Here is a 113,542-nt window from a genome sequence, read left to right as displayed (position 1 = left end):
GGATCTTCACCGCCTCGGGCGCGGTGGAGCGTGCGGATGCCGTGGGCGTCTCGACGACGCGCTCAGAGCCGGCCAAGGCCGTCCCTCACTTTCTGCAACAGGTCCAGGTCCTCGGTGGCGTGGGAGACGGGGTGCGGCGGCCTCGCGGTGATCCGGCCGGCCTCCAGCAGGTCCGAGAGCAGGATGACGACCACGCTCACCGGCAGGTCGAGACGGGCCGCGATCTCCGCCACGGCGACCGGCCGGGCGCACAGCCGCAGGATCCGCAGGTGCTCGGGCTGCGGGCGCGCCGCCCGGGCGGGCTGCGGGTCGAGAGCGGTCACCGTCGTGATGAGGGTGAAGTCGGCGCGGCTGGGCCTGGTCCGGCCGCCGGTCAGGGTGAACGGCCGCACCAGCCGGCCCCCCGCGTCGCCTCCGGTCACGTCACTCGCCGGGTCCCGCGGTGGCCCGCGGTGCCGCGCTCAGGTGCTCGCCGATCTTCTTCACCAGCATGTTCATCTGGTACGCCACCACGCCGACGTCGGCGTTCGGCCCGGTGAGCACGACCAGGTGCGCGCCGGGGCCCGCGGAGGTGAGTATCAGGTAGCTGTTGGCCATCTCGATGAGCGCCTGACGCACCGGGCCGCCCCGGAAGTCCATGCTGACGCCCTTGCTGAGGCTCATCAGGCCCGACGCGGTCGCCGCCAGCCGCTCGGCGTCGTCCCGCAGGAAACCGGTGGACTTGCTGACGACCAGCCCGTCCTCGGAGAGCACCACCGCCTGGTTCACGTCGGCGACCCGCTCCACGAGTCCGGTGAGCAACTGGTCCAGCTCGGTGTGCGTGGCGGGGGAGGGTCGGGTCATCGCGTGTCCTTCGTCGGCGGTCGGCGGTCGGCGGTCGGGGTCGTGGGGGCGGCGGAGGAGAACACGTGCCCGTCGGTGTCGGTGTCGGTGTCGTCCGCGTCGGCGGTGTCCTCATCGGTCTGGGCCCGCAGCGTGCCGCGCTGGAACCCGGCGAGGGACGAGGCGGCGCGCTCGGCCGTGAAGTCGGCGTAGTCGTCCCCGGACGCGCCCGCCGAGCCGTTCCGGCGGCCGTCCGGGTCCTCGTCGCGCAGTTCGGCGGCGAGGCTGGTCTGCGGCACCCGGCGGGGCAGCGGTGCCAGGCCGCCGCGCTCGTCCCAGGAGCCGCCGAGTGAGTCGCCGGCGGAGCCCGCCGCGGCCGCGGACCGGCTCGCGGGCGCCGGCCGGGACGACCGTACGGGCCGCACGGACCCCTCGTCGCCGGCCGGGCCCCCCTCCGGCCCCGAGGCCGCGGCCGAGGGGGCGGACACGGTGGGCTGCTCGGCGGCGGCGGCGGCCGGGCCGGCCGAGTCGCGCGCGGTGGCCGCGAAGGCCCCGGCGACCCGGCGGTCCCGCACGCCGGCCACCGCGGCGCCGGTGCCGTCCGCCCGGCCGGCCGGCTCGCGCACCACGATCTCGTGCGGGATCAGCACGATCGCCGTGGTCCCGCCGTACGGGGAGGGGCGCAGCGTGACGGTGATGCCGTGCCGGTGGGCGAGCCGGGCGACGACGAACATGCCGAGCCGCAGGTCGTCGGCGAGCGCCACCACGTCGAACTGCGGAGCCACCGCCAACTGGGCGTTGAACGACGCGTAGTCCTCCTCCGACAGGCCGAGCCCGCGGTCCTCGATCTCGACCGCCAGGCCCTTGGCCACCAGCGCCGCCCGCACCCCGACCGGGTTGGGCGCGGGGGAGTAGGAGGTCGCGTTGTCGATCAGCTCGGCCAGCAGGTGGATCACGTCGGCCACCGCGGGCGGGGCGAGGGCCACCTCCTCGTCGGCGTGCAGCTCCACCCGCTGGTACTCGGCGACCTCGCCGACGGCGCTGCGCAGGATGTCCACCAGCGACACGGGTTCGCGCCAGGTGCGCCGGGGCTGCTCACCGCTGATGATGACGAGGTTCTCCTCGTAGCGCCGCAACTGGCTGGCCGTGGAGTCCAGTTCGTACAGGCCCTTGAGGATCTCGGGGTCCGTGTGCTCGCGCTCCAGGGCGTCCAGCTTGCCGAGCTGCATGTTGACGAGGTTCTGGCTCTGCCGCGCGATGCCCAGGATGACCTTCTGGAAGCCGCGCCGGGTGTCGGCGAGTTCGACGGCGGTGTGCACGGCGGTGCGCTGGGCGGTGTTGAACGCCTGGGCGACCTGGCCGAGTTCGTCCTGCCCGTAGTCCAGCGGCGGGGTCGCCGACTCCACGTCGACCGTCTCGCCCCGCTCCAGCCGGGCCACCACGTCGGGCAGCCGTTCCTCGGCCAGGCTCAGGGTGGCCAGCCGCAGCCCGCGCAGCCGCCGGGAGAGCGAGCGGGTGATGCGCCAGGACATGACGATGCAGAGCACCAGCGCGATCAGCCCGCCCGCGCTGAGCACGCCGGCCTTGATCAGCAGGCCCCGGGCCTCCTCGGCGCTGCGGTCGAGGAGACCCTCCGTCTGCTGCCGCACGAGCTGGCCGTACTGGGTGGAGATCGACTCGAAGGCGGCGTTCCAGCGCTGCCGTGCGTCCGGCAGGTCGATCCGCTCGCCCCCGCCCGCCGAACGGGCCTCGAGCACCTGGTCCTCGACGTCCTGCAAGGACTTCCACTCGGAGCTGGCGAGGATGCGCTCGGTCTGCGTCTTCGCGCTCCCGGTCAACGAGGGAACGACCTGGTCCTGCACCAGCCAGCGGCGGGTGTGCACCAGTTGGGCGAAGTTCGTCCACTGCTCCTGGTTCATCCGGTCGGACGGCCAGGCCAGGGTGAGCCGGGCGTCCTCCTGGGAGGTCAGCTCGGCGGCGTGCTCCAGGGCGACCAGCGGACCCGCCCGGGACGTGAGGTCCCCGTCGTCGACCTGGGAGAGTTCCTGGAAGGCGTGGATCTGCTCGTCGACGATCGAGGTGTACTGGTCGAGCGCCTGCTCGGCGGTGATGTCGCTGGGGTCGTCCACCTGGTCGCGGTAGTACTCCAGGCTGCCCACCGAACCGAGCACCGAGTACAGCCGGTCCGAGATCCGGTCGGGAGCGCTCTGGATCGCGTCCGACTGGCCCACCAGCTGGGCGACCGCCTCGTCCGTCTTCCTGCGCTGCGCGTCCAGTTCCGCCCGGTCGCCGTCCGGCTCGGCCAGCCAGGCGGCCGACAGGCTGCGCTCCTTCTGCAGGGCGAGGGCGGCCTCGGTGCCCATGGCGCCGGTGTCGCGGCTCAGCTCCGTCTGCGCGCGCAGCCGCAGCCCCTCCGAGAACATCTGGATCGTCGTGACGCCCCACACGGCCGCGAGGGTGACGCCGGGCACCAGGGCCAGGAGGATGAGGGACAGGCGTATGGAGCCGAGGCGGCGCCGGGCGCCCTTCCGCCGGGTCTTCGGCGTCTCCCGGGTCTTCCGTGTCTTGCGTGCAGACATCGTCGTCCTAGGCGATCAGTGGGGGAGAGAGACGGAGGCGGGCGGACGCCGTCGGCCGCGGGACCCGGTCACCGGGTGCCGCCCGCGGCGAACTTCGCTACCGAGTCGGCGTTGGTCCGGGTCACGAACGCGGGGCCGGTCAGCACGGGCGCCACCCCGCCGCCGCTGACGTTGCCGTTGGTGCGGTACAGCCACAGCGCGTCCACCGCGAGGTAGCCCTGGAGGTACGGCTGCTGGTCCACCGCGAACTGGACGTCCCCGCGCTTGACCGCGGCGACCAGGTCGTTGTCGAGGTCGAAGGTGGCGACGTGCGCGGAGCTGCCCGCCTCGTCGACCGACTCGACGGCGGTGAGGGCGAACGCCGCGCCGTTCATGACGACTTCGTCGATGTCGGGGTCCTGCCGCAGCCGCGCCGTGACGGCGGCGCCGACCGCCTTCATGTCGGTGCCCTCGACGTAGAGCATCTCGGTCTCGCCGCGGAAGGTCTTCTTCACACCGGCGCAGCGGGCCTCCAGGGCGACGTTGCCGCGCTCGTGGATGACGCACATGGCGTGCTTGGCCTTGAGGTCGTTCAGCTTGTCGCCGACGGCCCGGCCCGCGACGCTCTCGTCCTGCCCGAAGTACTCCAGGAGCCCGGTGGCACGCCAGGCGTCGATACCGGAGTTGAGGCCGACCACGGGAATCCCGGCGGCCTTGGCCTCGGCGACCGCCGCCTTCATCGCCTGCGGCTTGGCCAGGGTCACGGCGATGCCGTCGGCCTTGTCGCGGACGGCGTCCCGCACCAGGTCGGCCTGGTCGGCGGTGTCGGCGTCCCCGGCGTAGGTCAGGTCGACGCCGTCCTTGGCGGCCGCCGCCTCGGCGCCCTTGCGCACCCGGTCCCAGAAGGCGTCGCCCTCACCGCCGTGGGTGACCATGACGAGCTTCATCCGGCCGCCGCCGGACCCGCCCGCGGCGTCCGCCGCCGAGCCGTCCTCGTCCCCGCCGAGGGCGGAGCAGCCGGCCACCAGCAGGCAGACGGCCGCGGCGAGGGCCGCGGTGCGCAGGGGTGCGGGGGAGTGGATGGGCGGGGGAACTGTACTCATGGGGGCGGGGGCACCTCGCTGTGCGGCCGAGCAGGAGGAACGGAGCGAGCGGGCCCGGAGCCGCGGGTCAGTGCGCCAACCGGGTGAAACTCGCCTGGCCGGAGCAAACCGTGTGTGACCGCTGGTAGTCAAGTGACCAGCGAACTGCTGCGAGTTGTCGGTGCCGCATCGTGATGAACGGGACGGCGAAAGCGGGCCGAAGCGGAATGCCGGGCGGTATGCCCGACGGTGTGCGCGACGGGGCACGTGCCGTGCGGGGTCCACCGGGGTTGATCTGATGGACAGTTAGTCCGTGAGTTATCGTGTACGAGGGGTTAAGACAGGCGGCACGGTCTGTTGAGTTCCAGCCCGGGAGAGTCCAGCCGATGGCGAGGCAGCTACGCGCCGAGCAGACCCGCGCGACGATCGTCGGTGCGGCGGCCGACCTGTTCGACCGGCACGGCTACGAGTCGACCAGCCTGAGCGAGATCGTCGCCCACGCCGGGGTCACCAAAGGCGCCCTGTACTTCCACTTCGCGGCGAAGGAAGACCTCGCGCACGCCATCATGGAGATACAGTCCCGCACCTCCCGCCGACTGGCGAGCGACCTGGACGGGCGGGGCTACTCCTCGCTGGAGGCGCTGATGCGCCTCACGTTCGGCATGGCCCGGCTCTGCGAGGAGGGGCCGGTGCTGCGGGCCGGGCTGCGGCTCGCCACCGCCGGAGTACCGGTACGGCCGCCGTTGCCGCACCCCTTCACCGAGTGGCGGGAGATCGCCACGTCCCGGCTGCTGAACGCCGTACGGCAGTCCGACGTGCACCCGGACATCGACGTCGACTCCGTCGCCCACACCCTCGTCTGCTCCATCGTCGGCACCCGCGTCGTCAGCGGCACCCTCGAACCGGCCGGGCGCCAGCCCCGTCGTCTCGCCGAGATGTGGTACATCCTGATCCGCGGCATGGTCCCGGTGACCCGGCGCGCCCGCTACCTCACCCTCGCGGCCCGCCTGGAACGGGAGACGGCCACGGCCTGACCGGTACGGTGACGAGCATGCCCGACACCCCGTTCGTGCCCGCCCCCGTCATCGTCGCCGACGAGCCCGGTTCCTTCCCGCACGGCGTGCTGGCCGAGCGGCACCCCGCCATCGTGCGGCAGGTGCGGGACGCCTTCCCCCTCGATCCCGAACGGCGCCACGCGCTCGACGCGCTGCTCGCCGGCTGCGCCGACGGCGTGGTCGAGCCGCTGCCCGCCGACGCCGACCCCACCGGCCGGGACCGGGACCGCTGGGCGCGGTGGGGCATGGACGCCTACGCCGGCCGCTCCTGGTACGACGTGCCCTGGCTGTGGGCCGAGAGCCACTTCTACCGCCGGCTCCTCGACGCCGTCGGCTACTTCGGCCCCGGCGCCTGGCAGGGCGTCGACCCCTTCCGGCCCGCCAAGCGCGCCGAACTCGACGCGCCGGAGACGGACGAGGAACTCGCCGCGCTGGACGGCCTCGACCGCCTGCCCGCCGACGAACGGACCCGGGCCCTGCTGCACGGCTCGCTGTGGGGCAACCGCGCCGACCTCGGCTTCCGCCTCTCCGGCCGGGGCGCCGACACCCGGGGCGAGACGGAGGCCCTCGTCGCCGACGACAGCGACACCCTCTGGTCCCTGCTCCCGGCCCCGGGGACGGGCGCCCCGGACCGGGGACCGGCCACGCTGTGCCTCGTCGCCGACAACGCCGGCCGCGAACTCGTCCCCGACCTGCTCCTCGTCTCGCACCTCCTGGCCGAGGGCCGCGTCGACCGGGTCGTCCTGCACGTCAAGCCGTACCCGTACTACGTCTCCGACGCCACGCCCACCGACGTGCTCGACGCCCTGCGGAGGCTCGTCACGGCGGGCGGCGCCGCGGCGGCCCACGGCGAGCGGCTCTGGGCCGCCCTGGGCGACGGCCGCGTCACCGTCCGCGCCCACCCCTTCTCCTGCGCCCCGCTGCCGTACGCGGACATGCCCGACGACCTGCGCGGGGACTTCGCCGCGGCCACCGTCACCGTCCTCAAGGGCGACCTCAACTACCGACGCCTGGTGGGCGACCGGTGGTGGCCGCCGACCACCTCCTTCGCGGACGCCACCGCGTACTTCCCCGGCCCCGTCGCCGCGCTGCGCACCCTCAAGTCCGACGTCGTCACGGGCCTCGACGCGAAGACCGAGGCCGCGCTGGAGAGGAGCGGCGAGCGGCGCTGGCGGACGAGCGGAACGCACGCGCTGATCCAGGTCAGACGCTGAGGGGGTGCCGAGGGAGTGGTGAGGGAGCGCTGAGGGAGGACCGCGGGAGAAGTTCCCGTATTTCGGGCTGATTCACGCGATGGTGTGATCATGTGCGGCCCGACGGATGCGTCCGGAGGGGCATGGGTAGTGCCCGGCCATGACGCAACAGCCCTTCCAACTCCCGCACTTCTACCTGCCGCATCCCGCGCGGCTCAACCCGCATCTCGACGAGGCCCGCGCCCACTCGACGACTTGGGCGCGCGAGATGGGCATGCTGGAGGGCTCCGGGGTCTGGGAGCAGTCCGACCTCGACGCCCACGACTACGGCCTGCTCTGCGCCTACACCCACCCCGACTGCGACGGGCCGGCGCTCTCCCTCATCACCGACTGGTACGTGTGGGTCTTCTTCTTCGACGACCACTTCCTGGAGAAGTTCAAACGCAGCCAGGACCGCCTCGCCGGCAAGGCCCACCTGGACCGGCTCCCCCTGTTCATGCCGCTCGACGACGCCACCGAGATGCCCGAGCCGGAGAACCCGGTGGAGGCCGGCCTCGCCGACCTGTGGACCCGCACGGTGCCCGCGATGTCGGCCGGCTGGCGCCGCCGCTTCGCCGTCGCCACCGAGCACCTGCTCAACGAGTCCATGTGGGAGCTGTCCAACATCAACGAGGGGCGCGTGGCCAACCCCGTCGAGTACATCGAGATGCGCCGCAAGGTCGGCGGCGCCCCCTGGTCCGCCGGGCTCGTGGAGTACGCGACCGCCGAGGTGCCCGCCGCCGTCGCCGGGACCAGGCCGCTCAGGGTACTCATGGAGACGTTCTCCGACGCCGTGCACCTGCGCAACGACCTCTTCTCCTACCAGCGGGAGGTCGAGGACGAGGGCGAGCTGAGCAACGGGGTGCTGGTCCTGGAGACCTTCTTCGGCTGCACCACCCAGGAGGCCGCCGAGCTGGTCAACGACGTCCTCACCTCACGGCTGCACCAGTTCGAGCACACCGCGTTCACCGAGGTGCCCGCCGTCGCCCTGGAGAACGGCCTGACCCCGCCGGAGGCCGCCGCCGTCGCGGCGTACACGAAGGGCCTCCAGGACTGGCAGTCCGGCGGCCACGAATGGCACATGCGCTCCAGCCGCTACATGAACAAGGGCGAGCGTCCCCTGGCCGGCTGGCAGGCGCTGACCGGGCCCGGCACCTCCGCCGCGGACGTCGGCGCGCTGCTCGCCGCGGCGGTCGCCCAGCGGGCCCGCCCCTACACCAACGTGCCCTTCCAGAAGGTCGGCCCGTCCGTCATCCCCGACATCCGCATGCCCTACCCGCTGGAGCTGAGCCCCGCCCTGGAGGGCGCCCGACGCCATCTGTCCGAGTGGTGCGCGCGGATGGGCATCCTCAGCGAGGGGGTCTGGGACGAGGACAAGCTCGCGAGCTGCGACCTCCCCCTGTGCGCCGCCGGCCTCGACCCGGACGCCACCCAGAACCAGTTGGACCTCGCCTCCGGCTGGCTGGCCTTCGGCACCTACGGCGACGACTACTACCCGCTCGTGTACGGCCACCGCCGGGACCTCGCCGCCGCCCGGCTGACCACCGCCCGACTGTCGGCCTGCATGCCGCTCGACGGCGAGCCCGTCCCGCCGCCCGTCAACGCCATGGAACGGTCCCTGATCGACCTGTGGGTGCGCACGACGGCCGGGATGACACCGGAGGAGCGGCGCCCGCTGAGGACGGCCGTCGACACGATGACCGAGGCCTGGGTGTGGGAGCTGTCCAACCAGATCCAGAACCGCGTCCCCGACCCGGTGGACTACCTGGAGATGCGGCGCGCCACCTTCGGCTCCGACCTCACCCTGGGCCTGTGCCGCGCCGGACACGGCCCGGCGGTGCCGCCCGAGGTCTACCGCAGCGGTCCGGTCCGCTCCCTGGAGAACGCGGCGATCGACTACGCGTGCCTGCTCAACGACGTCTTCTCGTACCAGAAGGAGATCGAATACGAGGGCGAGATCCACAACGCCGTCCTCGTCGTGCAGAACTTCTTCGGCGTCGACTACCCGGCCGCCCTGGGCGTCGTGCAGGATCTGATGAACCAGCGCATGCGCCAGTTCGAGCACGTCGTCGCGCACGAACTCCCCGTCGTCTACGACGACTTCCAGCTGTCGGAGGAGGCGCGGACCATCATGCACGGCTATGTCACCGACCTGCAGAACTGGATGGCCGGAATCCTCAACTGGCACCGGAGCGTCCCGCGCTACAAGGCCGAGTACCTGGCCGGCCGCACCCACGGCTTCCTCCCGGGCCGGATCCCGGCCGCGCCCGTGCCCGCGCCGGTCGCCGTGCCCAGGAGCAGTCCCGCCCTGACGCCCTGACCGACGTTCAGTCTCACTCTTTCGTGGCTCGTCACGCGCCGGTGCGCCGGGTAGACCACCTGCCGGAGGCGATCCATGGAACAGACAGCGTTGCGTCCCAAGCCGATGCCCGGCCGGGACCCGGGGCCCGGCACCGAGCCCGACACCGCCCGGCGTCCGCACCCCGGGCGTCGGCGCCGCCGGCGGCTCACCACCCTGCTGCTCGGTGTGCTCGCCGCGGCGGTCCTGCTCCTGGCGGGCGTGGGACTCGGCACGGTGGGCGCCACGGTGATCGGCATGAGCAAGCTGGCCGAGATGCAGCAGCAGGCCGGGGCGGCGGGAGCGGGAGGGGGCGCCGGGGCCGCGACGGGCACCCGGACCGCCCCGGCGCACCCGTCGGCCGATTCCCCGGCCGGTCCGTCCCTCTCCCCGGTGCCGGCCGGCGCGACCCTCGGTGTGGAGGCCGTGGACGACGGGAAGCCCGGGGCCCGGGTCGTGGGCGTCCACGTGCCGGGGCCCGGGTACGCGGCGGGCCTGGTGCGGGGCGACGTCCTGCTGGCGTTCGGCAGGACCCGCGTCGACTCGGCCGCCGACCTCGCCCACGCCGTGGCCCGCGCCCGCCCCGGCAAGGAGGTCAAGCTCACCGTGCGCCACAGGAGCGGCGGCTACCAGCAGCTGACGGCCGTACCGGGCGTCGTCACATGACGCCCTCGGCACATGACACCGCCGGCACACGACCGTGCCGTCACGCGACCGTACGAAAGTGGCTCGTGAGCCGTCCGGCGTCGTCCAGCACGTGGAAGGCGAGTCCGACCGGCGCATCCCGGTCCGCGGTCTCCTCGCCCTCCCAGGGCAGCCGCAGCGTCCACGTCACCCCGGGGCCGACCACCAGCGGCCGCCCGGCGAACACGGTGGCGGCGGGTGTGTGGGCGTGACCGGTGATCAGCCCGGCGATCCGGGGCCTTCGCTCCAGCAGCGCGGCGAGGCGCTCGGGGTGGCGCAGCCGGTAGGAGTCGGGCAAGGGGTGGTGCAGGGCCGTGGGCGGGTGGTGGAGGGCGAGCAGGACCGGCCGGTCGCCGTCGAGTCCGTCGAGCGACGCCTCGATCCAGCCGTACGTCTCCTCGTCCAGCTCGCCCTCGTCGCTGCCCGGGACGCTGGAGTCGCACATCAGGACCGCGCCGCCGTCGAAGACGTGCAGGGCGTTGACCGGTCCGTCGGCGGCCGGCCGGCCGAGCAGGGCCTTGCGGTAGGGCGCGCGGCTGTCGTGGTTGCCCGGGCAGGTGAGCACGGGGAACGGCGCGGAGCCGTCGCGCAGTCCGAGGACGCGGGCGGCCTCCTCGTACTCCGCCTCCGTGCCGTGGTCCGCGATGTCCCCGGTGACCAGGAGCGCGTCCACCCGCCCCGGCAGCCGCCACAGCCGGTCGCGCACCCGCTCGGCGCGCTCCGTCGCCCGCGGGCTTCCGTCCAGGTGCAGATCGCTGATGTGCGCGAGTACGAGCACGGTGTCGGCCTCCTCCGGACGTCCGGACCGCGGACGCCCCCGTAACTAATGCTTGGAAGGCATCCAATCATTAGTTGCCGGGATTGCTCCATGCCAATCGGCTCGCGTCGCCCCCGTCCGGGGGGCAGGATGCTGCCCGTGGTCCCTTCACCCTCGCGCCCAGGGAGGCCCGGATGACCGGCAGCAGGTCCGCTGCTTCCTTCACCGCCGACGACTACCGGACCCGGATGGAGCGCGCCGTGCGAGCGGCGGCCGACGCCGGGCTGGCCGGGCTGCTGGTGGCCCCGGGCCCCGACCTGGTGTGGCTCACCGGCTACGCGCCCACGGCGGACACCGAACGGCTCACCCTGCTGGTCCTCGCCCCGGGACGTGATCCCGTGCTCGTCGTCCCGGCCCTGGAGGCCCCCGACGCCGCTAAGGCGGCCGGAGCGCCCGCCCTGACGCTGCGGGACTGGACCGACGGCAAGGACCCCTACGCGGCCACCGCCGCCCTCCTCGACGGATCCGGACGCCTCGGCATCAGCGACAACGCCTGGGCCATGCACCTGCTGGCGCTCCAGCGCACCCTGCCCGGCACCTCGTACGCCTCCCTCACCGAGGCGCTGCCCATGCTCCGCGCCGTCAAGGACGCGGCGGAGCTGGAACTGCTGGCGGCGGCGGGAGCGGCCGCGGACGCCGCCTTCGAGGAGATCCGGCAGGTCCGCTTCGGCGGACGCCGGGAGTCCGAGGTCGCCGCCGACCTGGCCGCGTCGCTGCGCCGCTCCGGGCACTCCCAGGTCGACTTCACCATCGTCGCCTCGGGCCCCAACGGCGCCAACCCGCACCACGAGGTCGGCGACCGTGTCATCGAGGTCGGCGACATGGTCGTCCTCGACTTCGGCGGCCTCAAGGACGGCTACGGCTCGGACACCTCCCGCACCGTCCACGTGGGCGAACCCACCGACGAGGAGCGCCGGGTGCACGACCTGGTCCGCGCGGCGCAGGAGGCCGGCTTCCGGGCGGTGCGGCCCGGCGCCGCCTGCCAGGACGTCGACCGGGCCGCCCGCGCGGTCATCGCCGACGCCGGGTACGGCGAGTACTTCATCCACCGCACCGGGCACGGCATCGGCGTCACCACGCACGAACCGCCGTACATGATCGAGGGCGAGGAGCAGCCCCTGGTGCCGGGCATGTGCTTCTCCGTCGAGCCCGGCGTCTATCTGCCCGGCCGGTTCGGGGTACGCATCGAGGACATCGTCACCGTCACCGCGGACGGCGGCCGACGGCTCAACGACACCACCCGGGAGATGGTCGTCGTCGAGTGACCGGTGACGGACGGACCCCGAACGCCCCGGCAGACCCGGAGGACGACGGCGCGACATGACCCAGGCACCGACACCCACCGCGGACACCGTCCGCCGACTGGTCCGCTCCCTGTTGGGCGGCAGCACGGAACCCGACGTCCGGCCGGTGGCCGAGAGCGCCGAACCCGACACGTGGTGGGTCGGCGCCCGGCACGTCCTGCGGCTCGCCCCGGACCGGGAGACCGCGGTGCGCAGACGCCGCGAGCTGCGCCTGCGCGAACTGGTGCGGCCGTACGTCCCGGTCGCGCTGCCGACGAGCGTGGCGCACGGCGAGTGGGCACCCGGCCTCACCTACACGCTGGACGCCAAGGTGGCCGGCGGGTCGGGTGAGGACCACGACGTGTCCGCCCTCGGCGAGGCGGACCTCGCGGCGGTGCTCACCGGCCTGCGCGAGGTGCCGGTCCGGCAGGCCGAGACGCTCGGTGTGCCGCGGGCGGCCCCGCGCGCCCTGGAGACCCTGCGGCAGTCCGCCGAGCGCGCGGCCCGCGTCCTCGCCGCGGCCGACGAGTTCGACGCCGCGCGGCCCGAGCGGCTCACCCGGGAGGCGACGGCCCAGCTCGGCGTCCAGCCCGGCGCCGCGGTCCTCGTCCACCACGGGCTGACCGGCGGGCACCTGGTGGTCAGCGCCGACGGGCGGGTGCGCGGCGTCCTCGGCTGGAGCGACGCGGTCCTCGGCGACCCGGCCGAGGACATCGCCGGGCTCGCCCTCTCCGTGGGCTCACCCGCCGCCGTCCGCGCCGCCACCCTCGCCGGATACGGCGCCCGGCCCTGCCTGCGCGGCCTGTGGCTGGCCCGCTGCGACGCGGTCGTGGACCTCGCGGAGGCACTCGCCGACCGGTCCGGCGCGCCGCCGCCCCTGCCCCTGCTCAGGACCCGGCTGCGACGCGCCTGGGAACCGATCCTCCTGGAACGTGTGACGGAACTGCGCGACGACGACCCGGACGAGCCCGCCTGAGCGGGCGCCGGGCGGCCGCGTGGAGGGTGCGCGCGGGCTCCGCCCGGGAGCCCTCCTCAGTCCTGCGCCAGCACCACGCTCGACTCGGCCGGTACCCGCAGTATTCCGTTCGCGCCCGGACCCTCGACCGGTTCCCAGGCGGCGAGCACGCGCGCGGGGCGGTTGCCCAGGGGGATCGCCGCCGGTTCCGTGCCCAGGTTGACGGCCACCCGGATGTCACCGCGCCGGAAGGCCAGCCAGCGCCCCGTGCCGTCGTACGCCACCCTGGTGTCGGCGAGGTCCGGGTCGGTCAGGTCCGGCTGCTCGGCGCGCAGGGCGATCAGCCGCCGGTACCAGTCCAGTACGCGCGCGTGCGGCTCGCGTTCCGGCTCCGACCAGTCGAGGCAGGAGCGCTCGCGCGTCGCCGGGTCCTGCGGGTCGGGCACGTCCTCCTCCCGCCAGCCGTGCGCGGCGAACTCCCGCCGCCTGCCGAGCCGTACGGCCTGAGCGAGCTGCGGGTCGGTGTGGTCGGTGAAGAACTGCCACGGCGTGCCGGCCGCCCACTCCTCGCCCATGAACAGCATCGGCGTGAACGGCGCGGTCAGCGTCAGGGTCGCCGCGCAGGCGGCGAGCCCGGGGGAGACCAGGGACGCCAGGCGGTCTCCCTGGGCGCGGTTGCCGACCTGGTCGTGGGTCTGGCTGTAGCCGGTCAGCCGGTGCGCGGCGACCCGGCCGCGGTCCAGCGCACGGCCGTGCGAGCGGCCCCGGAAGCTGGAGTAGGTGCCGTCGTGGAAGTACCCCCGGGTCAGCGTCTTGGCGAGCGCCGCCAGCGGATCGCGCGCGAAGTCGGCGTAGTAGCCCTGCGACTCCCCGGTCAGCGCGGCGTGCAGCGCGTGGTGGAAGTCGTCGTTCCACTGCGCGTGCACGCCGAGACCGCCCTCCGCGCGCGGGGTGATGATCCGGGGGTCGTTCAGGTCGGACTCGGCGATCAGGAAGAGCGGCCGGTCCAGATCGGCCGCGAGGTCGTCCACGGCGGCCGACAACTGCTCCAGGAAGTGGCACGCGCGCGTGTCGGCCAGGGCGTGCACCGCGTCCAGGCGCAGCCCGTCGAGCCGGTAGTCCCGCAGCCACGCCAGCGCGCTGTCCACCAGATAGGCCCGCACCTCGTCCGAGCCGGGCGCGTCCAGGTTCACGGCGATGCCCCAGGGCGTGTGGTGGGTGTCGGTGAAGTACGGACCGAAGGCGGGCAGGTAGTTGCCGGACGGGCCCAGGTGGTTGTGCACCACGTCCAGGACCACGCCGAGGCCGAGCGCGTGCGCCCGGTCGACGAACCGTCGCAGCGCCTCGGGCCCGCCGTAGGGCTCGTGCACCGCCCACAGCGAGACCCCCTCGTACCCCCAGCCGTGCCGCCCGGGAAAGGGGCACAGCGGCATCAACTCGACGTGGGTGACGCCCAGTCGCACCAGGTGTTCGAGGCGTGCGGCGGCGGCGTCGAGGGTGCCCTCGGGCGTGTACGTCCCCACGTGCAGCTCGTACAGGACCCCGCCGGGCAGCGGACGCCCCGCCCACGGGGCACGCCACGCGTACCGGCCGTGGTCGACGACCGCGCTCAGCCCGTCGGGACCGTCCGGCTGGCGGCGTGAGCGCGGGTCCGGCAGCACCGGCCCGTCGTCCACCGCGAAGCCGTAGCGCGAACCGTCCCGCGCCTGAGCCTCACCGCACCACCACCCCTGCCGCTCCGGATCGCGCTCCAGCGCGCGCGTGGCGCCGTCGCACTGCAACGTCACTCGGCCGGCCTGCGGTGCCCACACCTCGAACTGCACGGACGGTTCCCCTTCGTCTGCTCACCGTGATGCGACCCGTCCATGGTCCTCCACCTCGGATCATTCCGCTGGGGATTGGCCCGCTCGCGCCGGGTGTCGCGCCGCGCGCGAGGTTCCGCGGGCCGGTGAGCGCGCCGGCGGGCGCCGCCCGCCCAGGCATCGCGGCGCTGCCGTGTCCCCGCTGTACGCCCTGGCCGACGAACCGTCTGCTGGACACCCCGGCGCCGCTGACCCACAATCAGCTGCGTGACGTCGTCCTTCGAGTTCCCCGTGTACCCCGCGCGGTTGTCCGACGCGGAGCGCGACAAGGCGCTGAACGTCCTCCGGGACGGCGTCGCCATGGGGCGCCTGTCGCACGACACGTTCATCCGCAGGATGGAGCTGGCGCTCGTCGCCCGCCGTCTGGAGGAGCTGGCCGCGCTCACCGCCGACCTGCCCACCGAGAGCCGGCTGTCGCGTCTGGTTTTCGGCACCGTCGAGGCGGTGTCCGGATTTGGCGTACGGCTCGGCCGGGCGTGGCGGGCCGAGCGGCTGCCCAAGCTGCTGCTGCCCCACCCCGGCGCCGGTCATCCGCTGCGCATAGGCCGCGACCCCGCCAGCGGGCTGCGGCTGAGCCACGAGACGGTGTCCCGGGTGCACGCGGAACTCAGCCTCCAGGGCGGCATGTGGGTGCTGCGTGACCTGGGCTCCACCAACGGCACCACGGTCAACGGGCGGCGGGTGATCGGCGCGGCCGTCGTCCGCGAGGGCGACCAGATCGGCTTCGGCGGGATGGCCTTCCGGCTGGCGGCGAACTGACGCGAGCGGCCTCCTTCCGGGGCACGGGGCCCGGGTGGTCCGACGCGGACCGGATGGATTCATGGCCCGCGCCTCACGCGGAGTCGCGGTCGTTTCCGTGGCGCAAACCCTTTGCTTTTCGTGGTGTTGACGTACCCCACAAGTCGTGACTGACTGTGTGTACACCGCGCACACCAGGTGAACCGACGGCCCGCTTCGTGGAGGTGTGCCCTGCCGCCCCTCCTGCGCTACCCGACCGTGGACGAGCTGGAGGCCCGGGCCGCCGCACTCGTAGCCCGGCATCCCCGGCACGCCAGGCTGCGCCGCGTCGGCACCTCCCGCGCGGGCAGCCCGCTGCTGCTGCTCTCCGTCGGCCACGGCGACCGCCAGGTCCTCGTCGTCGCCGGACCGCACGCGAACGAGCCCGTGGGCGGCGCCACCGCCCTGCGGCTGGCCGAGCGGGCCCTCGCCGACCCCCGGCTCACCGAGGGCGCCGACGCCACCTGGAACCTGCTGCTGTGCGTCGACCCCGACGGCCTGCGCCGCAACGAGGGCTGGCTCACCGGCCCCTACACCCTGGGCCGCTACGCCCGGAACTTCTTCCGGCCCGGCTTCCTGGAGCAGCCCGAGTGGCTGCCCGACGGCCCGGACCGCGCCACGCTGCCCGAGACCCGCACCCTGCTCGCGCTCCAAGAGGAACTGCGGCCCTTCCTGCAGTGCTCCCTGCACGGCGTGGACGTCGGCGGCGGCTTCGTCGAGCTGACCCACGACCTGCCGGGCCTCGCCCAGCGCATCGCCCACACCGCGGCCCGGCTCGGCATACCCCGCGAACTCGGCGCCTACGACACCCTGTACTGGCCCGACCTCGGACCCGCCGTCTACCGCATCCCGCCGCCCCGCCGCGGCGACCTCACCGCCGCCATCACCGAGGCGGCCGTCGACTCGACGTGGTGCCACCCGCGGCGCCACGGCACCGTCACCGCGGTCGTCGAGGCGCCCATGTGGGCCGTGGCGGCCGTGGCGGACGCCTCACCCCCGGCCGACCGCGACGGGGTGCTGCGCACCGTGAGCCGCGCCCTGCGCCACGACACCCGGCGCCTGCACCGGGTCCTCGCCCGGCTCAGGCCCCATCTCGCCGACGTGCCGGAGGCGGCGCACCTGCTCGCACCGATCGACGACTACCTCCTGGTCTGCCCCCGGCTCGCCGACGCGTGGGACCCGGACACCGACGACGGGACGGGCCGCTCCCTGCCGCCGATGAACACCTCCCACCTGGTCGCGCTGCGACTGGCCGGACGGCGCCTGTCGCTGCGGACCGCGGGACTGCTGCACCAGCTGGTCACCCGCACCGGGGGCGATCCGGCGGGCGTCCTGGCCGAGGTGGACCGGCTCGTCGACGAGGGCTGCGCCGACTACCGCGACGGCTGCGCGGCGCACTGGATACCGGTGGGGCGGCAGGTGGAGTACCAGACCCGGGTGGTACTCGCCGCGTTCGAACTGGCCGGGCGGCGGGTCGGCGCCGGCTCCCGCTCGGGTGAGCCCGGCCTGGGTTCCGAGGCCGCGGTGCCGATGCACCACGACTGACGCGCCCACCCCCGGTGTCCCCCCCCCGCTCTACGCGGACTCCGCCGTCTCCACCCGCTCCAGCAGCGCCACCGGCGTGTCCGCGAAAAGATCCTCCACGCGCGCGTGCCCGGTGAATTCCCGTCCGGGCGCCAGCGTGTCGGCCCACCTGCCGGGCGGCAGCGGCAGCGTCGTGCCGCGCCAGCCCCCCGCCTCCGCCAGCCGCAGCGACAGCCGGGTCACGGCCGTCAGGGCCCGGCCGGAGCGGACGAACGCCACGCAGTGGGCCGCCGCCGGGCCCTCGGCGGCGAGCGGCTCGTACGTTCCCGCGTCGCCGAAGGTGCCGGGCCGCCGCGCCCGCAGCGCCAGCGCCGCCCGGGTCACCGCCGCCTTCTCCCCGGCGCCCCCGGCCCAGCCCTCGTCCCCGGCGGCGGGGAAGTCCACCGCGCGGCGGTTGTCCGGGTCCACCAGCGCCAGGTGCTCGTGCTCGGTGCCCTGGTAGAGGTCCGGTACGCCCGGCATCGTCAGATGGACCAGGGCCGTGCCGAGGACGTTGGCCCGGACGTGCGGCGCGAGCGCGTCGCGGAGGGCGGCCACCCGCCCGGCCGGCGCGCCGCACGGCCCCGCCGCCACGAACCGCGCCACCGCCTCCTCGTACGCGGGCTCCTGCTCCGTCCAGCTGGTGTGCGTCCCCGCCTCGCGCACGTGCTTCAGCAGCGCCTCCCGCACGCGCTCCCCGTCCGCCGGGCCCAGACCGAACACCGTCTGCCAGGCCGCCCACGCCAGCTGCCCGTCCGGCGGGCCCTCGCCCGTACCGGTGAGGTCCGCGACCTCTGCCAGCACGTCCGCCCACCGCGCGGGGCACTCGGTGAGCACCGCCAGCGCGGCGCGCACGTCGGCGCTGCGCTTGGTGTCGTGGGTCGAGACGACCGTGCCCGTGGCGGGCCAGTCGCGCTGCACGCGCGCGCAGTAGGCGTGGAACTCCTTGGGCGACACGGCCGGACGGCCGGGGTCGCCGCCCACCTCGGTCGCCGACAGCAGCGGCACGTAGCGGTAGAAGGCCGTGTCCTCGACGGACTTGGCACGCAGCGCCGACGCGGTCTGCGCGAACCGCGTCCGGAACTCCACCTGCTCGGGCCCGTCCCCGTACCGCCCCAGCACCAGGTTCCGTACGACGTCCACCGCGCCGGCCTCCTCGGGCACCGCGAAGGCGAGCCGCGCCTCGGCCGCGGCCTCCTCGGTGACGACCGTCGCCGCGTCCACCGAGGCGTACGGCCGGTACACCTCCAGCCGCACCAGCAGCTCCCGCAACGCCGTCCGCAGCGCCCAGGGCGCCCGGTCGCGCAGCGCCGGGTCGGGCGCGGCCGCGCACAGGCGGTGCGCCACCCGGGCCAGCCGGTCCAGCTCGGTGGCCAGCTCGTGCGTGAGCACCCGGTACGCGGCGCGCCGCACCGTCGCCGCCCAGTCCCCGCCCAGGTCCGCCCGCGGGGTGGCGAACCGGCGGTACCGGCCGAGCAGTTGCCCGTACCCGTCGGGGTCCGTGAACAGCCCGTCGACGTGCCGCAGGGCGTCGTAGCCGGTCGTGCCGGCGACGGGCCAGGCGGCGGGCAGCCGCTCACCGTCCGCGAGGATCTTCTCCACCACCGTCCACCGGCCGCCGCTCGCCCGGTGCAGCCGTTCCAGGTACGCGTCGGGGTCGGCGAGGCCGTCGGGATGGTCGACGCGCAGTCCGTCGACCACGCCCTCGTGCAGCAGCCGCAGGATCGTGCCGTGGGTGGCGTCGAACACCTCCGGGTCCTCCACCCGCACGCCGATCAGCTCCGAGATGCTGAAGAAGCGCCGGTAGTTCAGCTCGGTGCGGGCCAGCCGCCACCACACCGGGCGGTACCACTGCGCGTCCAGGAGCCGCGGCAGCGGCAGGTCCGCGGTGCCGTCCCGCAGCGGGAAGGCGTGCTCGTGGTAGCGCAGCACGTCGCCGTCGACCCGGAGGTCGGCCAGCACCTCGCCGACCGGCGCGCCCAGCACCGGCAGCAGCAGCCGGCCGTCCTGCGCCTGCCAGTCGATGTCGAACCAGCGCGCGTAGGGCGACCGGGGTCCCTCGCGCAGTACCTCCCACAGGGCGCGGTTGTGGCGCGGCGACATCGCCATGTGGTTGGGCACGATGTCCACCACCAGGCCCAGACCGTGCTCCCGCGCGGTGCGCGACAGCGCCCGCAGCCCGTCCTCGCCGCCCAGTTCGGCGCGCACGCGCGCGTGGTCGACGACGTCGTAGCCGTGCGGCGAGCCCGGGACCGCCTCCAGGACGGGGGACAGGTGCAGGTGCGACACGCCGAGCGAGGCCAGGTACGGCACGGCCGCCGCCGCGGCCTTGAAGGGGAAGGACGGCTGCAGCTGGAGCCGGTAGGTGGCCGAGGGGATGGAGGAGGGGGTGACGGGGGAGGGGGAGGAGGGAGGGACGGCGGAGGCGGGAGAGGCCGGGGACCGCACCGGGTCGGGTCGCTCAGGTGTCATGGAAACCTACGTACCCGCCCCGCCGCCTTTCCTGTCACCGTCCCCCTGCACGGGTGCAGGGGAGCCGCCTAAACCGGCCGCTGCAACACCGTCAGGCTCCGGTCCACCAGGGTCAGCCGGTCCCCGGCCTGCACCTTCGGGCCGGTGTCCTCGGGCACTCCCGCCGCCAGGGCGGTGTCGACGACCACCTCCCACTGCCGGCCGTGGTCGACCGGCACCACGAAGTCCAGCGGCTTCGGCGACGCGTTGAACATCAGCAGGAAGGAGTCGTCGGCGATGCGTTCCCCGCGCGGGTCGGGCTCGGAGATCGCGTTGCCGTTCAGGAACACCGTGAGCGCGGACGCCCGCGCCGAGTTCCAGTCCCGCTGGGTCATCTCCGCGCCCTCAGGGGTGAACCAGGCGATGTCCGACAGCTCGTCGTGGGTGCCCTGCACCGGGCGCCCGTGGAAGAAGCGGCGCCTGCGCAGGACCGGGTGGTCCTTGCGCAGCCACACCATCGCGCGGGTGAACCGCAGCAGGTCGTGGTCGTCCTCGGGCCACGCCACCCACGCCAGCTCGTTGTCCTGGCAGTAGGCGTTGTTGTTGCCCCGCTGGGTGCGGGCGAACTCGTCCCCGTGGCTGATCATCGGGACGCCCTGGGAGAGCAGCAGGGTGGCGATGAAGTTGCGCATCTGCCGCGCCCGCAGCTCCAGCACCGCCGGGTCGTCGGTGTCGCCCTCGACACCGCAGTTCCAGGAGCGGTTGTGGCTCTCGCCGTCCCGGTTGTCCTCGCCGTTGGCCTCGTTGTGCTTGTCGTTGTAGGACACCATGTCGTGCAGGGTGAAGCCGTCGTGGCAGGTCACGAAGTTGATCGAGGCCAGCGGGCGCCGCCCGTCGTCCTGGTAGAGGTCGGAGGACCCCGTCAGCCGGGACGCGAACTCCGCCAGCGTGCGCGGCTCGCCGCGCCACAGGTCCCGCACCGTGTCCCGGTACTTGCCGTTCCACTCGGTCCACAGCGGCGGGAAGTTGCCCACCTGGTAACCGCCCTCGCCGACGTCCCACGGCTCGGCGATCAGCTTCACCTGCGAGACCACCGGGTCCTGCTGCACCAGGTCGAAGAACGACGACAGCCGGTCCACCTCGTGGAACTGCCGGGCCAGGGTGGCCGCGAGGTCGAAGCGGAACCCGTCGACGTGCATCTCGGTGACCCAGTAGCGCAGCGAGTCCATGATCATCTGGAGGACGTGCGGGGACCGCATGAGCAGCGAGTTCCCGGTCCCCGTGGTGTCCATGTAGTAGCGGGGGTCGTCGGCCAGCCGGTAGTACGAGGGGTTGTCCAGCCCCTTGAAGGACAGCGTCGGGCCCAGGTGATTGCCCTCGGCCGTGTGGTTGTAGACCACGTCCAGGATCACCTCGATCCCCGCCTCGTGCAGCGCCTTGACCGCCGACTTGAACTCCAGCACCTGCTGGCCGCGGTCGCCCCAGGAGGCGTACGCGTTGTGCGGGGCGAAGAAGCCGACCGTGTTGTATCCCCAGTAGTTGTTGAGGCCCATGTCCACCAGCCGGTGGTCGTTGACGAACTGGTGGACCGGCATCAGCTCCAGCGCGGTCACCCCGAGATCCGTGAGGTGCTCGATCAGCGCCGGGTGCGCGAGGGCCGCGTAGGTGCCGCGCAACTCCTCCGGGAGGCCCGGGTGCCGCATGGTCAGGCCCTTGACGTGGGCCTCGTAGATCACCGTGTGGTGGTACTCCGTGCGGGGGCGCCGGTCGTCGCCCCAGTCGAAGTACGGGTTGACCACGACCGACGTCATCGTGTGCGGGGCCGAGTCGAGGTCGTTGCGCCGTTCGGGTTCGCCGAAGTGGTAGCCGTACACCTCCTCGCCCCACTGGACCGCCCCGCTGATCGCACGCGCGTACGGATCGAGGAGCAGCTTGGCGCTGTTGCAGCGCAGCCCGCGCTCCGGGGCGTACGGGCCGTGCACGCGGTACCCGTACCGCTGCCCCGGCATCACCCCCGGTACGAAGGCGTGCCGCACGAAGGCATCGCTCTCCCGCAGTTCGACCGCGGTCTCCGAGCCGTCGTCGTGCAGCAGACACAGCTCTACTCGCTCGGCGGCCTCCGTGAAGACCGCGAAGTTGGTGCCGGCGCCGTCGTACGTGGCACCCAGTGGATACGCCTCTCCAGGCCAGACCTGCATGAACACGACTCTTTCAGGTGTGGGGCGCCGGTGCGGACGCCTTGGCTCCGAGTCCCCGGAAGTCTCCCCGAAAGTGAGGCGACCACCCTAGGGCCTCTCCGGCGGATCCTGCCGCGGACGCGGGGGTCATGAACCGTTCCTTTCCTGCGGCCTGATCCGCCGGACAGGCCCTGGCACGTACGTCCTCCTACCCACCCTTGGGACGTTCCCCCCGCATGATTCCCAGGAACGGGCGCGAAGCCACCGTTCCCGTACCCGCCCGCGTCACCGGTATGAATCCCCTCACTCCCCGGTGTGAGCATGGGAGGAACACGCCTGCGGATCAAGGAGGTTGGCAAAACCGGCCCGTCCATCGGGCTGCACCGCGGACCGCTCCCGGAGTACCCTTCCTTGATCGTTGGGACGGGGTGTCCCCGGCAGTGTCCGGGGGAGCGGAAGGCGGTACTCGGGTGGGCTCGGGAGGGCTGGAGCTGCCTCCTGGTGACGACGGTCACCAGGGGAACTCCACGGACGTCCCGCCCGGTGCGGTGTCCCTGGCGCGGCCCATGAACGCGGGCGCGATCGGTCCGGAGCTGGACTGGGACGCCGGAGCCTGGCGCGAGGTGCGCACGCGTGCGCAGCGGGCGGGCCGGGCCTACATCTGGCTGAATCTCGTCGAGCAGCGGCTGCGCGCCGTCGTCGCCGCCGTCCTGCGGCCGGTCTACGAACCGGTCCACGGCGACGACTGGGTGGTCGCCGCCGCCGGGCCCGCGGGCCAGGAGTGGGTGCAGCGCGCCGTCGCGGTACGGGAGGTCAGCCGCCGCAAGGGCTATCTGCTCGACCCGGCCGACGACAACGTCCTCAGCTTCCTCACGCTGCCCCAGCTGCGCGAGCTGATGGTGCAGCACTGGCCCTGCTTCGAGCCCTACGTGGACGAGCGCCGCGACGTGGAACTCGCCCTGGACGAGCTGGAGGTCACCCGCAACGTCGTCTCCCGCAACCGGGCCCTGTCCGAGGCGGTCCTGAACCAGGCCGAACGGGCCTCCGCACGGCTGCTCGAAGTGCTCGGCGCGGGCAGCGACGTGCCGTCCGCGCGCCGGCTCCCGGTGGACGCCGTGGAGGACCTGGTCGGGGACCGCTACGCCGACGTGGTCGCCGTGCACTCGGACCGGGTGCGGCTGCTGCGCCAGTTCCCCGCCGAGGACCTGTTCGGCAGCGCCCGCCGCGTGGACGCCCTGGGCATCGGCCTCAACCTGCTGGTGCAGAACTTCTCCGGGCGCCGCCTGCTGCGGATGGCCGAGGCGGGCGGCCGGGTGCGGCTGCTCTTCCTGAACCCGGCCTCCAGCGCCATCAAGCGCCGCGAGCGCGAACTGGGCATCAAGCGGGGCGAGCTGAGCCGCGCCGTGGAGATGAACATCCTGCACATGCGCCGCGTGCGGGCCCGGCTGCGGGACCCGGGCGCCTTCGAGATCCAGGTCTTCGACGAGACGCCCCGCTTCACGGCCTACCTCGTCGACGGGGACGGCGCCGACGGCATCGCGGTCGTCCAGTCCTACCTGCGCCGCACTCGGGGCATGGAGGCACCGGTCCTCGTCCTGCGCAACGGGCGCAACGGAGGAAAGGTCGTGAAGTCGGACCGGCTCGAAGAAGGCGGACTTTTCCCCACCTACCGTGAGGAGTTCGAGCTGATGTGGGCGGATTCGCGCCCGGTGTCGTGAACACCGCCCCCCGGGACCGGAGCGGGGGTAAGCGGAATGCGATCCTCTGATTGTCAGTGGCCCGTGGGAAGGTGGAGACCACTGGGGGAAAGCACCACCAAGAAGGGGGACCGCCCATGGGCTGGCACCGGGAGCTGCTGATCGGCTTCGACCTGGAGACGACGGGCACCGATCCGCACGAGGCGCGCATCGTCACGGGAGCCGTGATCGAGGTCAGGGGCTCCGAGCCGCTCGGCCGGCGGGAGTGGCTGGCCGACCCCGGAGTGGAGATCCCGGCGGACGCGGTCGCGGTGCACGGCATCAGCAACGAACGCGCGGCCAACGAGGGCCGTCCCGCCGACCGGGTCGCGGACGCCATCGCCGACGTCCTCGCGGACCACTGGAAGGCCGGCGTCCCGGTCGTCGCCTACAACGCGGCCTTCGACCTCACCCTGCTCTCCGCCGAGCTGCGGCGCCACGGACTGCCGTCTCTGCGCGAGCGCCTGGGCGGCCTGGACCCGGCCCCGGTCATCGATCCGTACACCATCGACCGCTCCATCGACCGCTACCGCCGGGGCAAGCGCAATCTGGAGGCGGTCTGCCGGGAGTACGGCGTCCCGCTCGACGCCGCCCACGACGCCGCGGCCGACGCCCTCGCCGCCGCCCGGCTGGCCTGTGCGATAGCCGGCCGCCACCCCAAGGTCGCGGCCCTCGGCCCGGCGGACCTGCACCGCCGCCAGATCGAGTGGTACGCCGAGTGGGCGGCGGACTTCCAGAGCTTCCTGCGCCGCAAGGGCGATGCCACGGCCGTCGTCGACGGGACCTGGCCGCTGCGCGAGTCGGTCGAGGAGCGGGTCTGACCCGGGCCGGCCGAACGGCCGGCGGGCCGGACGGCGCGCCTCAGAAGGGGTACCAGCGCACCTCGGGGTCCCCGTCCCGCAGCGACGCCACCCTGCGTTCGAACTCGGCCAGTGCCTTGGGGTTGCTCGGCGCGTGCTGGGCCACCCAGGCGCAGCTGGCGGTCTCCCGGGCCCCGCGCAGCACCGCGCAGCCGTCCCACTCGCGCACGTCCCAGCCGTAGGTCGCGGTGAAGGCGTCGTACGCCCCGGCGGGCAGTCCGTAGCGGTCCCGGCTCAGCGCCATCACCACGAGGTCGTGCTCGCGCAGGTCGGCGGAGAAGGTCTCCAGGTCGATCAGGACCGGTCCGTCGGGACCGACGTGCACATTGCGGGGCAGCGCGTCCCCGTGGATGGGGCCCGGCGTCAGCTGCGGGGTGAGCGCGGCGGCGGCCGCGGCGAAGCCGTCCCGGCGCGCCCGCAGAAACGCGGCGTCCTCGGGGTCGATCACGTCGCCCGCGAGGCGCAGCCAGCGTTCCACACCGCCCAGCAGCTCGCGGGGCGGCAGCTTGAAGGAGGAGGGGAGGGGCAGTTCGTGGACGAGCCGGAGCAGCGCCGCCACGTCCCGGGGCTCGGTGGGCCGCACCGGTTCGGGCAGCCGACGCCACACGGTCACCGGGTGCCCGTCGACGGACAGCGCCGTCGGCTCGGCCGCCCGCACCGCCGGCACGCCCGCCTCCTCCAGCCAGAGCGCGACGGCCAGTTCCCGGCGCGCCCGCCCGAGGAGTTCGGCGTCGCGCCCGACCTTGACCGCCAGGCCCCCGGCGGCGAACACCGCGTTCTCGCCGAGCGCCAGCAGCCGCGCCGCCGACGCCGGGCCGGGCAGCACATCCGCCGCGGCCAGCACCTCCCGCGCCCGTGCCTCGTCCATCGTCCCGCGCCTCCGTGTCGTACAGGTTCCCGCCGTCCGTCGGCCAGTGTCCCATTCGCACAGGTGGGAGCATGTCCGGGGCCCTTGACGGGACGCGGTCACTTCACGACCATGACCAGGCCCGTCCGAGCCGCGCAAAGGGGTTGATTACGTGACATCGGTGACCGAGCCGAGAAGGCCGGCGCGCCGTGCGCCCGTCCGGGACGCCCCACGGGGCGCGCCGGACCACGGCGCCTGGTTCCTGGTACTGCCCGCGCTGATCCCCATCCTGGTCCTCAGCGTGGGGCCGCTGCTCTACGGCATCCTGCTGGCGTTCACCGACGCCCAGTCGGGCCGCACGGAGCCCACCCGGTGGATCGGCACCCTGAACTTCCAGGACCTGCTGCACGACACGCTGTTCTGGGAGTCGTTCCGGATCGGCCTGGTGTGGGCCGCCGGGGTGACCGTGCCGCAGTTCCTGCTCGCCCTCGGTCTCGCCCTGCTGCTCAACCAGAACCTCCGGCTGCGCTGGCTGGCCCGGGCGCTGGCGATCATCCCCTGGGCGATGCCCGAGGTCGTCGTCGGCGTCATGTGGCGGCTGGTCTACAACACGGACGCGGGCATCCTCAACGAGACCCTGCGCGACCTCGGTCTCGGCGGCGGCCACGACTGGCTCAGCGGCCTCGGCACCGCCCTGCCCGCCGTCATCGTCGTCGGCGTCTGGGCCGGCATGCCGCAGACCACGGTCGCCCTGCTCGCCGGACTGCAGAACACCCCGCGCGAGCTGCACGAGGCGGCCGCGGTGGACGGCGCGGGAGCCTGGCGCCGCTTCCGCACGGTCACCTGGCCCGCCCTCAGACCCGTCGCGCTCGCCATCACCGCGCTCAACCTGATCTGGAACTTCAACTCCTTCGCCCTGGTCTACGTGCTGACCAACGGCGGCCCCGGCGGCCGCACCCGGCTGCCCATGCTCTTCGCCTACGAAGAGGCCTTCCGCTACGGCCAGTTCGGCTACGCGGCGGCGATGGGCTGCGTCATGGTCGCCGTGATCTCGATCCTGCTGGCCGTCTTCCTCGCCGGCCGGCTCCGCGGCGCATCCAAGGGAGGTGACGAGGCGTGAGGACCTCGACCGCGGCCCGCACGGGCCAGTACGCGGCACTGCTCGGCTATCTGGTCTTCCTGGCCTTCCCGTTCCTCTGGCTGATCTCCATCGCGTTCAAGCCGCCGCGCGAGCTGGCCAGTCTGCACCCCACCTGGATCCCGAAGGACCCCACCCTCGACAACTTCCGGCAGGCCTTCGACGAGCAGCCGCTGCTGCACGCCGGGCTCAACTCCCTGCTCGCCGCGCTCGGCGCCGCCGTGATCGCGGTGCTGATCGCGACGCCGATGGCGTACGTCATGGCCCGCCGTCGCGGCCGGCTCACCAGGGCGGCCACCGGGTGGGTCGTGGTCAGCCAGGCCTTCCCCTTCGTCCTGCTGATCATCCCGCTGTTCCTGGTCCTGAAGAACCTCGGCCTGATCAACTCCGTTCCCGGCCTGGTGATGGTGTATGTCGTGTGGTCGCTGCCGTTCGCGCTGTGGATGCTCGCCGGCTACGTCCGCGCCGTGCCGCGCGAGTTGGAGGAGGCGGCCGCGGTCGACGGCGCGGGGAGGCTGCGGACCCTGGTCTCGGTGACCGCGCCGCTGCTCGCGCCGGGGATCGTGGCGACGGCCCTGTTCGCGTTCATCACCGCGTGGAACGAGTTCTTCTTCGCGCTGGTCCTGCTGAAGACACCGGAGAAACAGACCCTGCCCGTGATCCTCACCCACTTCATCGGCGCCGAGGGCGTCGCCGACCTCGGGCCGCTCGCCGCGGCCGCCTTCCTCGCGACCCTGCCCTCGCTGGTGGTCTTCGCGCTCATCCAGCGGCGGATCACGGGCGGCATGCTCGCCGGGGCGGTGAAGAGCTGATGCGGGCGCCTACGAGGACCGTGACCCTGTTCGTCTCCGTGCTCCTGCTGCTCGCGGGCTGCTCGGACGGCGGCGACGGGGCGGACGACGGCCGGATCACCCTGCGCTTCCAGTCCCTGGCCTGGCAGGACGAGTCGGTGCGGGCCAACAGGGAACTGGTGCGGGAGTGGAACGCAGCCCACCCGGACGTGCGCGTCGAGTACGTCCAGGGCAGCTGGGACAGCGTCCACGACCAGTTGCTCACCTCCTTCGAGGGCGGCGAGGCGCCCGACATCATCCATGACGCCTCCGACGACCTCGCCGACTTCGCCTACGGCGGCTACCTCGCCGATCTCACCGAACTGCTGCCCACCCGGCTGAAGTCGGACATACCGCGGCACAGCTGGGAGACGGTCACCTTCGGCGACGGCGTCTACGGCGTGCCCTTCCTCCAGGAGCCGCGGGTGCTGATCGCCAACGCGACCCTGCTCAGGAAGTCCGGCGTCCGGATCCCCACGCCCGAACACCCCTGGACCTGGGCGGAGTTCCGGCAGGTGACGAAGGAGCTGAGCGGCGACGGCACGTACGGGGTGGCCTGGCCGCTCAAGGAACCCGTCTCCGCCACGCTCAACCTCTCCCTGTCCACCGGCGGCAAGCTGTTCCACCGGGGCGCCGACGGCAAGGTGACCGTCCGCTTCGAGGACGGCGACCAGGTGGTGCCCCGCACCGTCCACGACCAGGTCGACACCGACCGCAGCGCCTCGCCCACCACCCTGGGCAGTGGCGGCTCCGACACCCTGCCCGGCTTCTTCGCGGGCAAGTACGCGATGGTGCCGCTGGGCTTCTCCTACCGCCAGCAGATCGAGCAGCAGGCACCCGAGGGCTTCGACTGGCAGGTGCTGCCCGCCCCCGCCGGTGCCGACGGGCTCGCCCAGGGGGTCAGTCCGCAGACCCTGTCCATCGCCGAGGACAGCCCGCACAAGGAGGAAGCCGCCGCGTTCGTCGACTTCCTCCTTCAGCCGGACAACATGGTGCGCCTCGCGCTCGGCGACTGGATGCTGCCCACCGGCGAGCAGGCCCTGAAGGACCCCGCCCTGCGCACGGCCGAGCACGGCTGGGCCACCGGCACCGCGCTCGCCGCCCGGCTGCGCTCGGCGCCCGCGCAGTCCGTGCGGGGCTACGCCGAGTGGAAGGACAAGGTGGCGACCCCGGCGTTCCAGGAGTACTACAGCGGGGCGATCGGCATGGACGAACTGCGCCACAGACTGGAGGAGGACGGCAACCTCGTACTCGCCCGCTACCAGCGCTGACGGCCGCCCGCGCGAAAACCCGTTGCCCGGCGGGCAGGCGGCCGCCTAACGTCCCCTCCGTGGCAGCTTTCAACGCGATCTTCAACTCCGGTCTCGGCCGGGGCTGCACGTACTCCATCCGGATGCGTCGTGGCCCCGGTGCCCTGACCGGCCCGGGGTCCCCCCGCCGCTGACGCACTCGACGCGTCCGGCACGCCCGACGCGCGCGCGGCGGGGCTGAGCCTCCGCATTCCCTTTTGCCTTCGTCTTCCGGTCAGGGCCTTCGGCTGCCCTTTTCCCCTCCTGTCACGGAAGACAAGGACCGCAGGCCATGGCCCGCCCCACCCAGCGTGCCCGCACGCTCTCGCAGAACTTCCTCGCCGACCGCGCCACCGCCGAACGTGTGGCGCGCCTCGCCGCCCCCGACCGGGGGCGCCCGCCCCTCCTGCTCGAAGTGGGCGCCGGCAACGGCGCCCTCACCGAGCCGCTCGCCCGTCGCAGCCGCGAGCTGCACGCCTACGAGATCGACCCCCGGCTCGTCCCCGGGCTCCGCGCCCGTTTCGCGCGCAGCCCCCACGTCCACGTCGTGGCCGGTGACTTCCTCACCGCCCGGCCCCCGCGCACACCGTTCGCCGTCGCCGGGAACGTGCCCTTCTCGCGCACCGCCGACATCGTCGACTGGTGCCTGTCCGCGCCCGGCCTCACCGACGCCACCCTCATCACCCAGCTCGAGTACGCCCGCAAACGCACCGGCGACTACGGCCGCTGGACCCTGCTCACGGTCCTGACCTGGCCGCGCCACGAGTGGCGGCTGGTGGGCCGGGTGGGCCGCCGCCTCTTCCGGCCGGCGCCGCGCGTCGACGCCGGCATCCTCCGGATCGAACGCCGCCCCACTCCGCTGCTCACCGGCGCCGCCGCCCGCCGCGACTGGGCGGACCTGGTCGAGCTGGGCTTCTCGGGCGTCGGCGGCTCGCTGCACGCGTCCCTGCGCCGCGCCCACCCCCGGCGCCGGGTGGACGCGGCGTTCCGGGCCGCGCGGCTCGGTCCCGGTGTGCTCGTCGGCGAGGTCGCGCCCGACCGGTGGCTGCGGCTGCACAAGGAGCTGACGGCATGAGACGAAAGCATTTGCACGAGACGTCTCGTCTCGCATACGGTGCGGGCATGACCAGTCGCCCCGCGCACATCGCCATGTTCTCCATCGCCCTGCACGGCCACGTGAACCCCAGCCTGGAAGTGATCCGCGAGCTCGTCGCGCGAGGGCACCGGGTGACGTACGCGATCCCGCCGCTTTTCGCGGACAAGGTCGCCGAGGCGGGCGCCGAACCCAAGCTCTGGAACAGCACGCTGCCCGGCCCCGACGCCGACCCGGAGGCCTGGGGGAGCACCCTGCTGGACAACGTGGAGCCCTTCCTCGCCGACGCGATCCAGTCGCTCCCGCAGCTCGCCGAGGCGTACGAGGGGGACGAGCCGGACCTGGTCCTGCACGACATCGCCTCCTACGCCGCCCGCGTCCTGGGCCGCCGCTGGGACGTGCCCGTGATCTCCCTGTCGCCCTGCATGGTCGCCTGGGAGGGGTACGAGCAGGAGGTCGGCGAGCCGATGTGGGAGGAGCCGCTGAAGACCGAGCGCGGACAGGCGTACTACGCCCGCTTCCACGCCTGGCTGGAGGAGAACGGGATCACCGACCACCCCGACCCGTTCATCGGCCGCCCCGACCGTTCCCTGGTACTGATCCCCAAGGCGCTCCAGCCCCACGCCGACCGGGTGGACGAGACGACGTACACCTTCGTCGGCGCCTGCCAGGGGGACCGCACCGCCGAGGGCGACTGGACCCGTCCCGAGGGCGCCGAGAAGGTCGTCCTCGTCTCCCTCGGGTCCGCCTTCACCAAGCAGCCCGCGTTCTACCGGGAGTGCGTCCGGGCCTTCGGTGAGCTGCCCGGCTGGCACACTGTGCTCCAGGTGGGCCGGCACGTCGACCCGGCCGAGCTGGGCGACGTACCGGACACCGTGGAAGTACGCACGTGGGTGCCGCAGTTGGCGATCCTCCAGCAGGCCGACCTGTTCGTCACCCACGCGGGCGCGGGCGGCAGCCAGGAGGGCCTGGCGACCGCCACGCCGATGATCGCCGTACCGCAGGCCGCGGACCAGTTCGGCAACGCCGACATGCTCCAGGGCCTCGGGGTCGCCCGCACGCTGCCGACCGAGGAGGCCACCGCAAAGGCGCTGCGCACCGCCGCCCTCGCCCTTGTCGACGACCCGGAGGTGGCGGCGCGCCTGAAGGAGATCCAGGCGGGGATGGCCCAGGAGGGCGGCACCCGGCGGGCCGCCGACCTCATCGAGGCCGCACTGGCCACCGCGCGGGACTGATGTCCCACCGCACACCGCAGGGCCTGCCGGTTCCCCCGGAACCGGCAGGCCCTGCGGCCGTGGTGGCGCGCCGGTCAGACCCCGACCGGCTCACCCCGCTCCCCGCGCTCGCCCTCGCCGTCCCGCACCGGCGCCGCGATCGCCTCGGGCGACTCGTCGTGGGTCAGGTCCGGCAGCCGGTGCAGCCACTTCGGCAGGTACCAGTTGCGCTCCCCGAGCAGGGACATCACGGCCGGCAGCAGCACGCCCCGGATGATCGTCGCGTCGATCAGCACCGCCGCCGCCAGGCCCACGCCCATCTGCTTCATCGACTGCATGGACAGCGTGCCGAAGATGGCGAACACCGCGACCATGATGACGGCGGCGCTGGTGACGACCCCCGCCGTGGTGACCACGCCGTGCTGGATCGCGTCCCGGGTGGAGCGACCGCGCAGCCGCGCCTCGCGGATCCGGGAGACGACGAACACGTGGTAGTCCATCGACAGGCCGAACAGGATCACGAAGAGGAACAGCGGCAGCCACGTGATGATGGCGCCCACGCCCTCGGCGCCGACCAGCGAGGCGCCCCAGCCGTGCTGGAAGACGGCGACCAGGATGCCGTACGCCGCCCCCACCGACAGCAGGTTGAGCACGATCGAGGTGACGGCGACGGTCAGCGAGCGGAAGGACAGCAGCATCAGCAGGAAGGCGAAGACCACGACGAAGGCGAAGACCGGCAGGACCGATCCGACGAGCTGGTCGTTGAAGTCCTTGCTGCCGGCCACCTGCCCGGTGATCGGGGCCTCCACTCCGTCGACCTTGCCCAGCGTCGCGGGCCGCACGTCGTCCCGCAGCCTGTCCAGGCTCTCGCCCGCCTTGTCCTGGTCGGAGCCGCCGACCAGCGGGACGTACACCAGCGCGACGTTCTGCCCGTCGTGCACGGTGATGTCCACCGGCCCGCGCGAGGCACCCGAACTGATCGCCCGCTCCCGGAAGTCGGCGAGCGCGGCGCGCACCTCGGGCGCGTTGATGTCGTCGGCCTTCACGACCACCTCGGCCGGGTCGGAACCGCCGGGGAAGGCCTCGTTGACCCGGTTGTAGGTCTGCACGATGGGCAGCGAGTCGCCGAACTCCTGGTCCAGCGTGAGGTTCTGCGTCTTCATACCGAGGGCGGGCGCGGCCACGGCCAGCAGCGCGCCGACGGCGACCCCGGCGGCCAGCAGCGGCTTGGCCAGGACGCGCTTCAGCACGGCCGTCCAGAACCGGCTGCCCTCACCCGTGCCACCGCCCGGCCGGCGCCGGCGCAGGAACGGGAGGCGGCCCTTCTCCACCCGCTCGCCCAGCAGGGACAGCAGCGCCGGCAGCACCGTCACCGAGCCGACCATGGCGACCGCGACCACCATCAGCGAGGCCAGCCCCATCGCCTCGAACTCGGCGATGCCGGTGAACAGCATGCCCGCCATCGCCACGCACACCGTGACACCGGAGACCACGATCGCCCGGCCACTGGTGGCGGCGGCGATCCTGAGCGCCGTCTGCGCGTCCCGGCCGGCGGCGCGCTCCTCACGCTCCCGGCGCAGGTAGAACAGGCAGTAGTCGACGCCGACGGCCAGACCGACCAGCAGCATCACGGAGTTCGCGGTCTCGCTCATCGGCTGGAAGTGGCTGACCAGGCTCATCAGACCCATCGTCGCGATGATCGCGGTGATCGCCAGGGCCACCGGGACCAGCGCCGCCACCAGCGCGCCGAACGCGACCAGCAGGATGCCGAGGGCCACCGGCACCGCCGAGTACTCGGCCTTCTGGAAGTCGTCGCCGAACGCGTCGTCGAACGTCTTCATCATGCTGGCGCCGCCGATCTCCTCGATCCGCAGCGACTCGTGCTCCTTCTGGACGCCCTCGACCGCCTCCAGCACCGGCTCGACCCGCTCGCCCGCGGTGTCCGCGTCGCCGCGCATGTCGAACTGCACCAGCGCGCTGCGGCCGTCCTTCGAGATCGTCTTCGCGTCGTACGGCGAGGTGACGCCCGTGACCTTCCCGGTTCCCTCCACCGCCGTGACGACCGCGCCGACCGCGTCCCGGAACTCGGCGTCCGTGGCCTTCAGACCGCCGGACTTCGCCTGGATCAGGACCGTCTCACCGGCCGGCTCGTCGATCCCCGCGTCCTCGACGATCCTGGCGGCGGTGTGCGTCTCGCCGCCCATCTGGTCGCTGTCCTTGACGTCGACCCGGCCGGCCGCCGAACCTAGCCCCATCGCCAGGACGACGAACAGCACCCAGATCCCGACGGCGGCCCAACGGTGCCGGGCACTCCAGCCGCCCGCCCGGGCGGCTATGCCCCGCACCCGTGTCTCTCGGTTCCGCATGACCGGCCTGCCCCCTCGTGAGCGGTGCCGGCCCCCTGCCGCCACCTTGCGTTTCGAAGGTATGGCCCGCGTAAGGCCGTCGCGTCGTACTCCCCGGTGACGTGCGGCGGCCCCGCCCTCATCCCTCCGTATCGCCGCACTCACCGCTGAGGAGGACACCGGTCCCTTACATCTACCGGGGACACCGGGCGGCGGGGCCCTACTGAAAAGTTGTTGATTGAGTCACAGGTGCGTGTAGCGGTTGAACCCCGCGCACCGCATCGGCGAGAGTGGCGCGCACGTCCGCCCCCGGAGCGGACCCGGCCGTCGTGCCCACCCCCACGGGGCGCGACGGCCGTTCTATGGTGTGCCGATGACGACGATGTACGCGGCGCTGCTGCGCGGGATCAACGTGGGCGGCAGCCGGAAGGTCCCGATGGCCGACCTGCGCGCGCTGCTGACCTCCCTCGGCCACGACGCCGTACGCACCCATCTGCAGAGCGGGCAGGCCGTCTTCGCCTCCGCCCACGGCGACGAGGACTCCCTGGCCGCGGAGTTGACGGAGGCGATCGGGAAGCGGTTCGGCTTCCCGGTGGACGTGATCGTGCGCGACCACGCCTACCTCAGGGGGATCGTCGAGGCGTGCCCCTTCCCGGCCGCCGAGCTGGAGGGCAGGCAGTTGCACGTCACCTACTTCTCCGCGCCGGTCCACGAGGACCGTTTCGCGGCGATCGACGCACCGGCCTTCCGCCCCGAGGAGTTCCGCCTCGGCGACCGCGCCCTGTACCTCTACGCACCGGACGGCCTGGGCCGCTCCAAGCTCGCCGAGGCCCTCGCCAAGCCCCGGGTCAACAAGGGTGTGATCGCCACCAGTCGCAACTGGAACACGGTCACCAAGCTCGTGGAGCTGACGGGTTCCTGACGGGCCCCGCCCTCAGATCCCTCAGACCCGGACCCCGCGGGCCCCCTCAGGCCCCGACCGCCAGCGCCACCGGCACCCGCGCCGCGTCGTACCGCTCCAGCAGGACCCGCGCCACCTCCGGCGCGGGGCCCAGCACGTCCGCCAGTACGTCCGCCCCGGCCGCGCCCCGCGCGATACGGTCCGGCAGGAACCCGGGCGCCAGGACGTACGGGGCGACGGCGACCCGCGCACAGCCCAGCTCGCGCAGCTGCCGTACCGCGTCCTCGGTGCGCGGAAGGGATGCGGAGGCGAACGCAGGCCGCACGGCGCACCAACCGGTGTGCCGCCACTCCCGCGCGATTTCAGCGATCACTGCGATCGCCTCCGGGTCGGAGGACCCCGCCGAGGCCAGCACGACCCCGGTCGAGGACTTGTCGGCGGGCGTCAGACCCGCCTCGTACAGGCGCCGCTCCAGCGCCGACAGCAGCAGCGGCGAGGGGCCGAGCACCTCGGCCTGCCGGATCCTCAGCCGCGGCGGCGCCGCCGCCAGGACCGCCGGGATGTCCGCCTTGGCGTGGAAGGCGCGGGTCAGCAGCAGCGGGAGGACCACCACGTCCCGCACGCCCTCCGTCTCCAGGGACTCCAGGACCCCCTGCACCGAGGGGACGTTGAAGTCCAGGAAGCCGGTCTCCACCCGCACGTCCGGGCGCACCGCCCTGACCCGGCGGACCAGGGCGTGCACGGTCGCGGCGTGCCGCGGGTCGCGGCTGCCGTGGGCGACGACCAGGAGTACGGGGCGCACCGGCGCGGACATGGCGTACCTCAGCCCTTCACCAGCAGACCGCGGCTGCGCAGCACCCAGCGCTCCAGCGGGCTGAAGATCAGCAGGTCGATGGCGATGCCGACGATCAGGATGAGCAGGATGGCCTCGAAGACCATCGCCATGTCGCTGGCGTTGCGGCCGTTCTCCAGCAACTGCCCGAGGCCCACCCCGAGGTCGGGGAAGGAGGCGATGATCTCGGCGGCCATCAGTGAGCGCCAGGAGAACGCCCAGCCCTGCTTGAGCCCCGCGACGTAACCGGGCAGCGCGGCCGGCAGCACGATGTGCCAGGTGCCCTTCAGCCCCGTCGCGCCCAGCGTGCGGCCCGCGCGCAGGAAGATCGGGGAGACCTGGTCGACGCCGGACACCAGGCCGTTGGCGATGGAGGGCACCGCGCCCAGCAGGATGACGGCGTACATCATCGAGTTGTTCAGGCCCAGCCAGATCACGGCCGGCGGCACCCAGGCCACCGACGGCAGCGACTGGAGGCCGGACAGGATCGGGCCGATCGCCGCGCGCACGAACTTCACCCGTGCCACCAGCAGCCCCAGCGGGGTGCCGATGATCAGCGCGAAGCAGAAGCCGAGCAGGCCGCGCGAGACGCTGGTCCAGATGTAGCCGAGCAGTTCGCCCTGGAGCCAGGCCTGGTGGACCACGTCCCACACGTCGGACGGGGCGGGCAGCTTGGTCGGGTCGTCGACGATCTCGAAGGAGACCAGTGCCTGCCACACCGCGAGGACCAGCAGGACCGCGACGGTGGGCGGCAGGATCTTCTCGACGAACGTCTGCCGCAGCGGTGTACGGCCCTGCTGCACCGACTCCAGTGCGTCCAGGCCCGCCTCCAGACCGGCGAGATCGCCGCCGTCCCGCGCGCCTCGGTCCCCGGCGGGACGCGTCGTGTCAGTGCTGGCCATGTCGGCGGATCTCCCCACGCAGTTCTTCGGTGATCTCGACGGACAGCTCCGCCACGGCGGTGTCCTCGATACGGCGCGGCTGCGGGATGCCGACCGTCCACTCGCGCGCCACGCGCCCGGGGCGGGAGGACAGCAGCACCACGCGCTCGGCCAGCCGTACGGCCTCGCGGACGTTGTGCGTCACGAACAGGACGGACAGCTTCGTCTCGCGCCAGATGCGGGTCAGCTCGTCGTGCAGCACGTCCCGCGTGATGGCGTCCAGCGCCGCGAACGGCTCGTCCATCAGCAGCAGCTTGCTCTCCTGGGCGAGCGCCCGGGCCATCGCGACCCGCTGGCGCATACCGCCCGACAGCTCGTGCACCCGCTTGCCGTACGCGCCCTTCAGACGGACGAGTTCGAGCAGTTCCTCCGCCTTGTCGCGGCGCTCGGTCTTGGGCACGCCCCGCAGCCTGAGGGCGAGTTCGATGTTCTTGCCCGCGGTCAGCCACGGGAACAGGGCGTGCTCCTGGAACATCAGGGCCGGCCGTCCGTCCGTGCTGATGCCGCCCGCGCTGGGCTTGTCCAGGCCCGCCACCAGGTTCAGCAGCGTGGACTTGCCGCAGCCGGAGGCGCCCAGGAGGGTGACGAACTCACCGGGCGCGACATCGAGGGTGATGTCGTCCAGGACGAGCTGCTGCCCGGCGGGGCCCGCGAAGGACTTCGAGACGTGCTCGATCCGGGCGGCGTACGCGGCCGGCTCGGTGCCGTCGGCGGCCTTGGCGAGGGTCGTGGTCGTGGCCATGGTCGTCACCTCCTGGGTGGTCGGATCCGGGCTTTACTCGACGCCGAGACCGGCGTCGTCGACCGCGGGCCTGCCCTTGGCCTTGAGGACCTTGTTGAGCAGTGTGAGGTCGTAGATGCCGGTCAGGTCGGGCTCGTCCAGCAGACCGGCCTTGACGGCGTGCTCCGCCTGGGCGTCGAGGGTGGAGGCCAGCGGGTCGTCGGTGAGCTTGATCGACTCCCAGGCCGGGTCCAGCACGTCGGCGGGCAGCGCCTTGCCGGAGTCCTTCTTCAACTGGGCGTTCGCCGCGGTCTTCGCCTCGTCCGGGTGGGCGGTGATCCACTCGTTGGTGTCGACCGACGCCTTGAGCACCGCCTCCACGGCCTTCGGGTGCTCCTTGAGGAACTTCTGCGACACGATGATGTTCGTGATCACGAACTTCTTGCCGGGCCACAGCGTCGACTCGTCCAGAAGCACCTTGCCGCCCTCGGCGACCAGCTTGGAGGCGGTGGGCTCGGGCACCCAGGCGCCGTCCAGGGAACCGGACTTGTAGGCGTCCGGGGTGACCTTGTTGTCGCTGCGGACGACCGTCACGTCGCCCTTGCCGCTCTGGGCGTCGACCTTCCAGCCCTGCTCGGCGATCCAGTTGAGGAACGCCACGTCCTGCGTGTTGCCCAGCTGCGGAGTGGCGATGCGCTTGCCCTTGACGTCCTTCAGGGACTTGATCTTGCCCGGGTTCACCACGAGCTTCACGCCGCCCGAGGCCGAACCGCCGATGATGCGCAGGTTCTTGCCGTCGGACTTGGCGTAGCCGTTGACCGCCGGGGACGGGCCGATCCAGCCGATGTCGACGGAGCCGGAGTTCAGCGCCTCGATCTCGGACGGCCCGGCGTTGAAGACCGCGTACTTGGCCTCGGTGCCGCCCAGCGCCTTCTGGAAGAAGCCCTTCTGGTTGGCGACCAGCGGCGTGGCGTGCGTGATGTTGCCGAAGTACCCGATCCGGACGGAGTCGAGACCGTCGATCTTCTCGGCGCCGTCGGCCACCTTCGCGGTGTCGTCGTCCTTCGCCTCGGAGCCGTACCCGCAGGCGGCCAGGGTGAGCAGGGGAAGGGCGGCTATGACCGCCAGGGTGCGGCGCAGGGCGGTGGTGGCAGGCACGGGAGGTGTTCCTCTCGTTGGCCCGGCTCTCACGCCTGTCGGTTGGTCCGATTTCTCAGGTCGTGGCCGGGAGGTCGGCAGGTCTTCGGCTGTGGGGGGTGAAGGCGCGCGAGCGGTGCGCGTACGTCACCGCGCACATCGCGCGACCCCGCCCTGCCCGCTGCCGAGGGTGCCGCTGCCGACGCGGCCGCCCTCCTTGGCGAACGTGGAGTAGAAGTCGGGGGAACCCATGGTCAGAAGTCCCACCCGTCGTCGTCGGCCGGGTCCTTGACGGGCTCCGGCGCGGCGAAGGACTCACCGGCCATGCCGGCCGTGAGCGTGGTGCCGTCGCTGGGGTCGATCAGGATGAACGAGCCGGTGCGCCGCGAGTCGGCGTACGAGTCGGCGGGCAGCGGCTCGGCGGTGCGGATCTTCACGCGCCCGATGTCGTTGGCGACGAGCTGCCCGGGGTGCGGGTGCAGGGACAGGTCGTCCAGGGTGAGCCGGGCCGGAATGTCCTTGACGATCGCCTTGACCGTGCGGGTGCCGTGCTTGAGCAGCACCCGGTGGCCCACGGTGAGCGGGGCGTCGGCGACGTGGCAGACGGTGGCCTCGACGTCCTGGCTGGTGGCCGGGGCGTCCTCGCGGGGCACGATCAGGTCGCCGCGGGAGACGTCGATGTCGTCCTCGAGCAGCAGCGTCACCGACTGGGGCGTCCAGGCGGCCTCGACCGGCTCGCCGAGCAGATCGATGCCGGACACCTTCGAGGTGCGGCCGGAGGGCAGCACGGTGACCTCGTCGCCGACGCGGAAGGTCCCGGCGGCGATCTGGCCCGCGTAGCCGCGGTAGTCGGGATGCTCGGCGGTCCGCGGCCGGATCACGTACTGCACGGGCAGCCGGGCGTGGCAGTGCGCCAGGTCGTGGCTGACCGGCACGGTCTCCAGGTGCTCCAGCACCGTCGGGCCGCCGTACCAGTCCATGACCGCGGAGGCCTCCACCACGTTGTCGCCCGCCAGGGCCGAGATGGGGATCGCGGTGACCTCCGGGACGCCCAGCTCGGTGGCGTACGCCGTGAACTCCTCGGCGATCTTCGCGAACACGGACTCCCGGTAGTCGACCAGGTCCATCTTGTTGACGGCGAGGACGACGTGCGGGACGCGCAGCAGGGCGGCGATAGCGGCGTGCCGGCGGGTCTGCTCGACGACGCCGTTGCGGGCGTCGACGAGGATCACCGTCAGCTCGGCCGTGGAGGCGCCGGTGACCATGTTCCGCGTGTACTGCACGTGCCCGGGGGTGTCGGCCAGGATGAACCGGCGGCGCGGGGTGGCGAAGTAGCGGTAGGCCACGTCGATGGTGATGCCCTGCTCGCGCTCGGCCCTGAGGCCGTCGGTGAGCAGCGCGAGGTCCGGGGCGTCCTGGCCGCGGCTCGCGGAGGCGCGCTCGACGGCCTCCAGCTGGTCGGTGAGGACCGACTTGGAGTCGTGCAGGAGCCGGCCGACCAGCGTGGACTTGCCGTCGTCGACCGAGCCGGCGGTGGCGAACCGCAGCAGGGTGGTCTCCGACAGCTGCCAGACCGCCAGCGCCTCGGCGGACTCGGCCGGCTGGGCGGGCTCGATGGGTTCGGTGGTGCTGGTCATGGTTAGAAGTACCCCTCGCGCTTGCGGTCTTCCATCGCGGCCTCGGACATCTTGTCGTCGGCACGCGTCGCGCCGCGCTCGGTGAGGCGGGAGACGGCGATCTCGGCGATCACCTTCTCGATGCTGTCGGCGTCCGAGTCGACGGCTCCGGTGCAGGACATGTCGCCGACGGTGCGGTAGCGGACCTTGCGCTTCTCGACCGTCTCGCCGTCCTTCGGGCCGCCCCACTCGCCCGCGGTCAGCCACATGCCGCCGCGGCCGAAGACCTCGCGCTCGTGGGCGTAGTAGATGGCCGGCAGCTCGATGTCCTCGCGGGCGATGTACTGCCACACGTCCAGCTCGGTCCAGTTGGACAGCGGGAAGACGCGGACGTGCTCGCCGGGGGCGTGCCGGCCGTTGTACAGGTTCCACAGCTCGGGGCGCTGGCGGCGCGGGTCCCACTGGGAGAACTCGTCGCGCAGCGAGAACACCCGCTCCTTGGCGCGGGCCTTCTCCTCGTCCCGGCGCCCGCCGCCGAAGACGGCGTCGAACTTCTCCGCCTGGATCTTCTCGGTCAGCGGCAGCGTCTGCAGCGGGTTGCGGGTGCCGTCCGGGCGCTCCTTGAGCACGCCCCGGTCGATGTAGTCCTGCACGGAGGCCACGTGCAGGCGCAGCCCGTGCTCGGCGACCGTGCGGTCGCGGTACTCCAGGACCTCGGGGAAGTTGTGCCCGGTGTCCACGTGCAGCAGGGAGAACGGCACCGCCGCCGGGGCGAACGCCTTCAGCGCCAGGTGCAGCATCAGGATCGAGTCCTTGCCGCCGGAGAAGAGGATCACCGGCCGCTCGAACTCGCCCGCCACCTCGCGGAAGATGTGCACCGCCTCGGACTCGAGGGCGTCCAGGTGGGAGAGGGCGTACGGGCTGCCCGCACCCTCCTCCACCGCGGCCGCGGACGTCACGGACGTCGTCATGCCAGTCCCCTTTCGGTGAGCAGGGCGTGGACCGCCGCGGCGGACTCCTGAACGGTCTGGTCCTGCGACTCGATGCGCAGGTCGGGCTTGACGGGCTCCTCGTACGGGTCGTCCACCCCGGTGAGCCCCGTCAGCTCACCCGCGGCCTGCTTGGCGTACAGGCCCTTCACGTCGCGCACCGAGCACACCTCGACGGGCGTGGCCACGTGCACCTCGACGTACGCCGTGCCGTTCGCCTCGTGACGCTCGCGCACCGCGTCCCGGCTGTCCGCGTACGGCGCGATCACCGGGACCAGCGCCGTGACGCCGTTGCGGGCGAGCAGTTCGGCGACGAAGCCGATGCGCTGCACGTTGGTGTGCCGGTCCGCCCGGTCGAAGCCGAGGCCCGCCGAGAGGAACTCGCGGATCTCGTCGCCGTCGAGCAGCTCGACGCGCCGGCCCTCCTCACGCAGGCGGTCGGCCAGCGCGCGGGCGATGGTGGTCTTGCCGGCGCTGGGCAGCCCCGTGAGCCAGACGGTGGCTCCGGTCGTCACGTGGTTCTCCCTGGATGTAGATGGTCCGGTCGTCGTCGGTCCGGTGGTGGTCGTCATGTCAGCCGTGCAGTCCGCACTCGGTCTTGGAGCGGCCCGCCCAGCGTCCGGCGCGGGCGTCCTCGCCCTCCAGCACACGACGGGTGCAGGGCGCGCAGCCCACGGAGGCATAGCCGTCCGTCAGCAGCGGGTTGGTGAGGACGCCGTGCTCGGTGACGTACGTTTGCACGTCTTCCTGTGACCACTTGGCGATGGGCGAGATCTTCACCTTGCCCCGCTTCTCGTCCCAGCCGACGACCGGTGTGTTCGCCCGGGTCTCCGACTCGTCGCGGCGCAGCCCGGTCGCCCAGGCCTGGTAGCCCTTGAGGCCCTCCTCCAGCGGCTTCACCTTGCGCAGCGCGCAGCACAGGTCGGGATCGCGGTCGTGCAGCCGCGGTCCGTACTCGGCGTCCTGCTCGGCGACGGTCTGGCGCGGGGTGAGCGTGATGACGTTCACGTCCATCACGGCCTCGACCGCGTCGCGGGTGCCGATGGTCTCCGGGAAGTGGTAGCCGGTGTCGAGGAACACCACGTCCACGCCGGGCAGGGCGCGGGAGGCGAGGTGGGCGACGACCGCGTCCTCCATGGAGGAGGTCACGCAGAACCGGCCACCGAAGGTCTCGGCCGCCCACTGGAGGATCTCCAGCGCGGTGGCGTCCTCCAGTTCACGGCCCGCCCGCTCGGCGAGCGCCTTGAGTTCCTCGGTCGTACGTTCTTCCTGAACCGCCGTCATATCGCTTCCCCTCCCGTGGAGTTGGGCTGAAGACCCCGGGCGAGCAGCCCGAGGAACTTCAACTGGAATGCGCGGTTGCACGCCCCGCATTCCCAGGCGCCGTGGCCCTGCTCACCCGGACGCAGGTCCTCGTCGCCGCAGTAGGGGCAGTAGAAGGGCGCGGCGCGCTCGCTCACGACAGGGCCTCCTCGGAGGCCCGGGCCGCCCAGGCGGCGAAGCGCTCGCCGTCCTCGCGCTCGGCCTGGAAGCGCTTGAGGACGCGCTCCACGTAGTCCGGCAGCTCCTGGGCGGTGACCTTCAGGCCGCGCACCTTGCGCCCGAAGCCGGCCTCCAGGCCGAGGGCGCCGCCCAGGTGCACCTGGTAGCCCTCGACCTGCTCGCCGTGCTCGTCGAGCATGAGCTGGCCCTTGAGACCGATGTCCGCGGTCTGGATGCGGGCGCAGGCGTTCGGGCAGCCGTTGAGGTTGATGGTGAGGGGCTCGTCGAAGTCCGGGAGACGGCGCTCCAGCTCGTCGATGAGCGAGGCGCCGCGCGCCTTGGTCTCGACGATGGCGAGCTTGCAGAACTCGATGCCGGTGCAGGCCATGGTGCCCCGCCGGAAGGTGGAGGGCCTGGCGGTGAGGTCCAGCGCCTCCAGGGACTCGACCAGCGAGTCGACCTGCGCCTCCTCGACGTCGAGGACGATCATCTTCTGCTCGACCGTGGTGCGCACCCGGCCCGAGCCGTGCGCCTCGGCCAGGTCGGCGACCTTGGTCAGGATCGTGCCGTCGACGCGGCCGACGCGCGGGGCGAAGCCGACGTAGTAGCGGCCGTCCTTCTGCCGGTGCACGCCGATGTGGTCGCGCCAGCGGCTGGTGGGCTCGGCGGGCGCCGGGCCGTCGGTCAGCTTCCGCTTCAGGTACTCGTCCTCGAGGACCTGGCGGAACTTCTCCGCGCCCCAGTCGGCGACCAGGAACTTCAGGCGGGCGCGGTTGCGCAGCCGCCGGTAGCCGTAGTCGCGGAAGATGGAGATGACGCCCTCGTAGACGTCGGGCACGTCGTCGATCGGCACCCAGGCGTTCAGCCGTACGCCCAGCTTGGGGTTGGTCGACAGGCCGCCGCCGACCCACAGGTCGAAGCCCGGTCCGTGCTCGGGGTGCTCGACGCCGACGAAGGCCACGTCGTTGATCTCGTGCACCACGTCGAGGACCGGCGACCCGGAGATCGCGGTCTTGAACTTGCGGGGGAGGTTCGAGTACGCCGGGTTGTTCAGGACCCGGCGCTTCATCTCCTCCAGCGCCGGCGTGCCGTCGATGATCTCGTCCTCGGCGATGCCCGCCACCGGGGAGCCGATCATCACGCGGGGCGTGTCGCCGCAGGCGGTCACCGTGGACAGGCCGACGGCCTCCAGGCGGTTCCAGATCTCCGGCACGTCCTCGATGCGGATCCAGTGGTACTGGACGTTCTGCCGGTCGGTGATGTCGGCCGTACCGCGCGCGAACTCCTGCGAGATCTCACCGACGACGCGCAGTTGGGCGGTGGTCAGCGCGCCGCCGTCGATGCGGACGCGGAGCATGAAGTAGCGGTCGTCCAGCTCCTCCGGCTCCAGGATCGCCGTCTTGCCGCCGTCGATGCCCTGGCGACGCTGGGTGTACAGCCCCCACCAGCGCATACGGCCGCGCAGGTCACCGGGGTCGATCGAGTCGAAGCCGCGCTTGGAGTAGATCGTCTCAATACGTGTCCGAACGTTGAGACCGTCGTCGTCCTTCTTGGTCTGCTCGTTGCCGTTGAGCGGGGTGAAGTGCCCGGCCGCCCACTGGCCCTCGCCGCGGTGACGGCTCACCTTGCGGCGCGGGGTCGCGGCAGCGGGCTTCGGCGGGGTGGCGGCCATGGTTGACACACGTCCTTTTAAGCAGGCGGAAAGCGGCTCTGACCTGCGCGCATGGCGCATGGCCTACGTAGGGCATACGTGAGACACGCGTGCGCGTCATTGCGCGGGAGCGAGGGGGAACGCGGGGAATCCGGAGGTGCTGGAGGGTGCTCTCAGCGGCCCGGACAGATGGCGCTGGACATGCGGCCGAGGTCGACGTGCCGCCGACTCACCAAGGCAATTCCAGTTCCAGGCATGACGGAAGCGTGGCACGGCGATCTGTGACTGGTCCAGCTTAATCCAAAATGTGGACACCCTTGTCTCGTACGGCGAGACAAGGGTGTCCTTGGTCACACGGGCGGTGACCCGGCCGGTCAGTCGGCCGAAAACAGACGTGTCGGCACAGGTCAGGCGGGGAAAGCCCCCGGCCACGGCCCCGGAGTGGCCACGTCCGCCTCCTCCTCCACCTTGGTGTCGAAGAGACGGAAGCCGCGACGCTGGTAGTTGTCCATGGCGAACTCGCCGTCCTTGCTGCACGTGTGCAGCCACACCCGCTTGGTGGTGGCCAGCCCCGGCCAGCGCTCCGCCAGGTCCCAGGCACGGGCGGTGCCGTACGAGAGGAGGTGGCCGCCGATGCGCCGGCCGCGGAAGGCCGGGATCAGGCCGAAGTACTCGATCTCCACGACCCCGTCGTCGCCTGGCGTCAGCTCCACGTACCCGGCGGGCGTACCGCGGTCGTGGGCGACCCAGGTCTCCACGCCCGGCCGCTCCAGGTGCTCCCGCCACCGCGCGTGGCTCCAGCCGAGCCGGTCCGTCCAGCGGATGTCGCCGCCGACCGAGGCGTACAGGAAGCGGCTGAACTCGGGGGAGGGCACCTCGGCGCGGACGATCCGGACGTCCCCCTCCGGCGCGGCGGCCGGCAGCAGATCGGTGGGCGCCGTCTGCTCCAGGGACCACGTGGTCACGGCGATGTTGGTCATGCCGGTCAGGGAATCATCCGCTCCGCGGATCTGTCGATCCCCGCCCGTGCGGGCCGGCCGGGGCGGTCAGCCGAGCGCGTCCTCGATCGACGCCAGCGGCAGCGCGAACAGCATGCGGCCCGACTGGGACCAGACCTCGCCGGTCCGCGCCCAGTACGACATCGAACCCGCCCGGCCGCTCCAGCACTGCTGCGACCGGTCCGCCCCGCACTCGGCGGCCCGGGCGCCCTCGGTGTCCTGGCGCCACAGGGTCCCGCGTCCGTCCTGTCCGCCGGCCGCGCGCCCCAGGTACCACTCGGTGCGGCTCGCGCCGGGCGGCCGGTGCGACAGCACGCCCCCGACCTCGGCGGCCCCGGTCCTGTACGCCTCGACCGCGTTCACCTGGCCTGAGGAGTCGGTGACGGGCAGCCCGGTGCGGTCGGGGTCCGTGGCCGTGCGCAGCGCGTAGCGCCACAGCCGGGTGGGCCGGTCGCCGTCCGCGTCCACGTGCTCGGTGGCCACCAGGCTGTCGGGGGCCGTGCCGCGGTCCAGGGAGATCGCGCCGGGGCGGGCCGCGGTGCCGGTGTCGGGGAGCCGGTACGAGGCGATGGCGGGCAGCACGTACCGGTGGCCGCCCGCCGCCCATCCGCCGGGCACCCGTCCCACGGCGTCCGCCGCGGTGGTGGCGCGCTGGACCCGCTCCACGTCGTACACGTACAGCGCGTCGCGGTCCCCGGCGGCGGTGGTGACCAGCAGCTTGTCCTGGTACCAGACCATGCCGGTGACGGGGGAGGCGAGCCCGCGGTAGTCGTGGCCGCCGTCGACCGGGACGGCGAGCAGCGCCGAGGTGTAGGCGAGCCGGCCGGGGTCGTCGGCGTCGACGAAGGAGACCCGGGCGAGGCCGCCCTGGGGGGTGCCGTCGTCGCGGGACCAGGCGGAGAGGATCACGCGGTGGGTGCCCCAGCGGCCGTCCTCGTCGGCGTCCCCGGAGGTGGTGACCGCGCCGGGGCGCCAGCCGTCGGTGTCGGCCTCGTCCCAGCAGTAGGCGCGGGTGGCGGCGGGGGAGACCGGCAGAGCCTCGCGCTCCCCGGCCGTGCAGTCGGCGGTGCCGCGCAGGGTGTGGTCGGCGGATTCGAGGACGGTGTCGACGCCCACCGGGTCGCCCATCGCGGCGGAGAGCCGGTCGAGCCAGGCCGTCGGCACCCGGTGCTCGGTCAGGCGCAGCGCGTCGGTCTCGGCGGCGGAGGTGAGGGGCTTGAGGGCGCCGGGGTCGTCGGCGACCGTGGCCTGCGAGGCGCTGATCAGTGTGGCGGCACCGGTCAGCGCGAGGGCCGCACCGGTCAGGGCCGCGCGCAGCGCCCTGCCCCGTCTGCGCCGGCGGTGTCTGCCGCGCTGCTTCATAGAACCTCCACGGACCCCGGCCCAACTGCGCTCGACGGTGGTCGCGTTGACCGAGGAGCGGATGGGGCGGTCCACCAAGGATGCTACGACAGCCGGACCCCCCGGCGGACGCAGACGATGCAAATATGCGAAAACAACCCGCCTTTACGGCCATCCGGGCCGGGCGCGTCCCCGCCCCGCGGCGGATTCAAGACGGCCGTGGAGTCGACGGCGAGGGAAGCGGCGGCCCGGAGGTCCGGCCCCACCAGCCCCTCGACCACCGCACTCGGCGGGACTCGCCGTCCGCCTCCGCCCGCCGTCGCGGGCCCGTCCCCGCCGGCCGTCGTGGCCGCCGGTCGTCGCCCCGCCCGCCGTCACGGCACCCCCATCGACGTCCGGCCCTCCACCACCGTCGGTGCCGTGGAGTGGGGGAGGAGGTCGCGGGGGTCGGCCGGGAGGAGGAGTTCGATCTCCGCGTCCTCGCAGAAACGATACGGCCGGTGTTCCAGGTAGGCCCCGAGATACCTCCGCACCCGCGACATCTCGGCCCGTACCGTCACCGTGCGGGCCCGGTCGCCGAACATGTCCTCGGCCAGCGCTGCGGCGCTGCGGCCACCCCGGTGCACCGCCAGCAGGTACAGCAACTCCGCGTGCCGCGGACTCAGTTCCCGCGCCCAGTCCTCCGCGCCGCCCAGCACCCGGACCGACCAGCGGCGCGGCTGCCCGAGGTCCAGCACGATCCGGGTGGCGCCCTGCGGCACCGGCCCGGCCGCGGCCCGCACCAGCCAGCCCTCGGCCAGCGGCTCCACCGTGCACGCCCCCAACGCCGGCAGCCACCGCGCCCCCGCCTCCGGCGACTTGGGCAGCACCACCCGCTCCACGTACGGCATCCCCGTCACCGCCGCCGTCCAGCCGTCCCGGTCCGCCACCAGCGCCCGCCCGCCGAGCCGGGCCAGCACCGGCGCCGCCACCGCCCGCAACCGCTCCAGCGACCGCGTGTGCAGCTCCCGCAGCCGGGCCTCGGCCAGCTTGGCCACCGAGTCCACCCACGCCAGCGTCGCCGGGTGCATCGTCTCCAGCGGCCCGCTCACGTCGACCACACCGAGCAGCCGCCCGCTGCGCGGGTCGGTGATCGGCGCCCCGGCACAGGTCCAGGTCGCCTGGGACCGCACGAAGTGCTCGGAGGCGAAGACCTGTACGGGCCGCCGGGTGACCGCCGGTGTCCCCACGCCGTTGGTGCCGACCACCTCCTCCCGCCAGTCCGCCCCGAGTTCGAAGCCGAGCCCGTCGGCCCGGCGCAGCACCCGCGCGCTGCCCTCCCGCCACAGCACCCGGCCGTCCTCGTCCGCGATCACCATGATGTGGTGGGCCACGTCCGCGACCGACAGCAACGCCTCCCGCAGCACCGGCAGCACATGCCGCAGCTCGGAGGCCTCGCGCCGCCGGCGGATCTCCTCCGGGGCCAGCAGCCCGGAGCGGAAGTCGTGCTCCGGGTCGACGCCGCTGCGCAGCATCCGGTCCCAGGACTGCTCGATCACCGGCCGCGGCGCCACCGGGGCCCGCCCGCCGGAGAGTCTCGCGGAACGGACCTCACTGAGCACCCGGGCCGCACGCGCCGTGTCGGCGGCGGCGAACTGCGTCACGTCCATGGGCGAGAGCGCCACGGGACCTCGTCCTTCCGGAAGGCGGATATTCGTCTCATAGTGACCGGTTGCCCACGCCCGGCGGGCACAGTCCGCGCACAGCCGACCGCAAGTTGCAACCCCCTGCAACCCTGGTGGACGGCCTCGCGGGTGTCCAAACTTGAACCACGCCGTCCCGAGCGGCGTACGCGGCCTGAACGGGTCCGTGTGGCGGGGGTGGTGCCGTGTCGGCGCAGCACCACCCCCGCGCCACGCGGCCGGAATCAGACCACGGGCCGCGCCCGCTCCACCACCGCCGCCAGATCCAGCGTCGGCGGCAGCGTGCCGAAGGCCGCGCCCCCGTCGCCGCCCAGCCGCGAGGCGCAGAACGCGTCGGCGACCTCCGGCGGCGCGTACCGCACCAGCAGCGCGCCCTGCAGCACCAGCGCCAGCCGCTCCGCCAGCAGCCGGGCCCGCCCCTCGGCGGCCGCCAGGTCGGCCAGGTCCGTCAGCAGGTCCCGGATCGCCGCGTCCAGCCGGTGATCGGCCCCGCGCGCCGCGCCCACCTCCGTCAGATACGCGTCCAGCGCCGCCGGTTCGCGCCCCAGCGCCCGCAGCACGTCCAGCGCCTGCACGTTCCCGGCGCCCTCCCAGATCGAGTTCAGCGGCGACTCGCGCACCAGCCGGGGCAGCCCGGACTCCTCGACGTACCCGTTGCCGCCCAGGCACTCGGCCGCCTCCACCACCACCGGCGCACACCGCTTGGTCACCCAGTACTTGGCCGCCGGCACCGCGAGGCGCAGCAGCGCCCGTTCCCGCTCGTCGCCCTCGCCCGCCGCGTCACAGGCCGCCGCCAGCCGCAGTCCGAGCGTCGTGGCCGCCTCCGACTCGAGCGCCAGGTCCGCGAGGACGTTGCGCATCAGCGGCTTGTCGACCAGCTTCCCGCCGAACGCCTCCCGGTACGCGCAGTGGTGCACCGCCTGTGCCACCGCCTGCCGCATCAGGCCCGCCGAGCCCAGCACGCAGTCCAGCCGGGTCGCCGCCACCATGCCGAGGACGGTGGCCACCCCGCGCCCCTCCGCGCCGACCCGGCGCGCCCAGGTCCCGGCGAACTCGACCTCGGCCGAGGCGTTGGACCGGTTGCCCAGCTTGTCCTTCAGCCGCTGGATCAGGAACACGTTGCGGGTGCCGTCCGTCAGCACGCGCGGCACCAGGAAGCAGGTCAGCCCCCCGGGGGCCCGCGCCAGCACCAGGAAGCCGTCCGACATCGGCGCCGAGCAGAACCACTTGTGCCCGGTCAGCTCGTACGCCCCGTCCTCGGCCAGCGGCCGCGCCGACGTGGTGTTCGCCCGTACGTCGCTGCCGCCCTGCTTCTCCGTCATGCCCATCCCGAACAGCACCCCGGCCTTCAGGTGGGCCGGCCGCAGCTCCCGGTCGTAGACCCGGGAGGTCAGCCGGGGCTCCCACTCGGCGGCCAGCTCCGGGTCGGCGCGCAGGGCCGGCACCGCCGCGTGGGTCATCGACAGCGGACAGCAGTTGCCCGCCTCCACCTGGGTCCACATCAGGAACGCCGCCGCGCGCCGCACGTGCCCGCCCGGCCGCGACCAGGCGTCGGTCAGGCCCGCCGAGACGCCCTTGCCGAGCAGCCGGTGCCAGGCCGGGTGGAAGTCGACCTCGTCGACGCGGTGGCCGTAGCGGTCGTGGGTGCGCAGGACCGGAGGGTGGTCGTCGGCCTGTACGCCCCACTCCTGGGTCTGGAGGGACCCGCAGCTCCGGCCGAGCCCCGACAGCTCGGCGAGCGCCTCCTCGGGCGGCGCCGCCGTCAGATGCCGCTCGACCGCCTCCGTCAGGACCCGGTCGGAGGTGAAGACGTCGTAGCCGGTCAGCGGCGGCGTCTGATTCGTCACGGTGTGGGTACTGCCTGCCATGACCGTGAACCTACCGTGCCGCGGGGGCCCGGCGGGCCGGGACGGGAGCGGCGGGCGTCCGCGGATGAGTGGCACCCCCGGCGCCGGATACCTTTAGGGCGTGCAGCCAGCAAGCGACTCCCCCGAACGGCCCTCGGGCCGGCTCCACCGTGCCCGGGTTCTGTACCGGAACGTCTCCAAACGCAGGACCGCCTGGCTGCTGCTCAAGGACACGGTCAACTCGTGCATGGAGTACCGCATCCTCGGCCTGGCCGCCGAGGCCGCGTTCTTCACCCTGCTCTCGGTGCCGCCCCTGCTGCTGAGCCTGCTCGGACTGCTCGGCTACGTCGACTCCTGGATCGGCGCCGACACCACCGAGAGCCTGCGCGACAACATCCTGGACGCCTCCCGCGCGGTGCTCTCCGAGAAGGGCGTCAAGCAGATCACCGAGCCGATCCTGGACGACGTGATGAAGGGCGGCCGGCCCGACGTCATCTCCATCGGCTTCCTGTTCGCCCTGTGGTCGGGCTCCCGCGCGGTGAACGTCTTCATCGACACCATCACCGTGATGTACGGCCTCGACGGCGTCCGGGGCATCGTCAGGACCCGCCTGATGGCCTTCCTGCTGTTCATCGTGGCCCTGCTGATCGGGTCGATCGCGCTGCCGCTGATGGTGGCGGGACCGGACGCCGTGGTGCGGATCGTGCCCTGGTCGACGACGGTCGTCCAGGTGCTGTACTGGCCGGTCGTGATCATCCTGTCGGTGGCGTTCCTGACCACGCTGTACCACGTGTCGGTGCCCGTGCGCTCCCCGTGGATCGAGGACGTCCCCGGCGCGCTGGTCGCGCTCGCCATGTGGGTGCTGGGCAGCTTCCTGCTGCGCATCTACCTCACCAGCACCGTCGAGGGGCCGACCATCTACGGCTCGCTCGCCGCGCCCGTCGCCGTGCTGCTGTGGATCGGTGTGTCCGCGTTCGCGGTGCTCGTCGGGGCCGCGGTCAACGCGGCCATCGACCGGGTGTGGCCGGCCGCCGCGACCGCCGCGGCCCGCGAGGCCAACGAGCGGCTGCGCCAGGCCCAGGTCGCCGAGTACGTGGCGCGGACCGCCGCGAACGGCGAGGGCGACCCCGACATGCCCTCCGAGTTCCCCGAGCGCTGGTCCCGCTTCCTGCCCCCCGAGGACGTCACGGCCCGCCTGCGCACCCACCCGAAGAGCCCGCCCCCCGCCAACCACCACGACGAAGGCCACGGCCACGACAAGCCGGAGGCATCCTAGGACGCCGCCCCGGGCCGGGTTCGGCGGGCGGTCAGCTCGTGGTGGGCCCGGGCCGCCGCGCCCAGCGGCACGGCGTCGCTCCCCAGGGCCGCCCGGAGCAGCTTGACGGGATGGCCGCTGATCGGCGGTTCGGCGGCGAGCGGCCCCTGGATCAGTGGTTCGAGCAGCGCCCAGGCGCCGCTGACGCCACCCCCGATCACGACCGTGCCGATGTCGACGAGGCCGGCGGTCATCACGATCGCGCGAGCGATCCCCGCGCCCGCCGCCGCGTACACGGCGTGCGCGTCGGCGTCCCCGTCCCGGGCCGCCTCCGCCACCTCGCGGGCGGACAGCTCCCGCCCGGTGCGCTCGCCGTAGCGGGCCCGCAGCGAACGGGCCGAGGCCAGCGTCTCCAGGTGGCCGCGGCCGCCGCAGGTGCACGGCAGGTCGCCGAAGCCGGGAATGTGGCCGATCTCGCCGGCCGCGCCGTGGGCGCCGGTGCGCAGTGCTCCCCCCGTCCACAACGCCCCGCCGACGCCGGTGCCCAGGGTCATGCCCAGCACGTCCTCCTCGCCCGCCGCCGCGCCGCGGGCGATCTCGCCGCGCACGAACGCGTTGACGTCGTTGTCCAGGAAGGCCGGGACGCCCAGCGCGCTGCTCAGGGCGGCGGTCACGGGGAAGCCGGCCCAGTCGGTGAACGAGTCGCTCGCCACCAGGACGTGGCCGGAGGCGGCGTCGACCACTCCGGCCGCGCCCACCCCGACGGCGGCCAGCCGGCCGGGCGTGCGGGCCCGTACGACGGCGAGCGCGTCGAGGGTCGCGGCGATCATCGCCCGGCCGCCGGCACGGGCCGGGGTGGCCGTGTCCGCGCGGTCGAGCACCCTCAGTTCCTCGTCGCAGAGCACCACCTGGGTGGTGGTGCCGCCGATGTCCACCCCTGCGAAGACCGGGGCGTCGGGACCGCTCATCCCTGCTCCTCCGTCCGCCCGGCGGCGAGGGTCGCCAGTCGCTGTGCTCGGCGGCCGCGCTGGACGACGGGGTCGGGCACCGGCACCGCCGCCAGCAGGCGCCGGGTGTAGTCGGTCTCCGGGTGCAGCAGGGTGGCCGACGTGAGCCCCTGCTCCTCGGCCCGCCCCGCCCGCATCACGACCACTCGGCGCGCGAACTGCTGCACGACGGCCAGGTCGTGGGAGACGAAGAGGCAGGCGAAGCCCAGCTCCTCCTGCAACTCCCCGATGACTTCCAGGACCGCCTGCTGCACGCTCACGTCCAGGGCACTGGTGGGTTCGTCCGCCACCAGCAGGCGCGGTTCGAGGACCAGGGCGCGTGCCAGGCTCACGCGCTGGCGCTGGCCGCCGGACAGCTCGCGCGGCGTGCGCCGGGCGACCTCCCGCGGCAGCCGCACCCGGTCGAGGACGGCGGCGACCAGGGACTCCCGCTCCCTGCCGGACAGTCGTCCGCGGTGGATCCGCAGCGGTTCCGCGACACACTCGCCGACCGTCATCCGGGCGTCGAGCGAGGCGACCGGGTCCTGGAGGACGACGCCGATGCCGGCCCGCAGCGCGCGCCGGGCCCGCGCACGGGTACGGGCCAGGTCGGCCCCGAACAGGGTGACGGAGCCGGTCGTGGGGGCGATCAGGCCGAGCGCCACCCGGGAGGCGGTGGACTTGCCGGAGCCCGACTCTCCCACCAGACCGAGGGTCTCCCCGGGGTGGACGGCGAAGGAGACGCCCTTGAGGGCGTGCACCGCCCGCTTCCCGCGGCCGAAGACCACCGAGACGTCCCGCAGTTCCACCGCCGGTTCCCCGGCGGGCGCGGCCTCGGGCTCGTCCGCCCGCAGCTCGCCGGACCCGGCGGCCTCGGCGACGGACAGCCGCGGTACGGCGGACAGCAGCCGCTTGGTGTAGTCGTGCGAGGGGCGCAGCAGTACGTCCTCGACGGGCCCGGTCTCCACGATGGCGCCCTGGTACATCACCGCGACCCGGTCGGCGAAGTCCGCGACGACGCCCATGTTGTGGGTGACCAGCAGGACACCCGTGCCGGTCTCGGCCGCGAGCCGCCGCAGCAGGTCGAGGATCTCGGCCTGCACGGTGACGTCGAGCGCGGTGGTGGGCTCGTCCGCGATCAGCAGCGCCGGTTCGTTGGCGATGGCCATGGCGATGACGACGCGCTGGCGCTGGCCGCCGGAGAGCTGGAACGGGTAGGAGCGGGCCCGCTGCTCGGGCTCGGGGATGCCGACGCGGCGCAGCAGCTCGACGGCGTGCGCGGCGGCGTCCGCCGCGGACATCCGCCGGTGGTTGCGGATCACCTCGGCGATCTGCTTGCCGACCCGGGTGAGCGGGTCGAGCGCCGTGGCCGGTTCCTGGAAGACCATGGAGACGGTCGATCCGCGCAGCCCGGACAGCCGCTCCTCGTCGGCGCCGACGATGTCGGTGCCGTCCACGACGGCCCTTCCGGTGGCCCGGGCGTTGCCGGACAGCAGCCCCATGGCCGCCAGCGCGACGGTGGACTTGCCCGAGCCCGACTCGCCGACCAGGGCGAGCGTCTCGCCGGGCGCGACGTGCAGGGAAACCCCGCGCACGGCCCGCACCGGGCCGGTCTCCGTGGTGAAGACGACGCCCAGGTCGTCGAGGTCGAGGATGTGGTCCCCGGCGGCGGCAGCGGCCGGTCGTCGAACGGCGCTCACGCGCGCCCCCTCACGTCGAATGCGTCCCGGAGTCCGTCTCCGATCGCGTTGAACGCCCACACCACCAGGATGATGGCGAGGCCGGGCGGCACGATCAGCCACCAGTAGCCCGAGTAGGCGGCGGTCATCCCCGTGGAGAGCATGCCGCCCCAGTCGGTGGACGGGGGCTGGACGCCCAGGCCGAGGTAGGAGACGTAGGCCACCAGCAGGATCGCGTCGGCGATCTGGAAGGTGGCCGCCACGATGATGGTCGACACCGAGTTCGGCAGGATGTGCCGGGTGATGGCGCGCGTGTGACCGCCGCCGATCGCGCGCAGGGTGAGGACGAAGTCCCGGTTCTTCAGCGTCAGGGTCTCCGCCCGCACCAGCCGGGAGGGCACCAGCCAGGAGATGAGGCCGAGGATGACGACGAGACCGGTCAGGTCGGGGGTGGTGATCGCGGAGACCACCAGCAGGATGAACAGGGCGGGGATGGCGATGCCCGCGTCCACCACGCGCATCATGACCGCGTCGATCCAGCCGCCCGCGTAGCCGGCCGCGGCGCCCCACAGGGTGCCGATGACCGTGGCGAGGACACCGGCCGACAGACCGACGATCAGGGAGACCTTGCCGCCGTACATCAGCCGGCCCAGCTCGTCGTGGCCGACCGCGTCGGTGCCGAGCCAGTGGGCGCCGCTGGGCGACTGGTTGACCTGCTGGAGCAGGGTGTGGGTCTGGTCGGTGGAGTAGACCAGCGGGCCCACGAAGCAGAACAGCACGAAGAAGACCACGACACCGAGCCCCACCACGGCGAGGCGGTTGCGCAGGAAGCGGCGGACCGCGAGCCGGGTGCCGGAGGCGGCGCGCTCGGGCTTCGCGGCGAGCCCGTCCGGGGAGGTGAGGGTGCTCATGACCGACCTGCCTTCACTCGGGGGTCGATGACGCGCTGCAGGATGTCGGCCAGCAGGGTGCCGGTCACCGTGGCGATCGAGATGACCAGGACGCATCCCAGCAGCACGGGATAGTCGGAGGACTGGGCGGCGGTCCAGAACAGCAGGCCCATCCCGGGGTAGTTGAAGAGCTGCTCCACCACCAGCGCGCCGCCGAAGAGGACCGGCACGTAGTAGCCGAGCATGGCCACCACGGGGGTCAGCGAGTTGCGGAAGACGTGCCGCGTCAGGACGGCCCGGGGACGGGAGCCGCCGGCCCGCGCCGTCCGCACGTAGTCCTCGGTGAGGTTCTCCAGCGTGGCCGAGCGCATGTAGCGGCTGAAGACGGCGACCATCGTGGCCGCGCCGGCCACCACCGGCAGCACCAGGCCCTGGGGCTGGGACAGGACGGCGCCGACGCTGTTGCCCTGCGGTGCCTGGGCCGGGAACCAGGGCAGGACCTGGCTGAAGACGAGGACCAGGATCAGGCCGAGGAAGTACACGGGGGTGGAGTAGGCGACGAAGCTGAGCGTGGTGATGACGTAGTCGACCGGCTTGTTGCGGCGGACCGCCTGCCACACGCCGAGCGGCACCGCGGCCAGCAGGCCGACGACCGCCGACAGGACGGTCAGCAACAGCGTCTTCGGCAGCCGCTCGGTGATCAGCTGGGAGACGGGCTCGTTGAGGGTGTAGGACATGCCGAGGTCGCCGTGGACCAGCTGGTTCAGGTAGTACACGTACTGAACCGGCAGCGGCTTGTCGAGCCCCTGCTCGTGGTTGAAGGCGGCGATCTGGGAGGCCGTGGCCTGGGGGCCGAGGATGCCGCGGGCGGGCCCCCCAGGCAGGGCGTGCAGCAGGCAGAACACCACGACGGTCACGAGGAGGACCACCGCCAGCGCCTGCAGGACACGCCTGATCAGGAAGGAGTATGTGCTCATGGGTTTCCGGGTGACTGGGTGGGGACGGGGCAGCTGCGGGTGAGGGGGGCCGTGCGCGGGCTCACTCGGTCCACGCCCACATGGCGGGGTGGAAGTTGGCGAGGGAGTCCTGGGCGAACCCGCCGAGTCCGTCCCTGATCACGGAGACCTGGTAGTCGGGCTCGGGGAGCCAGATCACGGGCAGGTCCTGGGCGAGGGCCTTGCTGTAGTCGAGCATGGCGTCGGGGGAGGACGAGGTGGTGGTGCGGTCGATCAGCCGGTCCACCTCGGGGTTGGAGTAGCTGCCGAAGTTGGAGCCGCCGCCGCTCGCGAAGAGCGCGTCACCGCTGGGGTAGGCGGGGAAGTACCAGCTGCCCGCGCTGCCGAAGAAGGAGAGCTGCCACGTGCAGGCCGGCTCGTCCTCCTCGCACTGCCCGGTCTGCGAGAGGACCGAGTTGACCGGCGCGGTCTTGATGTCGAAGTCGATGCCGGTCTCCTCGAAGGAGGACTGCAGGGCGCTCATCATGTTGTCCGTCTCCGTGGAGCCGGACTGGGACAGCACCCGCATCCTGAACTCGGTGCCCTCCTCGACGCCTTCGCCGCAGTGCCCCGCGCCCGCGCCCGGCGAGGCGCACACCATGGTGCCGTCCTTCGGGGTCCAGCCGTGGTCCGTCAGCAGCTTGCGCGCCCGGGAGTTGGAGAACGGGTACGGCTCGGCCTTCTGCTCGTCCGAGAGGAAGGCGGACGCCTGTCCCTGCGGGACGGGGCCGTAGGTGGGTACGGCGGTGCCGTTGTAGAGCACCTTGGCCAGGGTCTTCTGGTCGACGGACATCTGGATGGCCCGGCGTGCGTACGACTGCCGGAAGACGGCGCCCATCTCGGGGTTGTTGAAGTTGTACGGCATGTAGGTGACGGCCCAGCCGGACCACCGCTCGACGTGGTAGCCGAGGTCGGTGAACGACTTCTTGATGCCCAGGTCGGAGGCCTTGATGTAGCCGTAGTCGACCGTGCCGGCCCGCAGCGCGTTCTCCTCGGCGGCCACCGTGGTGAAGGACAGCAGGTTGATCTGCCTGACGTGGGCCGCGCCACCGCCGTCGTACTTCTCGTTCTCGGTGAGTTCGACCCGGCCGGAGGTGGAGAAGGACTTGAGCGTGTACGGGCCGCTGACCGTCTTCCACAGCGGGTCGCTCGCGTAGTGGGAGATCTTCTTGCCGGCGTCGATCAGGTACGTCCAGACCTTCCTGGCGCCGGCCGGGCTGCGGTCGAGGTCGGAGACGTCCCCCGAGTCGCTGGTCTTGTCCCACGCGTGCTGGGGCATCACACGGATCATGCTCAGCTCGTTGGCGAGCATCCACTGCCGGTTGTAGGCGCGGTCGAAGTCGAGCGTGAAGTGCCGGTCGTCGAGGGTCCTGAAGGACGACCAGACGTCCGGGGCCTTGCCCGGACTGTAGCTGGCCCACGACTTCTTGTTCTGCCTGACCAGGTTGAACCAGAACTCGACGTCCCGGGAGGTGATCGGCTCGCCGTCGCTCCAGTGGCGGTCGCCGAGGGTGATGGTGACGCTCTTGTTGTCCGCGGCGAACCTCGCGTCCGTCGCCAGCGAGTTGTCCTTGTTCCAGCCGATCTCGCCGGTGGAGCCGTCGTAGGCGATCAGCGGCTCCCACAGCACCTGGGATATCGACGCGTTGTTGGTGTTGAGATGTCCCGGCGTTCCGATCGGCACGATCCAGTTCGGGGTGAAGTTCGCCGGGAGGGCGTAGTTGATCTCGTTCTTCGAGCCGGAGGGGGCGGAGACACCGCCCGTGCAGCCGCTGAGCAGCACGCCCACGGCCGCGCAGGCGCCGACGACGAGCGCCCGGCGTCGGCGTGGCGCTGTGCGAGCAGGGGACATGTATCTCCTCCAGGTGAGTGACGTGGAGGTCAGCTAACGCCTGCCTCGGCGCAGGTACAAACAAAGTTGCGTAACAACTAAGTATCTCCGTTTCTGAAAAAAGTCCGAACGTCCATTCCTTCGCGATTTACTGCGCTGACCGCCATTCACGGAACGGCATTCGAGGCGTACTGTCTGCATCGGACCGACCATGGGGAAGTAAGCACGTACATGAATGAAATAAGTACGCGGGGCCGGAGGACCGCCGGCACCTCGGCGCTGGCGGCCCGGGCCCTCGAACTGATCGCCTCCGGCCGGGCGACCTCCCGGGCCCAGCTCGCCGAGCTGCTCGACGCCGCGGCCTCCAGCGTCTCGGTGGCCGTGGCACAGCTCGTGGAGCACGGCCTCGTCGCCGAGGAGGGGACCCAGTCCTCCACCGGCGGACGCCCGCGCAAGGTGCTCAGACTCGGTGGCCAGGACGAGTTCGCCGTCGCCGCCGACCTGGGCGGCAGGCACGCCCGCGTCGGCGTGGTCCTGCCGGGCGGCGAACTGCGCGACGTCTCCACCGTGCCGCTGGTGATCGCCGAGGGCCCGCAGGCGGCCCTGTCCCGGCTCGCCGCCACCCTGGACGAGCTGGTCGAACACCACGGCAGGTCACGGCTGCGCGGTGTCGGCCTCTCCCTGCCCGGTCCGGTCGACACCGCCACGGGACGTGTCGTGCAGCCCTCCCGCATGCCGGGGTGGAACCGCTTCCCCGTCGAGTCCTGGCTCCGGGAGCGCTTCGCGGTCCCGGCCGTCGCCGACAACGACGCCAACTGCATGGCCGTCGGCGAGCACACCGCCCGCAAGGGACGCCACCAACAGGTGATCATGGTGAAGACGGGCACCGCGATCGGCGCCGCCGCCCTCGTCGACGGCCGGCTCTACCGCGGCGGCACGGGCGCGGCCGGGGAGATCACCCACATCCGCATCGCCCGCGGCGACGGCGTGCCCTGTTCCTGCGGCAACACCGACTGCCTGGAGACGGTCGCCTCCGGCGCCGCCCTGGTCCGGGTGCTGCGGGACGAGGGCGTCGACGTCACCACCGCCGAGGACGTGGTGCGGCTGGCCACCGACGCGCACCCGGAGGCCAACCGGGCGGTGCGCAGGGCCGGGGACTACCTCGGTCAGGTGCTCGCCGCCAACGTCAACTTCTTCAACCCGGACGCCGTCTACCTGGGCGGCATCCTCTCCACCGTCGAACCGTTCGTCGCCGCCGTCCGCAGCCAGCTCTACGAGAGCTGCCATCCGCTGGTCACCGAGCACCTCGCCATCGAGCGCGCCGTCCTCGGCGCCGACGCCGGTCTGCTGGGCGCCGGACAGTTCGCCCTCCAGCGGGCGCTGGCCCAGGCCCTGCGCCGGGTCGGCGGAGCGGAGCTGGACCCGGACCGGTTCCAGACCCCCACCCCCTGAACCCACACCCCGCACCTCCCGCACCACCGCACGAACGAGGAGCCATGTCGCACCCCAGCACCCCCACGGGCACCCCCGCCCGCCGCCCCGTCATCGCCATCGCCGGGCTCGGCATCGAGTCGTCCACCTTCTCGCCCGCCCGCACCCAGGCCCCCGCCTTCCACCCCTCCCGCGGCCAGGAGGTACTGGAGCGCTACCCCTTCCTCGCCGACGGACAGGAACTGCGCGAGGCGGCCGACTGGCACGGCGCCCTGGTCGGCAAGTCGCTGCCCGGCGGCACGGTCACCGCCGCGGCCTGGGAGGAACTCACCGGGGAACTCCTCCTCCGGCTCGCCGCACTGCCCGCGCTGGACGGCCTCTGGTTCGACATCCACGGCGCCATGACCGTCGAGGGCATCGACGACGCCGAGGCCCTGCTGCTGGAGAAGGTGCGCGCGGTCGTCGGCGACGGCGTGATCGTCTCCACCTCCATGGACCTGCACGGCAACGTCTCCCGCGCCCTCGTCCACCGCAGCGACCTGATCACGTGCTACCGGATGGCCCCGCACGAGGACCACATGGAGACCAAGGAGCGCGCCGTACGGAACCTGCTGACCCACCTCGCCTCCGGCGCCCCCCGCCCGCTGAAGGCGTGGGTGCCGGTCCCCGTCCTGCTGGCCGGCGAGCAGACCTCCACCCGGATCGAACCCGCGAAGAGCGTGTACGGAGCCGTTCCCGAGGTCGAGGCGGAGGAAGGCGTCATCGACGCGGCGATCTGGGTCGGCTACGCCTGGGCGGACGAGCCCCGCAACCGGGCCGCGGTCGTCGTCACCGGGCACGACGAGCGGGCGGTGTCCGCGGGCGCCGAACGGCTGGCCCGCGGCTTCTGGGAAGCCCGCCACGACTTCGACTTCGTCGCCCCCACCGGCACCTTCGACGACATCCTGGACGAGGCCCTGGCGGGCGAGCGGCGCCCGTACTACGTCAGTGACACCGGCGACAACCCGACCGCGGGCGGCGCCGGTGACGTGACCTGGGGCCTGACGCGGCTGCTGGCCCGCCCCGAGTTCCAGAAGGAGGACGGGCCGACCGTCCTGTACGCCTCGGTGCCGGGCCCCGAGGCCGTGCGGCACGCGGCCGCGGCGGGAGTCGGCGCCACGGTGACGGTGACGGCGGGCGCCGAGGTCGACGACCGGCACGCCGGTCCCGTCACCCTCACCGGCGTCGTGCACGCCGTCCGGCACGGGGACCGCGACGCCCGCACCGAGGTCGTGATACGCGTCGGCAGCGCGTACGTGATCCTCACCGAGCTGCGCAAGCCCTACCACCACGAGCACGACTTCACCGGCCTGGACCTCGACCCGCGCGGCGCCGACATCGTCGTCGTGAAGATCGGCTACCTGGAACCCGAGCTGTTCGCGATGGCCGCCGACTGGAAGATGGCCCTCACCCCGGGCGGCGTCGACCAGGACCTCGTCCGCCTCGGCCACCACCGCGTCCGCCGGCCTCTGTTCCCGTTCGACCCCGCCATGGCCGACCCGGACCTCTCCGCCCGCCTGATCCCCGCCGCCGACCAGCCGCTGACCGGGGCCGACGAATGAGCGCCCGCCCCGGTCTGGAGATCGCCGTCGTGTCCCCGGCCGGTGCCCGCACCGCCCGCGAGCACGGGGCGGACCGCGTCGAACTGTGCACCGGACTCGAACTGGGCGGCCTGACCCCCTCGACCGCGGCCGTCGAGGCGGCCGCCGAGGCCGGTCCGCCCGTCCACGTCCTCGTCCGCTGCCGTCCCGGCGACTTCGTCTACGACGACGAGGAGGTCGCCCTGATGGCCGCCGAGGTGCGCACCGTCCTGCGCGCGGGTGCCCGCGGCGTCGTCGTCGGGGCGCTCACCCCGGACGGCGCCCTCGACACCAACGCCCTCGCCGTGCTCGTCGGCGCCGCGCGGGACACCGACCCCGCCGCGCAGGTCACGCTGCACCGGGCGGTGGACCAGGCGAGCGACCCGGTGGCCGCCGTCGCGGCGCTGCCGGGGCTCGGCATCACCCGCGTCCTGACCTCCGGCGGCGCGCCCACGGCGATCGGGGGGAGCGCCGTGCTCACCGCGATGGCCGCCGCGGCCCCCGGCGTCGACGTGGCCGCCGGCGGCGGAGTGCGGCCCGGCGACATCGCGGGTCTGCTGGCGGCGGGCGCCACCTCGGTGCACCTGTCCGCCAAGTCCCGGGCCACGCCCCGCCGCGCGGCCGGCTGGGTGCCCCTCGGCGCCGGGGGCACCTCCGCCGCCGACGACACCCACTTCGTCACCGACGGCACCGTCGTCGCGGAGGCGAGGAGGGCGCTGGACGCGGCGGCCGGACGGCCGGGGGAGGCCGGGGACGCCCCTCGGTGAACGGCCCGCGGGCCGGACGGGGACACTGGCTCCCGTGGACGCACTCGCCGGACTGCTGGAGGGCCCCCGGGCCCGTGGCGCCTTCATGATCCGCGCCTGTTTCGACCCGCCCTGGGCGGTGCGCGTCGAGGACCGGGCGCCGCTGACCGTGATGCTGATGGTCCGCGGCGGCGCCTGGATCCTGCCGGACACGGGGGAGCGGCTGCGGCTGCGCGCCGGGGACCTGGCCATCGCCCGCGGCCCCGACCCGTACGTCTGCGCCGACGACCCCGGCACCGCCCCGCAGGCGGTGATCCTGCCGGGCGGCGCGTGCAGTTACCCCGACGGCCGCCCCCTGAACGGCTCGATGGACCTCGGCGTACGCACCTGGGGCGACCGCGCCGACGGCGAGGCGGTCCTCCTCATCGGCACCTACCTGGTCCGCGGCGAGATCGGCGGCCGTCTCCTGGACGCGCTGCCCCCGCTGCTGTCCCTCACCTCCGAGGCGTGGGACAACCCCCTCACACCCCTGCTGATGACGGAGGTCACGCGGGACGAGCCGGGCCAGGAGGTGGTCCTGGACCGGCTCCTCGACCTGCTGGTCATCGCCGCGCTGCGGGCCTGGTTCGCCCGGCCGTCGGCCGAGGCCCCCGCCTGGTACCGGGCGCTGGGCGACCCGGTCGTCGGCCGGGCGCTGCGGCTGCTCCAGGACGACCCGGCGCACCCCTGGACCGTCGCGTCCCTCGCCGCGAAGACCGGGGTCTCCCGTGCCGGGCTCGCCCGGCGGTTCACCGACCTGGTCGGCGAACCGCCCATGGGGTACCTCACCGGCTGGCGCCTCGCCCTGGCCGCCGACCGGCTGCGGGACGGCGAGGACACCCTCGCCGCGGTCGCCCGCCGGGTCGGCTACGGCAGCGCGTTCGCCCTGTCCACCGCCTTCAAACGGGAGTACGGCGTCAGTCCCCAGGAGTACCGGACCCGGGGCCCGGCGTAACCTGGCACGCGTGTACGCGGAACGGGCGGCCCGGCTGACCGGCGCGGTGGTGTGGACCAACACCCCGACCGGACCCGGCCCCGGACGCGTCCTCCCCGACGGCTGCATGGACCTGCTCTGGTACGACGGCCGGCTGCTGGTCGCGGGCCCCGACACCCGCGCCCACCTCACCGAGGGCGCCCCGGGCCCCTGGGCCGGCGTCCGCTTCTACCCCGGCACCGCGCCCGTCCTGCTCGGCGTGCCCGCCGACGCACTGCGCGACCGGCGCGTCGACCTCACCGACGTCTGGCCGGCCTCCCGCGCACGGCGCCTGGCCGCCCGGGTGAACGCGGCCCCCGACCCGGCGACCGGCCTGGAGGAGGCCGCGCTGTCCCGCGCCGCCGAGACCGGGCCGCCCGACCCGCTGCTGGGCCGGATCGTCGCCGCCCTCGACGCGGGCCGCCCGGTCGCCGCGACGGCCGACGCGCTCGGCATCACCGCCCGCGCGCTGCACCGCCGCTCCCTGGCGGCCTTCGGCTACGGCCCCAAGACGCTGGCCCGCGTCCTGCGGCTGCAACGCGCCCTCGCCCTGGCCCGGGAGGGCACGCCCCTCGCCGAGACGGCCGCCCGGACCGGCTTCGCCGACCAGGCGCATCTGTCCCGGGACGTACGGGAACTGGCGGGGGCGACGCTGGTCGAGCTACTGCGCGGCCAGCGGCGCGAACAGGTCGACGCCGTGGCCGTCCGGATCGTCGACGACGGCGTAGCGCTGCCCCCAGGGGGCGTCCCAGGGCTCGCGCTCGCCGTGGCAGCCGGTGCCGGTCAGTTCGGCGTAGAAGGCGTCCACCTCCGCGGGCGTGTCGCACAGCAGGGCGAGCGAGTGCCGTCCGCCCCCGGCCGGCGGCTGCCACCCCGGGGTGAAGGAACGGACGGAGTCCTCGGTGTCCAGGAGCAGCCGGATGCCGCCCCGCAGCTCGGCCTCGGCGTGCGGCTGCCCCTCGGAGCCCTCGGGGAAGGCGAAGCCGAGCCGGCGGTAGAAGCTCACGGAGGCGGTCATGTCGGAGACGATGAGGCCGATGGCGTCGAATCGTGCGGTCATGGCGCCACCGTAGGCAGGGTGGACGGTCCCGGTCTTGAAGAAAACGGACGCCCCGCTGTCGGCGCCCGTGCCTCAGAACCTGCTCAAGTCCGTTGAACGACACGGGGTGTGCGGCCGATCATGGCCGCATGTTCGGACGACTGGCCCCACCGGAACTCAACGTCCTCGTCCTGCGCGACACGGACGTCGTCGCCCACGGCATCCGCCGGGCGCTCGCCGAGGCGACGCCCGAGGAACGGCCCGGACTGGAGCGCGCCGCGGCCCTGGTCGAGCAGGCCGCCGCGGAGCCCGACGCGGCACTGTTCGCCCGCTGGGTCCACGAACGCCTCGCCGCGGCCGGTCACGAGGGCCCCGTCGACTCCGTCCGGGCGGTCAGGACCCTGCGCGAGGCGGCCCCCGGACTCAGCCTGCGCCAGGCCGTCAGGCTGACGAAGGACGCCGCCGCGCGCACCAGCCCTAGAGCTGTCGTCCGGATCTCGCCCGGGTCGCGGGCCTGGCACGCGTATCTGCACCAGACCCCCTAGGCGAGGCTCGGCGGTGCCGTGCTCGCCCGTCGCACCAGGCGCGTCGAGAGTTCCGTGCGGGTGCTCTCCGGGTGGTGGCCGTCCATCATGCGCAGCAGCAGGCGCAGCGCGGTGGCCGCCATCTCCGACAGGGGCTGGCGGACCGTGGTCAGGGCGGGGGTGGCCCAGCGCGCCTCGGGCAGATCGTCGAAACCGACCACGCTCATGTCCCGGGGCACCGTCAGGCCCCGCTCGGCCAGCGCCTCGTAGACGCCGAGGGCCATCGCGTCCGAGCAGACGAACACAGACGTCGGAGGCACGGGCAGGTCCAGCAGCTCCCGCATGCGGCGGCGGGCGGTGGCCCGGTCGAAACCGGCGTGGCGGACGTACTCGGGACGGTGGCGCACTCCCGCCGCGGCGAGTGCGGAGCGGTAGCCGGCGACCCGTGCGCCGCTGCACTGCCTGCGCCGCCGACCCGCGACGACGGCGATGCGTTCGTGGCCGAGGCCCAGCAGGTGCTCGGTCGCCGCCACCCCGCCCTGCCAGTTCGTCGCGCCCACGGACACCACGCCGGGCGGCGGTTCCACGGCCGGGTCGATCAGCACGAAGGGGATGCGGTGGCGCGCCAGCCAGGCGTACTGGGCGGCGGTCAACTCCGCCAGGTTGAACAGGACTCCGGAGGTGCCGCGGATCACGAGCCGGTCCAGCCCGCCGCCTTCGGGCCGCGGCTGTTCGGGGGCCCCGGAGCGGGGCCGGTTCAGGCCCGCCGAGACCACGACCTCCAGACCCGCGTCGTACGCCGCCTCCTCCACGCCGTGCAGTACGGCGCCCGACCAGGAACTCTCCAGGGAGTGCACGACGAGGTCGACCAGCCGGGGCGCCCGTGCGGTGTCGAAACGGGGGCGGCGGACGTAGCCGAGGCGGTCCAGCGCCTCCGCTACACGGCGCCGGGTCTCGGGGGCCACGTCCTCGCGCCCGTTGACCACCTTGGACGCGGTCGGCACCGAGACTCCCGCCGCCCGGGCCACCACCGCCAGCGTCGGCCCGGCCGACGTGCTCTCACTCGCCGTTCGGACCATCGGTCGACCACCTCTCCGGCCCGTCCGGGCCCGGGATAGAAAGCGCTTCCTATCCTAGGTTCGCGGTGCCACGGCGGGAAGAGCGGGGGAGCCGGGACAGTAGCGGGGGAGCCGGGACAGGGCTCGGTCAGGACGGGGTGCAGGTCAGCCGGAAGCCGGTGAACTCCGCCGTGAAGGCCCCGTCGACCAGGTCCACGGCATGGATGCCGGCCATCGCGCCGGTGAAGCGCAGCCGGTCGCCGTGGTCGTCGGAGAGCCTGCTGAAGTCCAGCACCGGGCCGATCGGCGTACGCGCGCCGTCCCGGACGTACCAGAACCGGGCGTCCGCGTGATCGACCGTCACCCCGAGGGTCAGCGGCACGTCCGGGGCCGCGCCGGCCACTGCCACCCGGCGCGCGCCGTCCCCGGCCCGGTCGACGAGACTGAGCACCGTACGGCCGCCGCCCCGCCACTGCTGGCCGCGCTGCTCCTCGCCGGCATCCTCCGCCCAGGTCAGGTCGAGCGCGAGATACGCCTCCGCGTCGTACCGGAGCACCAGTCCCGCCGCCTGGGTGAAGCTGCGCGGCCGGGCGAGGACGGTGACCTGAGCCTCCGCCCGGTGCTCGGTGAGGCGCTGCGCCAACAGGCTGTACGCCCACCGGGACTCGGGCCCGTGCCGACCGCGCAGCCTGATGCGCCCCGGCCGGCTCACCGTGTCGGCCCAGGAGGGGTCGGGAGGCTCGCGCAGGGTGCTCCAAGGCCAGGCCGACACGTCCGCCGGACCGTCCGGCGGTCGCGGGTCGGTGCGCGTGGGGGCCTCGACCCGGGTCGGTGCGTCTGCCGGGGGAGTGCGCGGTCGCGGGCCCGTGGGAATCGGGTCCTCGGCTCCGGGCGGTAGGTCCGCCGGGGCGGTCGGCGGTCCTGGGGCAGGGCGCGCCGGCGCCTCGACACCGGGCGGTGTGTCCGCAGGCGGAGTGGGCGGTTCCGGGGTGGTGGGCGGGGGTGCTTCGACCTCTACCGCGGGGTGCGTGCCGCCCTGTCGTAGCCGGGGCCAGCCGGCCTCGTCCCAGGTCACGCGCTGGACGGCGGTCTCCCGGCCGAGGGTGCAGCGCGGGCCGTGCGGGGTCGCGAGCGGGCGGGCCGCGAGGTGACCGAGCACCCACTGACCGTCCGGGGTCTCCACCAGTTCCCCGTGCCCGGCCTTCTGCAACGCCAGCGACGGGTCGTCCCGGCTGGTCAGCAGTGGCCGGTCGGCCAGCTCGTACGGGCCGGTCAACGCGTCCGCCCGGGCCACCCGCACCCCGTGCTCGAAGCCCGTGCCGCCCTCCGCGAGCACCAGGTAGTACCGGTCGCCGCGCCGCAGCAGCTTGGGCCCCTCGACGAGCCGGTCGTGCTGGAGCAGCAGGTGGGTGCCGCCCACCGGCGCCAGTGTCCGCCGGTCCAGCTCGGTCATGACGATCCCGGCGAAACGCCGGCCGCCCGGGCGGTGGTCGTTCTGCAGGTTCAGCAGCCACAGCCGGCCGTCCTCGTGGAAGAGGGCCGGATCGAAGCCGTGGCCCGGCACGCGCCGCGGCGCGGTCCACGGCCCCGACACCCGCGGGGCGGTGCAGACGTAGGTGTCCAGGTCGAAGTACGGCGTCCCCACCGAACGGACGACGGCGTACACCACCCAGAACCGCTCCCCGTCCCAGCTCAGCGACGGCGCCCAGACGCCGCCCGAGTCGGGCACCCCGGCCAGCGAACCGCCGGGCGCCGCGCCCTCCACGTGGCCCGCGTACTCCCAGTGCGCCAGGTCCCGGGAGCGGTGGATCGGGATCGTCGGGAACCACTCGAAGGAGCTGGTGGCCACGTAGTACCGGTCCCCGGCCCGCACCAGCGAGGGATCGGGGGCGAACCCCCTGATCACCGGGTTGCGCAGCACCGTCACTTGAGGGCTCCCAGCGTGACCCCCGAACGCCAGTAGCGGCGCATCGCCACCATCATGACGGCCATCGGGACGATGGACAACAGCGCGCCGGTCAGCACCAGGCTCGTCAGGTCCACGCCCGACTCCAGGCGCTTGCCCGACCAGTTGTACAGGCCGATGTTGAGCGTCCAGTTCTCCTCGCCGCGCAGCACGGTCAGCGGCAGGAAGAAGGCGTTCCAGGTGTTGACGAAGGCGAGCAGGAACACCGTCGCGCCGCCCGTCGTCATCATCCGCAGCACGATGCTGAAGAAGATCCGCAGCTCACCCGCACCGTCGATGCGGGCCGCCTCCAGCAGCTCAAAGGGGATGGTCGCCTCGGTGTACACCTTGGCCAGATAGACGCTGAACGGATTGATCAGGCACGGGATCAGCATCGCCCACGGAGTGTCGACCAGGCCGATGCGCGAGAACAGCAGGTACAGCGGGAGCGTGAGCAGGGCGATCGGGATCAGGAAGGAGCCCACCACGCACGCGAACACCGCACCGCGGCCCGGGAAGTCGAACCGGGCCAGGCCGTATCCCGTGGCCAGCGCGATCAGTGTGCCGCCGAGCGAGCCGACGCCCGCGTACAGCAGCGAGTTGGCCGTCCAGCGCAGGAAGATGCCGTCCTCGTAGGTGAACAGCTGCTCCAGGTTGTCCCACAGGTGCATCCCGGAGAACCACAGGCCGTTGCTCTGGTAGAGCCCCGTCCGGTCCTTGGTCGCGGCGACCAGCAGCCACCACACCGGGAAGAGGCTGTAGACACTCGCCAGCACCAGCCCGAGGAGCACGAAGCGCTGTCCGCCCCGTCCGCGGGAGGCCGCGTCCGGCCGCGGCAGGCGCCGCACGCCCCGGACGGCCGGCCGCCGCGACGTGCCCTCGCGGTCGTCGGTCAGCACCATCAGTCGGCCTCCTTCGAGGTGAACCGGTAGAAGAGGAAGGAGGCCACGCCGAGGAACAGCGCGAGCAGTACCGACAGGGCCGCGGCGTAGTGGTAGTTGCCGGCGTTGAACGCCTGGTTGTAGATGATCATGATCGGCGTGAAGCTGTCGCTGACCGTCTGCGGGGTGACGTTCCGGAAGAGCGCGGGTTCGTTGAAGATCTGCAGCATCTGGATGATCGACAGCAGACCCGTCAGGACCAGTGCCCCGCGCACATGGGGGATCTTGACGCTGCGGGCGATCCGGATCTCGGAGGCGCCGTCCAGCCGGGCCGCCTCGAACAGCTCGCGGGGCACGCCCTGGAGCGCCGAGTAGATGATCACCATGTTGTAGCCGATGCCGTGCCAGGTCAGCAGGTTGCCGATGGACGGCCACACCATCGACGGCGCGAAGAAGTTCCAGTCCAGGCCGAAGAGGTCACCGATCGGCGTCAGCGGGCCGACGTCCGGGCTGTACAGGTTGACCCACACGATGGCCGCGACCACCCCGGGGATCATGTACGGCACCAGCAGCAGGATCCGGAACCGGCCGGCCACCCGCGAGGCGAGCGCGTCCAGGAACAGCGCCAGCACCAGGCTGACGAGCAGCATCACCGGGATCTGGACGCAGGCGAACAGCACCACCCGCAGGATGGAGGTCATGAACGCCGCGTCGGTCAGGCCTCGCGTGTAGTTGTCGAGTCCGGCGAACTCGGTCGTCGAACCCCCGAGTCCGAGGCCGGACTGCTGTTCCGCGAACAGCGACTGGTGGACGGCGTAGCCGATCGGCAGCAGGTACAGGAAGGCGAAGCCGAGCTGGAAGGGGACCGTGAAGGCGGCCCCCTTCCAGCGCAGGGAGCGAATCATCGTGTTCAGCCCTTGACGTTGATGCCGCGGGACTTCAGGTCGTCGACCGTCCACTTCTGCATGTGCGCCAGCAGCTCGGTCACCGTCTGCTCCTTGCTGACCACCTTCGCCCAGCCGGCCTGCAACTCGGTGAACATGGCGGTCCAGTTGGGGCCGAAGGCCCAGTCGGTGGTGATGGTGCCGAGGCTGTCGGTGACGACCTTCTGCGCGGGCTTGTAGTTCGCCCCCAGCAGCTTCTGGGAGAGCGACTCGCTCACGTACGCGTCGCTGTCGGCCAGCGCCGGCATCACGCCGTTGCCGGTCTCCGGGCTGGCCATCGTCTTGACGGCGCCCGGGTCCGTGGACATCCACAGCGCGGCCTCGGCCGCCTGCTCCGTGTGTGCGCACTCCTTGGTCACCAGGGTGACGCCGCCGGTCAGGTTGGTGCCCGCGGGCGTCTTGGGTGCCTCCCCCCGGAAGGCGGGCCAGGGGGAGAGGGCCCACTTGCCGAAGGACTTGGAGAAGTTCTGCACCATGCCGGCCATCTGCCAGGTGGAGATCTGCCGGGTCGCGGTGGAGCCGTTGTCGTAGGTGCGCTGCACGGCCGCGTAGTCGGCGAAGGACATCGTGGAGTTCAGGTCGTTGTCGATGATCTCCTGGATCACCTTCGCGGCCTTCAGCGTGCCCTCGTCCTGGAAGTCGACCTTCCAGGCGTCGCCGTCGATGGCGTACCAGTGCGCCCCGGCCTGCATGGCGAGCACCTCCAGGGTGCTCGGGTCCTCACCGGCGAAGTTGGTGATCTCGATGCCGTGCTTCTTCAGTTCCTTGCCCGCGGTGACGAAGTCGGCCCAGGTCGCCGGGGGTTCGATGCCGTACTTGTCGAAGACGTCGGTGCGGTAGATCGTGAAGTTCGGCGCGGAGCTGGTCGGAACGCCGTACAGCTTGCCCTGCACCTGTGCGCTCGCCCACGAACCGGCGTTGAACCTCTCCTTGTCGGCCTCGACGTACTCGGTGATGTCGGCCAGCGCGCCCTGGGAGACCCAGCTGGTGACGTACTCGGCGGTGTTCTGCACCAGGCAGGGCGCGTTGCCCGCCTTGACCGCGTTGGTCAGCTGCTTCTGCATGGTCAGCTGGTCGGTGACCTTCGTGTACTTCAGCCGCACGTCCTTGTGCGAGGCGTTGAAGGCCTTCACGACCGCCTCCTGGCCGTTCGCCCAGCCCCAGAAGGGGAGGGTGACCGGGCCGGAGGCGCCGGAGGCCCCGCCGTCCGACGAGTCCGACCCGCCGCAGGCGGAGAGCAGGCCCGTCAGCGCGACACCCGCGACGGCGGCGGAGGCGAGTCTGCTCCGGGAAGAGGTGAGCTTCATGTGACCGTGATCCTTCGGAATCGGGCGTTCTCGGAACGGCGAGGGGGCGGCTCGACGGCCATCGGTGCACGACGGGGAGCCGGAGAACGGGGGAACAAGGGGAACGGCGGCCGGCAGGACATCGGCACGCGGCTACGGACGACCGGCTGAGCAGAAGCAGAAGCTGTAGTAAGCGGTTGCTGGGGGACGTTAGGCCCAGAGAAACCCGGATCGCAAGGGGTGTGCGGCGATTGCTGGTGATTGATCGCGGAAAACGGTTACGTAACGCGCTACTCGCGCGCTACCCGCGACGCCGGCGCCGCGCCGGCGGCTGGACCGAGTTGCGCACGACGACATGGGTGCCCAGCACCAGGTGCTCGCCCTCGCCGCCGCGCCGCCGTCCCGCGCCCGCCTCGCGCCGGTCGGCCACGGCCCGGAGCGCGACCCGGCCCATCTCCTCGTACGGCACGTGCACGGTGGTGAGCTGCGGGGTGAGCTGGGAGGCCAGCGGAATGTCGTCGTACCCGACGATCGACACGTCCTCGGGCACCCGCAGACCGGCCGCGCGCAGCGCCTGCGCCGCCCCCGCGGCGACCACGTCGGTGCCGGCCAGCACCGCGGTGAACTCCCGCCCGTCGCGCAGACTCTCCATGACGGCCTCGTACCCGTGCTCGTAGTCGTACGGCCCGTGGCGCACCATCCCCGCCTCGAACGGCACCCCGTAGGCCTCGAAGGCCCGCCGGGCGCCGCGCAGCCTGCCCTGGGCGGTGGTCAGTTCGGCGTGGCCCGGCAGCACCAACACCTCGCGGTGCCCGGCCGAGAGGAGGTGGCTGGCCATCGCGTAGGCGCCGCCCTCGTTGTCGTAGTCGACCGTCGTGGCCGGGATGGCGCCCTCCAGCGGAGGTCTGCCCACCAGCACCAGGTGCGAGCCGGCCGCGTCCAGGGAGCGGGCGAAGCGGGCCATGCGCAGCTGGTACTCGTCGTAGTCGTAGGCGCCGCCGAGCAGCACCACCGCGGCCACGCCCTGCTGGCGCATCGCGTTGACCAGCGCCAGCTCCCGCTCGGGATCGTCGCCGGTGGTGCCCACCAGGGAGAGCCAGCCCCGCAGGGTGGCCGCGCCCTCCACGCCCTTGGCGACGTGCGCGAAGGCGGCGCCGGTGATGTTGTTGATGAGGATGGCGACCGTCGGGGTGCCGCCGCCGGCGAGGGAGCGGGCGTGGGCGTTGGTGACGTAGTCCAGGTCCCGGACGACCTTCATCACCCGGCGGCGCAGCTCCTCCGAGACCGGGTAGTTGCCGGACAGCACCCGCGAGACGCTGGCCACGGAGACACCCGCGCGTTCCGCCACGTCGCGGATGGTCGCCCGGCCGGCCTCGCCGGTCGCCTTGCGCTGACTCACCGTTGCGACTCCTTCGTGGTGACGGCCCGGTCGCGTCCGCGGCTCCGGTACCGCCCGGCGCGGTCGCGGAAACCGTATCCCATCGTCGTCGCCGTGTTCCCGGTCGCGGGGGCACGGCCCATCAGGCCACCCTGGCCAGGTCGGCGTGGAGCACCTGGTGCCGCGGTGCCAGGCCCGCGACCAGGCGTTCCAGCTCCTCGACGACGATCCGGCCCAGCCGCTCCAGTTCGGTGCCCTGGGAACCGGCGATGTGCGGGGTGAGGAAGACGTTGGGCAGCCGGTAGAGCGCGGAGCCCGCGGGCAGCGGCTCGGGCTCGGTGACGTCGAGGATCGCGTGCAGGCGGCCCGAGACCAGCTCGTCGGTGAGCGCCTCGGGGTCGACCAGGGCGCCCCGCGAGGTGTTGATCAGGACGCCGCCGTCCCGGACGAGGGCGAGCCGCCCCCGGTCGAGCATGCGGTAGGTCTCGGGGATGTCGGGGGCGTGCAGCGTCACGACGTCGCTGCGCCGCAGCAACGCGTCCAGGGGCAGCGACTCGGCGCCCAGCGCGGCGGCCTCGGCGGGAGTGACGTAGGGGTCGTGGAGCAGCACGGTGAAGTCGAACGGGCGCAGCAGCTCCAGGAGTCGGCGGCCCACCCGGGAGGCGCCGATCACGCCGATCCGGCGGCCGACGTTGCCGGTGGCGGCGGTCTCGGCGGGCGGCGGGTAGGCGTGCGTGACGCGGAAGCGCTCGCGGTGGGTGAAGGTGTCCTTCCCGGCGAGCAGGATCATCGCCAGGGTGTACTCGGCGACGGGCACGGCGTTCGCGGTCACCGCGCTGGAGACGGTGATGCCGCGCTCCCACAGGGCCTCGCCGACCAGGGAGCGGACCGAGCCCGCCGCGTGCAGCACGGCGCGCAGCCGGGGGGCGGTGACCAGGAGCCCGTCGTTCAGGCGGGGGCAGCCCCAGCCGGTGACCAGCACCTCGGCACGGGCGAGGGCGTCCGCCGCGGCCGGATCGGCGAAGTCCCGTACGACGACGGCGGGATCGAGGTCGGCCGTCGCGGTCAGCCGAGCCATCAGGGGCGGGGGGAAGAGCAGGGGGAGGTGCACCGGGTCCATCGCGAACACGGTCCTCGGCGGGCGGGCACTGGGCATGGCTCTCCTGAGGCGAGAGGTGTGGGAAACGTTTTCTGAAAGCGTCTTCTACCGTAGGTCCGCCGCGAACGGCCGGTCAATCGCCCGGCAGAGGCCGTGACGTGGGCCGCGGCAGCCGGTGTTTTCGAAAGTCGCGCTGCCTCTTGACGTCCGTGGCGGACGGGAACAAGCTCTGGCGCACCGCTCGGTAACCGTTTACTACCCGCTACCCGCTACCCGCTACCCGCTACTCGTCACCCGCCACCCGCTACCCCCGGCCGTCGGTCCGTCTTCCCCGCGAGGAGTGCCCATGCCCCCGTCCCCGTCGCCCTCCGTGTCCCGCCGTACCGCTCTCCAGGCGGCCGGTGCCACCGCCCTCGCCGCCGGTCTCTCCCAGGTCACGGCCACCACGGCCGGTGCCGCCGAGCCCTCGGGCGCCCGGCCCCGGCTGGTGACGTATCCCGTGCCGGCCGGCGCCCCGGTCAAGACCGACAGCTTCACGGTCAAGGTCCGTAACCCCGGCGGCCGTTGGCAGACGCTGGGCGTGTACCGGCCGACCCTCGCCGAGATCAACCCCACCACCGGCAGCAAGAAGCAGTTCGACTCCTCACTCGCCCACTTCGACTTCTCCGGCGAGGTCGAGGTCGAGGTGACGTACATCAAGGGCGGCGTGGAGAAGGTGCGGGTGCGGCCGGACTCGTACGGGATCACCCCCGAAGTGCGCGCCGACACACTCCGGTTCACGCTGGACCGGCCGCGGAAGATCGTCGTCCAGATCAACGACGACCTCTTCGACTGCCTCCACCTGTTCGCCCGCGAGGTCGAGAGAAGGCGGCCGGAGGAGGTCGACCCCGACGTCCTCTACTTCGGCCCCGGTATCCACACCACCCCCGACGGCTACCTCGACGTGCCCGCCGGCAAGACCGTCTACCTCCACGGCGGCGCCGTCCTCAAGGCGACCGTCCGCTTCAAGGACGTACGGGGCGCCCGGCTCGCCGGACGTGGCCTGCTCGCCGGGACCACGGCGGGCGGCGTACTCGTCGAGGGCTCGACGGACATCTCCATCGGCGGCGTCACCACGCTCAACCCCAACGGCTACGCGGTCCAGGTCGGCGAGTCCACCCATGTCTCCATCCAGGACATGGCGGCCTTCAGCTCCAAGGGCTGGGGCGACGGCATCGACGTCTTCTCCAGCAGCCACGTCACCATCGACGGGGTCTTCATGCGCAACTCCGACGACTGCATCGCCCTCTACACCCACCGCTGGGAGTACTACGGCGACACGAGGAACATCACCGTGCGCGACTCCACCCTCTGGGCGGACGTCGCCCACCCGATCAACGTCGGCACACACGGCAACACCGACGATCCCGAGGTCCTGGAGAACCTCCTCTTCCAGAACCTCGACATCTGCGACCACCGCGAACCCCAGCTGGGGTACCAGGGCTGCATCGCCCTCAACACCGGCGACGGCAACCTGATCAGGAACGTGAAGGTCGACGGTGTCCGCGTCGAGGACTTCCGCTGGGGCCAGCTCGTCCACATGCGGGTCATGTACAACACGAAGTACAACACCTCGGTCGGCCGCGGCATCGAGAACGTCTACGTCAAGGACCTCTCCTACACCGGCAAGCCCCTCGCGACCTGCATGCTGCTCGGCTACGACGCCGACCACCCGGTCAAGGACGTCACCTTCGAGAACCTCGTCGTCAACGGCACCGTCATCGCCGACTCGATGCGCAAACCGGGCTGGTACCTCACCACCGACTTCGTGCCCATGCACGCCAACGAGCACGTGACGAACCTGAGGTTCCTCACCACCGCCGAGGCCGAGGCGGCCGCCGCGTCATGAGCATCCCGGCGACCAGCCGCCGCGGCTTCCTCGGCGGCGCCGCGACCATGCTGCTGACGTCGGGCGCGAGCGGACTCCTCGCACCCGCAACGGCCCGGGCCGCGGGCGACGGGAGCCGGACCCGCCCCGGTTCCCCGCGCCCCTTCACCCACCCCGGCCTGCTGCACACCGCCGAGGACCTCGCCCGCATGAAGTCCGCGGTCGCCGCCAGGGAGGCCCCCGTCCACGACGGCTACCTCGCCTTCGCGGCCGACGCCCGCTCGCGGGCGACGTACACCGTCCGCAACACCGGGCAGGTCACCTCCTGGGGACGCGGCCCCGGCGACCACATGAACGAGGCCGTCGCCGACTCGGCCGCCGCCTACCAGAACGCCCTGATGTGGTGCGTCACCGGCCGGCGGGCGCACGCGGACAAGGCCCGCGACATCCTCGACGCCTGGTCCGCGTCGCTGACCGCGATCACCGGCGCCGACGGACCGCTCGGCGCCGGACTCCAGGCCTTCAAGTTCGTCAACGCCGCCGAACTCCTGCGCCACAGCGGCTACGACGGCTGGGCGGACGCGGATGTCGCCCGCTGCGAGCGGTCCTTCCTGGACGTCTGGTATCCGGCGGTCTCCGGCTACATGCTCTACGCCAACGGCAACTGGGACCTCACGGCCGTCCAGTCGGTCCTGGCCATCGGCGTCTTCTGCGAGGAACCCGCCCTCTTCGAGGACGCCCTGCGCTTCGCCGCCGCCGGCGCGGGCAACGGCAGCGTCCCGCACCGCGTCGTCTCCGCCACCGGCCAGGGCCAGGAGTCCGGCCGCGACCAGGGCCACGAGCAGCTGGCCGTCGGCCTGATGGGCGACGCCGCCCAGGTCGCCTGGAACCAGGGCGTCGACCTGTGGGGCTTCGACGGCAACCGCGTCCTCGCCAACGCCGAGTACGCCGCCCGCTACAACCTCGGCGCCGACGTCCCCTTCACCCCCGACCTCGACCGCACCGGCAAGTACGTCAAGACGACCGTGTCCGCCAAGGCCCGCGGCACCCTGCCCCCGGCCTACGAGATGTACTACGCCCACTACGCCGGTGTCCGCGGCCTCGACACCCCGTACACCAGGGCCGCCGTCTTCCGCGGCACCGACGGTGCCCGCGCCGTCGAGGGCGGGGGCGACGACCTGCCCGGCTTCGGCACCCTTGCCTACGCCGGAACCCGGCCCCCGGCACCGACCGCCCCCGGGGCTCCGGCAGGCGTCACCGCGGTGGGCGCCGACGGCGTGATCGGCGTCGCCTGGCTGCCGTCCACCTGGGCGACGACGTACACCGTCCGCCGGGCCGGCCATCCCGAGGGCCCCTACGAGGAGATCGCCGCCGGACTGACCGAAGCCTCGTACACGGACTCCGGCGTGCGCCGTCGCCCGGGGCGGACGTACTACTACACGGTCAGCGCGTCGGGCGACCACGGCGCCAGCCCCGACTCGGCGCCCGCCGCCGCGACGGCCGGCCTTCCGGCCCCCTGGTCCTCGCGCGACCTCGGCGACGTGAAGGTCCCCGGCTCCGCCGCCTTCGACGGTGAGCGCTTCGTCCTGGAGGCGAGCGGCACCGCCGACACCTACCGCCTCGTCCACCTGCCGCTGCGCGGAGACGGCACCGTCACCGCCCGGATCGTGTTCCCGCTCAGCTCGCAGTACGCCAAGACCGGTGTCACCCTCCGCGACTCGCTCGACCCGGCCGCCCCGCACGCCTCGATGCTGGTCCAGGGCCTGCCCCTGCACACCTGGAGCGGCGTATGGACCGTACGGCCGAGAACCGGGGCCGCCGTCTCCGCGACCGGCGCCACACCCGTGCCCCCGACCCAGCAGCGGGCGATCACGGCCGACGCGTCCTTCCCGCTCTCCGACCTGGGCGCCCTGCCCGAGTCGGCGACACCCATCGAGGCCCCGTACGTCGAGGGCGCGGGCGACGGCTACCGGCTGCGGGCGCCCTACTGGGTCCGGCTGACCCGCAGGGGCCGCCGCTGCACCGGCGCGATCTCCCCGGACGGCGTCCACTGGACCGAGGCCGGCAGCACCGAGGTCGACCTCGGCCGCACCGCGTACGCCGGTCTCGTCCTCACCTCCTGCCTCGGCGTCGACGAGGAGTACGCCGAAACCGGAACCGGCGCCTTCGACAACGTCACCGTCCGGTCCGCGACCGGCGGCGAGGTCTGGTCGGTGCCCCGCCCCGCCCGTACCCCGAGCGGCCCGCACGCCACCACCGGTGCCGACGCCGTCGAACTGGCCTGGACCGACCCGGACCCCGCCGCCCGGTTCACCGTGCTGCGCGCCCCGGCCGCCGACGGCCCCTTCCGGCCGATCGCCCACGACGTGGGCCCGGTCGGCTTCGGCACCCGGGTGCGGTACACCGACCCGACCGGCAGGCCCGGGACGACGTACCACTACGCCGTCGCGAAGACCAACAGCGCCGGCCGGGGCCCGCGCTCCGCACCGGCCTCCGCCCGCATGCCGCACCCGGCGGCCCCCCGACTCACCTCTCCTGCCGAGGCGTTCGCCACCACCGGCGTCCCCTTCCGGCACCTCCTGCGCGCCGTGCACGAGCCGGTACGGTTCACCGCCGCCGGCCTCCCCGACGGCCTGCGCCTCGACCCGCGCACCGGCCTGATCTCCGGCACCCCCGCCACCACAGGCGCCTTCACGCTCCGCACGACGGCGGCCAACGCGACCGGCACCGGAGCGGCCACTCTCCGCCTCACCGTCGCGACGCCGCCGCCCGCCCCCTGGACCTACGGCGACCTCGGCGACGTGATCCTGGACGACCGCGCCCACGCGACCCTGGGCGTGGTCGCCGTCCGCACACCCGGCAGCACCTCCCACCAGGACGGGGCCTTCGTGGTGCGCGGCGCGGGGACGGACCTGAACGTCAACAACCAGGGAATGACGGGCCAGTTCGTACGGCGCACCGTCACCGGGGACTGCGAGGTCACTGCCCGCCTGGTGTCCCGTACCGGCACTTCCGCGGACCGGGTGGGCCTGCTGATGACCAAGTCCCCGTCACCGTTCGACCAGGCGGCCGGGGCGATCGTCACGGGCGGCACGCAGGCCGAGCTGATGCTCCGCCCGACGGTGGCCGGGAGGTCGGCCTTCACCGGCGGCACCGCGGTCACGACCCCCTGCCTGCTCCGCCTCGCCCGCACCGGAAACACCTTCACCGCCCGCGCCTCCGCCGACGACGGCGTTACCTGGACCACGCTCGCCTCCGGCGAGGTCCCCGGGTTCGGCGACGCCCCCTACCACCTGGGCCTGGTCGTCTGCTCCCGCAGCCCGCTGGCCCGCTGCACCACGCGGTTCGACGGGGTGAGCGTCACCCCGCGTTGATCCCGCAGCCCCCGTTGACGGTTCCACCCCACGGAACGGAGACACACCATGAGCCGCACCTCCCCCCACCGGCGCCCCGGCGGAAGGCCGGGGCCGAGCCGCCGCGGTCTGCTGAAGGCCGCCGGCGGTCTCACCGCCGCCGTCGCGGTCGGCGCCTCCGCCACGGCCCTCACCGGCAACGAGGCCGGGGCGGCCCCGGCCGCCTTCACCCACCCGGGCATGCTGCACGCCTACGGCGAACTCAACCGCGCCAAGGTGCGGGTCGCCGCGGGCGACGACCCGTGGCTGTCCGGCTGGAACCGGCTGACCGCCAACGGCCACTCCGCCGCCACCTGGACCCCCCGCCCCCAGGCCACGGTCGTCCGCGGCGGCACCGGCCAGAACTACACCCTGCTCTACAACGACATCCACGCCGCCTACCAGAACGCCCTGCGCTGGAAGATCGCCGGCACCGCCGCCCACGGCGACTGCGCCGTCCGCATCCTCAACGCCTGGTCGTCCACGCTCACCGAGGTCACCGGCAACGCCGACCGCTATCTCGCGGCCGGGATCTACGGCTACCAGTTCGCCAACGCCGCCGAACTCGTGCGCGACCACCCCGGCTTCGACCTCGACCGCTTCAAGGAGATGATGCTGAACGTCTTCTACCCGCTCAACAACCGGTTCCTGAACGAGCACAACGACGCCTGCGTCACGAACTACTGGGCGAACTGGGACCTGTGCACCATGAACTCGATCCTCGCGATCGGCATCCTGTGCGACGACGCCGCGAAGTACGACCAGGCGGTCGACTACTTCAAGAACGGCGCCGGCAACGGCTCCCTCCGGCACGCCGTCCCCTTCCTCCACGACGCCGACGGCTACGCGCTCGGCCAGTGGCAGGAGTCCGGCCGCGACCAGGGGCACACCGTGATGGGCATGGGCCTGATGGGCGCCTTCTGCGAGACGGCCTGGTCCCAGGGCGACGACCTGTACGGCTACGACGACAACCGGTTCATGAAGGCCGCCCAGTACGTCGCCAAGTACAACCTGGGCCAGGACGTCCCGTTCACCACGTACACCTGGGGCACCGGCCAGAACTGCGCCCAGCAGTCCCACACCGCCGTCTCGGCGGCGAGCCGGGGCCAGGCCAGGCCGGTCTGGGACTCCCTCTGGTACCACTACGGCCGCCGACGCGGTATGGACGTGCCCTACATCAGGGCCATGGCGGAGAGCGTCCGCCCCGAGGGCGGGGGCGGCGACTACGGCTCCGCCAGCGGCGGCTTCGACCAGCTCGGCTTCGGCACGCTGATGTACGCGAAGTGACGCCACAGCACCTCTGCGGACGGTGACGGCTCCGCTACGCCGTGAAGGCCGCCACCCTGTCCAGCCCGGCCTGCCGCAGCGTCCGGTGGACGGCCGGGCGGGCACCCCGCACGGTGAGGGCGACCGGCTCCGGCGTCCGGGTCACCGTCCGCAGCAGCGCGTAGGCGCAGGCCAGGTCGATGTGGTCCAGGGCGCTCATCTCCAGGGTCCAGGCCCCCGGCTCCCGCAGCCGGGGGTCGAGGAGCAGCTCCTCCAGCACGCGCAGCGCGGGGGCGTCCAGGTCCCCGGAAAGGGCCAGCACCGCGTGCCGCCCGTCGGCCTCGGCGATCCTCACGGGTGCGTCCGTCACGACAGCCTCCTCGGTGGCGCGGCACGTGCGTGGCATGCGTGGTCTCCATTGTCCCCCAGCCGTGTCCGTCGCGGCGTCCCGGAATAGATCCGGACGGCGTGACGCTGTGCTGTGGGCGGTACGAGAGTGCGGCGAAGGGCTGGTGGGCGCATGCGGTCAGGCCAGACGAACCCCGTGGTCAGAACGGTTCACGGCGCGGTACGCGGCAGGTACGAGCACGGTGTCGCCGTGTTCCGGGGCATCCCCTACGCGGCGCCCCCGTTCGGACCGGGCCGCTTCCGCCCGCCCGTGCCGCCCGAGCCCTGGGACGGCGTCCGCGACGCGGGTTCCTTCGGCCCCACGGCCCCGAAACCGCCGTACTCCGAGGCCTTCGCCCGGTACCTCTCCGATCCGGCGATCCCCGGCGACGACTGCCTCAACCTCAACGTCTGGACCCCCGAGCCCGGTCCCGGCGCCCGCCTGCCGGTCCTGGTCTGGCTGCACGGCGGCGCGCTGACCAGGGGCTCCTCCGCGGTACCGGTCTACGACGGCCACACCTTCGCCCGGGACGGCGTCGTCTGCGTGTCGATCAACTACCGGCTGGGTGTGGAGGGCTACGGACTGTTCCCGGACGCCCCCGCCAACCCGGGCCTGCGCGACCAGATCGCCGCCCTCCAGTGGGTGTGGGAGTCCATCGCGGCCTTCGGCGGCGACCCCGACCGGGTCACCGTCGCCGGCCAGTCCGCGGGCGCCATCAGCACCGGCGCGCTCCTCGCCGCACCGCGGGCCCGGGGCCTGTTCCGCCGGGCCGTGCTCCAGAGCGGCGCACCCGAGGCCACCGACCGCGACAAGGTGCGGCGCATGGTCCGCCGCATGGCCGCCCGCCTGAAGATCCCCGCCACCGCAGAGGCCTTCGCCGCCGCCGACCGTGAGCAGCTGCTGCGGGCCCAGGCCGAGGTGGGCAGATTCAGCAGCCCCGTACTCGGCGGCCCCGGCTTCGGCCTCGTCGTCGACGGCGACGTGCTGCCCCGCGACCCGCTGGAGGCGCTCCTCGACGGCGACGCGGCACCGGGCGTCGACCTCATGATGGGCTGGACCCGCGACGAGTACCGGCTCTGGCTGGTCCCCGGCGGCCTCCTCGAACGCGTCGACCGGCTCGGCGCGGTGGCCCTCGCGGGCGCCCGCGCCCGCTGCCACTGCGGCAACGAGGTGGTACGCGGCTACCGCGCGCTGCGCCCCGACGCGGGGACCGCCGAGACCGTGGGCCAGCTCGTCACCGACCACCTGCTACGCATCCCGATGCACCGCCTCGCCGACGCGCGGCCCGCCTCCTCGCACGTCTACGAGTTCGCCTGGCCGTCCAACCTGCCCGACCTCGGCGCCTGCCACGCCCTGGAGCTGGGCTTCGTCTTCGACTCCGGCGACGGCCCCGACGCGCGCAGGCTCGCGGGCGAGGGGGCGCCGCAGGAACTGGCCGACGCGATGCACGGGGCGTGGGTGCGGTTCGTGGAGACCGGCGACCCCGGCTGGGCGTCCTGGGACGCCACGCACCCCGTACGGGTCTTCGGCGACGGCGCCCCGCGTACGGCCCACGGCCCGCTGGACGCCGAGTACGACCTGTGGAAGGCCGACGTCACCACGCCCCGAGGAACGCGGCCCAGGCGTCTGGTCCGACGGTGAGGTGTCCCTGCGGGGCTTTTGAGTCGCGGATGTGGACGGCGGTGGGTTCTTGGGCGACCTCGACGCACTGGCCGCCTTCGCTGCCGCTGTAGGTCGACTTGAACCACTTGAGTGCGGTGTCGCTCATGCTTCTCCCAGGAGACGGTCCAACAGGCCTCTTGATTCCTCGGTGTTGAGGGCCTGGGTCCGCAGCATCGCATATTTCTGGGTCAGGATCCCCACCCCTTCGGGATCGGCGATCAGCTGGCTACCACGTTGTGTCTCCATGTAGGCGAGCCGCTGGTACTCGGGCGTTTCCATCAGGACGAAGGCGCCGTCGAGCCCGGCATGAGAAGTGCGGCCGAGCGGCAGAACTTGGAGGGTGATGCCGGGTGTCTCCGAGTATTCGCGCAACGCCTGAATCTGCTCCGCGTAGACGTCCCGTCCACCCAGGCGGTCCCTCAGCGCTGCCTCCCAGATGACGAAGCTCGTGGTGGGGGGCACCTTGCGGTGCAGGATCTCTTGGCGCTGCATGCGGGTAGCCACCCGCAGTTCGATCTCGTCCTCGTCATACACGGGAACGCGGCTGCGAAAGACAGCGCGCGCATAGCCCTCTGTCTGGAGCTGGCCGGGTACGGCCAGGTTGTCGTACACGGAGATGGCGATGGCCTCCCGCTCCCGGTCCAGGAACTCCTCCGCCCATAGCGGGACCAGATCCACCTCCGGCATTTTGCTGAGCGCGGTCGACAACGCCCCCTTGGTTCCCAGGAGTTCGTCGAGCTGCTCGGCGAGGTCCGGCTTCAGTGGGCGGCGGCCCTGTTCGATCGAGGCGATCTGCTGCTCGCCGATGACGAATCGCTCGCCCAGCGACCTCTGGGTGTGCCCGGCGGCCTGCCGGTAGAGGGCGAGCAGCGCGCCCACCATCTTCATCGCGGAGGCGTTCCTCCGTGTCGTCGTGCCCATGAGGTCGAACTCCCCACCCGCGCGCGTACGTTCACCATCGCGCACCCGTACAGACCGGATGTACGGCCATGCGCACTGTCCCATCATGACCACGGAGCGTGATCATCGTCCCGTGAACAGTCAAACTCCACCCCCGTCCCCACGTGAGCGCTTCTACCTCCGGGAGCGCCGGTCCGTCCCCGCCGCTCGGGAGTTCGCGAGGGAGGCGCTCGCCGACTGGGGTGTGCGCGGGCGTGCGGACGACGTGGTGCTGTGCGTCAGTGAACTGGCGACCAACGCCCTGCTGCACGGCGTACCGCCGGGCCGGGGCTTCCTGCTGCGGCTGCTGCCCTGCGGGGACGGCGTACGCGTCGAGGTCCACGACAGCGGGGACGGCGTACCGGCCGTACCGCTGGACCCCGGCGGGTCGGACGAGGGCGGGCGCGGGCTGCTGCTGGTGTCGGAGCTGGCGGACAAGTGGGGCGTGACGGAGCGGGAGCCCGGCAAGGTCGTGTGGTTCGAGTGTGCCGTCCCGGTGGACTGACGGGCACGCCGTCTGCCCTCGGGGGCCTTCACCGGATCTCCACGCTCCGTCACCTGCGACGGGTCAGGCCCAGCAGCCGTTCACGGTCGCGGCGAGGCCGTCCATGGCGTCCTTGATGTCGCTCGGGGCAGCCGTCGAGTTGTTCTCGATGAAGGAGAAGATCCGCCAGTCGCCGTCGTCGGTCCGCGTGACGCCGCTCAGGGCGACGGCACCGGTGAGCGTGCCGGTCTTGGCGTGCACCTTGCCGACGGCGCACTGGGAGTTGGGGTCGTCGAAGCGTCCCCACTCCGGGCCGAGGCTGGCCCCGGCCTCGCCCGCGACCGGCAGTCCCTCCAGGATCGAACCCAGGGCGGGGGACTCCGTGATCGCGTCGAGGAGCTGCGCGAGCGTGGCGGCCGGGATGCGGTCGGCGCGGGAGAGGCCGCTGCCGTCGTGCATCTCGAAGTTGTCCAGGGAGATGCCGTACGAGCTGAGCACCTGGCGGACCAGCTCGACGCCGCCTTCGAAGGTGGCCGGCTTGCCCAGCTCCACGGCGGTCATCCGCAGCAGGGTCTCGGCGATGTTGTTGTCGCTGGTCTTGAGCATCTGCTTGACGATGTCCGACAGCGGCGCCGACTTGTGCTGGGCCACCGGCACGTCGGTCTGCTTGGCCGTCGTGCGGGCGACGTCGCCGGTGACGGTGACGCCCTGTTCGGCGAGCTTCTTCGCGAAGACCTTGCCCGCGTCGATGGACGTGTCCTGGACGGCGGCACCGTCGACGACGAGCGAACGGACCGGGGCGATCTCGGTGGGGTAGTAGCCCTCGTTCCAGCCTTCGGCGAGGCTCGGGTCGGCGAACAGGCTGTCGTCCACCCGGACCTGGACGTCGGTCCGGCCCGCCGCCTTGAGCCCGTCGGCGGCGGTCTTGGCCAGCTCCGCGACGTCCTCGCTGGTGAGGGTGCGGTCACCGCCGCCGACGAGGGTGAGGGTGCCCTCGCCGTACACGACCTTCGTGGTGAACTCGTGGTTCGCGCCCAGCAGCGTCAGGGCCGTGGTGGCCGTGGCGAGCTTGGCGTTGGAGGCCGGCATGAGGGCGGTGGAGCCGTTGTGGTCCCACAGGGCGGTGTCCGAGTCGGCGTCGAGCACGACGCCGCTGACGTCGGTGCCCAGACGCTTGTCGGCGAGGCGCTCATCGAGGTTCTTGACCAGCTGGGCGTCGTCGGCGGCGAGGTCGTCGACGGAGACGCCCTGGGTCTGCGGAGTGGTGTCGTCGGCGGCGAAGGCCGAGGTGCCGGCCAGCGTGGCGGAGGCCACGGGCACGGCCATCGCGAGCACGAGGGCCCGGCGTGCGCCGATGCGGCTCACTCTCGCCCTGCGATGCCTGCGCCGTCCGCCCGGGGCGAAGGTGTTCGTGGGGGTTTCGTCTGGCGTACCAGTCATGAAGTGAATTCCAAAGATCGGTTACTTCTTCTGTGGGGGTGAAGCGTCGGGCACGCTACCAGCCGTCATATGAAGGGCTGGGACGAGAATTGACAGGGTGTGAATGTCTTGCGACCGAATGCCGGAACGGGAACCCGGGTGCTTTTCGTGAAGGCGGTTTTTCGATGCCGGACGCGTGATTCCGTTGCCCTTCAGTCTCCCTGGGCGCGGGACTTCGGGGCAGCGGCCCGCCACCGGGAGCGCAGCACCGTGCCACCGGCCACCGCCAGCCCCACCACCGTCCCGGCGGCGATCACCCGGCCCAGCCCCGAACCGGTCCCGGACACCGGGACGGCCGCCGCTGCCGCCACCACGCCCGCGCCCGCGCAGGCCGCGACCGCCTCGCCCCACACACGTGCGGTCCCGCGCCCCCACCGCCACGGCCACGTCTCGCTGGTCACCAGATAGGCGACCAGCAGCCCGACCACACAGGCGCCCTCCCACCAGGCCGGTTCCTCGAAGGCCGCGATCACCACCACGCCCGCCGCCAGCAGCGTCGTCCGGTGGCGCAGCAGCCGGTAGGACCACCAGACGGCCTCCACCGACGGCCGCCGGTCCAGCGAGGGCGCGGCCCACAGCGCGAAGGCGAGTGCGCAGACGAAGGGCACCGCCTCCCCGGCGGTACCCACCGTCGCCCACGGCCGCCACGCCATCACGACGGCCGCCGTCCCCAGCACTCGCACCGGCACCGTGCCGATCCAGTAGCCGAGGTACTCCCGCAGGCCGGCCCGCGTGTCCAGCGCCGTCATCGCGCGCGCCCCCTTCCGCCGACCCGCCCCGCCAGCAGCGGCGCCAGCGCCAGATCCAGTGACTCGCCCTCGGTGTGCCGGAGCACCGGCACGCCGCTGTCCCGCAGTGCGAACCGCATCGCGTCCCGCTCCGCGCGCCACAGACGCAGCCCCAACTCGCCCGCCACGTCGCCCGGTTCCACCACCGGGTCGCCGCTCGGGATCTCCACGACCACCGGGCGCCGCCCGCGCGCCTGGAGGTCGCGCAGCACCTCCAGCATCCGTGCGTCGCTGAGCGGGGTGAACACGTACACGAGTGCCCCCTCCGGCAGTGCGGGCGGCGGGACCCGCTCCAGCCCGTCGCCGCCGAAGCCGCGGTCCTTGCGCACGTCGAGGACGCTCTCCACGATGCGGTAGAACGCCGCGTCCCCGGTGCCCGGCGCCAGCCACCGGGTGGTGCCGCCGGTCGAGACGACCCCCACCCGGTCGTGGGTGCGCAGATACGCCCGGGTGAGCCCGGTGGCGGCCCGTACCGTCTCGTCCAGGGACGACAGCCCGGTCACCGGGTCGACCACGTCGCCGAACGCGTCGATCAGCATCACCGTGTCGGCGGCCCGCTCGGCCGCGAACCGGTGCAGCTGCACGGACCCGCGCCGGGTCGTCGACGGCCAGTGGATGCGCCGCTGCCGCTCCCCGGGGACCCAGGGCCCCACCCCGATGACCTCGACGCCCTCCCCGGACTGCGGCGAGGCGTGCTCGCCGAGCCGCTGCGGCAGCCGTACCGGGATCGGTGTGAACCGGGCCTGCGTGGCGCGCGGGAACACGGACACCTCGGCCGCCTCGACGCGCACGGTGCGGCGCACGGTGCCGCCGGGGTCGTACACGTCGACGTCCACCGGGCCGAGCGACCAGCGGCCCCAGTGCAGCGCCGTGTGGCGCAGCGTCACCGTGGACGGGCCGACGACGACCTCGTCGAGGCGCAGTCCGGGCCCGAGCGTGACCCCGGGGTCGAGGCGCACGGCGTCGCCGTCGTGGGCCACCGCGATCCGCACGGTGACCGTGTCGCCCTCGAAACAGCGCCCCGGCTCGACGGTCGCCGACGTCTCCACGCGGCGGGCGTGGGCGCGGGGCAGCGAGAGCGCGAGCAGCACCAGCGGAGCCGCCGCGAGCGCCAGCAGCCACGCCCGGCCGGTGAGCAGCGCGGCGGCCAGCGCCACGACGGCGACGGTCAGCAGCCGCAGCGTGCGCTCGCTCGGACGCGGGCCGCCGGGCGGCGGGGGCGGCGGCTGTGTCGGGGCGGTGCGCCCCTCCAGGGCGCGGACCACCGCCGCGCTCGGCCGGGGCGCGGGCTCCGGTCCCGGTGCGGGCGCGGTCACGACGGGACGGCGGCCGTACGCCGCGTCGTGGGCGTACCGACGCCGTCGACCACCTCGCGCAGCACGTCGTCCGTCGACATCTCGCGCACCCACAACTCCGGCCGCAGCGACACCCGGTGGGCCAGCGCGGGCACCGCGAGACCCTTGATGTCCTCCGGGACCACGTAGTCGCGGCCGTCCAGCACGGCACGGGCGCGGGCGAGCTGGACCAGGGCGAGTCCGCCGCGCGGCGAGGCGCCGATGCTGATCTGGGGGTGCTCGCGGGTCGCGCCGACGAGCGCGACGGCGTACTCCAGCAGGTCGTCGTCGATCTCCACCCGCTCCACGACGGCCCGCCACGCCACGACGTCGTCCGGCCCCGCGAGCCGTTCGAGCACGGCCTCGGGCGCGGCCCGGTCGATCCGGGCCCGCAGCATCGTCAGCTCCTCCCGGGCGGACAGATACCCCATCCGCACCCGCAGCTGGAACCGGTCGAGCTGCGCCTCGGGCAGCGAGTACGTGCCCTCGTACTCCACCGGGTTGGCCGTCGCGATCACCAGGAACGGGTCGGCCAGCGGCCGCGTCTCGCCGTCCACCGTCACCTGGGACTCGGCCATCGCCTCCAGCAGCGCGGCCTGGGTCTTGGGCGGCGTCCGGTTGATCTCGTCGGCGAGCAGCAGGTGCGTGAAGACCGGCCCCGGGTGGAACACCATCTCCCCGGTGCGCTGGTCGTACAGCGGCGTTCCGGTGACGTCGGAGGGCAGCAGGTCGGGCGTGAACTGGATCCGGCGGAAGTCCAGGCCGAGGGTGGTGGCGAAGGATCGCGCGAGGAGTGTCTTGCCGAGCCCCGGCAGGTCCTCGACGAGGACGTGGCCGCCGGCCAGCACGCCCAGCATCACGAGTTCGAGCGCGTCCGGCTTGCCGACGACGGCACGGCCGATCTCGCGCAGTACGGCACCGGCCTGCTCGCCGACCTGCTCGGCGGTGCGGAGCCGGTTCGTGGAGGGAGTCGTCACGTCTCTTGGTCCTTACCGGTACGAGGGATGCGGGTGCTGGAGGTGTTGGGCGCGCCGAGTGCTTCGAGCCGGTCGACGAGGCGGCGCAGCACGTCGACGGGGACCTCGCCGTCGGGTCCGGTGCCCGGTGTCACGGGACCGAGCCACGGCCACAGTTCGGGGCCGACCAACTCGGCGGCCCGCTCGGGCTGGTGCTCCAGGGACACGTGGTGGTGCTCGGCGAGCGCGGCGGCGTACAGGTGGCGCAGTTCGGCCCGCAGCACCGCACGGTAGTAGAGGGCGCCGTCGGGTCCGGTGGACGTGGTCACGTTCCGGCGCCACTCGCCCATGCCGGGCACCCGGGTCCGCAACAGCCGTACCTCGTCCCGGTACGCGGAGTCCAGGGCGCCCGCCCCGGTGACGTACCGGGCGACGAGCAGGGCCACGGCGACGAGCAGGGCGACCAGGGCACCGGCGGCCCCGGCGCCGTCGAGGAGCAGGACGAGCAGGAGGCCCGAGCCGGCGACCGCGCCGCCGAGCAGACCGAGCCGGGGCAGGGTGAGCATGTCCTCTCCCGGGGTCTCCCGCAGGGGTCGCTTCACCGCCCTGCCTCCCGGCCCGTGTTCACGTCCCGGTCCCGGAGCAGTGACGCGATCTCCTCCAGGGCACCGGCCGCGGCTTCCCGGTGTGCGCCGTCCATCGGGTGCGAGGAGTAGCGGGCCTCGCGGAAGAGCGCGGTGAGGCGCGGGGCGGCCGGGCCGGGGGCGAAGCCGGCGTCGGCGGCGCGGGTGAGCAGGTCGGCCGGGCTGTCGGAGGCGCGCCGGGGCACACCGGACGCGGCGAGGGCGTCCTCCATCGCCGCGTAACAGGCGATGACGGCCGCGCGGGCGTCGTCACCGGTACCGGCCAGGGCGCGGCGGCCCGAGTCCACGGCGGACAGGAGCAGTCGCGCGTCGTCGTCCCCCGTCAGGGTGCCCGCGCGGTCGGGGCGTTGCGGCACCCGCAGCCCGAACCGGCGCAGCCGCCGCACGACGGCCACCACGACGAGCACGACGGCGACCGCGGCCAGCAGCGCGAGCACGAGGTACAGCGGCAGGGAGGAATGGTCCGTCGCACCGGGCCGCTGCCGGGGCGGGGGAGTGACGAGGGCCGGCGTGGGCATCGGGTCCGTCGCGAGGGGCGTGGGCGGCCCCGTCGTGTCGTCGCCGGTGGAGAACCGGTGCAGGACCATGGCGAGGACGCCGATGACGCCCGTCGCGGCGAGCAGCAGGGGCGCGGCGATCTCCCGCAGCCGCTCCTCGTGCGGTGGCAGCGAGAACCGGTCGGCGCCGAAACGGTGGCGAAGGTTCTGGACGACCGTCCACGCCCCGAACGTCCAGGCGACGGACGCCCCGATCACCACGAAGCCCCAGTCGCCGAGCGGGCCCCGGCCGGAGTGCAGCAACCCCTCCGCGGGCCGCAGCGCGAGCGCGGCGAGGGCCAGCGCCGCGACCACCGCGGCGGCGACCCACACGCCCGGCACCGCCCGGTGCGCCGTCCGCTCCCCGCGTTCCATGCCGTGCCCCCCGCCGGACCCGCCGCCGCCCTCGAACGCCTGTTCACGGCCATCTTGGCACACGCCGCCCCGGTCACTCCCGGGACAGGGTCCGGGCGATCGACGCGACCGTCTCCGGGCCCACCCGGCAGCAGCCGCCGACCAGCCGGGCCCCGCGCTGCCGCCAGCCCCGCACCCGCTCGGTCGCGAACGACGAACGCCCCCGCCAGCTCCGCGACCCCGCGTCCCACGTCTCCCCGCTGTTGGGATAGACGACGACCGGTTTGCCGGTCACGCGGGCGGCGGTCTCCACCGCGCCGGAAACGTCCTCGGAGGCACAGCAGTTGACGCCCACCGCGACCACCTCCGCCGCGTCGGCGGCCAGGGCGAAGGCCTCCTCCAACGGCTGCCCGGCGCGCGTGCGGTCCCCGGCCACCGTGTACGACAGCCAGGCGGGCACGCCCAGTCCGCGCACCGCCCGCAGCAGCGCCGCCGCCTCGTCGGTGTCCGGGACCGTCTCCAGCGCGAGGACGTCGGGCCGTGCGGCCGCCAGCACCTCCAGGCGGGGACGGTGGAACCGCTCCAGCTCGCCCACGCCCAGGCCGTACCGGCCCCGGTACTCCGAGCCGTCCGCGAGCATCGCCCCGTACGGGCCCGCCGACGCCGCCACCCACAGCCGGCGCCCCGGGCGGACCGCCCCCGCCCGGCGGGCGGCCTCCCGCGCCGACTCCACGCTGAGCGCGAGCAGTCCGGCGGCCCGCTCCCGCCCGATGCCGCGCCGGGCGAAGCCCTCGAAGGTGGCCTGGTAGCTGGACGTGATCGCCACGTCCGCGCCCGCCTCGTAGTAGGCGAGATGGGCCCGCGTGATCGCCTCGGGGTCCTCGGCGAGCAGCCGGGCCGACCACAGCGCGTCCCCCAGGTCGTGCCCGGCCGCCTCCAGCTGGTTGGACAGCCCGCCGTCGAGCACGAGCGGGCCGGAGGCGAGGGCGTCGGCGAAGTCGCTGGTCATGCGTCCGAGGCTACGACGTCCCCACCCGTGCTCCGGGGCCTTGTCCCCCGAGCGAGCTACAGGCAGGTGTCCACCGTGAGGTGACGATCCGGGGCCGTCGGATCCGTAGCGTCCGGTGCAGCCCGCGGCACTCCGGTCCCGGGCCCGAGAGGGGAGTTCCCGTGAGGTTCGTCTGGCAGTTCCTGGCCGTGCTGGCGGCGTACGCCGTCGGCGGCGTCGCCATCAACGCGGTGAAGGACAACGACTGGCTCACCCTGGTCGTCGGTCTCACGGCGGCGGCGCTGGTGCTGTTCGTGTACGGGTGGGTGGTGCGGCGGACCGAGCGCCGCCAGGCCCTGGACGTGGCCCCGCAGGGCGCCGGCGCCAAGCTCGGCTGGGGGACGCTGATCGGTGTGGGGATGTTCTCGGCCGTCATCGTCAACCTCTACGCCTCCGGGCACTACGAGGTCGACGGGCTGGGCTCGGTGCAGGGCGCGATCGGGCTGGTCGGCTTCATGGCCGGGGCCGCCGCGACCGAGGAGGTCGTGTACCGCGGGGTGCTGTTCCGGATCATCGAGGAGCACATCGGCACCTACCTCGCGCTGGGGCTGACCGGCTTGGTGTTCGGGCTCTCGCACCTGCTCAACGAGGACGCCACCTTGTGGGGCGCCGTCGCCATCGCCATCGAGGCCGGGTTCATGCTCGCCGCCGCGTACGCCGCCACCCGCAACCTGTGGCTGACGATCGGCGTGCACTTCGGCTGGAACTTCGCCGCGGGCGGTGTCTTCAGCACCGTCGTCTCCGGCAACGGCGACAGCGAGGGCCTGCTGGACGCCACGATGTCGGGCCCGAAGCTGCTCACCGGCGGCGACTTCGGACCGGAGGGCAGCGTGTACTCGGTGGGCTTCGGGGTGCTGCTGACGCTCGTGTTCCTGTGGCTGGCGCACCGGCGCGGGAACATCGTGTCGTTCGGCTCCCGGCGGCGTGCCGCGCGTGTCGACTCCGCCGCTACACTTCCCCGGTGATCGATCGCCGACGGATCCCGGAGCGGATTCCGAAGCTGTGGCATCGGCTCGACGTCACGGTCCGGGACCTCCCCCTCGGGGTGCTGCTCCTCGTCGCCTCGCTCCTGCCGGAGCTGCGCGGTCAGGGCACGGAGATCGGCGGACTGCCGACCCGTCCCGCCGACGCGCTGGCCGGGGTGGCGGCCGTCCTGCAGTCCATCCCCCTGGCCGTGCGACGGCGGTGGACACTCGCCTGCCTCGCCCTGGTCTCGCTCGGCTTCGCCCTCGACCAACTGCGCGGCTACCACCTGTTCGCGGGCGCCGCGCTCCCCATCGTGCTGATCAACGCGGGCTCCCACCAGGAGAAGTACCGGCGTGCCACGCAGGTCGCCGCCACCCTGGCGTACGTGGCCATGGCCGTCGGGCTGAACGCGCGCGGCGGCGACGAAACGCTGGTCGAGTACGTGACGTTCTACCTGATCCTCGCCCTGGCCTGGGGCATTGGGGCGTGGATGCGCTCGGCGCGCGCCGCGGAGGCCGAGCGGCGCACCCGGGTCGCCGAGGACGCCCGCAGCGCCGAACGCACCCGCATCGCCCGCGAGTTGCACGACGTCGTGACCCACCACGTGACGGCGATGGTCGTGCAGTCGGAGGCGGCCCGGTACCTGACCGCCGCGCCCGAGCGGCTCGACGAGACGCTGGCCGCCGTCAGCGACACCGGCCGGCGGGCCATCACCGACCTGCGGCACCTGCTCGACCTCCTCAACCCCGACCACGGCACCGCCGAGCCCAGGACACCGCCCGTCGGCCGGGTGCTCACGCTGGTCGAGCAGACCCGCCGGGCCGGGCAGCCGGTGGAGTTCACCGAGGAGGGCACCCCGGCGGCGGCGACCGGCAGCTCCGACCTCGTGGCCTACCGTGTCGTCCAGGAGGCCCTCACCAACGCCCTCAAGTACGACCACGGCGGCAGGACCTCGGTCCTGGTGCGCCACGGAGAACGGGAGATCACGGTGGAGGTGGGCACGGACGGCTCCGGCACGGGGGCCGCGTCCCCCGGCGGCAGCGGGCGGGGGCTGGCCGGACTGCGGGAGCGGGTCGACGTGCTGGGCGGCGAGTTCAGCGCGGACCGTGCCAAGGACGGCGGCTTCGTCGTCCGGGCCCGGATACCCGGGGGAAGCGGGGGGAGCACGTCATGAGCGCACCGGTCCGGGTCGTGATCTGCGACGACCAGGCACTGATCCGCACCGGTCTCACCACGATCATCGACGCCCAGCCCGACCTGGAGGTGGTCGGCGAGTGCGGGGACGGGCGGACCGGTGTCGACCTGGCCCGCGAACTGCGCCCGGACGTCGTGGTGATGGACATCCGCATGCCGGTGCTCGACGGCCTGGAGGCCACCCGTTTGCTGGCCGGCGCCGGGGTGGAGCACCCCGTCAAGGTGCTCGTGGTGACGACGTTCAACCTCGACGAGTACGTCTACGAGGCGCTGCGCGCGGGCGCCAGCGGCTTCCTGCTCAAGGACGCGCCGCCGGACCGGCTGCTGCACGGCATCCGCACCGTGGCCATGGGCGCGGCACTGCTCGACCCGGACGTGACGCGCCGCCTCGTCGGCCGGTACGCGGCCCGGATCCGCCCCGCCGAGGGCACCGCCCGGGACATCCCGCTCACCCCCCGGGAGACGGAGGTCCTGCGCCTCATCGCGGACGGCCTCTCCAACAGCGAGATCGCCGCGGCCCTGGTGATCAGCCCCGAGACCGTCAAGACCTTCGTCTCCCGCATCCTCACCAAACTCGACCTGCGCGACCGCGTCCAGGCGGTCGTCTACGCCTACCGGCACGGGCTGGTGGCCTGACCCGCGGGACGGCCGCTCAACTCCGCAGCCGGCCGCGCATCTGCGACAGACGCCGGTCGAAGCGGAAGTTGTTCCAGGCCAGCCAGCCTATGGCCACGACGGCCAGGCCGAGCATCAGGCTCCCGGCGCCGACCGACCCCGAGGCGAACCAAAGGGCCGACGTACCGAAGAAGATGAGGGCCAGCAGCGGGAACGCCCACCAGCGGTTGCGTCGCAGCCGCTCCTGGCGCGAGTCGACCAGCTCCGCCATCGCCCGCCGCCGCTCGGGGTCCCGGGGCGCCGGTCCGCCCTTGAGGATCTGCCGCTCCATGGCGGGCACGTCCTCCGGTTCCGCGCCGACCGCTCCGGCGTCGCGCACCCGCCGTCGGCGCACCCACCACACGGCCCAGGCGGCGGCCGGCACCGCGCCCACCACGGCCGACGGCCACGCCGACGCGCCGTTCATGAGCAGCCGTACCCCGACGCCCACGACCAGCGCGGCCGCACCGATGGCCCAGAGCCTGTCCTGCCACCGCGGCCGCGGACGGTCGTCGCCTCTGTCTGCGCTCGCCATGTCACCTCTCATGGGGAAGATGTGGAAGTACGGTGCAGACCGGATACCCCCGATCCCCAGGAACACTTCGGCCGTGGCCGAAGCAACGGGACCGTAGCGTGCGGGACATGAGCGACACGAACACCGTCACCGCGCCCGCCGACGCCGTCACCGGCATGGTCGACCACGTCCTGGCCCTGGCCGCCACCTGGACCCGCTGGGACGGGAGCCCCGCACACGTCGACGGCCGCGTCTACACCCCGCACAAGGCGGTCCGGCGGGTCGCCGACCACATGGTCGACCACCTCGCGGAGCTGGAGGCCCGTCTGGCGGGCGAGGAGACGCAGCCCGACCACTGGCACGCCTCCCTGGTCACCACCGACGCGGACCGCGCGCCCTTCACCGCCGAGGACCTCGACGAGGCCCGCAGCCGCCTCACCCGGCTCGCCCGGATCTGGGCCAACCGCCTCGACGCGCTCACCGACGAACAGCTCGACCACTCGCCCGGCGAGGGCTGGAGCTTCCGCGAACTCGCCGCGCACCTCGCGGAGTCCGTGTACTACGCCGACGCGGTGGGTGACCTGTCGTGACCGCGACCGCCTTCGCCGCCCTGCACCGCGCCGGTGAACCCCTGCTGCTGCCCTGCGCCTGGGACCACGCCTCCGCGTTCGCCCTGGCGGGGCAGGGCTTCGGCGCCGTCGGAACGACCAGCCTCGGTGTCGCGGCGGCGGGCGGACTGCCCGACGGGGCGTCGGCGACCCGCGACGAGACCCTGCGGCTGGCCCTCGCCCTCGGCTCGGCACCCTTCCTGCTCTCCGTCGACGCGGAGGACGGCTTCAGCGACGACCCCGACCAGGTGGGGGAGTTCGCGCGGGAGCTGGCGGCGGTCGGCGCCGTCGGGATCAACCTGGAGGACGCCCTCGGCCCCGCCGACCGGCACGCCGCGAAGATCGCCGCGGTCCGCTCGGCCGCCCCCGGCCTGTTCGTCAACGCCCGTACGGACACGTACTGGTCGGGCGACGGCGACCCCGCGGAGACGATGCGGCGCCTGACGGCCTACCGCGAGGCCGGTGCCGACGGCGTCTTCGTCCCCGGGCTCACCGACCCCGCCCGTATCGCCGCCCTCGCCGCCCACTTCGACGTCCCCCTCAACGTCCTGTACTCGCCCACCGGACCCACCCCCGCCCACCTGGCCGACCTCGGCGTACGCCGCGTCAGCCTCGGCTCGCTGCTCTACCGGCGGGCGCTGGGCGCCGCCCTGGAGACGGCCACCGCCATCCGGGCGGGCCGGACCCCGGAGGGCGCGACACCCACGTACGACGAGGTGCGCGCGCTGGGCTGACCTCACGCGCGCGGCCAGTTCTCCAGTGCCACGTGCAGGGCGTCGACCACCTTGTCCCAGGACGCCTGTACGTCGCGCGGTGCGCCGAAGCCGCCGGAGGCCTCCAGGGCGCAGTACCCGTGGAAGGTGGAGCGCAGCAGGCGTACCGCGTCGGTGAGGTCGGGCTCGGTCAGGCCGTAGGCGCGCAGCATGCCGTGGGTGATCTCGGCGGTGCGGCGCAGGGCGGGGGAGTCGGCGACGAGGGACTGGTCGACGCGGATCTGGGTGGCGGCGTAGCGGCCGGGGTGGCGCAGGGCGTAGGCCCGGTAGGCCCCCGCGAAGGCGGCCAGCGCCTCCTTCCCGGCCCGGCCGGCCACCGCCCCGGCGATCTCCTCGATCAGCTCGCCGCCGGCCAGCAGCGCGACCCGGACGCGCAGGTCCTGGAGATTGCGCACGTGCGTGTACAGACTGGCGTCCTTCACCCCGAAGTGCCGGGCGAGCGCGGAGACGGTGACGGCCTCGAACCCGGACGCGTCGGCGAGATCGGCGGCCGCGGCGACGACGCGGTCCGTGGTGAGACCCGCTCGGGGCATGGGCCGCCTTCCTGCAGCCTAGGGCTTCTAGGTTTCATGCTAGGGCAGGAAGGGCGGCAGTCGCGGATCACCCGCAAGTCGTTCAGCCCGCGAGCACCCCGCGCACGAACGCGTTGGTGAACTTCCCCGCCGGGTCCAGCGCCCCGGTCAGTGCCCGGAAGTCGGCCAGCCGCGGGTACAGCGCACGCAGCTCGCCCGCCGGGACCGCGAACACCTTCCCCCAGTGCGGGCGGGCCGCGAACGGGGCGAGCACCTCCTCCAGCCGCCGCACCACCGGCAGCACCGCCACCGTGTCCTCGACCCAGGTGAAGTGCGCCGCCACGGTGTCCCGGCCGTAGGACGGGCTCAGCCACTGCTCGTCGGCGGCGACCGTGCGGATCTCACAGGTCTGCAGCACCGGCGCGAGCGTCTCCCGTATCGCGTCCATCGCGTGCAGGGCGGCCAGGGCGTGCTCCCGGGGCATCAGGTACTCCGACTGCAGCTCGGCGCCGCTGCTGGGGGTGAACTCGGCGCGGAAGTGCGGCAGCCGCTCGTGCCAGGGCCCCGGCACCCCGAACTGCTCCGTGCAGTTGACCGCGGGCATGCCCGGCACCGGGTGCATCTTCTCGGCGGCCGGCGCCGCGTACGGAAAGCCGTCCAGCGGCCGGTCGGTGCGGCGCTTGAGCCACACCTGCCGGAAACCGGGCGCCCGCCAGTCGGTGAACAGGCTCACGCTGTACGCCGCCGCCATCACCGTCTCGAACGTCTCGGTGTCGAGCCCGGCCAGCGGCAGCTCGGTGAAGACGTGCTGCTCCACCTCGTAGGCCGGCTCCAGGTCGAGCGTGAGCGAGGTCACCACGCCCAGCGCGCCGAGCGAGGTCACCGCCCCGCCGAACCGCTCGTCGCCCCGCGCGATCACCACGGTCGAACCGTCCGCCGTGACCAGTTCCACCTCACGCACCACCGACGCCAGCGAACCGTTGGCCACCCCGGAGCCGTGCGTGCCGGTCGCCACCGACCCGGCGACCGAGATGTGCGGCAGCGAGGCCATGTTCGGCAGCGCCAGGCCCCGCGCGTGCACCCGCCGGGCCAGCTCCGCGTACCGCACACCGCCGCCGACCCGGACCGTACGGGCCGCCGTGTCCACGTCCACCACGGACGGCAGGTCCGCCAGCGACAGCAGCACGCCCCCCTCGCCCGGCTCGGCGATCTCGTTGAAGGAGTGCCCGCTGCCCAGCACCCGCACGCGGTCGCTGCCGGCCACCAAGGACCGCAGGGCGTCCGGGGAGTGCGGCCGCAGCAGCTCCTCGGCCGTGTACGTGATGTTGCCGGCCCAGTTGGTCACCGTGATGTCGCTCATAGCGCGGAAACCTACCCGGCGCGCCTGGAGGGGCCCCGGGCGGGAAGCCGCTCCCGCGGGGGCATACCGTGAGAAGTCGAACGCCGGACCCGGGAGGAGACACGGGATGGACAGCCGTACCGCGCTGGTCGAGGATCTGATGGAGCGGTTCCCGCACGTACCGCGCGAGGCCGTCTTCAAGGAGGACCTGCTGCGCGGCGGTGTCGCCTTCGACCCCTCGGCGCTGAGCGACAACGAGGACGGCGAGGTCAAGCCGAAGTCGTACTTCATCTTCTCCTTCGACCACGGCACCCTGCCCGAGCTGGGCGAGGCCGCGCTGCGCCGCCCGCCGGAGGAGATCATCCTCACCGGCGGCCCCTACGACCTGCGCCGCACCGTCGTCTCGGTCCGGGTGAACCCGGCCTCGCCCTACCGGGTCGCCGCGAACGACGACGGTGTCCTCGGCCTCTACCTGGACGGCAGGCGGATCGCCGACGTCGGCGTGCCGCCCATGCCCGAGTACTACCGGCACAAGCTCTCCAACGGGAAGTCGGTCATGGAGGTGGCCCCGACCATCCAGTGGGGCTACCTGATCTACCTGACGGCGTTCCGCGTCTGCCAGTACTTCGGCGCCAAGGAGGAGTGCCAGTACTGCGACATCAACCACAACTGGCGCCAGCACAAGGCGGCCGGGCGGCCCTACACGGGCGTCAAGGACGTCGACGAGGTCCTCGAGGCGCTGGAGATCATCGACAAGTACGACACCGCCAAGATCTCCACCGCGTACACGCTCACCGGCGGCGCGATCACCTCGAAGGTCCAGGGACTGGACGAGGCCGACTTCTACGGGCGGTACGCCAAGGCCATCGAGGAGCACTTCCCCGGCCGCTGGATCGGCAAGGTCGTCGCCCAGGCCCTGCCCAAGCCGGACGTCCAGCGCTTCAAGGACTACGGCGTGCAGATCTACCACCCCAACTTCGAGGTGTGGGACGAGTACCTGTTCAAGATGTACTGCCCCGGCAAGGAGCGCTACGTCGGCCGCGACGAGTGGCACAGGCGCATCCTCGATTCCACCGACGTCTTCGGCGCGCGCAACGTCATCCCCAACTTCGTCGCGGGCGTGGAGATGGCCGAGCCCTTCGGCTTCAAGACCGTCGACGAGGCCATCGCCTCCACCACCGAGGGCCTGCGCTTCTTCATGTCGCACGGCATCACGCCCCGGTTCACCACCTGGTGCCCCGAGCCCACCACCCCGCTCGGCAAGACCAATCCCGACGGCGCCCCGCTGGAGTACCACATCCGCCTGCTCCAGGCGTACCGCCAGACCATGGAGGAATTCGGCCTCTCCTCGCCCCCCGGCTACGGCCCGCCCGGTGCCGGCAACGCGGTCTTCTCGGTCAGCTCCTTCATGGACAGCCTGCCGGCGGACGCGCCCGTGGAGGTCTGAGCGGACGGTCCGCGGTTATTCGGTGGCGCGCTCCCTGAGCGCGCCACTAAGGTGACGGATGTTCGAGCGGCGGCCGCAACGGCCGCCGACAGGGGTTTTTCGAGGAGGTGTCGACCCATGGCTGTCACTGTGACGGGCGCTGCCCGCATCCAGGAGCCCATCGAGTCCACCTCCTTGGCCGCCGGCTGATCTCAGCCGCTCCCTGAGATCCCGCGTCGGGGCCGCACCCCGAAGGGTCACCCCCTTGACTTCCACGTCCTCCACCTCCGACCGCTCCGCCCTGTCCTCCTACGGCTGGGACGACGACTGGGCCGACGCGTTCGCGCCGTACGTCGCCGCAGGGCTGCTGCCCGGCCGGGTCGTCCGGGTCGACCGCGGGCAGTGCGACGTCGTCACCGCGCACGGCGTGCTGCGCGCCGACACCGCGTTCGTCACGCCGCACGACCCGCTGCGCGTCGTCTGCACCGGCGACTGGGTCGCCGTCGAACCGGACGGCAACCCGCGCTACGTGCGCACGTATCTGCCGCGCCGTACCGCTTTCGTGCGCTCCACCTCCTCCAAGCGGTCCGAGGGGCAGATCCTCGCGGCCAACGTCGACCACGCGATCGTCGCCGTGTCGCTCGCGGTCGAGCTGGACCTCGCCCGGATCGAACGGTTCCTCGCCCTCGCCTGGGAATCGGGGGCGCAGCCCGTGGTCGTCCTCACCAAGGCCGACCTCGTGCCCGATCCGGTGTCCCTGGCGTATCTCGTCCAGGACGTGGAGACCGCCGCGCCCGGCGTGCCGGTGCTGTCCGTCAGCGCCGAGCAGGGCGAGGGGCTCGACGTGCTCGCCGCCGTCGTCTCCGGCGGCACCGCCGTGCTGCTCGGACAGTCCGGCGCCGGCAAGTCCACCCTCGCCAACGCGCTGCTCGGCGAGGACGTCATGGACATCCAGGCCACCCGGGACGTCGACGGCAAGGGCCGGCACACCACCACCACCCGCAACCTCCTCGCCCTGCCCGGCGGCGGCGTGCTGATCGACACCCCCGGGCTGCGGGGCGTCGGGCTCTGGGACGCGGGCAGCGGGGTGGACCAGGTGTTCGCCGAGATCGCGGAGCTGGCCGAGCAGTGCCGGTTCCACGACTGCGCCCACGAGAGCGAGCCGGGCTGCGCCGTCCTCGCCGCCATCGACAGCGGCGAACTGCCCGAGCGGCGGCTGGAGAGCTACCGCAAGCTGATGCGGGAGAACCAGCGCATCGTCGCCAAGACCGACGCCCGGGTGCGGGCCGAGATCCGCAAGGAGTGGAAGCGCCGGGGCGCCATCGGCAAGGCGGCGATGGAGGCCAAGAGGGGCGGCCTGCGGTAGCCCGCCGGGACCCCAACGCGATGTCCGATTTCCGCCAGCCCGGTCCTCCGGTCTGGCGGAGACTGGACAGCGTGACACAGACAGCGGAGCACGAGAAGACGCACGAGGACGTCCGGTACGAGGCCGTGCGGAGCCGGGACGCCCGGTTCGACGGCGCCTTCTTCTTCGCCGTCGAGACGACCGGCATCTACTGCCGGCCCAGCTGCCCCGCGGTCACCCCGAAGCGGCGCAACGTGCGGTTCTTCGCGACGGCCGCCGCCGCGCAGGGCTCGGGCTTCCGGGCCTGCCGGCGGTGCCGCCCCGACGCCGTGCCGGGCTCCGCGGACTGGAACGTCCGCGCCGACGTCGTCGGCCGGGCCATGCGGCTGATCGGCGACGGCGTCGTCGACCGCGAGGGCGTCGCGGGACTCGCCGTCCGGCTCGGCTACAGCGCCCGCCAGGTGCAGCGGCAGCTCACCGCCGAGGTGGGCGCCGGACCCGTGGCCCTCGCCCGCGCCCAGCGCGCCCACACCGCCCGCGTCCTGCTCCAGACCACCGGCCTGCCGGTCACCGAGATCGCCTTCGCGTCCGGGTTCGCCAGCGTGCGGCAGTTCAACGACACGATCCGGACCGTGTACGCCGCCACCCCGAGCCAGCTGCGCGACGCCGCCCCGGCCCGCGACCGGGCCGCCCGGCGCACGGCCACCCCCTCCGCCGGTGTCCCGCTGCGCCTCGCCCACCGGGGCCCCTACCAGCCCGGCCCCGTCTTCGACCTGCTCCAGCGGGAGGCCGTCGCCGGCGTCGAGGAAGTGAGCGGCGAACCCGGCCACCGCGTCTACCGGCGCACCCTGCGCCTGCCGTACGGCACCGGGATCGTCGCCGTCCAGGAACGGCCGGGACCGCCCGGCACCAGCACCGACACCGGCAGCGGCGGCTGGCTCGACACCCGCCTCCACCTCACCGACCTGCGCGACCTGACCACCTCCGTACAGCGGCTGCGGCGGCTGTTCGACCTCGACGCCGACCCGTACGCCGTCGACGAGCGGCTCGGCGCCGATCCCCGGCTCGCCCCGCTGGTCGCCGCCCGCCCGGGGCTGCGCTCACCCGGCACCGCCGACCCCGACGAACTGGCGGTGCGGGCCCTGGTGGGGCGCGCGGAGGCCGAGCGGCTCGTCCAGCGGTACGGCAAGGTGCTCGACGCGCCCTGCGGCACCCTCACCCACCTCTTCCCCGAACCGGCCGTCCTCGCCGAGGCCGCGCCGCACGGCACCCCGGGCGCGCTCGCCGCCGCCCTCGCCGACGGCGCCGTACGCCTGGACCCGGGCGCCGACCGGGACGACGCCGAGCGCGCCCTGCTCGCCGTGCCCGGACTGGACGCCCGTACCGTCGCCGTCGTGCGCACCCGCGCCCTCGGCGACCCGGACGTCGCCCCGCCCGGCCCCGCCGTCCCCGACACCTGGCGCCCCTGGCGCTCGTACGCACTGAACCACCTGCGCGCAGCAGGAGAGTGGGAGAACGACCGATGACGACGACCTACTGGTACGAGATGGACAGCACCGTCGGGCGGCTGCTCCTCACCGCCGCCCCCGACGGCATGCTCACCTCCCTCTCCGTGCCCGGGCAGAAGGGCGGCCGGAGCGTCCAGGACGGCTGGCGGCACGACGCCGGGCCCTTCCGGGCCGCCGAGGAGCAGCTCGGCGCCTACTTCGCCGGGGAGCTGACGGAGTTCCGGCTGCCGCTGCGCGCCGAGGGCACCGCCTTCCGGGAGCGGGTGTGGGCCGCCCTGGACGAGGTGCCCTACGGGGCGACCACGACCTACGGCGAGATCGCCGCCCGCGTCGGGGCCTCGCGACCGGCGGTACGCGCGGTCGGCGGCGCGATCGGCGCCAACCCGCTGCTGATCCTGCGTCCTTGCCACCGGGTGATCGGCGCCGACGGCTCCCTGACCGGGTACGCGGGCGGACTGGACCGCAAGACGCGGCTGCTGTCGCTGGAGGGCGCCCGGCTCAGCCGGCCAGTACCGCTCCGAGCCACGCCCCGGTGATCAGCAGGCACGCGAACAGCTCCGTCAGCAGGTCGGCGCCGCCCTGGCGCATCGCCGTCCGCAGCGACGCCATCGCCTCGCCGTGCCGCCCGAGCCGCAGCCGCTCGGCGAGGTAGATGCCGCCGAGGAAGCCCGGGACCGCGCCGAGCACCGGGATCAGGACGAAGCCGAGGACGGCGCCCGCGCCCGCGTAGGCCGTCAGCCGGCGCATCGCCTGGTCCCGGCGTCTCCTGCGGGTCGGCAGCGCCCAGCGCACCGCCCGCGACAGCAGCAGCGCGACGGTGGCGCCGACCAGGACCGCCCACGCGAGCGGCTGCGGATCCTTCAGCGCCCACCACAGGACCCCGGCCCACACCAGCCACGATCCGGGCATGCCGGGCAGCAGGACGCCGCACAGCCCGAGCAGAATGACCAGGCCGGCCAGCAGGAGGTCTCCCGCTCCCATCTGTCCAGGGTGCCGGAGTCCGGCCCGGTCCGCAGAAGTCGGGCCAGGGGGCTCGTCAGTGCTTTCTGGCCACCCAGTCTCTTTCATAGGCGTGCCAGCCCAGTTGGAGCCGGGTGGTGACCCCGGTCAGCTCCATCAGGCGCTTCACCCGCCGCTGCACGGTCCGCAGGCCCAGGTCGAGCTGCTTGGCCACGCTCGCGTCGGTCAGTCCGGCGAGGAGCAGCGAGAGGATCTCCAGGTCGGTGCCGTCGGGGGCGTCCGGGCCGTGCTCGCTCACGCCGGAACCGCCCAGGCGCAGCGGCAGGGCGTCCCGCCACACCGCCTCGAACAGCCCGGAGAGCAGTTCGAGCAGGCCGCTGGCGTGCACGACCAGCGCGGCGGGCTCCGAGGAGTGCGCGGTGAGCGGCACCAGGGCGAGCGAGCGGTCGGCGACGACCAGCTTGGTCGGCACCCGGTCCACGACCCTGACCTGCTCGTCGCGGCCCAGCGCGGCGGTCAGCTCGGTGATGCCGGACGGCAGGTCGAGGACCGACCGCTCGACCACCACGCGGTAGCGGACACCGCGCCCGGTGGCCTGCTCCTCCGCGTCGTTCTCCATGCCGGTCACGGCCACCGGCTTGTCGGTGACCAGCGCGCACACCTCCTCGCTCGCGCCGAGCTGGAGCTGGAGGAAGCGCTGGGCGACGGCCGCGGCGCCGGTCACCACCTCCACCAGGTCGTGCACCGCGGGCTCGGCCGCCGCCGCCCGGTACTCCTCCGCCAGCAGCGCCGCCGCCAGTTCCGCCCGCTCCAGCTCGTGCCGCTGCTGGGTGAGCAGGGCGCCCAGCGCGACGCCGGGCGGGGCCGCGACCCAGCGTCCCGGGCGGGCCGAGGACTGGGCGGCGAGCCCGTTCTGCTCCAGGCGGCGCAGCGCGCGCTCGGTGTCCCGCTCGCCGAGCGCCAGCCGCCGCGCCAGATCGGGCACGTCGGCCGCGCCCACCGACACCAGCGCCCGGTACGCCGCCTCGTGCGTGTCCTCCAGCCCCAGCACTCCCAGCATCAGGCGCCCCTCCCCGAGAACCATGATCATCACCAGTCGCGGGGATCCTCTGTGGCGGAAAACGGCCACGGCGCAAACCCGCCTGCGGACATCATCGCCGTACCGCCGGTCACTCTGCCAAGGTGGCGTCGCCGGGCGGTCCTCCCGTGGGGGGTGGGGCCGCCCGGCCACCCACCTCGGAGGACTGTTCGACGCGTCCCCCGACACGCCGCCCGGCGCACGCCGGTCCGCCCGAATTTTCCGATGCCCCGTTTTCATCCGGCTCCGTCGGTGGACAATCAGGAGCATGAGTCAGCAGGGGGGAAGGCCCACCGGTCCCACTGAGCCTGAGGACGACTGGTGGGGGCAGCTGTACGACGACTCCACCGACGACACCGGCCCCACGGCCGCACCCGATTCCCTGGACGACCGCTTCGCCTCGGCGTCCGGCACGGTGGCCCGAGGACCGGCCTCCGGCACCGACGACACCACGAACCGGCCCCTCCCGGATCCCGCCCCGCCCATACCCGGGCAGCCTTGGTGGTCCCGAACGGAGCCCCCCGCCGTCCCCGGCCCCCGCACCGCAGAACCCGACACCAACGCCCCGCCCCGCCCGCCCGGGGCTCCGTGGGAGCCGCCGCCCGCGGGTCCGGCCGGGCCGGTGAGTTTCCCGCAGGGGCGGGCGGGGGGTGAGCGGTCGGGTGGTGTGGGGGCCGGGCAGGGCTCGGGTGTGGAGGGGTCCGTGTCGTCTTCGCGGTCGGGTGGGCGTTGGGATGACGCGCCGCGCGACAGCGGTCCGCCCCGGCCCGGGGCTCCGTGGGAGCCGCCGCCCGCGGCTCCGGCCGGGCCGGTGAGTTTCCCGCAGGGGAGGACGGGGGGTGAGCGGTCCGGTGAGGGTGGGGCCGCGTCGGCTCCGGGGGCCGGTGGACCGCGTGGGCTGACCACCTCGGGAACCGGCGCCGCCGACCTCAGCGAGCCGCCCGAGGCGGCCCCGCCGCCCCCGACCGTGACCGACCTGCCCCCGCTCCCGCCGCCGTTCCTCCCCTCGTCGGACTACGTCGGCACCGGGCCGCCCACCTACGACGCAGAGCCCACCGCGCTGCCGCCCGCCTACCCCGACGGGCTCGACGGGCTGGTCCCGGACACCGTGCTGGAGGGCGCCCGGTACGGGACGTGCACGCTGCGGGCCGTCTCGGTGCGCGGGGACTCCGCGCGGTACCGGGGCGAGCCACGGCGCGACGCGCTGCTCGTCGCCCGGTTCGGCGCCGGTGAGCAGGCGCTGGTCCTGGTGGCCATGGCCACCGGAGCCCGCGCCACCGCCGGGGCGCACCGGGCGGCGGCCGAGGTGTGCCGGTGGATCGGGCGGGCCGTGGGCCGCAGCCACGCCCGGCTCGCCGAGGACCTGCGGGCCGCCCGGCGCGGCGACCTCAAGTCCGGCCTGCACCGCCTCACCGACCGCAGCCTCGGCCGGCTCCGGGCCGGCGCCGCCGAACAGGGCCTCGCCCCGGACGAGTATTCGGCCACCCTGCGCTGCCTGCTGCTGCCCGCCGACCCCGAGTGCCGCACGCGGGTCTTCTTCGGCGTCGGCGCGGGCGGACTGCTCCGGCTGCGCGACGGCACCTGGCAGGACATGGAGCCGGACGTCGGCGAGGTCACCGGCGCGCCCGTCCTCGGCTTCGGCTCCGCGCCCAGGGGCGCGTCCGGTGGCACCCCCGGCGACGCGCCGAGCGAGACGCCCGAGGGCGACCGGCTCACCATGGACCTCGGCATCACCACGGCCCCGGGCCCGTACGACGGCCCGACCGCCGAGCCGCCCCGCGAACCCTTCCGCTTCCGGGCCTCCGTAGCCCGCCCGGGTGATGTGCTCCTGATGTGCACCGCGGGCCTCGCCGAGCCGCTGCTGAACGAGCCCGGACTGGCCGAACTCCTCGCGCGGCGATGGGCGGGCCGCCCGGCGCCCGGACTGGGGGAGTTCCTCGCCGACAGCGGCGTGAGGGTCAAGGGATACGCGGACGACCGTACGGCCGCCGCCGTTTGGGAGGCGTGAGGCCGCTGGCTGTGGCATAGCTGGACCCATGGCCAAACAGAACGTCGCGGAACAGTTCGTCGACATCCTCACCCGTGCCGGGGTCGAGCGCCTCTACGGAGTCGTCGGAGACAGCCTCAACCCGGTGGTGGACGCCGTGCGCCGGCACTCCGGCATCGAATGGGTGCATGTGCGGCACGAGGAGACCGCCGCCTTCGCCGCCGGGGCGGAGGCGCAGATCACCGGGAAGCTGACGGCGTGCGCCGGCTCCTGCGGCCCCGGCAACCTCCATCTCATCAACGGGCTCTACGACGCCCACCGCTCCATGGCCCCCGTCCTCGCCCTCGCCTCCCAGATCCCGTCCAGCGAGATCGGTCTCGGCTTCTTCCAGGAGACCCACCCCGACCAGCTGTTCCGCGAGTGCAGCCACTACAGCGAGCTGATCTCCAGCCCGAAGCAGATGCCGAGGCTGCTGCAGACCGCCATCCAGCACGCCGTCGGCCAGGGCGGCGTCAGCGTCGTCTCGCTGCCCGGCGACATCGCGGACGAGCCCGCCCCGGAGAAGGCCGCCGAGACGGCACTCGTCACCTCCCGGCCCACCGTCCGGCCCGGCGACGAGGAGATCGACCGGCTGGTGCGGATGATCGACGACGCCGACAAGGTCACCCTGTTCTGCGGCAGTGGCACCGCGGGCGCGCACGCCGAGGTCATGGAGTTCGCCGGGAAGCTCAAGGCACCGGTCGGGCACGCCCTGCGGGGCAAGGAGTTCATCCAGTACGACAACCCGTACGACGTCGGCATGAGCGGGCTGCTCGGGTACGGCGCCGCCTACGAGGCCACCCACGAGTGCGACCTGCTGCTCCTGATCGGCACCGACTTCCCGTACAACGCCTTCCTCCCGAACGACGTGAAGATCGCCCAGATCGACGTCCGGCCCGAGCACCTGGGGCGGCGCTCCAAGCTGGACCTCGCGGTGTGGGGCGACGCGCGGGAGACGCTGCGCTGCCTGATCCCCCGGGTGAAGGAGAAGAAGAGCCGCCGCTTCCTCGACCGGATGCTGAAGAAGCACGCGGACGCCCTGGAGGGCGTGGTCAAGGCGTACACCCGCAAGGTCGACAAGCACGTCCCGATCCACCCCGAGTACGTGGCCGCCCTGCTCGACGAAATGGCCGACGACGACGCGGTGTTCACCGTCGACACCGGGATGTGCAACGTCTGGGCCGCCCGCTACATCTCGCCCAACGGGCGCCGCCGCATCATCGGTTCCTTCTCGCACGGTTCGATGGCGAACGCGCTGCCGATGGCGATCGGCGCCCAGTTCACCGACCGGCGCCGGCAGGTCGTGTCGATGTCCGGCGACGGCGGGTTCACCATGCTGATGGGCGACTTCCTCACCCTCGTCCAGCACGACCTTCCGGTGAAGGTGGTGCTCTTCAACAACTCGTCGCTCGGCATGGTGGAGTTGGAGATGCTCGTCGCGGGCCTGCCCTCGCACGGCGTGGCCAACAAGAACCCCGACTTCGCCGCCGTCGCCGAGGCCTGCGGCGCCTTCGGCGTACGGGTGGAGAAGCCCAAGGACCTGGCGGGGGCGCTGAAGGCGGCGTTCAAGCACCAGGGGCCCGCCCTCGTCGACGTCGTCACCGACCCCAACGCCCTGTCCATCCCGCCGAAGATCAGCGCCGACATGGTCACCGGCTTCGCCCTGTCCGCCTCGAAGATCGTCCTGGACGGCGGCGTCGGACGCATGGTCCAGATGGCCCGTTCGAACCTGCGCAACGTCCCCCGGCCGTGACCGTACGGGCAGCCGGTCCGAAACCGGATGACTGGCGAGGGCCCGAACGGGCAAGGCTTCCCCCGTGAAGATGTTCGACCGGAGTGGGATGCACAGCGGGACAGACAGGGGGAGACGACATCAGCGCGCCGACGGGGGACATGAGGAAGCAGAGGCTGCCACAGCTCAGGAGGCGGCTCGGCCGGGCGGACCTGCGGGCGGTGCCCGAGGCCCGGCGGGCCCTGCGTGAGCTGCTGAGGCACTGGGGCGGGCCCGGACAGTCGGAGGTCGCGGAGCTGCTCACCAGCGAGCTGGTCACCAACGCGCTCGTGCACACCGAGGAGGGCGCCGTCCTGACCGCGACGGTCGGGCCGCGCGCCCTGCGGGTGGAGGTGCGGGACTTCGTGGGCCACGGGCGGCAGCCCCGGCCGCGCGCACCCCGGGAGGAGAGCACCAACGGCAGAGGGCTGGTCCTGGTCGAGTCGCTCGCCGACGACTGGGGCGTCCGGCCCTGCGAGGTGGGCAAGTCGGTCTGGTTCGAACTGGGCGCGGAAGCGGCCTGAGGAGCCGGGGACCCGACGCCTCAGGCCGTCCGCGGGACGGTGCGCGGCTCTAGCCGAACTGCTGCTCCAGGTCCTTGAGCTTGCGCTCCAGGGAGTCCAGCCGGGGCAGGGCCTGGGTGTCGTCCTCCGCGGTGAGGTCGACGGTCTCCACGCTCATCTGGTCAGACCCGCTCCGCACGGGCTGCAGGGAGGGCCGGCGGCTTGCCGCGGGCAGCTGCTCCGGGGTCGATATGGCAGGCTCCGCGGTGGCGCGTTCCGAGCCCCGCTCGACCTGCTGCACCTCGACCTCGACCTGACGGCCGCCGCGCCCCGGGAAGCCGCGGTGGCCGTGGCCCCGGCTGATCGCCTTGAGCTGCGCCCGCTCCAGCCGCTCCTGCTCGCGCCGCCGCAGCTTCTTCTCCTCCTTCTGGCGCCGGTCGTCGCGCACCTCCTCGACCGCCTCGTCCAGGCTGCGCACGCCCTCCAGGAGCATCAGCGACCAGGCGCGATAGGTCTCCCGGGGCGCGCGCAGCCAGCGGACCATGCGGATCTGCGGCAGCGGACGCGGCACCAGGCCCTGCTCGCGCAGCGCGGCCCGGCGGGTCTGCTTCAGGGCCCGGTCGAACAGCACCGCCGCCGACAGGGACATGCCCGCGAAGAAGTGCGGGGCACCGGCGTGGCCCAGGCCGCGGGGCGCGTGCACCCAGTTGAACCAGGCCGCGGCGAACGCGAAGGCCCACACCAGTATCCGCGAGCCGAGCGCCGCGTCACCGTGGCTGGCCTCGCGCACCGCGAGGACGGAGCAGAACATCGCCGCGCCGTCGAGGCCGAACGGGACCAGGTACTGCCAGCCGCCGCTCAGGCCGAGGTTCTGCTCGCCGAAGCCGACCAGACCGTGGAAGGAGAGGGCCGCGGCGACCGCCGCACAGCAGAAGAGCAGGACGTAGGAGAAGGTGCCGTAGAGGGCCTCCTTGCGCCGGCGCCGCTCCTCCATGCGCTCCCACGAGTCGTCCGCGCCCGCGTCCTTCCCCGAGGAACGCTTGCCGCGCGCGAGCACCGCCACCGCCGCCAGCATGCCCAGGAGCAGCACGGCGCCCGGAAGCAGCCAGTTCAGCGATATGTCGGTCAATCTCATCAGGGGTCCCTTGCAGTGGGATAGGGCGTAACGCCCGCCATGGTGGCCCAAACCCAGCGGCCCTCAGGGGGTTTCGGGGCAAGAGGCCGCCAAGGGAGTGCGAAGGGGGTGCCCAGGGCGGCGTTCTGCTCGAACTGCCGCGTGAGGGGCGGGAGTTGAGTTCGAATAAGACTACCCGTACGAGTGGTTCCACGGAAAGTTCCCGCGACGGGTGGGGGAGTTGTGAAACAACCCGGATGATCTTAGCCGACGATGCGTCAGCCCGCCGTGGCGAGCAGCTTGCCGACGCGGTCCGCGTCACAGGTCCTCGGACAGGTGGCGCAGGTGTCCTCGGGGCGCAGGGTGTAGAACATGCAGCAGCTCGCCCGGTCCCGGGTGTGCAGCGGTTCGCCGTCCGGCCCCTTCAGCTCGCGGAACGCCGCGTTCCCGACGTACGGCTTGGTCGCGCCCGGCAGCAGCAGCTCCAGCTCGTGCCGTGCCCGCTCCTGCTCGTCGAGCAGATGGGCGACGTACCACAGGCCTTCGACGACCTCGTCGGTCGCCATGCCCCACAGGGCGCGTCCGCGCCGCCGCATCCGGGGGCCGAATCCGGCCAGGACCGGCTCCAGGTGTTCGGCGACCGCGGCCCGCACCTCGGCGCGCAGCTCCTCCTCGTCGGCGACCACCCGGGCGCCGGGCAGACCGGCGGCGGGGTCGCCGGGGAGGCAGGCGAAGGAGGTGGCGCGGACGGCCATCCGGCCGAGGGGGAGTCCGGGGGCCGTGCGGTCGTAGGCCACCTGGGCCGCGGGGTGGCGGGGCACCCGGCGGTGCAGGAACCACGGCACGGTGATCAGCAGACAGGCCGGCCACGCGTACCGGTGCAGGCCGAAACTCGCGATCACGTCAGGACGGGCCCGCTGTCCGTAGTCCCGCAGCACCTGGGCCTCGTCCCAGGCGAGGAACGCCGCCAGCTCGGCGCCGCCCGCGGCGAGCGAGGCGGCCGTGACCCAGCCGTCGCCGCCCGGCACCTCGTCGGCCGCGGTCAGCTCGGTGACGCCCAGCCCGGGCAGGACCTCGGACAGGCGCGTGTACGCGTCCGTGAAGGCCGTACGGGCGACAGGCATGCGGGACCACCGATCCACGTCGGGACAACGGGCTGCTTAAAGGTAAGCCTTACCTTACCCACAATGCTTGGGATTTGAACTGACGGCCCCTGCGCTTATGGTGCTTGGCAGACAGGCGACAACCCGCCGTAATGACCCCAAGTACCGACACGTCCCGCAGGAGGACCCGTGAAGCACAGCGCGCAGGGCGCGGCCGGAACGGGTACGGGCGCGGCGGCCGAAGCGGTGCGGATCCCGGCGCAGCCCGGAGCGGCGGACGTGGACCGGGGCCAAGGCGGCCGGGTCCGGGCGCGCGGTGCCGGGGAGCCGGACGGCGCGGCGCGCGGCGAGCACACCCACGGCGAACCGTCCGCGCCGCGCCCGCGCGGCCTCGTACGGCGTTCCTCGGTGCGCGGGCAGATCCTCGACGCCCTGCGCTCCGCGCTGGTCACCGGTGAGCTGCGGCCCGGCGAGGTCTACTCGGCGCCCGTGCTCGGCGAGCGGTTCGGCGTCTCGGCCACCCCGGTACGGGAGGCCATGCAGCAGCTCGCCCTGGAAGGCGCCGTCGAGGTCGTCCCCAACCGCGGCTTCCGCGTCGTCGAGCGCGGCGACCGCGAACTGGCCGAGCTGGCCGAGGTCCGGGCCCTGATCGAGGCCCCGGTGTGGCTCCGGCTGGGCCGTACCGTGCCCGCCGAGCGCTGGGCGGAGCTGCGCCCCCTCGCCGAGGCCACCGTCCGGGCCGCGTCGTCCGGCTGCCCGGCCACCTATGCCGAGGCCGACCGCGCCTTCCACCGCGCGGTGCTCGCGCTGGCCGGCAACGAACAGCTCGTCCGGATCGCCGGTGACGTGCACCGCCGCACCCAGTGGCCGCCGGCCGGCTCGCCCTCCGTACGCGGCCGCGCCGACCTGGTCGCCGACGCCCACCAGCACACCGCGCTGCTGGACGCGCTGATCGCCGGCGACCCGGACGTGGTCCGGGCCCTGGTCGGGGAGCACTTCACGGGCACCGCCTGAGCCAGGGCACCGCCTGAGCCAGGGCACCGCCTGAGCCAGGGCACCGTCCGAGCGAGGGCGCCCCCTGAGCGGAGGCGCCCGGCGCGGGTGGCTGTGGCTACGGGACCTCCTGCCGTTGCGTGCGGCTCGTGGGTACCTGCTTCCCGGTCTTGCCGGGCTCCCCGCCGCCGCGGCCCTCGCCGCCCCTGCGGCGCCCGGGACGGGACCCGGTGGTGCGGCCGTGCAGTTCGATGGCCAGGGGCGAGGCGGTGAAGACCGACGAGTACGTGCCGACTCCCACGCCGATCAGCAGCGCGAGTGCGAAGTCGGTGAGGGAGTCGTCGGCCAGGACCGCCAGCGAGGCGAGGATGAGCACCGCGCCCATGCCCGTGTTGACCGTGCGCGGCAGGGTCTGCAGGATCGCGTCGTTGGTCAGCCGGTCGAACGGCGTCCTGCGCTCCTTGCCCAGCAGTTCCCGGACGCGGTCGAAGAGGACCACCGAGTCGTTGACCGAGTAGCCGATCACGGTCAGCAGCGCGGCCAGGAACACCCCGTCGATCGGCTTGCCCAGCCAGGCGAACACACCCACCAGGATGACCACGTCGTGCGCGAGGGCGCCGACCGCGGCCGTACCGAACAACAGGCGGAAGCGGGCCGCGAGGTACGCCAGCTGCGCGGCCAGGGCCAGGCCGAGGGCGATCAGGGCGTCCCGGCGCAGCTCCTCGCCGAGACTCGGGCCGATCAGCTCGTCGCGGACCTTCTCCGTCTCGCCGCCCAGCCCGGCGACGGCCTTCGTGACGGTCGCCGCCTCGGCGTCGGTCAGCTCCTCCGTGCGCACCGTGAGGTCGCCGTCGCCGGAGGACTGGACGACGGCGCGCGGGAAGCCCGCGTCGGCGAGCGCGTCCCGGGCCCGGTCGGGATCGACCTGGCCGGCGGTGGAGTACTCGATCAGCCGCCCGCCGGTGAACTCGATGCCGAAGTTCAGGCCCCGCACCAGGATGCCTGAGCCCGCCACCACGAGGACGACCAGGGACGCCGCCAGCCAACGGCGCGGCCGGCGCATCAGGAACGGGTCGCGGCGCAGCAGGGCGTCGCGGACCGGGCCGGTGGACGAGATGCCGGTGATGCGGGGGCGGCGGAAGACCGCCGGACGGCTGGCGGCGAACTCGGCGAGCACCCGCGTGATCACCAGGGCGCTGACCATCGACGCCAGCACACCGATGCCGAGCGTGACGCCGAAGCCCTTCACCGGTCCAGAGGCCAGGAAGAACAGCAGGGCGGCCGCGATCAGCGTGGTGACGTTGGAGTCGGCGATCGCGCTGAAGGCGCTGCGGAAACCGGCGGTCAGCGCCGACCGCGTGCTGGGACGGGTGCGGGCCGCCTGTTCCTCGCGGGCCCGCTCGAAGACCAGGACGTTGGCGTCCACCGCCATGCCGATCGCCAGCACGAAGCCCGCGAGGCCCGGCAGGGTCAGGGTCGCGCCCACCGCGGCCAGGGCGGCGTAGGAGATCAGGCCGTAGCAGAGCAGGGCCACGGTCGCCAGGGCGCCCATCAGCCGGTAGACGACGATGATGAACAGCGCGGTCAGCGCGGTGCCGATGACGGCGGCCCAGGCACCGGCCGAGATGGCCTCGTCGCCCAGGGTGGCGCCGATGGTGCGCTGCTCGATGGTCTCGACCGGCACGGGCAGCGCGCCGCCCTTGACGAGCAGGGCCAGTTCGCGGGCCTCGGCGTCGTCGAAGGAGCCGGTGATCTGCGTGGAGCCGCCGGTGATGCCCGCCCCGCAGGACACGGAGGGGTCGACCTGCGGCGAGGAGATGATCTTGCCGTCCAGCACGATGGCGATCCGGCGCTGCGGGTCCCCGGCCGGGTTGCAGGCCGCCTCGCCCGTCACCCGGGCCCAGCGGTCGCTGCCCGCGTCCTTGAAGTCGACGGTGACGTGCCAGCCCGCGCCGCCCTGCTGGTCGAAGCGTGCGTCGGCACCCTTGACGTCCTGCCCGGTCAGCGCGGCGGCCTTCAGCCGCAGGTACTGCCCGGACTCGTCGGGCAGCACCCGCTCGCCGTCCGCGCCGGACGCCCTCTCCTCCTCCTTGCCCTCGGCCCCGTCACCGGGCTTCTCCGCCGGGCCGAGCACCGAGTGGACGGTGAGCTGCGCGGTGCGGCCCAGCACGTCGGCGGCCTTCTTCGGGTCCTGTACGCCCGGCAGCTCGACGACGACGCGGTTCTCGCCGGAGCGGACGATGGTCGGCTCGGCGACACCGAGGGCGTCGATACGGCCGCGCAGCACCTCCACGGTGCGGTCGGTGGCCTCCCGGTCGGCCTTGGCGGTGTCGGTGGACTTGGTCTCCAGCACGATCTGGGTGCCGCCGCGCAGGTCGAGCCCGAGGCGGACCGGCATGGTCAGGGCGATGGCCACGGACGCGGCCAGCACGGCGAGCGCGACGAGCGCGCGGACGTTCAGGGAACGGGAGCGGGACCGCGAACGGGCGCGGGACGGGGGACGGGAGCGCTTCAACACGGGCCTCCGGCGGGCATGCCGCGGCGGCGGCCGAGCGCGGCCGCGGCGGAAGAACATGACGGGTGGTCGGGGTGTGCGTCTCAGGTGCCGGAGGAGACGGGCGGCGCCCGGCCGCTGTCGTGGCTCGCGCGGCCGGGGGAGACCGGCACCGGACCGGGCGTCGCCGAGGTCCGTGCGTGGGCGCCGCGGGCGGTGCCCGCGGCGCGCGCCGCGGTGGCCGCGTGCTGGTCCGGTGCCGCCGGGCGCTCGCCCACCTGGTCGTGGCGGGCCCGGGGCTGGGCGGCGCAGACCGGCGTACAGCCGTCGTCCGCGTGGAGGTCGAGGGCCGGATGGGGGACGGCCGTGGCGGCGGCCGCCGCGAGGGGACCGCCCGGGCCCACCTGGGCGCCGGCCGCGGGCCAGGCCGGGACCAGCGGCAGCAGAACGGTCAGCAGCACCGTGAGCACCGTCGCGAGGCGGTGGCGCATGCGCCGTTCCCTTCCGTGGTGGGTGAGCGGACCGGGGGAGCCCGTGGCCCCGGCCGGGGAGTGGACGGCCAGGGCCACGGGCGGTCGCGGGGGACCGTCAGGGCTCGATGAGCCCGGCGCGGATGGCGTACCGGGTCAGTTCCAGGCGGTCGCGCAGGCCGAGCTTCTGCAGCAGGTTCGCCCGGTGCCGCTGGACGGTCTTGATGCTGATGAAGAGGATCTCGGCGATCTCCTTGGAGGAGTGGCCCTCGGCGACGAGCTTGAGGACCTCCTCCTCGCGCGGGGTGAGGATGTGGTCGGAGGTCTCCTCGCCGTGCCGTACCCGGTCGAGGTAGTTGCGGATGAGCGCCGTCACCGCCCCCGGGTACAGGAAGGGCTCGTCGCGCATCGCGGCCCGGCAGGCGGCGACGAGGTCCCGGTCGGCGACCGACTTGAGCACGTACCCGCAGGCACCCGACTTCAGCGCCTGGAACAGGTACTGCTCGTTGTCGTGCATCGTCAGCATCAGGATGCGCAGCCCCGGTTTCAGCGCGGCCAGTTCGCGGGCCGCCTGGAGGCCGGTGAGGCGGGGCATCGCGATGTCCAGCACCGCGAGGTCGGCCTCGTGGGCCCGCGCCATGTCGATGGCCTCCGCGCCGTCCCCGGCCTCGGCCACCACCTCCAGGTCCGGCTCCCGGTCGAGGATGAGGCGCACACCGCGGCGCACCAGCGCGTGGTCGTCGGCGAGCAGGATGCGGATCTTCGGCGGGGCGGACACCGGGGAGGGGCCGTACGCGGACGCCTCGGACCGGGACGGGTCGGACGGGGAGGGGTCGTACATGGTCAGGGCTGCTTCCTGGGAAGGGGTGCGGTGAGCCGGACGCGAGTGCCGGCGCCGGGCGCCGACGTGATGTCGAGGTCGGCCCCGACGAGCAGGGCCCGCTCCCGCATGCCGCGGATGCCGGCGCCCTCGTGCGCCGCCTCGATGCCGCGGCCGTCGTCGGCGACGGTGAGCGTCACCGCGCCGTCGGCGCGGGCCAGACCCACCTCCAGGCGTTCGGCGTCCGCGTGGCGGGCGGCGTTGGTCAGACTCTCCTGCGCCACCCGGTAGAGGACCAGCTCGGTCTCGTGGTCCAGGACCGGCAGGTCGGCGTCGAAACGGCGCACCACCCGCAGACCGGTGTGGGTGGCGAAGTCGTGCGTGAGCGAGGACAGCGCGCTGATCAGACCGAGGTCGTCCAGGACGCCGGGCCGCAGCCGGCGCACCAGGCGGCGGACCTCGTCCAGGCTCTCCCGGGTGATCTCCTGCG

At 73.2% G+C, this 113,542-nt stretch carries 100 protein-coding genes and 1 pseudogene (2 of these 101 cut by a window edge); 41 read left to right on the top strand and 60 right to left on the bottom strand.

The annotated features are described in order from the left end of the window. The 5 genes from ACZ56V_RS21955 to ACZ56V_RS21935 all read right to left on the bottom strand — a co-directional run. Positions 1-76 carry the start of a GTP-binding protein gene (locus tag ACZ56V_RS21955; protein ID WP_468944480.1) on the bottom strand. The gene continues 536 nt to the left of window position 1, outside the view, so 76 of the gene's 612 nt are visible here — the first part of the coding sequence; the start codon lies at positions 74-76; its stop codon lies beyond the left edge, outside the window. Beyond that, a complete protein-coding gene (locus ACZ56V_RS21950; RefSeq protein ID WP_356372731.1) occupies positions 63-422 on the bottom strand; it encodes a DUF742 domain-containing protein in 360 nt (119 codons plus the stop codon). Before ACZ56V_RS21950 ends, ACZ56V_RS21955 begins: the two co-directional genes overlap by 14 nt. A gap of 1 nt (position 423) precedes the next feature. Further along, positions 424-843, bottom strand: coding sequence for a roadblock/LC7 domain-containing protein (locus ACZ56V_RS21945; RefSeq protein ID WP_003972853.1), 420 nt, complete (start codon positions 841-843; stop codon positions 424-426). Beyond that, positions 840-3,401, bottom strand: a complete 2,562-nt coding sequence (locus tag ACZ56V_RS21940) for a sensor histidine kinase (RefSeq protein WP_468944475.1) — start codon at positions 3,399-3,401, stop codon at positions 840-842. Before ACZ56V_RS21940 ends, ACZ56V_RS21945 begins: the two co-directional genes overlap by 4 nt. 68 nt (positions 3,402-3,469) lie before the next feature. Further along, positions 3,470-4,483, bottom strand: a complete 1,014-nt coding sequence (locus ACZ56V_RS21935) for a substrate-binding domain-containing protein (RefSeq protein WP_398913631.1) — start codon at positions 4,481-4,483, stop codon at positions 3,470-3,472. 365 nt (positions 4,484-4,848) lie between these two features. Between ACZ56V_RS21935 and ACZ56V_RS21930 the strand changes: the two genes are divergently transcribed. The 4 genes from ACZ56V_RS21930 to ACZ56V_RS21915 all read left to right on the top strand — a co-directional run bounded on the left by ACZ56V_RS21930 (position 4,849) and on the right by ACZ56V_RS21915 (position 9,753). After that, positions 4,849-5,496: a ScbR family autoregulator-binding transcription factor gene (locus tag ACZ56V_RS21930; RefSeq protein ID WP_104634320.1), complete on the top strand. Its 648-nt coding sequence runs from the start codon at positions 4,849-4,851 to the stop codon at positions 5,494-5,496. 17 nt (positions 5,497-5,513) lie between these two features. Beyond that, positions 5,514-6,731, top strand: coding sequence for a damage-control phosphatase ARMT1 family protein (locus tag ACZ56V_RS21925; RefSeq protein ID WP_468944471.1), 1,218 nt, complete (start codon positions 5,514-5,516; stop codon positions 6,729-6,731). Between the two features lie 139 nt (positions 6,732-6,870). Beyond that, positions 6,871-9,069 (top strand): germacradienol/geosmin synthase Cyc2, encoded by a 2,199-nt coding sequence (cyc2, locus tag ACZ56V_RS21920; protein ID WP_468944469.1) that lies wholly within the window; start codon positions 6,871-6,873, stop codon positions 9,067-9,069. A gap of 75 nt (positions 9,070-9,144) precedes the next feature. Then, positions 9,145-9,753: a PDZ domain-containing protein gene (locus ACZ56V_RS21915; protein WP_468944467.1), complete on the top strand. Its 609-nt coding sequence runs from the start codon at positions 9,145-9,147 to the stop codon at positions 9,751-9,753. Between the two features lie 40 nt (positions 9,754-9,793). Here the strand turns inward: ACZ56V_RS21915 and ACZ56V_RS21910 are convergent, their stop codons facing one another. After that, the gene (locus ACZ56V_RS21910; RefSeq protein ID WP_467380846.1) at positions 9,794-10,549 is read right to left on the bottom strand and encodes a phosphodiesterase; all 756 of its coding nucleotides are present in this window, start codon (positions 10,547-10,549) and stop codon (positions 9,794-9,796) included. A gap of 173 nt (positions 10,550-10,722) precedes the next feature. Between ACZ56V_RS21910 and ACZ56V_RS21905 the strand changes: the two genes are divergently transcribed. Together ACZ56V_RS21905 and ACZ56V_RS21900 are read left to right on the top strand one after the other, a co-directional pair. Further along, positions 10,723-11,853, top strand: coding sequence for a M24 family metallopeptidase (locus ACZ56V_RS21905; protein ID WP_468944464.1), 1,131 nt, complete (start codon positions 10,723-10,725; stop codon positions 11,851-11,853). Positions 11,854-11,908: 55 nt separating this feature from the next. Further along, a complete protein-coding gene (locus ACZ56V_RS21900; protein ID WP_468944461.1) occupies positions 11,909-12,847 on the top strand; it encodes an aminoglycoside phosphotransferase family protein in 939 nt (312 codons plus the stop codon). 56 nt (positions 12,848-12,903) lie between these two features. Here the strand turns inward: ACZ56V_RS21900 and treZ are convergent, their stop codons facing one another. Continuing rightward, entirely contained in the window at positions 12,904-14,649 is a 1,746-nt protein-coding gene (gene treZ, locus ACZ56V_RS21895) for a malto-oligosyltrehalose trehalohydrolase (RefSeq protein WP_398913616.1), read from the bottom strand. A 246-nt stretch (positions 14,650-14,895) separates the two neighbouring features. On the opposite strand from treZ, the gene ACZ56V_RS21890 reads away from it, so the two are divergent. Then, positions 14,896-15,447, top strand: a complete 552-nt coding sequence (locus ACZ56V_RS21890; protein WP_356371063.1) for a DUF1707 and FHA domain-containing protein — start codon at positions 14,896-14,898, stop codon at positions 15,445-15,447. Positions 15,448-15,684: 237 nt separating this feature from the next. Then, positions 15,685-17,010, top strand: a complete 1,326-nt coding sequence (locus tag ACZ56V_RS21885) for a M14 family zinc carboxypeptidase (RefSeq protein WP_398913613.1) — start codon at positions 15,685-15,687, stop codon at positions 17,008-17,010. 30 nt (positions 17,011-17,040) lie between these two features. Here the strand turns inward: ACZ56V_RS21885 and treY are convergent, their stop codons facing one another. Then, the gene (treY, locus tag ACZ56V_RS21880; protein ID WP_468944458.1) at positions 17,041-19,500 is read right to left on the bottom strand and encodes a malto-oligosyltrehalose synthase; all 2,460 of its coding nucleotides are present in this window, start codon (positions 19,498-19,500) and stop codon (positions 17,041-17,043) included. A gap of 68 nt (positions 19,501-19,568) precedes the next feature. After that, positions 19,569-21,677, bottom strand: coding sequence for a glycogen debranching protein GlgX (gene glgX, locus ACZ56V_RS21875; protein ID WP_468944455.1), 2,109 nt, complete (start codon positions 21,675-21,677; stop codon positions 19,569-19,571). 449 nt (positions 21,678-22,126) lie between these two features. Here glgX and ACZ56V_RS21870 point away from each other — a divergent pair, with 449 nt between their 5' ends. Continuing rightward, a complete protein-coding gene (locus tag ACZ56V_RS21870) occupies positions 22,127-23,374 on the top strand; it encodes an SAV2148 family HEPN domain-containing protein (protein WP_398913609.1) in 1,248 nt (415 codons plus the stop codon). A gap of 116 nt (positions 23,375-23,490) precedes the next feature. Next, the gene (locus ACZ56V_RS21865; RefSeq protein WP_468944452.1) at positions 23,491-24,213 is read left to right on the top strand and encodes an exonuclease domain-containing protein; all 723 of its coding nucleotides are present in this window, start codon (positions 23,491-23,493) and stop codon (positions 24,211-24,213) included. Positions 24,214-24,253: 40 nt separating this feature from the next. Here the strand turns inward: ACZ56V_RS21865 and ACZ56V_RS21860 are convergent, their stop codons facing one another. Next, positions 24,254-25,120 (bottom strand): phosphotransferase enzyme family protein, encoded by an 867-nt coding sequence (locus ACZ56V_RS21860; RefSeq protein WP_468944450.1) that lies wholly within the window; start codon positions 25,118-25,120, stop codon positions 24,254-24,256. 151 nt (positions 25,121-25,271) lie between these two features. Between ACZ56V_RS21860 and ACZ56V_RS21855 the strand changes: the two genes are divergently transcribed. The 5 genes from ACZ56V_RS21855 (at position 25,272) to ACZ56V_RS21835 (ending at position 30,684) form a co-directional block, all read left to right on the top strand. Continuing rightward, complete coding sequence (locus ACZ56V_RS21855; RefSeq protein WP_467380857.1) at positions 25,272-26,219, top strand: carbohydrate ABC transporter permease; 948 nt, start codon at positions 25,272-25,274, stop codon at positions 26,217-26,219. Next, complete coding sequence (locus ACZ56V_RS21850) at positions 26,216-27,049, top strand: carbohydrate ABC transporter permease (protein WP_398913601.1); 834 nt, start codon at positions 26,216-26,218, stop codon at positions 27,047-27,049. Before ACZ56V_RS21855 ends, ACZ56V_RS21850 begins: the two co-directional genes overlap by 4 nt. After that, on the top strand, positions 27,049-28,338 hold the full coding sequence (locus tag ACZ56V_RS21845) for an ABC transporter substrate-binding protein (protein ID WP_468944446.1): 1,290 nt from the start codon (positions 27,049-27,051) through the stop codon (positions 28,336-28,338). Before ACZ56V_RS21850 ends, ACZ56V_RS21845 begins: the two co-directional genes overlap by 1 nt. 310 nt (positions 28,339-28,648) lie before the next feature. Beyond that, positions 28,649-29,431, top strand: a complete 783-nt coding sequence (erm(O), locus tag ACZ56V_RS21840) for a 23S rRNA (adenine(2058)-N(6))-methyltransferase Erm(O) (RefSeq protein WP_468944444.1) — start codon at positions 28,649-28,651, stop codon at positions 29,429-29,431. Continuing rightward, the gene (locus tag ACZ56V_RS21835; protein ID WP_398913595.1) at positions 29,428-30,684 is read left to right on the top strand and encodes a glycosyltransferase; all 1,257 of its coding nucleotides are present in this window, start codon (positions 29,428-29,430) and stop codon (positions 30,682-30,684) included. The genes erm(O) and ACZ56V_RS21835 overlap by 4 nt, the downstream gene beginning before the upstream one ends. Before the next feature lie 74 nt (positions 30,685-30,758). Here the strand turns inward: ACZ56V_RS21835 and ACZ56V_RS21830 are convergent, their stop codons facing one another. After that, complete coding sequence (locus tag ACZ56V_RS21830) at positions 30,759-33,029, bottom strand: MMPL family transporter (protein ID WP_468944442.1); 2,271 nt, start codon at positions 33,027-33,029, stop codon at positions 30,759-30,761. A 352-nt stretch (positions 33,030-33,381) separates the two neighbouring features. Between ACZ56V_RS21830 and ACZ56V_RS21825 the strand changes: the two genes are divergently transcribed. Then, positions 33,382-33,930 (top strand): DUF1697 domain-containing protein, encoded by a 549-nt coding sequence (locus ACZ56V_RS21825; RefSeq protein ID WP_467380864.1) that lies wholly within the window; start codon positions 33,382-33,384, stop codon positions 33,928-33,930. A gap of 46 nt (positions 33,931-33,976) precedes the next feature. On the opposite strand, the gene ACZ56V_RS21820 is transcribed toward ACZ56V_RS21825, so the two are convergent. The 15 genes from ACZ56V_RS21820 to ACZ56V_RS21750 form a co-directional block, all read right to left on the bottom strand. After that, a complete protein-coding gene (locus tag ACZ56V_RS21820) occupies positions 33,977-34,723 on the bottom strand; it encodes a sirohydrochlorin chelatase (RefSeq protein ID WP_398913589.1) in 747 nt (248 codons plus the stop codon). Positions 34,724-34,731: 8 nt separating this feature from the next. After that, entirely contained in the window at positions 34,732-35,643 is a 912-nt protein-coding gene (locus tag ACZ56V_RS21815; RefSeq protein ID WP_398913587.1) for an ABC transporter permease, read from the bottom strand. Then, a complete protein-coding gene (locus ACZ56V_RS21810; protein WP_398913584.1) occupies positions 35,630-36,424 on the bottom strand; it encodes an ABC transporter ATP-binding protein in 795 nt (264 codons plus the stop codon). The genes ACZ56V_RS21815 and ACZ56V_RS21810 overlap by 14 nt, the downstream gene beginning before the upstream one ends. Before the next feature lie 33 nt (positions 36,425-36,457). Next, the gene (locus tag ACZ56V_RS21805; protein WP_468944438.1) at positions 36,458-37,561 is read right to left on the bottom strand and encodes an aliphatic sulfonate ABC transporter substrate-binding protein; all 1,104 of its coding nucleotides are present in this window, start codon (positions 37,559-37,561) and stop codon (positions 36,458-36,460) included. A gap of 233 nt (positions 37,562-37,794) precedes the next feature. Then, positions 37,795-39,177 (bottom strand): sulfate adenylyltransferase subunit 1, encoded by a 1,383-nt coding sequence (locus ACZ56V_RS21800; RefSeq protein ID WP_398913580.1) that lies wholly within the window; start codon positions 39,175-39,177, stop codon positions 37,795-37,797. Positions 39,178-39,179: 2 nt separating this feature from the next. Continuing rightward, entirely contained in the window at positions 39,180-40,127 is a 948-nt protein-coding gene (gene cysD / locus ACZ56V_RS21795; protein WP_467380870.1) for a sulfate adenylyltransferase subunit CysD, read from the bottom strand. Then, a complete protein-coding gene (gene cysC, locus ACZ56V_RS21790; RefSeq protein ID WP_398913576.1) occupies positions 40,124-40,717 on the bottom strand; it encodes an adenylyl-sulfate kinase in 594 nt (197 codons plus the stop codon). The genes cysD and cysC overlap by 4 nt, the downstream gene beginning before the upstream one ends. Before the next feature lies 1 nt (position 40,718). Further along, entirely contained in the window at positions 40,719-41,429 is a 711-nt protein-coding gene (locus ACZ56V_RS21785) for a phosphoadenylyl-sulfate reductase (RefSeq protein ID WP_398913574.1), read from the bottom strand. Further along, positions 41,426-41,605 carry a hypothetical protein gene (locus ACZ56V_RS21780; RefSeq protein ID WP_358743725.1) on the bottom strand — a complete coding sequence of 60 codons (180 nt, stop codon included), beginning with the start codon at positions 41,603-41,605 and terminating at the stop codon, positions 41,426-41,428. Before ACZ56V_RS21780 ends, ACZ56V_RS21785 begins: the two co-directional genes overlap by 4 nt. Continuing rightward, a complete protein-coding gene (gene sirA / locus ACZ56V_RS21775; protein WP_398913572.1) occupies positions 41,602-43,299 on the bottom strand; it encodes a sulfite reductase SirA in 1,698 nt (565 codons plus the stop codon). The genes ACZ56V_RS21780 and sirA overlap by 4 nt, the downstream gene beginning before the upstream one ends. 152 nt (positions 43,300-43,451) lie before the next feature. Continuing rightward, positions 43,452-43,535, bottom strand: coding sequence for a putative leader peptide (locus ACZ56V_RS21770; RefSeq protein ID WP_309475039.1), 84 nt, complete (start codon positions 43,533-43,535; stop codon positions 43,452-43,454). Positions 43,536-43,685: 150 nt separating this feature from the next. Beyond that, entirely contained in the window at positions 43,686-44,258 is a 573-nt protein-coding gene (locus tag ACZ56V_RS21765) for a GNAT family N-acetyltransferase (RefSeq protein ID WP_398913570.1), read from the bottom strand. A gap of 66 nt (positions 44,259-44,324) precedes the next feature. Beyond that, positions 44,325-45,638, bottom strand: coding sequence for a hypothetical protein (locus ACZ56V_RS21760; RefSeq protein WP_467380873.1), 1,314 nt, complete (start codon positions 45,636-45,638; stop codon positions 44,325-44,327). Positions 45,639-45,991: 353 nt separating this feature from the next. Continuing rightward, the gene (locus tag ACZ56V_RS21755) at positions 45,992-47,281 is read right to left on the bottom strand and encodes a helix-turn-helix domain-containing protein (RefSeq protein ID WP_468944430.1); all 1,290 of its coding nucleotides are present in this window, start codon (positions 47,279-47,281) and stop codon (positions 45,992-45,994) included. 242 nt (positions 47,282-47,523) lie between these two features. Beyond that, positions 47,524-49,167, bottom strand: a complete 1,644-nt coding sequence (locus ACZ56V_RS21750; protein ID WP_468944428.1) for an acyl-CoA dehydrogenase family protein — start codon at positions 49,165-49,167, stop codon at positions 47,524-47,526. Positions 49,168-49,267: 100 nt separating this feature from the next. Between ACZ56V_RS21750 and ACZ56V_RS21745 the strand changes: the two genes are divergently transcribed. Next, the gene (locus ACZ56V_RS21745) at positions 49,268-50,422 is read left to right on the top strand and encodes a YihY/virulence factor BrkB family protein (RefSeq protein ID WP_198601668.1); all 1,155 of its coding nucleotides are present in this window, start codon (positions 49,268-49,270) and stop codon (positions 50,420-50,422) included. On the opposite strand, the gene ACZ56V_RS21740 is transcribed toward ACZ56V_RS21745, so the two are convergent. The 5 genes from ACZ56V_RS21740 to ACZ56V_RS21720 all read right to left on the bottom strand — a co-directional run bounded on the left by ACZ56V_RS21740 (position 50,419) and on the right by ACZ56V_RS21720 (position 56,803). Beyond that, on the bottom strand, positions 50,419-51,369 hold the full coding sequence (locus ACZ56V_RS21740; protein ID WP_467380878.1) for an ROK family protein: 951 nt from the start codon (positions 51,367-51,369) through the stop codon (positions 50,419-50,421). The genes ACZ56V_RS21745 and ACZ56V_RS21740 overlap by 4 nt on opposite strands. Next, positions 51,366-53,087 carry a dipeptide ABC transporter ATP-binding protein gene (locus tag ACZ56V_RS21735; protein WP_467380880.1) on the bottom strand — a complete coding sequence of 574 codons (1,722 nt, stop codon included), beginning with the start codon at positions 53,085-53,087 and terminating at the stop codon, positions 51,366-51,368. Before ACZ56V_RS21735 ends, ACZ56V_RS21740 begins: the two co-directional genes overlap by 4 nt. After that, positions 53,084-53,977: an ABC transporter permease gene (locus ACZ56V_RS21730; RefSeq protein WP_468944423.1), complete on the bottom strand. Its 894-nt coding sequence runs from the start codon at positions 53,975-53,977 to the stop codon at positions 53,084-53,086. Before ACZ56V_RS21730 ends, ACZ56V_RS21735 begins: the two co-directional genes overlap by 4 nt. Beyond that, positions 53,974-54,933, bottom strand: a complete 960-nt coding sequence (locus tag ACZ56V_RS21725) for an ABC transporter permease (protein ID WP_398913555.1) — start codon at positions 54,931-54,933, stop codon at positions 53,974-53,976. Before ACZ56V_RS21725 ends, ACZ56V_RS21730 begins: the two co-directional genes overlap by 4 nt. Positions 54,934-54,994: 61 nt before the next feature. Next, on the bottom strand, positions 54,995-56,803 hold the full coding sequence (locus ACZ56V_RS21720) for a peptide ABC transporter substrate-binding protein (protein WP_398913553.1): 1,809 nt from the start codon (positions 56,801-56,803) through the stop codon (positions 54,995-54,997). Between the two features lie 210 nt (positions 56,804-57,013). Between ACZ56V_RS21720 and ACZ56V_RS21715 the strand changes: the two genes are divergently transcribed. The 5 genes and pseudogenes from ACZ56V_RS21715 to ACZ56V_RS21695 all read left to right on the top strand — a co-directional run. Then, positions 57,014-58,234: an ROK family protein gene (locus ACZ56V_RS21715; RefSeq protein ID WP_398913551.1), complete on the top strand. Its 1,221-nt coding sequence runs from the start codon at positions 57,014-57,016 to the stop codon at positions 58,232-58,234. 44 nt (positions 58,235-58,278) lie between these two features. Continuing rightward, entirely contained in the window at positions 58,279-59,814 is a 1,536-nt protein-coding gene (locus ACZ56V_RS21710; protein ID WP_398913549.1) for a M81 family metallopeptidase, read from the top strand. Next, a complete protein-coding gene (locus ACZ56V_RS21705) occupies positions 59,811-60,599 on the top strand; it encodes a copper homeostasis protein CutC (protein WP_468944418.1) in 789 nt (262 codons plus the stop codon). Before ACZ56V_RS21710 ends, ACZ56V_RS21705 begins: the two co-directional genes overlap by 4 nt. Before the next feature lie 34 nt (positions 60,600-60,633). Beyond that, on the top strand, positions 60,634-61,572 hold the full coding sequence (locus ACZ56V_RS21700; protein ID WP_468944415.1) for an AraC family transcriptional regulator: 939 nt from the start codon (positions 60,634-60,636) through the stop codon (positions 61,570-61,572). 10 nt (positions 61,573-61,582) lie between these two features. Beyond that, positions 61,583-62,263, top strand: a pseudogene (locus ACZ56V_RS21695) (helix-turn-helix domain-containing protein); the annotation flags it as partial. Here ACZ56V_RS21695 and ACZ56V_RS21690 read toward each other — a convergent pair. Then, a complete protein-coding gene (locus ACZ56V_RS21690) occupies positions 62,252-62,650 on the bottom strand; it encodes a VOC family protein (RefSeq protein ID WP_468944675.1) in 399 nt (132 codons plus the stop codon). The pseudogene ACZ56V_RS21695 and the gene ACZ56V_RS21690 sit on opposite strands and share 12 nt — an antisense overlap. 128 nt (positions 62,651-62,778) lie before the next feature. Between ACZ56V_RS21690 and ACZ56V_RS21685 the strand changes: the two genes are divergently transcribed. Then, entirely contained in the window at positions 62,779-63,174 is a 396-nt protein-coding gene (locus ACZ56V_RS21685; RefSeq protein WP_468944413.1) for a hypothetical protein, read from the top strand. Here ACZ56V_RS21685 and ACZ56V_RS21680 read toward each other — a convergent pair. From ACZ56V_RS21680 to ACZ56V_RS21650, 7 genes are all read right to left on the bottom strand, one after another. Next, the gene (locus tag ACZ56V_RS21680; RefSeq protein WP_468944411.1) at positions 63,171-64,232 is read right to left on the bottom strand and encodes a LacI family DNA-binding transcriptional regulator; all 1,062 of its coding nucleotides are present in this window, start codon (positions 64,230-64,232) and stop codon (positions 63,171-63,173) included. The genes ACZ56V_RS21685 and ACZ56V_RS21680 overlap by 4 nt on opposite strands. A gap of 127 nt (positions 64,233-64,359) precedes the next feature. After that, the gene (locus ACZ56V_RS21675) at positions 64,360-66,138 is read right to left on the bottom strand and encodes a glycoside hydrolase family 43 protein (RefSeq protein ID WP_468944409.1); all 1,779 of its coding nucleotides are present in this window, start codon (positions 66,136-66,138) and stop codon (positions 64,360-64,362) included. Beyond that, positions 66,135-67,058, bottom strand: a complete 924-nt coding sequence (locus tag ACZ56V_RS21670; protein ID WP_356370084.1) for a carbohydrate ABC transporter permease — start codon at positions 67,056-67,058, stop codon at positions 66,135-66,137. The genes ACZ56V_RS21675 and ACZ56V_RS21670 overlap by 4 nt, the downstream gene beginning before the upstream one ends. Further along, positions 67,058-67,942 carry a carbohydrate ABC transporter permease gene (locus tag ACZ56V_RS21665; protein ID WP_467380896.1) on the bottom strand — a complete coding sequence of 295 codons (885 nt, stop codon included), beginning with the start codon at positions 67,940-67,942 and terminating at the stop codon, positions 67,058-67,060. The genes ACZ56V_RS21670 and ACZ56V_RS21665 overlap by 1 nt, the downstream gene beginning before the upstream one ends. A gap of 5 nt (positions 67,943-67,947) precedes the next feature. Beyond that, complete coding sequence (locus ACZ56V_RS21660; protein ID WP_468944405.1) at positions 67,948-69,288, bottom strand: ABC transporter substrate-binding protein; 1,341 nt, start codon at positions 69,286-69,288, stop codon at positions 67,948-67,950. Between the two features lie 280 nt (positions 69,289-69,568). After that, positions 69,569-70,666 (bottom strand): LacI family DNA-binding transcriptional regulator, encoded by a 1,098-nt coding sequence (locus tag ACZ56V_RS21655; protein ID WP_467380900.1) that lies wholly within the window; start codon positions 70,664-70,666, stop codon positions 69,569-69,571. 121 nt (positions 70,667-70,787) lie between these two features. Continuing rightward, positions 70,788-71,801: a hydroxyacid dehydrogenase gene (locus ACZ56V_RS21650; protein WP_468944402.1), complete on the bottom strand. Its 1,014-nt coding sequence runs from the start codon at positions 71,799-71,801 to the stop codon at positions 70,788-70,790. Between the two features lie 289 nt (positions 71,802-72,090). Here ACZ56V_RS21650 and ACZ56V_RS21645 point away from each other — a divergent pair, with 289 nt between their 5' ends. The 3 genes from ACZ56V_RS21645 to ACZ56V_RS21635 are packed head-to-tail and all read left to right on the top strand — an operon-like array spanning position 72,091 to position 78,290. Next, entirely contained in the window at positions 72,091-73,632 is a 1,542-nt protein-coding gene (locus ACZ56V_RS21645; RefSeq protein WP_468944400.1) for a glycosyl hydrolase family 28 protein, read from the top strand. Beyond that, positions 73,629-76,985 carry an alginate lyase family protein gene (locus ACZ56V_RS21640; RefSeq protein ID WP_468944398.1) on the top strand — a complete coding sequence of 1,119 codons (3,357 nt, stop codon included), beginning with the start codon at positions 73,629-73,631 and terminating at the stop codon, positions 76,983-76,985. The genes ACZ56V_RS21645 and ACZ56V_RS21640 overlap by 4 nt, the downstream gene beginning before the upstream one ends. Before the next feature lie 48 nt (positions 76,986-77,033). After that, on the top strand, positions 77,034-78,290 hold the full coding sequence (locus ACZ56V_RS21635; RefSeq protein ID WP_468944395.1) for an alginate lyase family protein: 1,257 nt from the start codon (positions 77,034-77,036) through the stop codon (positions 78,288-78,290). Positions 78,291-78,324: 34 nt separating this feature from the next. On the opposite strand, the gene ACZ56V_RS21630 is transcribed toward ACZ56V_RS21635, so the two are convergent. Continuing rightward, positions 78,325-78,639 (bottom strand): STAS domain-containing protein, encoded by a 315-nt coding sequence (locus tag ACZ56V_RS21630; protein ID WP_468944392.1) that lies wholly within the window; start codon positions 78,637-78,639, stop codon positions 78,325-78,327. 150 nt (positions 78,640-78,789) lie between these two features. Between ACZ56V_RS21630 and ACZ56V_RS21625 the strand changes: the two genes are divergently transcribed. Continuing rightward, the gene (locus tag ACZ56V_RS21625) at positions 78,790-80,298 is read left to right on the top strand and encodes a carboxylesterase/lipase family protein (protein ID WP_468944389.1); all 1,509 of its coding nucleotides are present in this window, start codon (positions 78,790-78,792) and stop codon (positions 80,296-80,298) included. Here the strand turns inward: ACZ56V_RS21625 and ACZ56V_RS21620 are convergent. Next, positions 80,252-80,425 carry a DUF397 domain-containing protein gene (locus ACZ56V_RS21620; RefSeq protein WP_468944386.1) on the bottom strand — a complete coding sequence of 58 codons (174 nt, stop codon included), beginning with the start codon at positions 80,423-80,425 and terminating at the stop codon, positions 80,252-80,254. The genes ACZ56V_RS21625 and ACZ56V_RS21620 overlap by 47 nt on opposite strands. Continuing rightward, entirely contained in the window at positions 80,422-81,240 is an 819-nt protein-coding gene (locus ACZ56V_RS21615) for a helix-turn-helix domain-containing protein (protein WP_398913534.1), read from the bottom strand. The genes ACZ56V_RS21620 and ACZ56V_RS21615 overlap by 4 nt, the downstream gene beginning before the upstream one ends. An 85-nt stretch (positions 81,241-81,325) precedes the next feature. Between ACZ56V_RS21615 and ACZ56V_RS21610 the strand changes: the two genes are divergently transcribed. Further along, positions 81,326-81,763 carry an ATP-binding protein gene (locus tag ACZ56V_RS21610; protein ID WP_468944382.1) on the top strand — a complete coding sequence of 146 codons (438 nt, stop codon included), beginning with the start codon at positions 81,326-81,328 and terminating at the stop codon, positions 81,761-81,763. Between the two features lie 63 nt (positions 81,764-81,826). Here ACZ56V_RS21610 and dacB read toward each other — a convergent pair whose 3' ends face one another. The 7 genes from dacB to mmuM all read right to left on the bottom strand — a co-directional run bounded on the left by dacB (position 81,827) and on the right by mmuM (position 88,842). Next, a complete protein-coding gene (gene dacB, locus ACZ56V_RS21605; RefSeq protein ID WP_467380911.1) occupies positions 81,827-83,182 on the bottom strand; it encodes a D-alanyl-D-alanine carboxypeptidase/D-alanyl-D-alanine endopeptidase in 1,356 nt (451 codons plus the stop codon). Positions 83,183-83,373: 191 nt separating this feature from the next. Continuing rightward, entirely contained in the window at positions 83,374-83,970 is a 597-nt protein-coding gene (locus tag ACZ56V_RS21600) for a hypothetical protein (RefSeq protein ID WP_398913528.1), read from the bottom strand. Next, entirely contained in the window at positions 83,967-85,325 is a 1,359-nt protein-coding gene (locus ACZ56V_RS21595; RefSeq protein ID WP_467380915.1) for a DUF58 domain-containing protein, read from the bottom strand. Before ACZ56V_RS21595 ends, ACZ56V_RS21600 begins: the two co-directional genes overlap by 4 nt. Further along, complete coding sequence (locus ACZ56V_RS21590) at positions 85,322-86,320, bottom strand: AAA family ATPase (RefSeq protein WP_468944377.1); 999 nt, start codon at positions 86,318-86,320, stop codon at positions 85,322-85,324. Before ACZ56V_RS21590 ends, ACZ56V_RS21595 begins: the two co-directional genes overlap by 4 nt. After that, a complete protein-coding gene (locus ACZ56V_RS21585) occupies positions 86,317-86,901 on the bottom strand; it encodes a hypothetical protein (RefSeq protein WP_468944374.1) in 585 nt (194 codons plus the stop codon). The genes ACZ56V_RS21590 and ACZ56V_RS21585 overlap by 4 nt, the downstream gene beginning before the upstream one ends. Further along, a complete protein-coding gene (locus ACZ56V_RS21580) occupies positions 86,898-87,854 on the bottom strand; it encodes a DUF4129 domain-containing protein (RefSeq protein ID WP_468944373.1) in 957 nt (318 codons plus the stop codon). Before ACZ56V_RS21580 ends, ACZ56V_RS21585 begins: the two co-directional genes overlap by 4 nt. Before the next feature lie 73 nt (positions 87,855-87,927). Then, the gene (mmuM, locus tag ACZ56V_RS21575) at positions 87,928-88,842 is read right to left on the bottom strand and encodes a homocysteine S-methyltransferase (RefSeq protein ID WP_468944371.1); all 915 of its coding nucleotides are present in this window, start codon (positions 88,840-88,842) and stop codon (positions 87,928-87,930) included. Between the two features lie 161 nt (positions 88,843-89,003). Between mmuM and ACZ56V_RS21570 the strand changes: the two genes are divergently transcribed. The 3 genes from ACZ56V_RS21570 to ACZ56V_RS21560 are packed head-to-tail and all read left to right on the top strand — an operon-like array spanning position 89,004 to position 91,677. Further along, on the top strand, positions 89,004-89,846 hold the full coding sequence (locus ACZ56V_RS21570; RefSeq protein WP_468944368.1) for a lysostaphin resistance A-like protein: 843 nt from the start codon (positions 89,004-89,006) through the stop codon (positions 89,844-89,846). Beyond that, on the top strand, positions 89,843-91,021 hold the full coding sequence (locus ACZ56V_RS21565; RefSeq protein WP_398913509.1) for a sensor histidine kinase: 1,179 nt from the start codon (positions 89,843-89,845) through the stop codon (positions 91,019-91,021). The genes ACZ56V_RS21570 and ACZ56V_RS21565 overlap by 4 nt, the downstream gene beginning before the upstream one ends. After that, positions 91,018-91,677 carry a response regulator gene (locus ACZ56V_RS21560; RefSeq protein ID WP_398913507.1) on the top strand — a complete coding sequence of 220 codons (660 nt, stop codon included), beginning with the start codon at positions 91,018-91,020 and terminating at the stop codon, positions 91,675-91,677. Before ACZ56V_RS21565 ends, ACZ56V_RS21560 begins: the two co-directional genes overlap by 4 nt. Positions 91,678-91,693: 16 nt before the next feature. Here the strand turns inward: ACZ56V_RS21560 and ACZ56V_RS21555 are convergent, their stop codons facing one another. After that, positions 91,694-92,230, bottom strand: coding sequence for a hypothetical protein (locus tag ACZ56V_RS21555; RefSeq protein WP_467380928.1), 537 nt, complete (start codon positions 92,228-92,230; stop codon positions 91,694-91,696). A gap of 107 nt (positions 92,231-92,337) precedes the next feature. Between ACZ56V_RS21555 and ACZ56V_RS21550 the strand changes: the two genes are divergently transcribed. Together ACZ56V_RS21550 and ACZ56V_RS21545 are read left to right on the top strand one after the other, a co-directional pair. Beyond that, positions 92,338-92,799 (top strand): hypothetical protein, encoded by a 462-nt coding sequence (locus ACZ56V_RS21550; protein WP_468944364.1) that lies wholly within the window; start codon positions 92,338-92,340, stop codon positions 92,797-92,799. Continuing rightward, positions 92,796-93,551, top strand: a complete 756-nt coding sequence (locus ACZ56V_RS21545) for an isocitrate lyase/phosphoenolpyruvate mutase family protein (protein ID WP_398913501.1) — start codon at positions 92,796-92,798, stop codon at positions 93,549-93,551. Before ACZ56V_RS21550 ends, ACZ56V_RS21545 begins: the two co-directional genes overlap by 4 nt. A 2-nt stretch (positions 93,552-93,553) precedes the next feature. Here ACZ56V_RS21545 and ACZ56V_RS21540 read toward each other — a convergent pair whose 3' ends face one another. Both ACZ56V_RS21540 and aldO read right to left on the bottom strand, forming a co-directional pair. Further along, positions 93,554-94,123, bottom strand: coding sequence for a TetR/AcrR family transcriptional regulator (locus ACZ56V_RS21540; protein WP_467380931.1), 570 nt, complete (start codon positions 94,121-94,123; stop codon positions 93,554-93,556). Between the two features lie 82 nt (positions 94,124-94,205). Continuing rightward, positions 94,206-95,462 (bottom strand): alditol oxidase, encoded by a 1,257-nt coding sequence (aldO, locus tag ACZ56V_RS21535; RefSeq protein ID WP_398913497.1) that lies wholly within the window; start codon positions 95,460-95,462, stop codon positions 94,206-94,208. A 106-nt stretch (positions 95,463-95,568) separates the two neighbouring features. Between aldO and ACZ56V_RS21530 the strand changes: the two genes are divergently transcribed. The 4 genes from ACZ56V_RS21530 to ACZ56V_RS21515 all read left to right on the top strand — a co-directional run bounded on the left by ACZ56V_RS21530 (position 95,569) and on the right by ACZ56V_RS21515 (position 100,256). Continuing rightward, positions 95,569-96,888, top strand: coding sequence for a radical SAM protein (locus tag ACZ56V_RS21530; protein ID WP_356370166.1), 1,320 nt, complete (start codon positions 95,569-95,571; stop codon positions 96,886-96,888). 244 nt (positions 96,889-97,132) lie between these two features. Next, complete coding sequence (gene rsgA / locus ACZ56V_RS21525; RefSeq protein ID WP_398913493.1) at positions 97,133-98,233, top strand: ribosome small subunit-dependent GTPase A; 1,101 nt, start codon at positions 97,133-97,135, stop codon at positions 98,231-98,233. Positions 98,234-98,253: 20 nt separating this feature from the next. Further along, positions 98,254-99,738, top strand: coding sequence for a DNA-3-methyladenine glycosylase 2 family protein (locus ACZ56V_RS21520; RefSeq protein ID WP_398913492.1), 1,485 nt, complete (start codon positions 98,254-98,256; stop codon positions 99,736-99,738). Then, positions 99,735-100,256 carry a methylated-DNA--[protein]-cysteine S-methyltransferase gene (locus ACZ56V_RS21515; RefSeq protein WP_467380933.1) on the top strand — a complete coding sequence of 174 codons (522 nt, stop codon included), beginning with the start codon at positions 99,735-99,737 and terminating at the stop codon, positions 100,254-100,256. Before ACZ56V_RS21520 ends, ACZ56V_RS21515 begins: the two co-directional genes overlap by 4 nt. Here ACZ56V_RS21515 and ACZ56V_RS21510 read toward each other — a convergent pair. Together ACZ56V_RS21510 and ACZ56V_RS21505 are read right to left on the bottom strand one after the other, a co-directional pair. Next, positions 100,219-100,701 (bottom strand): DUF456 domain-containing protein, encoded by a 483-nt coding sequence (locus ACZ56V_RS21510; protein ID WP_398913488.1) that lies wholly within the window; start codon positions 100,699-100,701, stop codon positions 100,219-100,221. The two genes, ACZ56V_RS21515 and ACZ56V_RS21510, sit on opposite strands and share 38 nt — an antisense overlap. 55 nt (positions 100,702-100,756) lie before the next feature. After that, entirely contained in the window at positions 100,757-101,740 is a 984-nt protein-coding gene (locus tag ACZ56V_RS21505; RefSeq protein WP_398913871.1) for a helix-turn-helix domain-containing protein, read from the bottom strand. Positions 101,741-102,026: 286 nt separating this feature from the next. On the opposite strand from ACZ56V_RS21505, the gene ACZ56V_RS21500 reads away from it, so the two are divergent. From ACZ56V_RS21500 to ACZ56V_RS21490, 3 genes are all read left to right on the top strand, one after another. Next, positions 102,027-103,766 (top strand): protein phosphatase 2C domain-containing protein, encoded by a 1,740-nt coding sequence (locus ACZ56V_RS21500; RefSeq protein WP_468944356.1) that lies wholly within the window; start codon positions 102,027-102,029, stop codon positions 103,764-103,766. A 28-nt stretch (positions 103,767-103,794) separates the two neighbouring features. After that, positions 103,795-105,537 carry a pyruvate dehydrogenase gene (locus ACZ56V_RS21495; protein WP_398913484.1) on the top strand — a complete coding sequence of 581 codons (1,743 nt, stop codon included), beginning with the start codon at positions 103,795-103,797 and terminating at the stop codon, positions 105,535-105,537. A gap of 140 nt (positions 105,538-105,677) precedes the next feature. After that, positions 105,678-106,079: an ATP-binding protein gene (locus ACZ56V_RS21490; RefSeq protein WP_198601645.1), complete on the top strand. Its 402-nt coding sequence runs from the start codon at positions 105,678-105,680 to the stop codon at positions 106,077-106,079. Between the two features lie 49 nt (positions 106,080-106,128). Here ACZ56V_RS21490 and ACZ56V_RS21485 read toward each other — a convergent pair whose 3' ends face one another. Then, positions 106,129-107,193 (bottom strand): DUF2637 domain-containing protein, encoded by a 1,065-nt coding sequence (locus tag ACZ56V_RS21485; protein WP_398913482.1) that lies wholly within the window; start codon positions 107,191-107,193, stop codon positions 106,129-106,131. A gap of 257 nt (positions 107,194-107,450) precedes the next feature. After that, positions 107,451-108,296, bottom strand: coding sequence for a (2Fe-2S)-binding protein (locus ACZ56V_RS21480; RefSeq protein ID WP_468944352.1), 846 nt, complete (start codon positions 108,294-108,296; stop codon positions 107,451-107,453). Positions 108,297-108,464: 168 nt separating this feature from the next. Here ACZ56V_RS21480 and ACZ56V_RS21475 point away from each other — a divergent pair, with 168 nt between their 5' ends. Further along, complete coding sequence (locus tag ACZ56V_RS21475; RefSeq protein ID WP_398913478.1) at positions 108,465-109,289, top strand: GntR family transcriptional regulator; 825 nt, start codon at positions 108,465-108,467, stop codon at positions 109,287-109,289. A gap of 97 nt (positions 109,290-109,386) precedes the next feature. Here ACZ56V_RS21475 and secD read toward each other — a convergent pair whose 3' ends face one another. The 4 genes from secD to ACZ56V_RS21455 all read right to left on the bottom strand — a co-directional run. Then, positions 109,387-111,783, bottom strand: coding sequence for a protein translocase subunit SecD (secD, locus tag ACZ56V_RS21470; protein WP_468944348.1), 2,397 nt, complete (start codon positions 111,781-111,783; stop codon positions 109,387-109,389). A gap of 83 nt (positions 111,784-111,866) precedes the next feature. Beyond that, positions 111,867-112,253 (bottom strand): hypothetical protein, encoded by a 387-nt coding sequence (locus tag ACZ56V_RS21465; protein WP_467380943.1) that lies wholly within the window; start codon positions 112,251-112,253, stop codon positions 111,867-111,869. Positions 112,254-112,350: 97 nt separating this feature from the next. Next, a complete protein-coding gene (locus ACZ56V_RS21460; RefSeq protein WP_398913471.1) occupies positions 112,351-113,073 on the bottom strand; it encodes a response regulator in 723 nt (240 codons plus the stop codon). Between the two features lie 2 nt (positions 113,074-113,075). After that, positions 113,076-113,542, bottom strand: the end of a protein-coding gene (locus tag ACZ56V_RS21455) for a HAMP domain-containing sensor histidine kinase (protein WP_398913469.1). Its footprint extends 487 nt past the window's final position; only the last 467 of its 954 coding nucleotides appear in the window; its start codon lies off the right edge, out of view; its stop codon occupies positions 113,076-113,078.

This window comes from Streptomyces sp. NPDC034099 (assembly GCF_055575415.1).
The sequence above is the reverse complement of the archived record's forward strand: the minus strand, read 5'-3'. Positions and strand labels throughout refer to the sequence as shown.

Coding starts and splice junctions, on each gene's coding strand:
- ACZ56V_RS21820 (WP_398913589.1), bottom strand. CDS start 34,723: ATGTCCGCGCCGGTGCGCCCCGTACTCCTGGTCGTCGCCCACGGCAGC.
- ACZ56V_RS21615 (WP_398913534.1), bottom strand. CDS start 81,240: ATGGGCACGACGACACGGAGGAACGCCTCCGCGATGAAGATGGTGGGC.
- ACZ56V_RS21765 (WP_398913570.1), bottom strand. CDS start 44,258: ATGACCAACATCGCCGTGACCACGTGGTCCCTGGAGCAGACGGCGCCC.
- ACZ56V_RS21690 (WP_468944675.1), bottom strand. CDS start 62,650: ATGACCGCACGATTCGACGCCATCGGCCTCATCGTCTCCGACATGACC.
- ACZ56V_RS21715 (WP_398913551.1), top strand. CDS start 57,014: ATGAATGAAATAAGTACGCGGGGCCGGAGGACCGCCGGCACCTCGGCG.
- ACZ56V_RS21465 (WP_467380943.1), bottom strand. CDS start 112,253: ATGCGCCACCGCCTCGCGACGGTGCTCACGGTGCTGCTGACCGTTCTG.
- ACZ56V_RS21460 (WP_398913471.1), bottom strand. CDS start 113,073: ATGTACGACCCCTCCCCGTCCGACCCGTCCCGGTCCGAGGCGTCCGCG.
- aldO (WP_398913497.1), bottom strand. CDS start 95,462: ATGAGCGACATCACGGTGACCAACTGGGCCGGCAACATCACGTACACG.
- ACZ56V_RS21825 (WP_467380864.1), top strand. CDS start 33,382: ATGACGACGATGTACGCGGCGCTGCTGCGCGGGATCAACGTGGGCGGC.
- ACZ56V_RS21515 (WP_467380933.1), top strand. CDS start 99,735: ATGACGACGACCTACTGGTACGAGATGGACAGCACCGTCGGGCGGCTG.
- ACZ56V_RS21530 (WP_356370166.1), top strand. CDS start 95,569: ATGGACAGCCGTACCGCGCTGGTCGAGGATCTGATGGAGCGGTTCCCG.
- ACZ56V_RS21930 (WP_104634320.1), top strand. CDS start 4,849: ATGGCGAGGCAGCTACGCGCCGAGCAGACCCGCGCGACGATCGTCGGT.
- treY (WP_468944458.1), bottom strand. CDS start 19,500: ATGACACCTGAGCGACCCGACCCGGTGCGGTCCCCGGCCTCTCCCGCC.
- ACZ56V_RS21830 (WP_468944442.1), bottom strand. CDS start 33,029: ATGCGGAACCGAGAGACACGGGTGCGGGGCATAGCCGCCCGGGCGGGC.
- cysC (WP_398913576.1), bottom strand. CDS start 40,717: ATGACGACCACCACCGGACCGACGACGACCGGACCATCTACATCCAGG.
- ACZ56V_RS21600 (WP_398913528.1), bottom strand. CDS start 83,970: ATGACGGCGCTGGACACGCGGGCCGGCCTGCGGGAGTACCTCGGCTAC.
- ACZ56V_RS21710 (WP_398913549.1), top strand. CDS start 58,279: ATGTCGCACCCCAGCACCCCCACGGGCACCCCCGCCCGCCGCCCCGTC.
- ACZ56V_RS21925 (WP_468944471.1), top strand. CDS start 5,514: ATGCCCGACACCCCGTTCGTGCCCGCCCCCGTCATCGTCGCCGACGAG.
- ACZ56V_RS21495 (WP_398913484.1), top strand. CDS start 103,795: ATGGCCAAACAGAACGTCGCGGAACAGTTCGTCGACATCCTCACCCGT.
- ACZ56V_RS21505 (WP_398913871.1), bottom strand. CDS start 101,740: ATGCTGGGAGTGCTGGGGCTGGAGGACACGCACGAGGCGGCGTACCGG.
- ACZ56V_RS21620 (WP_468944386.1), bottom strand. CDS start 80,425: ATGAGCGACACCGCACTCAAGTGGTTCAAGTCGACCTACAGCGGCAGC.
- ACZ56V_RS21835 (WP_398913595.1), top strand. CDS start 29,428: ATGAGACGAAAGCATTTGCACGAGACGTCTCGTCTCGCATACGGTGCG.
- ACZ56V_RS21940 (WP_468944475.1), bottom strand. CDS start 3,401: ATGTCTGCACGCAAGACACGGAAGACCCGGGAGACGCCGAAGACCCGG.
- ACZ56V_RS21785 (WP_398913574.1), bottom strand. CDS start 41,429: ATGACGGCGGTTCAGGAAGAACGTACGACCGAGGAACTCAAGGCGCTC.
- ACZ56V_RS21510 (WP_398913488.1), bottom strand. CDS start 100,701: ATGGGAGCGGGAGACCTCCTGCTGGCCGGCCTGGTCATTCTGCTCGGG.
- glgX (WP_468944455.1), bottom strand. CDS start 21,677: ATGCAGGTCTGGCCTGGAGAGGCGTATCCACTGGGTGCCACGTACGAC.
- ACZ56V_RS21860 (WP_468944450.1), bottom strand. CDS start 25,120: ATGGACGAGGCACGGGCGCGGGAGGTGCTGGCCGCGGCGGATGTGCTG.
- cysD (WP_467380870.1), bottom strand. CDS start 40,127: ATGACGACGTCCGTGACGTCCGCGGCCGCGGTGGAGGAGGGTGCGGGC.
- ACZ56V_RS21730 (WP_468944423.1), bottom strand. CDS start 53,977: ATGAGCACCCTCACCTCCCCGGACGGGCTCGCCGCGAAGCCCGAGCGC.
- ACZ56V_RS21640 (WP_468944398.1), top strand. CDS start 73,629: ATGAGCATCCCGGCGACCAGCCGCCGCGGCTTCCTCGGCGGCGCCGCG.
- ACZ56V_RS21645 (WP_468944400.1), top strand. CDS start 72,091: ATGCCCCCGTCCCCGTCGCCCTCCGTGTCCCGCCGTACCGCTCTCCAG.
- ACZ56V_RS21810 (WP_398913584.1), bottom strand. CDS start 36,424: ATGGCCACGACCACGACCCTCGCCAAGGCCGCCGACGGCACCGAGCCG.
- ACZ56V_RS21740 (WP_467380878.1), bottom strand. CDS start 51,369: ATGAGCGGTCCCGACGCCCCGGTCTTCGCAGGGGTGGACATCGGCGGC.
- ACZ56V_RS21625 (WP_468944389.1), top strand. CDS start 78,790: ATGCGGTCAGGCCAGACGAACCCCGTGGTCAGAACGGTTCACGGCGCG.
- ACZ56V_RS21760 (WP_467380873.1), bottom strand. CDS start 45,638: ATGAAGCAGCGCGGCAGACACCGCCGGCGCAGACGGGGCAGGGCGCTG.
- dacB (WP_467380911.1), bottom strand. CDS start 83,182: ATGACTGGTACGCCAGACGAAACCCCCACGAACACCTTCGCCCCGGGC.
- ACZ56V_RS21485 (WP_398913482.1), bottom strand. CDS start 107,193: ATGAGATTGACCGACATATCGCTGAACTGGCTGCTTCCGGGCGCCGTG.
- ACZ56V_RS21480 (WP_468944352.1), bottom strand. CDS start 108,296: ATGCCTGTCGCCCGTACGGCCTTCACGGACGCGTACACGCGCCTGTCC.
- ACZ56V_RS21720 (WP_398913553.1), bottom strand. CDS start 56,803: ATGTCCCCTGCTCGCACAGCGCCACGCCGACGCCGGGCGCTCGTCGTC.
- ACZ56V_RS21685 (WP_468944413.1), top strand. CDS start 62,779: ATGTTCGGACGACTGGCCCCACCGGAACTCAACGTCCTCGTCCTGCGC.
- ACZ56V_RS21500 (WP_468944356.1), top strand. CDS start 102,027: ATGAGTCAGCAGGGGGGAAGGCCCACCGGTCCCACTGAGCCTGAGGAC.
- ACZ56V_RS21665 (WP_467380896.1), bottom strand. CDS start 67,942: ATGATTCGCTCCCTGCGCTGGAAGGGGGCCGCCTTCACGGTCCCCTTC.
- ACZ56V_RS21550 (WP_468944364.1), top strand. CDS start 92,338: ATGAGCGACACGAACACCGTCACCGCGCCCGCCGACGCCGTCACCGGC.
- ACZ56V_RS21865 (WP_468944452.1), top strand. CDS start 23,491: ATGGGCTGGCACCGGGAGCTGCTGATCGGCTTCGACCTGGAGACGACG.
- ACZ56V_RS21650 (WP_468944402.1), bottom strand. CDS start 71,801: ATGCCCAGTGCCCGCCCGCCGAGGACCGTGTTCGCGATGGACCCGGTG.
- ACZ56V_RS21635 (WP_468944395.1), top strand. CDS start 77,034: ATGAGCCGCACCTCCCCCCACCGGCGCCCCGGCGGAAGGCCGGGGCCG.
- ACZ56V_RS21725 (WP_398913555.1), bottom strand. CDS start 54,933: ATGAGCACATACTCCTTCCTGATCAGGCGTGTCCTGCAGGCGCTGGCG.
- ACZ56V_RS21540 (WP_467380931.1), bottom strand. CDS start 94,123: ATGCCCCGAGCGGGTCTCACCACGGACCGCGTCGTCGCCGCGGCCGCC.
- ACZ56V_RS21900 (WP_468944461.1), top strand. CDS start 11,909: ATGACCCAGGCACCGACACCCACCGCGGACACCGTCCGCCGACTGGTC.
- ACZ56V_RS21580 (WP_468944373.1), bottom strand. CDS start 87,854: ATGGAACGCGGGGAGCGGACGGCGCACCGGGCGGTGCCGGGCGTGTGG.
- ACZ56V_RS21905 (WP_468944464.1), top strand. CDS start 10,723: ATGACCGGCAGCAGGTCCGCTGCTTCCTTCACCGCCGACGACTACCGG.
- ACZ56V_RS21915 (WP_468944467.1), top strand. CDS start 9,145: ATGGAACAGACAGCGTTGCGTCCCAAGCCGATGCCCGGCCGGGACCCG.
- mmuM (WP_468944371.1), bottom strand. CDS start 88,842: ATGACCAGCGACTTCGCCGACGCCCTCGCCTCCGGCCCGCTCGTGCTC.
- ACZ56V_RS21670 (WP_356370084.1), bottom strand. CDS start 67,058: ATGGTGCTGACCGACGACCGCGAGGGCACGTCGCGGCGGCCGGCCGTC.
- ACZ56V_RS21520 (WP_398913492.1), top strand. CDS start 98,254: ATGTCCGATTTCCGCCAGCCCGGTCCTCCGGTCTGGCGGAGACTGGAC.
- ACZ56V_RS21800 (WP_398913580.1), bottom strand. CDS start 39,177: ATGACCAGCACCACCGAACCCATCGAGCCCGCCCAGCCGGCCGAGTCC.
- ACZ56V_RS21945 (WP_003972853.1), bottom strand. CDS start 843: ATGACCCGACCCTCCCCCGCCACGCACACCGAGCTGGACCAGTTGCTC.
- ACZ56V_RS21845 (WP_468944446.1), top strand. CDS start 27,049: ATGCGGGCGCCTACGAGGACCGTGACCCTGTTCGTCTCCGTGCTCCTG.
- ACZ56V_RS21610 (WP_468944382.1), top strand. CDS start 81,326: ATGACCACGGAGCGTGATCATCGTCCCGTGAACAGTCAAACTCCACCC.
- ACZ56V_RS21935 (WP_398913631.1), bottom strand. CDS start 4,483: ATGAGTACAGTTCCCCCGCCCATCCACTCCCCCGCACCCCTGCGCACC.
- ACZ56V_RS21705 (WP_468944418.1), top strand. CDS start 59,811: ATGAGCGCCCGCCCCGGTCTGGAGATCGCCGTCGTGTCCCCGGCCGGT.
- sirA (WP_398913572.1), bottom strand. CDS start 43,299: ATGGCCGCCACCCCGCCGAAGCCCGCTGCCGCGACCCCGCGCCGCAAG.
- ACZ56V_RS21490 (WP_198601645.1), top strand. CDS start 105,678: ATGAGGAAGCAGAGGCTGCCACAGCTCAGGAGGCGGCTCGGCCGGGCG.
- cyc2 (WP_468944469.1), top strand. CDS start 6,871: ATGACGCAACAGCCCTTCCAACTCCCGCACTTCTACCTGCCGCATCCC.
- ACZ56V_RS21680 (WP_468944411.1), bottom strand. CDS start 64,232: ATGGTCCGAACGGCGAGTGAGAGCACGTCGGCCGGGCCGACGCTGGCG.
- ACZ56V_RS21555 (WP_467380928.1), bottom strand. CDS start 92,230: ATGGCGAGCGCAGACAGAGGCGACGACCGTCCGCGGCCGCGGTGGCAG.
- ACZ56V_RS21815 (WP_398913587.1), bottom strand. CDS start 35,643: ATGGCCAGCACTGACACGACGCGTCCCGCCGGGGACCGAGGCGCGCGG.
- ACZ56V_RS21660 (WP_468944405.1), bottom strand. CDS start 69,288: ATGAAGCTCACCTCTTCCCGGAGCAGACTCGCCTCCGCCGCCGTCGCG.
- ACZ56V_RS21560 (WP_398913507.1), top strand. CDS start 91,018: ATGAGCGCACCGGTCCGGGTCGTGATCTGCGACGACCAGGCACTGATC.
- ACZ56V_RS21750 (WP_468944428.1), bottom strand. CDS start 49,167: ATGGCAGGCAGTACCCACACCGTGACGAATCAGACGCCGCCGCTGACC.
- ACZ56V_RS21770 (WP_309475039.1), bottom strand. CDS start 43,535: ATGCCTGGAACTGGAATTGCCTTGGTGAGTCGGCGGCACGTCGACCTC.